Here is a 112,157-nt window from a genome sequence, read left to right as displayed (position 1 = left end):
GATGATCTTGGGGATCATCATGTTCGAAGACATATTCTTGGCCGTCTATATTTCGATTGTATCCGGCTTGGTGTTAAGCGGTGCAACCTCTCTTGCTGGCGTACTCTCATCCGCATTGATTGCACTCGGCTACATGCTCCTCCTCATTGTTGTAGGCCGCAAGCTCGTACCTTTCCTGAATCGGGCATTGAACATCAAATCAAACGAAGTGTTTATGATTACAGTGTTTGCCGCTCTGTTTCTGATTGCGGGTTTTTCCGAAACGATCCATGTTGCCGAAGCCATCGGAGCATTGCTCGTAGGTCTCGTCTTGGCAGAAACACAACACATGAAGCGCATCGAGCACCTCATCCTGCCGTTTCGTGACTTCTTCGGAGCCATGTTCTTCTTCAGCTTCGGTTTGACAATTGATCCATTGTCATTAGGTGGAGCCGTATGGTTGTCCATTGGTGCAGTTGCCCTCACCCTTTTCGGTAATGTCGTCGCTGGACTTTTGGCTGGACGGAGTGCCGGATTGTCTCCCAAGGCTTCTACCAATATTGGACTGACCATTGTATCTCGCGGTGAGTTCTCCATCATCATGGCTAATCTCGGAAAAGCGGGCGCACTCATGGAAATTTTGCAGCCTTTTGCAGCTCTTTACGTTTTGATTCTTGCCATTTTAGGTCCATTGTTGACCAAGGAATCCAAGCATATTTACAAGTTGCTCAATGCTGTGTTTCGTCTGGATCGAAAGACACCAATCAAAGAACCAGAAAACAAAGCAGACGCTGGATAATAGGAGAGACATCACTACCGACAGTAGATATGCCTGCTGTCGGTTTTTCTATTTGATCGCAGACAACATGTTCTCCATGATTTCTTCATTCATCGGGCCGATGTATTTATTTTGAACCACGCCGTTGGAATCAATGATGTAGCTGGTCGGAATCGAAATGGCTTTGTACACATTCGCCACTTCTTTATCGGGATCGAGCAAGATCGGGAAGGTAATGCCATATAACTTCACAAAATCCGCCACCGCTTCCGGGCTCGTCTCCGTATCGGTCAAATTAACACCGAGAATAACGACGCCTTTGTCCTTGTTCTCTTCGTAGTATCGCTGCATGTCCGGCATTTCTGCACGGCAAGGAGGACACCACGTCGCCCACAGATTGAGAATGACTTTTTTCCCCCGTAAATCGGACAGCTTGACCGTACCGCCACCTACCTGCTGCAGTTCAAAATCCGGAGCCGTGTTTCCTTTTTCAATTCCAATCTGCCCGTTGCCTTGCTCGCCAGATGAAGCGATGGGCTCCTGCCTGTTCAAGAATTGCGCATCAAAAATACCCCATCCCAAAAGCCCCAAGAGTACGACGATCGCCCAAGCGTTATGATATTTCTTCATCGGTCGTTCCCCCTATCGGCTTCACTCGTCTGGACAAAAAGAGCAGCAAGAGAGCGAATGCATAGTACATGAGCTGATCGCGGGTGAGTCCTGCGAACACAGCTTCTCGATTCGGAACAAAAAAATGCACATAGACTTGGCTAATGGCAAACCACATCACGGGTGCAAGCCATGCCGCCAGATGAATGAGTCGTTCCTTTGCCCGATGTAGCCACCAAAGAAAAACGGCGCATATGGCGACCTGTTGTACGTGATACCACATGCTGCTCTGTTCTAACACGACCGTGAGCAGCTGGTAAACGCCAGTTGCAGCGAGGAAGCCTGTCGCCATTCCCAATGCGACGAAATGAACAGGAATTGCTTTTTTGCGTACCGTCTTGGTGAGGTAGATGACAACTGCCACGACTGCCAGCATGGCTCCGTTTTCTCCCCCTGAAAAATAGAGAATGGACGAGGGATTTTCCACGGCTTTTGAAAAATGAAACAGAACGTAGCTGAACTTCCAAACGAGAAACGCTAGCACCAGTGCATTACTCAACAGCTCAATAACGGCTGATTTCATTTTTCGGTTATGTGTAAGCTGAGCGGATATGGCCACAAAGCCGAGCGAAAGCGAAACAATGACCGCCAGCATGCTCATTTTCAACAAAAAGGGACCCATTTGAAAAGCATCGGACATTTTCGTTTCCTCCTTCAGGAAAATGTCTTACTCTAGAGAAGACAAGTATCCAAACAATTATCACCATATCAGGAAATGGGGAATAAAGGAATGCTCACGAATATTTTTACTTTGCAGGAGCGCTATGCCCTTGCTTTTTCTACCCGAACGGAGCATCCACAAGTGCGCGTATATCGCGATGAATCGGTCCCGGACATGTATAGCCATAATTATACAGAAATTATGTCGCTTCCCACGCAAGACTGGTTACAAGCTTACATTGAGCAAGAGCTTCGGCATGCCAAAGAGCAGCAGCTTGGCCACTTGAAGCTGGAACTGCACCCGTCGCTACCTTTTTCAGAAGAGTTCGTGTCTTTTGCCACCCAACTTGGGTTTGAAGTAAATGCGATGCTGTACATGCTTGCTCCTCTGGAGGTTGCCGATAAACTGGCGCCGAATCCACAATGCTCCGTGTTACGTGGGGATTCAATCGAAGTCATGGAAGCAGGCATTCGCTGTCTTGCTGCCAGTGATTCCGTCACGATCAATCCTGATTTTGCTGTCCGAAAAGCGAACCGGAAACGAGAGATTTATGAAAGCGGCGAGATCATACCGTATGTATGCTTTGTCGATCAGGAGCCGGTCGGTGCATGTGAATGGCATCTATACAAGGAGCTCGTTCGTATGGAGGAATTTTTTATACTGGATGCTTGGCAGCGTAGAGGATTCGGTACGGAAATCATTCGGGTCATGATGCAGGACGCCAAAAAACTCGGCGCCACCCATATGTACTTGACGACCTATGCAGATGATACGCCGCAAGAAATGTACAGCAAGCTCGGCTTTCAAGAGGTCGTGAGGCATTTGGAAATGATCTGGCTAAAGAGCTAGAAAAAAGCTCCCACCAAGTAGCTTAGTGAGAGCCATCCTATTTTCAGTGGTGATCGAGTCTTTTGTTAAGCAGCGCTTCCGCGTCCCGATCCCTTCTGCCGGTTTCACCGTTTTTGGTCCATTGTAAAAATCGGTCGTCCAAAAGCTCTGCCAGGATTGCCCGTTTGTCCGCTTCGCTCACCGCCAGCGAGAGTACTTGTCTTCTCATGCTGCCGAGAAAAAGCGTGTAGTCCTCGTATTCGGGTCCCACCCACGCTTCGAGCTGACGGCGCATTTTCTTCGCCAGACCCGGGTTGTTCCCCCCCGTAGAGATAGCAATCTGCAAGTCTCCACGTGCAACAACGGATGGAACGGTAAAAGAACAGAGGTCTGGGCGATCAACGATATTGATCCACTGATGGGGACGGCACGCTTCGTATACAGCCAGATTGACGGCGGGATCACTCGTCGCCGCGATGATAAGCACTGCCTCATCTACGTCCTGTGAGGTAAAGGGGCGCAGTGCTACCATCAGCTTCTTAGCGTGTGCCCATTCAAGGATGGTTGCCGTACAGGAGGGACTCACAACGGTGACATCCGCACCAGCAGCAAGCAGGCTGCCAATTTTCCGCTCGGCTACCTGCCCGCCACCGACCACCAAGCAACGCTTGTTTTGTAGATTAACCATCATGGCATAGTGCGTCACCAGCGTTCCCTCCCCTCGGTTTCTATTGTTGCATTTGTTCCATTCCAAGCGTAGCTTCAAACCAGTTGATTTTCTCACGCATCTTCACGACATCACCGACCAGAATGATAGCTGGATTCGTGATGTGACTGTTTTGCGCCAAACGTTCCTCAATATCAGCCAATGTACCCGTTACCACCGCTTGCTGCGGGAGTGTTCCCCAAGAGATGACGGCTACTGGCGTATGCGGATCGCGTCCGTGCTCGATTAACTGGGTGCGGATCAACGGCAGATTGGCTACCCCCATGTAAAAGGCAACGGTGTCGATGCCATTCGCGAGAGCACGCCATTTTTCTACAGCCAACTCCGGCTTATCTTCGCGCAAATGTCCCGTCACGACAGCAAATGACGAGCCGTGATCGCGGTGTGTCACCGGAATACCCGCGTACGCCGAGGCTGCAATTCCAGCTGTTACTCCCGGGACGATTTCAAAGGCAATTCCTCGCTCAGCCAAATGCTGCGCTTCTTCTCCCGCACGACCAAACACGCAAGGATCGCCGCCTTTTAACCGTACGACGACTTTTCCTTCCAGCGCTTTTTCCGCTAACAGCTCGTTAATTGATTCCTGTCGCATCGTGTGATGATCTGGCAGCTTGCCGCAGTAAATGCGTTCTGCCGTCTGTGGCGCGTACTCCAGCAGAGCTGGATTTGCCAGACGATCATACACAACCACCTCTGCCTTTTGCAGACATTCCATTCCTTTTACGGTAATCAGCTTTGGATCGCCAGGGCCAGCTCCTACGAGATAGACTTTTCCCGCGCCGCTCATCGGTCACTTACTCCTGCTGATGCAAATGTCGCCATCTCACGAACCATCCGTGTCGCTGCTTCCACGATGGGAAACGCCAATGTTGCTCCACTTCCTTCGCCCAGTCGCAAATTCAGGCTGAGCAATGGCTCTTTGCCTAATGCTTGCAGGACAAAATCATGCCCTGGCTCCTCAGAACGGTGACCCGCGATCAAGTAATCAGCAACAAGAGGCTCTATTCGAACAGCAAGCAAAGCCGCTACCGTAGCGATAAAGCCGTCCAGCAGCACAGGGATACGGCGAGAGGCTGCTCCCATGATAGCCCCAGCCATTGCTCCAATTTCCAGTCCGCCGACTTTTGCCAAAACGTCCAACGGATTGGTTGCATCCGGTCGATGCAGCGCAAGCACGTCACGAACAACAGCCTTTTTACGCTGCCAGCCTGCGTCATCCAGCCCCGTTCCTCGTCCGACGATTTGCTCAGGATCAGCTCCGGTTAAAGCTGACAGAATTGCACTGCTGGCTGTCGTGTTGCCAATCCCTACTTCTCCGACGATCAGAACTTTGGCGCCTTCCCCGATAATCGCTTCTGCCATTTCAAGGCCAACTGCGATGGAGCGCTGCGCTTCGTCTGCGGTCATCGCTGCTTCTTTTAGCATATTGCCCGAGCCTGCTCTGATTCGCTTGTTGTAAACACCCGGTGCTTCGACCTCGACCGCTACACCGACATCTACGATTTTTTGGATGGCTCCGATTTGTCTGGCGAAGACGTTGACTCCAGCTCCGCCATGAACCATATTCAGCACCATTTGCGCTGTCACTTCCTGCGGATAGGCAGAGACACCTTCCCGTGCCACACCGTGATCGGCCGCAAATACAAGCACGCCCGGCGGTGTTACAACAGGCATGGTCTCACCTGTCATCCCAGCCAGCTCAATAGCCAATTGCTCCAAGCGACCAAGGCTGCCAAGCGGCTTGGTCAACTGATCCACATGCTGTCTCGTTTGCTCACTTGTTTCCTGATTTCGTGGCTCAATCGCCGGATAAATGACTGACATTTATACTTGCACCTCTTTTTCTTGAAAAGCCTTCATGTACTCTTCGATCGTATCCAACTTCACATGGCGACGAACGGTATCCGCCAACAGATCGTACCCCTGCTCTCTCAGAGCGACAAAGGATGGGCGATCCGTGATCGGTGGAAGACCTTTTTTCTCACGGATGGTATTCAGCAACAGAGTGCGGAAGTGGTCATTGTGGAACAGGCCGTGAAAATATGTGCCGATCAACTGCCGCTCCTCCTGACAATAGCCCTCCGTACGCCCCTCCATCTGGATAAAAGGAAAATCATTGCTCGAATAAGCAGATTGCCCCATATGAATCTCGTAGCCTTCCACCGTCAGCTTTTCCTTCGCAAATACTGCTTCACCACGGGACAACACTGTCGTTTTCTTCTGCTCCATCCTCGTGATCATCGGGATGAGACCTAGCCCATCAAGCTGCTGCAACGGAGACTCGACCCCAGCCGGATCGTGAATAGAATCTCCCAGCATTTGATAGCCGCCGCACAAACCGACGATATACGTCTTCCCTTTATGATGAAGGTCTTTGACCGCCGCGGCAAGACCTGTCTCTCGCAGAAATTGCAAATCCTCAAGCGTATTCTTGCTCCCCGGCAAGACAATCAGGTCGGGTTCACCCAGCTCTTCCAAACGTGTCACAAAGCGCATCCGGCAATCCGGCTCTACAAAAAACGGGTCCACGTCTGTAAAGTTGGAAATTCGCGGGTAGCGCAAAACCGCAATGTCAATCTCTCGCGGTGTCTCACGCTGACCTTGATAGCGGTGCAAAATCAGCGAATCCTCCGCATCAATCCACAAGTCTGGAATAAATGGCACGACACCAAGGACAGGCTTGCCCGTATATTCTTCGAACCAGTCCAGCCCCGGCTGCAAAAGTGTCAAATCACCGCGAAAACGATTGATGATGACGCCAATCACGCGGTCCCGATCTTCGGGTTCGAGCAGCTGGAGGGTACCGACCAAGCTGGCAAACACACCCCCACGCTCGATGTCTGCCACCAAAATGACGGGCGCATTGGTGAGACGGGCGACCCGCATATTGACGAGCTCACGGTCATTTAAATTGACCTCTGCCGGACTACCAGCCCCTTCGATGACAACCCGCTCATAAGTGCTGGCGAGTCGTTGATACGCTTCCTCAATGATCCGCAAGCCCTCGTGATAAAATTCCGTGCGATAGGCAAAAGCTTTCATGTTGCCATATGGCTCGCCGTTGACGACAATTTGTGATTCGGAATCCCGCGTCGGCTTGATCAAAATGGGGTTCATGTCGGTCGTCGCCAGAATTCCTGCTGCTTCTGCCTGAACGCCCTGTGCCCGGCCGATTTCTTTTCCGTCCAGCGTCACGTAGGAATTTAGCGCCATATTTTGCGATTTGAACGGAGCTGTCTTGTAGCCATCTTGGGCAAAAATCCGGCACAGCGCTGTAGCAATCGCACTTTTTCCAGCATCCGAGCTAGTACCTTGCACCATCAACGGGAGGGTTTTAGGCACGAGCGGCCACCTCCGCGCAACGGTTCAACCAACGCTCAACCAGTTCGGGATTGGAGCCAAAATGCAAGTGCGTATAGCCTGCGACCAGATTATCTAGGGCATAGCCCTCCGGCTTCGTGCCGCGAAGTCCTTTCGTCTCATATGCTGTTGGCAGCTCTTGATCCGAAGCATACGTAGAGTAATGAAATTCATGCCCTTTTGCTTGTTCTTCCGTGCCAAGCAAGAAATTGCCTTCCTTGCCGCGCACTTCGCGATAGCCAAGCGCTGCGAGCTTTTTCTGCATCGTCACCTTGCCTGGGATGAGCCCCACCATCGGATAGCTGTCGCCCTCTGTTGTCACGATTGCCTCTGTCAAAAACATGTAGCCGCCGCACTCAGCCAAGGTAGGCAAGCCTTTGGTGATTGCAGATCGGATCGATTGTTTCACCGCTTCATTTTGCGATAGCTCTGCTGCAAACTCCTCCGGGAAGCCTCCCCCGATGTACAAGCCATCCGCGTCCTCAGGCACTCCTTCTCCGGCCAGCGGAGAAAAGAACGCGAGCTTCGCGCCATATGCTTCGAGCAGCTCCAAATTTTCCGGATAATAAAAATGAAAAGCAGGGTCCTTCGCTACAGCAATGGTCACATTGGCAGATGCTTTTCGCGGGGCAAACAGCGTAGGTTCTGTTTGCAGCGGCTCTGCCTTTGCCAAGTCCCAAATTTGCTCCAAATCGACTGTCTCCGCGATCAGATCAGCCAGCTTTTCAAACAGCGGTGTCAGCTCTCCACGCTCGACAGATGGCACCAATCCAAGATGACGTTCCGGTATTTCCAGCTCGTTCTCCCGTTTCAGGTAGCCCACGACCGGAATCCCGCACTCCTGCTCGATCGCTGCCTTCACGATTTTGTGATGCCCTTCACTGCCGACCTTGTTCGCGATGACACCAACGATTCTCGCCTGTGGGTTGAGTAATTGAAAGCCTTTAACAATCGCAGCCGCACTGCGCGCCATACTCTGACAATTGACCACCAACAGAACCGGAGAGCCAGTCAGGATGCTGATTTCGGCTGTGCTGCCTTTATCGCTGGTCGCTTCCTTGCCATCGTACATACCCATGACACCCTCGATAATCGAGATGTCTGCACCCTCACTGCCGCGGACAAAAATCTCCTTCACGATCTCGTGCTCCAGCATAAAGCTGTCCAGATTGCGCGAAGCTCTCCCCGTTACAGCCGTATGATACGTAGGATCGATGTAGTCAGGTCCGCACTTGAAGCCCTGTACGGTATGCCCTTTTCTTTTCAGAGCAGCCATCAGTCCGATGGTAACGGTTGTCTTACCCGCTCCGCTGCCTGTTCCGGCAATCACAATACGGCGGCTATCCGTCATGCGCGCTCCTCCTCATGATAGGGCATCAATCCGACCGAAATGGTGGTGTTGCCCGACTTCTTCTTGGTCAAAACGAGTTCGTCTGCGCCAGCATACAGCTTCGCGGCAGGCTCGCTTACCCCGTACGCACCAGTGAATTTGAAGACGGTATCAGACGGATCACTGATTTCTACCTGATTCAACTCTTCAGGCGAATACCAGACGAACGGCCAGCCGTATTTTTCGCAAACGGCGATCAGACCCGCTTCATCCTTTTTCAATTCGATAGTCGCCAGTGCTTTTACACTTTTGATCGAGAATTGCAGTTCATCCAACGTTTCCTTGATGACTGTCTCAATCTCCTCAGCGGAGGTTCCACGGTTGCAGCCCATCCCGAGCACGATTACCTTCGGACGATAAAGAACGCCGTTGTCCAAAATCGATTGTTCCTCCGGTGTGAGCAGGCGATGAGAAACGACTAGAGCGGCTTGTGGCTGATCAGCTTTTGCCTCAGCGATTGTCGCGTATTCCTTGATAGACGGTGGCATCGGTGTGTCATGCATCCACCAGTCGCGTTCACCAGATTCATTGATGACAGCTACGCGCTCCTCATTAACGACAGATGCACTGACAGGGGTCAGCTTTTCAGCGGAATCCCACTCCCAGCCAAAACGTCTACCGAATAGATCGACCGGAATCGTCTTTTGTACGTCAGATGCTGTAGTGATAATCGGACGAGCACCCATGACTGCCGCTACCTCGCGAGCCAGCTCATTGGCACCGCCCAAATGACCGGACAGCACACTAATGACATTCTCTCCGCGGTCATCGACGACGACGACACCCGGGTCTTTCTTTTTATCTTCGAGCAAAGGTGCGATCATCCGAATAACCGCACCCAGTGAAATAATGATGATCAAGCCTTTATAAGCAGGCCAGAGAGCTGGAAACAGCATCCGTACGCTGTTTGAAAAAAGCTGGATGCCGCGCGCCTCCTCGTCTCCCCGCTCGAACTTGCTCATGTAGTACAGGTCTGTTCCTGGAAATTTTTGCGCCAAATCACGCGCCATCTCTACTCCGTGCTTGGTGATGGCGACGATCGCATAGTCTCCGCGCTGCTCGATGACAGGGATTTCTCCCTCGATCAGTTCGATGATCTGCATTATTCCTTCACACCTTTTCTGAACCCGTGCGTAAAGGTTTTGTCGTACAGCTTGGAACGGTACTGCTCGCTCTTGTCGTGGATGTTCGGGTCCAATGCCCAGCCAGCCAAAATCATTGCGTGTTTGCGAATGCCGTTTTTGCCCATATCTTCGTCCAAGTTTTTCAACGTCGTGCGAACGATCAATTGATCCGGCCAGCTCGCACGTTGTACGACTGCGACAGGTGTGTCCTCGCTCCAGCCAGCTTCGACCAGCTCGCGGACTACTTTTTTCGTCAAAGTCGCGCTAAGGTATAGAGCCAATGTGCAATGATGCTCAGCGAGTGCACGCAGCTTTTCTCTTTCCGGTACGGGTGTGCGACCTTCCGCGCGGGTGAGGATAATCGTCTGTGTCAGATCAGGAATCGTCAGCTCGGCTCCTACTGCTGCGGCTGCCGCAAATACCGAGCTCACACCCGGTACGATTTCTACCTCGATGCCTTTTTCCTTTAACAGGGCGATCTGCTCCATGATCGCGCCATAAATCGATGGATCTCCCGTATGCAGGCGTACGACTGTTTTTCCACTGCTAATCCGGTCTACCAACTGCTCTACCATTTCTTCCAATGCCATACCCGAGCTTTGCAATACTTCTGCATCGGGGTTGCCCATTGCTACCAAGTCCTCGTTCACGAGAGAGTCGGTATACATAATAACGTCTGCCTTTTGCAGCAGCTTCAAGCCTTTTACCGTAATCAAATCAGGGTCGCCGGGACCCGCACCTACTATGTACAGTTTCATTATTTTTTCACCACCATCAGTGTAAGATAGCTAAGCTCTGCCCGCTCCAGTTCACGCATATCGGTCCAAACCATTTCCTCTGAGGAAGTGACCTTGGTCGCTACCGCTGCCTTTTCAGCCAGCCCCATTTCTTTCAGCAAGCCAATGATCATTGGCAGTACTTTTGCTACCTTCAGGAACACGACGGTATCGTGGTTCTCAAGTGCTTTGCGCATGGCTTCCTTGTCTTCTGTTGCCGGGATGATTCCGATCTGCTCGTCGCCATCCGCCAGTGGCAGATTGAAGCGGGAAGCTGCTCCCAGAAACGAAGAGACGCCTGGTACGGTCACGATTGGCACTTCCGGGTGCTCCTCATGCATGACGCGCATCATGTGGATAAACGTGCTGTAAAACATCGGATCGCCTTCCGTTACAAAAGCGACATCCTTGCCTTCAGACAGACGCTCCCAGACGATCTCTACCGTGTTGTTCCACTCGCGCTCCAAAATTTCTTTGTCCCGCGTCATCGGGAATACGAGTCCGAGCATTTCCTTGTCTGGGGACTGCACGTACAGCTCCGCGATTTGATGCGCGTAGCTTTTGCTGCCCATCCGTTTTTTCGGGTACGCAATCACTGGCGATTGCTGCAATAGACGGAATGACTTCACCGTAATCAATTCAGGGTCTCCGGGACCTACTCCTAATCCGTACAATGTTCCGATCTTGCTCACTTGTTGTCTCCCCCTTGTTCTTCTGCCTGCTTGGCCCAGGCTGTAATGATGTAGATCGGATTCAACGCTTCAAAGCGCGTCAGATTCAAAATCGGCTTGCTACGCGATAGCTGCGCCAGTGTGACCGATGTCTCGAAGCCCTCCTGCGCAAATGCCTGTGTCGCTTCGTACAGCGTCTCAATCGTCGCTGCGTTTACCACGATCCGGCCATTTGGACGCAGACGTGTGCAGCAAATATTCAACAGCTCACGCAATTCTCCACCGCTACCCCCGATGAATACAGCGTCAGGGTCTGGGAATTGATCGAGGCCATGTGGGGCGCGTGCATTGACCACTGTCAAATCCGTGCGAAACTTCGCCATGTTCTGGCGGCAGTTTTCCAGATCGTCCGCGTTCTTCTCTACGCCGTACACTTCACCCTCACGCGCAATTCGTGCCGCTTCAATGGCTACAGAGCCTGTGCAGGTGCCGATGTCCCAGACGATGCTTTTGGCATGCAATTGCAGCTGGGCAATGCTTAAAATGCGCACTTCCTTTTTCGTAATGAGTCCCTTGTCCGGCTTGCGCTGGGAGAACTCCTCATCTGCGATTCCAAACGGCCATACCGGGCTTGGACGGCGTTTTTTCAAAATCACGACATTCAGATCAGAGAAGACACCATCTGCCATTTCCTCAAGGGAATACCAGCCTGCCCGTTCTTCGGCACTGCCGAGATTCTCCGCCACGAACGCATCGTACTCGGTCATCTGGAACGAAAGGAGGTACTTGGCGATCGCTGCTGGCGAGTTTTCCCGATCCGTCAGCAGTGCGACCTTATCCTTCCCGTCGATCCGCTGTGCCAGACCTTTCATACTGCGTCCGTGCACACTGGCAAGTGTCGCATCCTGCCATGCTTCTCCCATTTTGGCAAAAGCGAGCTGGATGGAGCTCAGGTGCGGGTAAATCTCCACGTTCAGCTTTTTGGAAAGCAAGCTGCCGATCCCGTAAAAGAGCGGGTCACCTGACGCCAGAATGACCGTCTTGCGGGTTTCCGTGCGCAGCTCCTCCACCATCGCGGTCAGTCCGCCTTTCAGTACCCGCTTTTCCCCTTTATACTCCGGGAAAAAACTGAGGTGGCGTTCTCCTCCGACCAAGAGCTCACTTTCTTCTATCCAAGTCCGGTACAATGGCAGCAGGCTCTGCTGTCCATCATCTCCGATTCCAATTACTTTCATCGCCTGTGTCATTGATCGTCACCCTTCCCAACAGGGACCCTTTCATTGTGATGATGATGGTTTCGACCTCGATGCCGCCGCCCACTTCCTTTAGTGCAGCGCGACAGCAGTTTTCGCACATGATCTCGAAAAAGGCGGGCGTGTCCACCATCATATCGCCTACCTGCGAAGCGGTGTTGGCTCCCAAAATTTCGTCAATACGCTCCTGCGATGCACCCGCATCTGCCGCCATTTGGGCGAGGAAGCCGAAATCGACGGGTGCGCTTTTGGAATGAACCATCATGACGCCCTGCGCTACCTTGGAAAACTTGCCCATCATCCCGACCAAGGTCACTTTGCGCATCTTTTTGTTCTTGCACTGTTTGAGGGAAAAGCCGACGAAATCGCCCATTTCCACGAATGCTTCTTCCGACAGCTCTGGATAAGTAGCGACCCCGTAGGATTCACTCTTTCCGCCTGTGGATAGCACAATATGGTCGCAGCCGGCTTCCTTGGCGACGTTGACCGCTTGCGCCACGCTTGCCTTGTAGGCAGAAGTGGAAAACGGCACCACGATTCCACGCGTCCCCAAAATGGAGATGCCGCCGAGTATGCCGAGTCGTCCATTCAATGTTTTTTTGGCGATTTCCTCGCCCGCAGGCACGGAGATGACGATTTTGATCCCGCGCTGGGTCCCGTACTCTTCCAGAACAGCCTGCGCGGTTTCCCTGATCATTTTGCGCGGGACAGGGTTGATCGCTGCCTCGCCAATCGGAACGGGCAAACCTGGCTTGGTCACCCGTCCCACACCGAGTCCGCCATCCAAAATAATGCCGGGCTCATCCGACCATTCTACGGTAGAGAGGATAAGGGCACCGTGTGTCGCGTCAGGGTCGTCTCCCCCATCCTTGATCGTGCCTACTGTCGCCCTCTCCAATGAAAATTCACAGCTCTCCATCTGAAAGGTGACGTCCTCGCCGATCGGCAGGCGAATCGTCGCCTGGCTTTGCTCTTCCTGAGTAATCAGCGCGATCAAAGCAGCCTTGGTCGTCGCCGTTGCACATGATCCAGTCGTATATCCGTGGCGGAGGGGCTTTGCCTCTTTTTCGTCCGTTGCTGCTTTGGCTGCCATCTTCTTAGCCCAACCGTTCCGCCATGATCGAAATGGCATTCAATGCTGCTACGGTTACTGGGCTTCCGCCTTTACGTCCCATGTTCGTGATGAATGGGATATCGAGCTTCGCCAGCTCTTCCTTGGATTCTGCCGCAGATACGAAGCCAACTGGCATCCCGATGACGAGTCCTGGCTTTGCTTCGCCTTCCTTCACCATACGGATCAGCTCCAGGAGTGCCGTAGGTGCGTTTCCGATACAAAAGATTCCGCCATCCGCTTCCTTGATCGCTTTACGCATGGAAATGATCGCACGAGTCGTATTCAGACGCTTCGCCTCTTCCATCACATCGCGGTCAGAGATGTACACCTTTACTTGTCCGCCAAATTTTTCAATGCGGTTTTTGCTGATGCCGACTTGCACCATCTGTACATCTGCTACGACAATTTTGCCGCTGCGAATCGCTTCGATTCCCGATTTTACCGCGTCCGGGTGGAAAACAAGGCTGCGACCGAGGTCAAAGTCTGCGGATGCGTGAATGACGCGTTGTACTACCGGATATTGTTCTTCCGTAAAAGAATGCTCGCCCAGCTCATCTGTAATGATTTGAAAGCTCAAGTCCTCAATCTCTTGCGGTTGTACGGTCATCGGTTTAAATTCCGTTTTGAAATCCATGGTTAGTTTCCTCCAGTCACTTGTTTGAGTTCATGTAAAACACCGTTGTAGTCCGAAAACTTCGTTCCATAATCGATCTTCGGACGACCGATGACGATGGTTTCGATGCCCATTTCCAGTGCCGCTTCCACCTTCTCGTCAAAAGCGCCTACCTTGCCGCTCTCCTTGGTAATCATCAGCGTGACACCATAATGATCGTAGAGCGCTTTGTTCAGTTCCTTGGAAAAAGGACCTTGCATCGCGACGATGTTTTTTTGCTCGACACCGAGCTCTTCGCATTTCTGCATATTGTCAAGACGGGGCAGCATGCGTGCTACCAGGGTCGTTTCCGGCAGGCCCAACAGCCGATCCGTGAACGTTTTCAGCGTCTTGCTTCCTGTCGTCAGCATGATGACGCCGCGCTTTTCTGCCGCCAGCTCAGCCGCTTGTATGTAATCCTCCACCACGATCAGCTTCTCGCTGCCCGGAGAGGAGAGGCTTTCCCGCTCGTAGCGAATGTAGGGAACTCCCGCGCCCTGTGCTCCTGCCATGGCGTTTTTGGAGGCTTCCTCTGCGAAGGGATGACTCGCGTCGACCACGCATTGCACAGCTCTCTCTTGGATCAGCTGCTGAATATCTTCGGCGGTCAGGCGTCCGACCTGGACAGGCACGCCCGCCTCCTCCATACTTTTCGCAGCATTGTCAGTGACGACCGTCGTCAACAGCTCGTAGCCCTTGTCCTTGATTTGCAAAGCCAACTCGCGTGCGTCGCTCGTTCCAGCCAGTACCAGAATCATGCTGTCTCCCTCCTACTTGGTAACGTGGTCGTGCTTGTGATCATGCTTGTGATCATGCTTGTGGTCATGATCGTGGTCATGATCGTGATCGTGATCATGGTCGTGATCATGGTCGTGATGATGATGGTGGTGACCATGGTGGTGATGATGTCCATGCTCGTCATCGTGGTGGTGATGGTGATGGTCGATGTGCTCCATCGCTGCCAGCCTGTACTGACAGGTATCACAGTTCAGCTTCACTTCACCGTGCAACGCTTCCACTACACGATCCTTGAGCACTTCTTTCAACAACGGATGGAAGCCAAAATACTCGGCCATTTCGAACTGGGCTTCCGGATATTGCTCACGGAACTTCTCCAGCTGGTCGCTCATCCGTTTAATCAACACACCCGTGAACAAGAAGTACGGCAAGAGAACGATGCGCTTCGCACCCAGCTTCAGGCAACGCTCAACGCCCTCGTCGTACAGTGGATACGTTACGCCCATGAAGGCAGTCTCTACATACTTGGCTTTGTAGCGCTCCCAGAACAGTCGGGACATTTTGTAAATATCGCTATTGGCATCTGCGTCGCTGCTGCCGCGTCCGATTACGAGTACAGCCAGATCATCATGATCTTCCCCAGAGGCAAAGCCTGCCTCTTCCATGCGAGCAGTCAAAATATTGATGACTTCGTCGTGAATGCCGATTGGGCGTCCGTAGATGAACTGAACGTGTGGGTGCAGCTCCTTGGCCTCATCGATAGCAGCTGGAATATGAATTTTCGCATGTCCGGCAGAGAACAGGATGATTGGAATGACCGCTACACGGGTCGCTCCCCTAGCCACGCAAGTATTCAAGCCTTGCAGCATGTCAGGACGGGCAAACTCCAGAAAGCACGTCTCGATTATCGGTACATCCAAGTCCGGTGTTAGCGTCGCTACAAACTGGCGAATCTCTTCATTGCCTTCCGGGTCCTTGCTTCCATGACCTACAAATAATACTGCGTCCATTTTATGTCCCCCTCGTTTTTATTCGGTGTTCTTGTATCAATCTCCACATGCAGCGTTCTCGATTTCAGCTTTTGCTGGTTCATACCATGCGAAGCCCTCCAGCTCACCTACACGTTGGAAAAACTTGTGGAACCGCTCGTTCGGAAATGCGTCTTTTTTGAATCGGTTCACGATTCGCTCCACGAGTGGAACAATCTCTTCTTTTTCGATGCCTTCTGCTACCGGAATACCGGAGTGTGCATTGCGTCCCACCGTTTTTGCTCCCAGGAATAAATCGAACTTTCCTTTGCGGAAAACGATCCCGATATCCTCTTGAACCGCGCCGTAGCACGCCATCCCGCAGCCGTTGAAGCCGATCTTCAGTTCCTTCGGCATTTCTTTTCCACCCAGCTTTTGGTGCAGCTCGTCGGCATAAGGAATGCTGTCTTTTTTCTCGCCGTCGCAGAAATCACACGCTTTTACCTGCAAAACGTCTCCAATCGGGCTGAGAATCAATCCAAGCTCTCGCAAGCGGCTAGTGATGCTGTCAGGGTTGGCAGTCGGCACGCGCAAAATCATTTGGTGGTGTGGGGTGTATTCGATCTCGCCTTTTTCGCCAGCCACTTCGGCAATCGCCATCATTTGCAGCGGCGTGATTTTTTTGTTGGCAACACCTGGACTTATCGCGCATTCGAAAATCATCTCTGGCGTAAAGGTAGATACAGGACGATGGACTTGGCCTAGAGCTGGCTTGGTTTCAATGCCTTTCGCAGCATTGATAGCAGTCAACGCCTCCATGGCCCATGCGAAAGGAGCTTTTGGTGCCTCTACCTCTGTAACAGGCGGGGCTTCCAGTACTGCCGTGCTTGTTGATGCATAATTTGCTGGTTCTGTAGCAGTTACTTTCTCCTCGGTAACGGCTACTGGTCTTTCTGCCTTCGGTGTTACTGGTGCTGCCGGAGCTGAAGCTAGGCTGCTCTCCTCGGAGGCCTCGAGCGACCAAGGTTCATTTTCTACACGCAGACGCTGATGCGGCTTTAGTGGCTGCTCGTCGGCAGACAGCGTGTATTTGCGCTGGTAGCCGCGCGGCGTAATCATTTTGCCGTCGTATACAAACGTCGATGTATTTCCAATAATCACGGTGGTCAACATGCCGATATCATGCTCCAGCATTTGCGCCAGGGTCGTCACGACAACCGTTTCGCGTTCGCGGTAAGCACTTTTCACGATACCGACCGGCGTATCTGGTGAGCGGTACTGCAAAAGAATGCGTTGCGCTTCGACAATCTGGCGGGTACGTCGTCCGCTACGCGGGTTGTACAACGCGATAACAAAGTCAGCCATCCCTGCTGCGTCAATCCGTTTGGCAATCAATTCCCACGGCGTCAAATGGTCGCTCAGACTGATCGTGCATGCGTCATGCATGATAGGCGCACCGAGGATTGCCCCACAGGAATTGATCGCCGAGATGCCCGGAACGATTTCGATTGGGACACCAGTAGCTTCAGTCCAGCCTTTTTCCACCAACACCTCGTATACAAGACCTGCCATCCCGTAAACACCTGAGTCTCCACTGGAAATGACCGCTACCTTTTTGCCTTCTTCTTCCGCCTGACGAACAGCTTCCCGTGCACGCGTCACTTCTTCCGTCATCCCTGTGCTGACGATTTGCTGATTCGTCAAAAGTCCGCGGATCAAATCTACGTAGGTGGAATAGCCGATAATAATATCGGACTCCTGCAGGGCTTCCCGCGCCCGCTTGGTGATATGCTCAAAACTTCCTGGACCAAACCCGATCACAAACAACTTGCCGCTCATAAGGCCCCTCCCCTTTTCGCTTCCTGTTTATAATAAAATCGATATCATCACGCTAACGAGCAGACATAAGAGCGAAACGAGATACATCAAACGAATCGTCGCGACAATATCACTTGCCTGCAATGGTCGCTTCGCATCTCCCATTTTTGCCCGATTCGATGCAACACCTTGGTAATAATTCAGTCCCCCGAGCTGCACGCCTAATGCCCCAGCGACCCCGGCTTCCGGCAAACCGCTGTTTGGACTCGGATGCAAGTGCGCATCTCTTTTGATCATTTCCCAGCACTGCTTCCAATCCAATCGTTGCAGCCAGCTTGCGGCAACGAGCAGCAAAGCTGTCAAACGGGCGGGTATGTAGTTCAGTACATCGTCAAAGCCGGCGGATGCCCAGCCGAGATTCCTATACTTCTCGTTTTTATAGCCAACCATGGAGTCAAGGGTGTTGGCGGCACGATATGCCATTGCCAACGGCGCTCCTCCAATCGCTGCGTAAATCAGCGGAGAGACGATCGCATCGACGATGTTTTCCGCCACAGTTTCTACCGCGCCACGACATACTTCCGGTTCATCTAGCCGCTCTGTATCGCGTCCGACTACCATGGACAAGGAGCGTCTCGCCGCTTCCATATCCCCAGCCACAAGATGACGGGCAATCTCCATCCCGGCATCGGCCAAGCCTTTTGTCGCGATCGTCGTGGAAATCAACCAGGCACCCAAGATCCAGGCAAGCACTGGATGGATGAACGTCGCTCCCCACAGGAGCAACCAAACAACAGCATAACTGCCGCCAACAATCACGAGCGGGAACAGGACTCCTGCCAGCTTCAAATGCGACTCCTCTTTGACGAGAGAACGTATGACCCGTTCCAATCGTGTAATCCACCAGCCCATGATGATCACTGGATGCGGCAGGCTCCGGGGGTCTCCTACCACCCGATCAATCAAGTAGGCCGCGCATAATATCCATACTTCTGTCATGTTGTCCCTCTCTTACTCTTCAGGGTTGTCGCATCCAGCTCTGCCCTTTTGCATCCAAGCATTCCGCTACCAGAGCCTCCCCATGCTTAACGCCATCGACCTGCCAGTATCGGTCAGGGTTGTTTTCGAGCCACGCGGCCTGGAACCAACGGATCACGCCGCCATGTGTGACGATGACGATTGTATCGGATGCCTCCTCCTTGCCCGCTCTCTCCAACAAGGAACGTAGCCAACGATCCACGCGCATCCCCAGCTCTTCCAGACTCTCCCCTTTTGGAGGTCGATTTCGAAAAGGATCGTCGTACCACCCCGTAGCTCGCACAGGGTCCGTTTGCATCAGCTCATCGTAGGTCATCAGCTCCCACTCGCCAAAAGACAGCTCTCGCAAGGCTGGCTCCTGAATAACCGATCGCCCCCAAGCAGCTGCGAGCGGCTCGGCCGTCTGGGTGCATCTAAGCAGATCGCTGGAATAGATCACAGCAGGTTGCCCGATGAGCACAGATAATTCCTTTGCCAACTCACTCGCGTGCAAATGACCGTGTTCATTCAAAGGAACGTCACTATGCCCCAAATATCGATGCTCACGATTGCTGTCTGTCTCCCCGTGACGTATCCAAACCAGTTTCATAACCACCAGCTCCCGACTAACACCAAGAGAACAACCGCTTCACTGCTTTCGATAACAGCCCCGTAGCAGTCTCCATTTAGTCCGCCCAATTTTTTTGAAACCGAGCGTGAAAACAATAGAGCAAACAACAGCGAAAGGAAAATGGCTGTGATGACCTGCAAGCCCCCAAGATACCAACCTGCGGCAAACACGATGATGTAGCTCACGATGATAGAGGAAACGGAAAGCCCAGCACTGATGCCTTTTCCGATCCCTTTGTCTGCCGAAAGATACGGCCAGAGCTTGATCGACAAGAGCACATGTGTCCGCGCAGCTACTGGTGCTACGATCAAAAAGCTGCCCCATCCCGGATGTGCGAGCTCTGCGACTGCACCCGCCTTGATCAGCAACAGCATAATCGCAGCAAGAACGCCCATCGCTCCGACACGACTATCCTTCATAATTGCAAGAATTTGCTCTCTCGGTCTGCTGCTGCCAAGACCGTCCGCGAGATCCATCCACCCATCCATATGAAGACCACCGGTCACGTAGACCCATGCGACCAGCGTCAAAATAGCGGCAATCCAGGGACTAAACAGCACCAGTCCTGTCTGATGTACACCCCATAGCAATAAACCGATGACCAAACCAACTGCGGGATACCAGTTGACGCTTTTTCTCCACGCCTCCTCTGAAGGACGAAGCCACGGAACCGGAATGCGGGTAAAAAACGAGATCGCGTGTAAAAATGCATTCATCCTTTGATCCTCCACGGTATCCCCGATAAAACCGCGTAGACGACGTCCGCCTGTCGCGCACTTCTCTGATTGACATCGCCCAGCACATCCGCGAACCATCTGCCTAAACGACTCAAGGCTACACCGCCCAATCCGACCTCGCTTGTGACGGCAATGACTTTTTGCGAGGAGTTCTGAACGAGGGACAGCCATGCCTCTGCCTCCTGCAGCAGGGCTTGCGTGTGTGAAGGACTTCTCCAGTCCGGCTCATCCACGCTCATCAATCGATTACTCACCCAGGTGGACAGACAATCGATCAACACCACATCATATTGCTCGCTGAATGCGTGGTAATCGGTTAATCGTTCTCCTACCTCCACACAGCCCCATTCCAGCGGACGACGTGCCTGATGCAGCTCGATTCTCTGGTTCATTTCATCATCCCAAGCCTTGCCTGTCGCCACGTACAGGACTCGACTGCTCAACGTCTTCGCAAGCTCTTCCGCGTAGCGGCTTTTTCCTGAACGGACACCGCCTGTTACCAGCACCAAGCTCATCGCTGTTCACTTCCTTCCGCATGGACCTCGCGAAGCGCTGCCAGAAGCCGTTCATTTTCCTCTCGTCCACGTACTGCGATTCTCACATCATGTGCCGTCAAACCGGGATACATCGCGCAATTGCGGATCAGAACGCCTTTTTTGCCGAGCCGTGTCTGCAATTGTTCGGCTGGCAATCCTTCTGGGGAGCGCAGCAGCAAAAAGTTTGCCTCCCCCGGCCATACCTGCCACCCCAACTCACCGCTGATGCATTCGTTCAAATACGCACGTTCTGCTTTTATGAGCCTGCGCGTCTGTTCCTCGTATGCCTGCTCCTGCAAGCACAGTTCTCCAGCTAAAAGGGCCAGTGCATTCACGCTCCAGCTCACTTGCTTCTGGCGCATCCTCGCAATAACATCTGGATGCGCAATTGCATAACCCAGGCGCAATCCCGGGATCGCGTACATTTTCGTCATCGAGCGCATCAAAATCACACGGGGAAAGCGCTCCAGCTGCGTCGCTAATGTATACTGCCGCTCTTCCTCTACAAAATCGAGGAAAGCCTCATCCACGATAAGCCACGTATTGGTCTCTTCCGTCCACTCCGCCATTTGGCGCAACTCGTCCGGTTGATAGAGGATTCCCGTCGGATTGTTTGGCGAACCGACGAATACGAGGTCAGATTGCGAAAAAAGAACGTGCAGTTCTGCAAGATCTGGCTTGTACCCGTTCGCTTCCTTCCCGAAGCAGCCAATGACACGAGCACCATACTGCTCGGAAAGTTGCGCGTATTCCGAAAAGCAAGGATATACCACACCAACCGTTTGCGGCGATAGACCGAGAATGGCCAGTGCCATCGCCTCCGCTGCACCATTGGCAGGCAGCAACCATTCCTCCGGCACTTGCAGCCGTTTCGCCAGTGCACGACGAAACACACGATGTCCGGGGTCTGGGTAATGTGCTACAGCAGCCAACGAAGCCAGCAGCATCTCACGGACGCTTACTGGCATCCCCAGCGGATTAATATTGGCACTGTAATCCAAAATCTGCCCCGGCTCTCGACCAAAGCGCTGAGCTGCTGTCAGCAAGTCTCCACCATGACCGTATGTCTCTATTACACCTGCGCTTGTCAAAACTCTACCCCCAGCACAGCTGGAATCCCTTCATCGTAGTAATGCTTGATTGGCTTCATCTCTGTCACCAAATCTGCGATATCCAAAATCTCCTGCTTTGCCGCCCGTCCCGTAATCACGAGGTGAATATGACTTGGCCTGTTTTGAATCGCTTCCAACACATCGGACAATGACAACACATCATCAATCGGGAAGCGGTCAATCGCCAATGCATTATTCAGCTCATCCAGAATGACGACATCGTACGCTCCGGAAGAGAGCTTTTCACTCGCAAACGCCCAAGCTTCTTTCAATGCCTGACGATGCTCCTCCGGTGTCTTCGTCCATGTGAAGCCAACGCCCATTTGCACAATTTCAATGCCCAGTTTATCGAAAATAATCTTTTCTCCGTATGTTCGCTCCGGCGACTTGATGAATTGAACCATTAGCACCTTTTTCCCGCGCCCTGTCGCCCGCACAGCCAATCCGACTGCTGCTGTCGTTTTTCCTTTGCCGTCTCCTGTGTAAACGAGGGTCAATCCCCGCTTCTTATCGTTTTTCTCCATCATGACCACCTCAAAAAGTGATGTATTTTACTCCGCTGTTTCCTCCAAATACTTTCCGAAGCCAACAAAAAAAGCGCCCTGTCTCCCCCAGTACGTAAGGAAAAACAAAGCGCGGATAGCTGAAAAGCAACAATCCTCACCTCTTCCTTTGACCCGAAGGAAATCAGTGTAAACATAAAAACAGGCAGGTCTCCTGGCTTGAGGATCATCGCTCTTCTTCTCCTTCCCGCTCCCGGATGGGCAGTGGATGGCATGATGCCTTGAAGAACAGCTACTCTCTTACAGTGGCGGGACCGCGTTGGCTTTTCACCAAACTTCCCTTTTAACCTTGCTCCCGCGAATCGGTTTCGCAAAAACAAGGACCTGTTTCTCTTCCATATGTAAATGTCATTCGTTTCGTTGACAAGCACTTGCTTTAATAATAGCAAAAGCTACCGAGGATTCAAGCAAAAGCTGCCGATTCCTCGCAGGTGTCTATTGGCAGAAAATTTAAGATAATCACCGTTTACTTACCTGAAAATTTTCGTTACCCTATTGGCAAAACAATAGAAAGTGGTGTGCAGTCATGCTATTTCCTCCGATTCCAAAAATACCAGACATGGTCTTGCCCAGCCCACCGCCGATCAAGGAATGCGGCGAACCGATGATTCCCCTCTCTTCCCTTTCGGAACAAATCACGGTCTATCCAGCCTACTATCACGAGGGCTATGCCGGAACACAGCCAGAAGCCTTTTTGCGAGAAGGGGCAGCACGCAAGCTCGCCACGGCAGCCGCCCAACTGCCTGTTGGCTACAAACTCGTCGTGCTGGACGGCTGGCGCTCGTTCGAGGTACAGGCATCGTTGTATGAACGTTTCCGTGAAGCCTTGCTTTTACAAGGCTGGCAGGAAGGGCCCGCCCTCACGGAAGAATTGAGCAAATTCGTCGCTTATCCAACAACAGACCTCTCCAAACCGTCCCCTCACCTATCCGGCGGCGCAGTGGATCTGACTATCGCAGGACCTGATGGCTGGCTGGAGATGGGGACTGCCTTCGATGATTTCAGTGAAAGAGCAGCAACTCGCCATTATGAAGAACTCGTACAACCTACCCAAAAAGACATCGAGATTCGAGACAATCGCCGACTGCTCTATCATTTGATGACCACCGCCGGATTCGTCAACTATCCGAAAGAATGGTGGCATTTCGAATACGGAACGCGCACCTGGGGACAAAAAACGCAGCAAGAGCCGATCTATGGCGGGGTTTTGTCGATGTAAGAAATAATTTCCATGAAAAAGACCGTAAGCCCATACTGCCTGACGGTCTTTCAATTATTCCTTATGAAACCATCACTGCATAAAATCTGCCATGATGATCTCCGTATCAAACGGCGTAATTCCCTCTTCCAAGGAAAATACCGTATCTGCCTCTTGCGCTTGATCAGTCAGCGTCCCTCTCGCCTGCGCATGGAGCATGAACAACTCATGGAGGGTAGGCTTCACCAACGAGGTGAGCGCTCTTCCCATCAGCTCCACCCCTCCGGCATTGGACTCTACATTGTTGGCAAACCGCGGATCGGAATTCAGGGCGATATCTGTCCAAATCACTTTTCTCTCCACGAGATCCAGAATGACCGGGATACAAATCCGCGTGTTTGCGGCGAGATCAATCTTGTCCTGTACCGTCTGCGGCTCGAAAATTTCTCCTGCCTGTGGCGCCGAACGAATCATCCAGCCTGCGAAGCATTCAGGCAAATCGCAATACGGCTGACTCGTGAACGAATACAGGTTCATCACGACATATCGACCGCCATAGCGGATGACAGAATCAATGTCGATGTCGATGAATTCGCACGCGCCTTTGGGAGCCTCCACAATATCCCCGCTATGGCAAGCTTGATACTTGTCGGAACGCAGATTGGTATAGGAAATATGCTCCATGTATTTCCAAGCCTCGTTATAAAGCACGGCAGACAAATCGATATCGACTCTGCCTGTAGGGACATCGTTGACGATCCCTTCTCTCCACCACAGGAAAAAGCGAATCGTCCCTCCATCTGGGATTGATAACCGGGAGCCGCGTGCAATCGTGCGTAGTGCTTTGCTGGCGGATCGCATCGAAAACGGAACGAGATGCTCCTGCAGTCGCGGGTCGATATAGACGTTTCCCAGTGACGGCAATTGGGCAAAACGGTTCAACAACGATGTCCGGCAAATATCCGCTGCCTTCTGTCTGATGTCCTCTTGCAGCCCTGGCACTCGGTTTTCGATTGCCTGTACTTTCGCCACTTGCCCTTTCGGAAAAAAGGTCCGCCATTCCCCGTAGCTATCCCGTTTGTCGAAGTGATTCATGACTTGCAAAAGAACAGGGGTCGATACACCATCCGCAATTTTCTCGAAGGCAGAAAGGACTGAACTCCCCTGCTCCGTCAAACGCAGTAAATGATCCAGACGACGGGCAAATTCCCCTGGACGCTGTTCGAGCAGTTTGATCGCCGTATTCACATCCGCACGGACCAGCGCCTGCTCTACTTGGCTATTGAACGTCTCTATCTTGTGATTGTTGCGCAAAATATCGAATGCTTCTGCCGCTCTCGGGTAGCGATCCTTATATTCAAACGGATGCAAGATTTCCCCGAGACGAATCCATCTGTTTTTGTAACGATTCATGTCTTCTACAATATTCGAGCTGGCTTCCAGCAGACGGAGGAGCAGTCTTCTTTCCCCGCGTTTGAACTTGCGAAATTTCGCAGGCTCCGCCAAGCTCACATCCCCGTCAGACAGTGCCACCGCCAGACGCAATATATCTGTCGCAGTCTTGCAATAGTGGGCAAGAAAAGTAGCAGGAAGCTTGTCATACTTGAGCAACAGGCTAGCAGCGATCGCCACGTTTTCCTTCTGGGGAATCTCCGCAGGCAGAGCTTCTGCGATTCCTTCATAAGCCCGAATCAAGCCCTCCAAGTCTTCCTTGTCAGTAGCAGAAAGCGAGCTATTAGAGCGCAGCAAGTTCATACCTACCTGCAGCAGCTCTTCGTCTGTGCCTAGATGAATCAGCTTCAGGCGAGATTCTCTCAGCAAAGGCAACCGTTTTTTCACTTCGTGCACAGGAAGGTCCAACGTCAAATAATGAATGATCGCATTTACAAACAACTCACCCTCGCTAGCCTCCATGACTTGCTTAGGAAAATTCGGATACATCGGCTTGTACTGTCTGGATGCTCCGATTTTTACCTTGAGTACAGCTACCACGTCCGAATAGAGCGCGAAAAACTCTCCTTCCGACAGCGTGCGGATTCTTTCTAGCAATTCCAGTGAAAAGGTATAGCCCAAGCTCTCGATGTTGCGCAAAGCCGCAGCTAAATAAGAGGTAGGCAGTTCATGCTGCCCCTGATGTACGATGATTTTATTTTTCCGGCGAAGGTAGATTTGATTTTTCATTGGCATCACGAAAAAAATCAGGAAAGCAGTACCCCTAATGGTGAACCAAACCTTTAGCTCAGAAGGAAGGTGTACAATAGCCTGATTTTTTATTCCTTTTTGTAATTTTTAACCATCTTACTTCAATTTTGTCAGATGGTAAAGCTCTCCCTCAGGAACGAGACATAAATCCGTCCCCGGACCTAATTCGATTTCATTCCGCTGCCCGTTATTCCGTTTTCTTCATCCCTGTAAAGTGAGTAGGAGAGTACCAAAACTTTACAGGAGGGAGAACTCGATTCATGAATCAATCTGCTATGAAAAGTCATACTGCCCCCCCTTTCTTTCAAGGGGAGAAATGGTTAGTGTATACCGGCTTGCTCGGCTTTTTACTCGCTGCCATATGCGCAATCTGGGTCATGCTGTACGGAGGACCCGTCGCTCCTAATGGCGATGTCTCGAAAGCGTTTTCCTTTAATGCTGCACTCGGAATATTTTTATTGTCGACAGCCGCAATCATTCCGTTATCTGCCTTGGGCACGCGAAGTAGAGCTTTCTTTCGCTGGTCTTATATCTTGCTTGCTCTATATTCATACGGAGCGGAAACCGTACAAAACTTCCGCGGTGTGGACCCGAGGTTCGTCAAAAATGGCACACCCTTCGACGTCGCAGTCGGTTCCATTTTTACTTTTGTGGCTCTTCTCTTGGTCCTCTTTTACGTATTCATTGCCATTCAGTTTTTCCGCAGAAAAGCTTATTCCCTACACCCAGAGCTGGCAGTTGGCATCCGCTATGCAATGATTGCGATTATGCTATCGTTTGCGGCAGGGCTCTGGATTTCATTCAATGATGGTCGAGTGGTCGGGCAGCAAGGGAATATCATTTGGCTCCATGGCATTGGCTTTCATGCTCTGCAAGCAGTACCTTTTGTTGCTTGGTTAGCTGAACGTAAAAAGCACGTGTCCACTGCTCGTACTGGATTCATTCATCTCGCAGGTATCGCCTACTTGCTCGGTTTAGCTGCAATCGGCTGGCAAACTTATCTCGGTCGTGCTGTTTTGGAAATGTCCGTATTTCCGATTCTCGCCGCCTGTTGTTTCTTGGTCGCCTTCCTTCCAATCGTTTTCTTCCTTCTACAAAAGAACGATGCAAAAAAGCTCCACAACACTTCTGATATTCAGAACTAATTGATTCTCCTTATCATTCGTGTTACTTTGATACCAGAACCTGACATACGGTAACAGAAACGAGGAGATCGATCTATGACAGCGCGTATTGGACTTCCTGCACCTGATTTTACGATGGACACCGTGACGTTTGACAACGGATTTCCCCTGCCAAAGAGCTTGGTAGACTATCGTGGAAAATGGCTTCTTTTGTTCTTTTACCCGTTTGACTTTTCGAAAGTATGCCCGACGGAAATTCTCAGCCTCAACCGCCGGATCAAGGAGTTCGCGGATTTAAATGTGGAAGTGCTTGGCATTAGCGGGGACAGTATACATACACACAAAGCATGGATGAGATCGAGTGAAGGCATCGGTCCACTCTCGTTCCCGCTCGCTTCCGATTACAGCAAAGAAGCGACCATTGCATACGGTGTGCTGGACGAAGCAACCAAAGCTCCGCTGCGCGGCAGCTTCATCATCGATCCAGAAGGCATCCTGCAATACGCAGTCATCTCCAACTCCAAGGTTGGCAGAAGCGTAGATGAGACGCTCCGTGTGATCGAAGCTCTGCAATCAGGCGGATTGTGCCCAATGGACTGGAAGCCTGGGCAAAACACGATATCCTAATCATACAAGCATAAACAAAGGCCGCATGATCGCTTGCACAGGATCATACGGCCTTTTTCATTTTTTAATAGGCATAAAAAAATCAGGAAAGCAGTATCCCTAATCGCTAGTTGGGTTAGAAGGAAGGTGTACTATAGCCTGATTGATTCACCATACCATTATTTATCTTTTTTGTAAATACTCATCTGGACACGACCGGGTACGGAAACAAGTCAACCACACGTATGGTCTCCCCGCTTTCGTTGGTAAACACAACATGCTCTCTCCGAAGTTCAGTCGGACTCTCCAAGCCACATGCTGCCGCCAGCGAGAACAAGCCTTCCCTCAACTGCAAAATATAGTTCATGACACGCCACTGCTTTTCTGCTGGAACCAACGCCTTCTGGTATTTGGAATCCGTCGTAGTGACCCCTGTCGGACATTTACCCGTATGGCATTGCATCGCCATAATACAACCAGTTGCAATCATAAAGCCACGCGCGGAGTTGACGCAATCCGCTCCCAATGCCATGGCGATCGCTACTTTGTCAGGGGTAACAATCTTGCCGGAAGCAAAAATCCTGATGCGGTCCCGTACGCCGAATTTCCTCATCGTATCATCGAGAATGATAAGCGCGGCGAAAAGCGGCAAGCCCATGCCATCTGCCATTGCCTTAAACATCGCGCCTGAACCGCCCTCAGAGCCGTCAACCGTTATGAAATCCGGGTAAATGGACAGCTCCAGCATTTTCTCAAAAAAATGTTCCAACCGCTTTGGATCGCCGACGACGATTTTTACCCCGACCGGCTTGCCTCCCGCCTCCTGCAAACTACCGATGAAACGCAAGGCTTCATCCGGATTGGTGAGGAACTCGAAGCGGTTCGGTGAATTGACGGTTTGCCCCACAGGTACCAGCCTTGCTGCCGCGACTTTTTCCGTGACCTTGGAGCCCTCGAGGTGCCCTCCGCGTATTTTGGCCCCTTGATGAAATTTCAGTTCGAACGCCTTGATATTCGGGATGCTTGCCTTTTTCTTGTATTCTTCGATCGAAAACTTGCCCTTGTCATCACGGAAACCAAACATCCCCGGCCCGATTTGCGAAATGATATCCGAACCTGTCGAGAGGTGAACTTCTGCGACGCCACCCTCTCCTGTATTGATCCAAGAGCCGCCAGCCATACGTGCCCCATACCCAGTGGACATGATATAGTTCTCTCCCACTGCTCCAAAGGAGGTAGCTGAAGCACCGAACATCCCTTTCAGCCGCCAAGGCTGCCTTCTGTTTTCTCCCACGACAATGACGTCCTCGTCATGCAGCAACCACGGCTTTACCTCTTGTTCCTCGATAAATTTTTCTCTTCTTGTAAACAGTCCCTCATGGGTAATCTCATACTTTTTGCCAGGGACGACTTTCTCGTTATCTACCCGCAGCTCACTCGTCAGCCTCGGGAACATCGCATTGGACAAATAGAAGCCGGGCTTTTCGTAATCGCGTTTTCCACCAAACGAAATCAGGTCGGTCCTGTATTTGGCCGCATAAACCATACCGACAAAGTCAGAGCGGGAGAACGGTTTCCCTTCTGTATCCGATTCAAACCAATACTGGCGAAACTCAGGCCCGAGCTTTTCCAGCAAATAACGCATCCACCCCAAAAAAGGATGGGAACGAATAATGGAGTGCTTCGGCTGTTTAGACAGGGCATACATGTAACCGAAAAATACAATGGGTGGCACTAGAAGAATGAAGATAATGACGCATAACAGAGTAGGTACCACTTGTGCTTACCCTCCCCAAACACAATATTCTAGTAAATCATGTCAAGGATAGGATGCAACAAGTTCTCTGTTTTTAATCGTATTTCTCATCATCCTCCCGTATTTGCCCATCTACGATCAATTCCAGCTCCGTTTCAAAATTCAGCATGATCTCTACAGGCAGCTGCTCCGCAACCTCTGCCATGTCCGGAAGAAGCAGTGCATCCTCTAGCGTATCGGGCTTCGTCTCCAGCTGATCGTACCACTCGCGGATTTGCTCCATCATGCGGTAAAACGAAGCCTCAAACTGATTCGCATCATCCTCCGCGTCGTCCTCGTGGCTCTTTTTCATCCGATCCCAATATTCTAGCGTCGTCCGCAGCGCTTTCTCTATGTTTGTATCCATTTATCTTCTCTCCTTTTCGTCTCTTCCTTTTCTCCCATTTAGTATGACCGCTTTGATTGAACAATGCCACCTCAGTAGTAAGCCTCTCGACCCTTCCATTTTTTCATAATCGTTGCGTTTTTTGACACGTTTTATAGCCCGGTTGAGTCATACGAAAATGAAAAGAGGCTGTTATCCTAAATGTAGCTAGCAGCCGATTATCCGGCAATAAACAAGAGAGCTCTCTAGTGGAATAGGGGAGGATGCACCCTGTCATTACGATGGAACAATCGAAAATTATCTCTCCCGCTACTTTTCGTCTCCGTCATTTGTATCGTTGCTCTACAGCTGCCTATCACAGCCAAGGCGACGCCTGCAGATTCTGACTCCTTGCAGGCGATGATTGATGCAGCACGTCCTAACGATACCGTTACCATCCCGTATGGTTTGTACAAAGGTCCAATTCGCATTACCAAGCCGATTCAATTGGTAGCCAATGATCAAGTGAAGATCATCAATCCGACCGAGGAGGAGGCAACCCTCACCATTGAAAGCGACAATGTGAGCGTGCAAGGAATCCATATCGTAGACAAACGAATCAACAGTGATGTTGCCGCTCTTGTCATCCGTGGCGATCAAAACTTCCTGGAGAATGTCATCGTTGAAACGAAAGGGATCGGTATTCAATTACGGCAAGCAGACTACAACACGCTGCACAACGTTCAAGTCATCGGAAAAATCAAAGGCGATGGCAGCCCAACGACCAGTTCTGGACATAATCACGGAGCACAGCCTGAAGTAGTGCCAAAGCAAACGGAAAAAGCGAGACGAGGAAACGGAATTGACGTGCGTGAATCGCATCATAACCGCTTCATTAAAAATCAGGTGACGAATGTCGAGGATGGCTTTTACGTCGAAAATAGCGATCGAAACCATCTGGAACAAAATCTGGTGACGAAATCGCGGTACGGCTACCACTTCATGGGCACCTCTGATACGACGGTCATCAACAACGTTGGGATGGAAAACGTGACGGGCTCCCAGCTTATGGAGTCGCGCAAGCTAACGGTTACCGGGAATCAATTTTTGAAACAGCAAAAAAATCCTGGTTCGCAAGGAATTCTTCTCATTACCGTACAGGATACGCTGGTTGCAAACAACACGATTGAGGGCAACCGCGTTGGACTGTATTTAGAGCAATCATCCGGCATTACGGTCAAAAACAATTTACTCAGTCTCAACTTTATCGGCATGCAGTTTCTGGCCTCTTCTGACAACGTATTAACCGATAACCAATTTGTCTCCAACGTCATCCAAGCGCAAGCCCAGAATAGTCAGAACAACAACTTAAATAAAAACTACTGGGACAATCTGCAAGGACTCGATGTGAACGGGGATTCCCGCAGTGATTTGCCGTACGAGATGAATCCTTTTTATCTGGGTTTGACCGATGCGGTTCCTGCCTATCAGCTGTTTTTCCAAGCCCCGGGATTCGTGTTTCTGGAAGGCTTGTTTACAAGTGGGGCCGGCTCAGCAATCAAGGACGCATCTCCTTTGATGATGCCGTCAGACACTGTGTTGGTTGAATCCGGGGAAACGAGCGGTTGGGGTGCAGGCATTCTTGGACTTATCTTGTTACTAGCAAGCTGTTCGATCATCTATATAGGAGTGAAAAAATCATGAACAAAATGAAAAAATGGTACACAACAATCGGAGCAATTATCGGTATCAGCCTGCTTATGGTCGGTTGCGGAAGCGAAGAGCCGAAGCCTGTAGATATCGCGGAAGGCGTAGACAAATGTGACCTTTGCAAAATGCATGTCCCTAACGATCACAATGCTACTGAAATCGTCTTAAAAGATGGAAAAACACTGAAGTTCGATGATCTCGGCTGCATGCACAACTGGACGAAAGAGAATGGAACCGACAACGTAGCTGTACAATTTGTCCGTGATTACTACACAGCAGAATGGACAAAAGCAGAGCAAGCTACGTACGCTTACGATAAAGACTTCAAAACGCCAATGACATATGGTATCTATTCCTTCAAAGAGAAAACTGCTGCAGACAGCTTCGTTCAAGAGCAAAAGAAAGGCATGGTCATGAGTGCGGAAGAGTTGAAAAACCATAGCTGGGAAAACAGCATGAGCAAGCACATGAACAAAGACGGCCAGTCTTCCGAGGGTCAACATAATGGCGGTCACGAAAGCAAACCAGCCGAACACGGAAGCAATAGTACTACCCCAACCACACACAACTAACAGAGGGAGTGGAGTCTTTGCACATCAATCTGATTGCCAAACGAGAAGTGAAGGTAGGCTTTCGCAATCCATGGTCCTACTCGTTTATGGCTCTGTTCTCCCTGTTTAGTTTGGGACTCTTGATCATCCAATCGCAGTCCTACATGAAGGGTTATACGTATACGACAGGTACCATGTTGAATCTGATTTTGTATTTGCTGCCACTGATGACGATGCTTCTCTCCTCTTTTTCCTTGACGGCGGAAAAAGAAGAGGGAAGCTGGCAGCTCCTCTCTACCTACGCCATGACGACCTCCTCCTTCTTGTTGGGGAAATACTTGGGACAAGCACTCGTATTAGTTGCGATTGTCAGCTTCGGGTATGGGTTGTCTGGTGTGGCTGGCATGCTGTTAGGAAAAAGCTTTGCCTTTTCGACTCTTTTGTTTTTGCTTGCCTTTTCCATCTGTCTCATTCTGTTATTTTTAGGTCTAGCCATGCTGATTGGCGCCATCAGTAAAAACCGTTGGCAGGCTTTGACGATGGGGGTCAGCATCTGGTTCTTCTATATTCTGGCATGGCCTACTCTGCTCATCTCTGTGCTCAGCTTCGTCCCTTATACATGGATCAAGCCTCTGCTTCAGCTCGCAACGTTTCTCAACCCAGCGGAGTTTGTACGAATTTTTTCCGTTGCCAGATTAGGCGGTGGCTCGATCTTTGGACCTGAATACTACAAATGGGTGTACTGGGCTGATTCTCCGCTTGGTGATCTCATCTTTGTCGCACTCAGTCTGCTCTGGATCAGTGCGACCTTGTTCATAGCCATCCGGGTATGGGAAAGAAGGTAATGCGATGAATATGTTAGGACTTACCATCGATCAGGTCACCAAAGAAATCAATGGAAAAACAATCGTCCACCCATTCAGTATGAACATTGCACCCGGTCAGGTCGTCGCCTTATGCGGCGGTAACGGTGCAGGGAAAAGTACGATCCTGCGGATGCTGGTCGGTATTCTCCCTCCTTCTTCGGGAACCATTCAGCTAAACCGGTTAAACTGGAACGATAATCGTGTAGAGTATCTTCAAGAAATCGGTTATATGCCGGATCACTTTACGTTTTCTGCCGGACTTACTGCGAAAGAAACGCTCGAATTTTACGCTTCCCTGCGCAATCGCACCGCAGAAGAGGCGGATCGACTGCTGAAAATGGTGGGACTGCATGAAGTGAGAAACAAACGGGTGTCTCAGTTCTCCAAAGGCATGCAGCAGCGTCTCCTGTTTGCCCAAGCGATATTGGCACAGCCTGCACTCGTCGTTCTCGATGAACCGACCAACGGACTTGATCCGTATTGGATGGATGCATTTGTAGATCTCGTGCGGGAAGTAAAGCTCGCGGGTCAATCCGTTCTCTTTACGACTCACCAGTTGCAGGTGGCAGATGCGGTGGCGGATCGAGCGATTTTCTTGATGAATGGGAAAATCGTGCGTGATGGGTCGATAAAGGAGTACCAGCAGCAGTATGGGGCAATTGGTTTGTATGGTGCCTTTTCCGAGCTTGTGAATCAGACAAAGGCGTGAATAAGAAAAACGCGGGAGATTTGATCGTTTTGATCGACTCCCGCGTTTTTGTTAATTACAACGCCTTTGCTTCCATATAAAAGACAGATAAAAACTTTTTCACGCTAATCCGGCACTTCGTCGTTTTTTCACCCGCCTCCAGCTCTTGCATCCGTTGGCGAATTTCTTGAAAGTCAAACAGTCGTGGTGCAAAGTGTTCAAAAGTAGGGTTGGCATAGTCGGTCAACCCCAATGAGGAAAGATGCGTAAAGGCTTGCAGGACCATCCGGCGAATCCGTTGTTCCATGGCACGCACCTCTTTGGTAATTCCATGCTCATCCATGCTGGCATGCACCTTCAACAGAATTTGTGTATACAGTTCCTTGAGCTGCAATTCGTGCAGCTTGTCTCCCTGTCGCTCATCCTGTACGAGCCATTCCATGATCATTAGCAAATCGGGAGCCCCTGCTTCACTCGCGATCCCTAGCTGCAACAGCAGTTTTCTCGCTTTTTGTGCCAGGTTGTCCTGAGCGGAAGACTGGCTTTTCAAGCCGCTGGTGTGCGGTTCTTTTGCTTTGACATCCAGGATTTGCAATGATTTGCGGATGGTTTGCAGAGATGCTTCCAGCGACAAGTAATCCGATACCCGCTTCAGCACAGCCATGACTTCCAAGCGGTTGATCGGTTTTTGAATAAAGGTATCAATCCCCTGCAAATAAGCCTCCCCGATCATTTCTTTGTTTTCCACCTGTGACACCATGATGAAGCGTCCCGCGAAGCCATCTGCCTGCAACTTTTTGATCGTTTGGATGCCATCGAGCCCCGGCATTAGCAAGTCGATCAAAATGACATCGACCCCATACAGTTGATCAATCGATACGTGACTGCCGTCGCTGGCTTGTCCTACAATTTCGCCCAACCCGCTGTCTTGGATAATCCGTTCAAGCATGCGGCGCACTACAGCATCATCTTCAATTAAAAAGAAACGTATCATCGCTTACACTCCCTCCTTTCCGAGCAATTGGTCGGTCGGAATTTGTACTTCTAAGTGTGTCATTTGCTTCTGATCAGGTAAAATACGCAAGCTTCCTTGCAGGCTTTGGACAATTCCACGGGCATGCGTCAATCCAATTCCGGTAGATGCATTTCCCTGCTCATCGTATTTGGTCGTATACCCGGGCTGAAACACCCATTCCTGCTCTTCTAGCGGAATACCCGGACCGCTGTCAAGTACACTGAACACCAGATGACGATGAATCAGCTTCACATTCAGCTCAATCCGTCCCGCCGTGGGAATCGCCTCTACCGCATTGGCTACCAGGTTGTTTAACACGGAGAGCAGCGCATAGATTTGACTGGTCGACAGGTTGATATTACAGCTCCACTCTATTCGTATATCTTTTCCCAACATCTCTGCGTATTTCTGATTCGCGCGGGCAACCAACTCACACAGCTCTTTGATCGGCAGCTGTGGTGCTAGTCCCTCCTGATTAATCAGCTTGGAAATGCCCGCCAGCATCCGCTGCGAATCTTTTTTCACTTCATGCACATTCTCGGCAATCGCCAAGGCCGTCGGGGATTCCGCATGATCCGAAGTGAGCAGACGCCTGTAGAGCTGGTAGCTCTCGCGCGTGATTTCCTCCAGATGCGTCATCGATTTGCGCAAGTAAAAGGCTTCTTCATACAGCTCCGTATTAATCATCCGCAGGCGCTCCAGCTCCTGCTGACGCACCTCTCCCACTGCCCGCAACTGCCTGATCGAAAAGCTGTTGTACAAACCAACAGCAAAAAAGCTGCGCAGGACTCCAAAGAAGAGAAGCATCAAAAAGCTTTGCCAGGTGATCGGCGGAAAATCAGTGAAATACTGTCGTACTTGGATCTCTACCACATTGGAGACGAAATCAATGGATGCACCTATCAGCCCTAACCATAGAGGGAACTCGCGATAGCTACGCGCACGGAGTAAATAAAACAGGACGGTAAAGCTGAAATAGTAAAAGGCGGAGGGAAGATGCGCAGCCACACTCTCCATGTACGGACGGTACGCAAAAAAGACATCCATTCCGACGCGAAATCCGAAGATAAACGTCCCTGTAAAAAATCCCGTCAACAATACAGGTACGGACGAAAACCACAGCAACCCGAAAAAGAAAGCAGCGATGCCCAAGGAAAAACGAAAAGACCCTCCTACGGGATTTACCTTCATCTCTCCAAAAAAAGCAGTTGCCAGCATGATAATAAACAGGATCAAAAGGCGTTCTCGCATAGCTGCTCCTTTCACACGGAAAAAGATCTCCTATTCTTATTTTACTAAGAATCGGAGATCTGCAAAGATAGAACGATTAAGCGTGCTTGTTTTCCAGTCGCTTGGAGACGACTGACAACGCGTAGTTGACAACGAAGTACATCACCGCAATCATCAGGAAGGTCGGGATGACGTAGTTGACATTGCGTCCGTTGATGATTTGCGCGTGGTTCATCAGCTCCGGCAAAGCAATTACGACGGCAAGCGACGTATCCTTCAAGAGCGAAATGAACTGGCTCACAATCGGCGGAACCATTCTTCTCAGAGCCTGTGGCAGGACAACATGCCACAGTGTCTGGACATAATTCAAACCAGAAGAACGTGCAGCTTCAATCTGTCCTTTTTCGACCGAATTTAAACCGCTTCGCACGATTTCTGACAACATTGCTGCTTCGAAAATAACCAATGCCAAAACAGCGGCCCAAAACTTGTCCAGCTTGATTCCCACTTCCGGGAGAGCAAAATACGTAAAGAAAATAATCAACAAGAGCGGCAGATTGCGAATCAGCTCTACAATTGCCCCGAGAACTTGTGAGACTCCGGGAAGTTTTGCGTAACGCAAAACCCCTACGATAATCGCAATGGAAAAGCTGAGGACAATTGACAAGAAAGCGACCTGCAAGGTGACCCAAAAGCCTTCGAGCAGGAAGGTCAAATGACTGGGCGTATAAGCTCCGATAAAGTCCATGATGTCCCCTCCTTCTTAGCGGCTTCCAGCCAAGCGTCGCTCCAAATAACTGACGAACGCGCTCAACGGAAGGGTCAGAATCAGATAGAAAACAGCTACAAAAATGTACACATCAAAGGTAACAAACGTATCAGCGGAGATCAGGTCTCCAAAGTACATCAGGTCAAGACCTGCAATCACACCTAATACCGAGGAGTTTTTTACGAGATTGATAAACTGGTTGCCCATCGGCGGGATCACGACCTTGATCGCTTGCGGCAAAATGATATAGCGCATCGTTTGTCCGTACGTCAATCCCGAAGAACGAGCGGCTTCTGTCTGTCCTTTTGGAATCGCCAAAATGCCTGCGCGAATCGTCTCCGCGATAAATGCTGCCGTGTACACCGTCAAGCCAAGCGTACCTGCAATGAAAGGCTCCAGTACGATACCAATTGCCGGCAAGCCCACAAAAAAGAGGAAAACGACGAGAATCAGCGGGATATTACGTACAAACTCGACGTAAGCCGTAGCGATCCACTTGAGTGGTCGAATCGGAGAAATCCGAAAGATCGCAAAGAGCGTCCCCAGTGCAAAGCTCCCGACGAGAGCAAGCAGGCTCGCCTGCAAGGTGTTCCAAAAGCCTTCGAGAAACATATCCATGTGATCAAACAAGATAGAAAAATCGATCATCTCTTATGCGATCCCCCTTGTGTGCAAAATTCTGTTAGGAATATAAGGGAATGAGCGGCAGAGTAAACCGCTCATTCTTTATGGAGTCGAACCGCATTATTTTTTAGGTTTTGTTCCGATCCATTTTTCATAAATCTTGTCGTATTCGCCGTTTTCTTTCATTTCTTTCAGCAAATCGTTCACGGTTTTCACGAATTCAGCGTCACCCTTGCTCATTGCAATACCATATGGCTCTTCGGTGAAGGTCTCTTCTGTTACACGGTAGTTCGGATCTTGCTTCGCCATGCCGTACAGGAGAGCGTTATCAGTTGTCAGCGCGTCACCTTGACCAGCTTTGAGTGCTGTGAAGGCTTCCGCGTAGTTTTCGAATTCAAGTACTTCTACATCAGGAGCACTCGCTCTGATGTTTTTCGCAGAAGTAGAACCTTTTGCGGTCACGATTTTCATGCCTTTTTGCATGTCTTTCAGACCGTTGATTGAGCTGTCCTTTTTCACCAAGAGAGATTGACCTGCCAGGAAGTACACGTCAGAGAAGTCTACTTCTTTTTTACGGTCTTCTGTAATGGTCATCGTTGCGATGATCGCGTCAATTTCTCCGTTTTTCAGCATCGGAATACGCGTTTTGGAGGTTACTTCCTTCAGCTCGATTTTGTTTTCGTCCCCGAGTACTTTCTTCGCAATGGCCTTCGCAATATCGATATCGAAGCCTTCTACATTTCCGGTTGCCGGGTCTTTCAAGCCGAACAGGTTCAAGTCGTACTTAACTCCGACTACGAATTTGTCTCTTTCTTTGATTTTTGCCAATGTGCCTGTACCAGCTGGTGTGCCTTTTGCACCGCCTTCTGCTGTACTACCCCCACCACAGCCTGCCAACGCAGTTGCGCTCAGCATCAGAACGAGACCCATACCTGCTACTTTTTTCCACAGCTTGTTTGCTTTCATCTGAATACCCCTTTTCTCTATCGTTTTCTTTTTTTAGTGATTCAAAATCCGACTCAAGAACAAACGAGCACGCTCTTCACGCGGACTTGCGAAAAACTCCTCTGGTGTAGAATCTTCAAGAATCGTTCCCTGATCCATAAACACGATGCGATCTGCCACTTCGCGGGCAAAGCCCATTTCGTGCGTTACGACCACCATCGTCATACCTTCCTTCGCCAGCTTCTTCATGACGTCGAGCACTTCGCCAATCGTCTCGGGGTCCAGTGCAGAGGTCGGTTCGTCAAACAGCATGATTTTTGGTCGCATAGCCAGTCCGCGTGCGATCGCTACGCGTTGCTGTTGACCGCCAGATAGTTGCGTTGGGAACATTTCTGCCTTTTCCGGAATCCCTACCTTTTCCAAATAGTAGAGAGCCGTTTCTTCGGCTTCCTTCTGCGATACACCCAGTACCTTGGTTGGTGCCAGCGTAATGTTTTGCAGTACGGTCTTATGCGGGTATAGATTGAAGTGCTGGAACACCATGCCGATGTCCCGACGCAGCTTGTTGATATCGGTGCTTTTATCGTTCACTTTCACCCCGTCTACCACCAGTTCTCCGCTTGTAACCGTTTCCAATCTATTGATGCAACGAACCATCGTGCTTTTACCCGATCCTGACGGGCCAATGACCACGACGACTTCTCCCTGGTTGATATGCAGGTTGATGTTCTTGAGGACATGAAAGCTTCCGTAATGTTTATTTACTTGATGAAAACTAATCAACCTTAAATCCCCCCTTGCTCTATGTCTTATTTTGTATACTAATGTCGAACTACCCAAAACTACTGAAAAAGACAAAGAAAAGTTTTTCTGTTTATAATTTTCTAATAACACACAATAAAAAAACAAAGTGAACCTACCAGGCGAATGGGAGCCAATATATCATGTAACACCTGAATGGAGGCCGGCCTATGAAAGAGGAAAACGTAAAGCCTTGGCTCATCCGGATGCGCCAAGGCGAGGAAGAAGCTTTTCAAGAAGTCTATCGAGCAACTCGCACGTACGCCTACAACCTGATCTATTTTCTGGCGCCGCACAAACAGGATGTAGACGACATGATGAGTGAAGTGTACGTGGAGTTGATTCGAAGCATCGACAGGTACGATGTGGAGCAGCCCTTTATCCCATGGTTCAACGGATTGATTGTGCGGCAGGTTCGCAACTGGAATCGAAGCATTTGGCGGAGATTCCGCCTGCTGGAGCGGGTAAAGGAAAAAGGCTACGAAGCACCTGTCGCAGGAATGGAGGATAAGCTGGGGGCGATCAGTGATGAGCTGGAGGTCATTCCCGCCGTAGAGAAATTATCCTTCAAGCTCAAGGAAATCGTCGTACTGCGTTACTATCAGAACTGTTCCTTAGAGGAAATTGCCGCGATTCTTCAAATCCCACTCGGAACGGTGAAATCGAGACATCACTTGGCGATGAAAAAGTTGAGAGAGCATTTTGAGCATCGAATCAATCGTGAGGAGGCATCTTTTCATGTTCATTGAAAAAAAGCTGAGAAATGAGTATGAATCCGCAGCAGGGAGGCTCCACATTGACCCTTCACTGGATAGCAAAATCGAACGAGTAGCCAAAATGGAGTTGGCTGGCAAATGGCGTTTGCAAAAAGGGATGCGCTTTCGTCCAAAGCTGGTACATGTTGCAGCAGCGTTCGCCCTGCTCACTGGTTTTGGTTATGCGACACACAGCTTGTTGTACAAAATGGATGAAGGCTCTGTCCGTATGGAAGTTCAAGCACATAAGGATTTTACATTGACGCAAATCACCCCTGAAGAAATACGGTTGGAACTGGCAAACGTAGAGAACAAATTGGCAACAGGCGAGACCGCCCTTGTCTATTTCGCAGCGCTGGAAAAAGAGAAGCACCCTCTCTTTCAACAAAACCCCATGATCGGCATAGAAAAGCCGGATGTCGTGAAAGATTGGAAAGCATGGACTGCCGTCCTCAGTGAAGAAGCTTCTCTCTCACATGCCTTGCCACACCAGCTTCCCGACAGCTTTTCATTCCTTGAGGGCAAACAAGGTACCCCCTACGGTGTCATGATGGGCCAAGAAGGACAGCAGTGGCTGCATGAGCTTCAAGAAGAAAGCAGGGAAACAGGTAAAAGTGTCGTATCGAAAGTCGTTCCACAAGCGACTTCTCCTATCGAAGCCTATACGAGCCTGTATGAGAACGAGCAAAAAGAACGCATCTTTGTCACGGTAGAGAAATTCCCGAAAGAACAGCTAGATGTACAATTGAGCACGCCAGAAACAACGAAATACAACGAAGTAACTATCAGCGGAAAAAAAGCGCATTACACGAAAAACGACCAGTTCTTGTTTAGCGAATCCGGTCAGTATCAAGAGCTTTCTTGGCTGGATCAAAATGGAGAGCAACCGATTATGTATCGTGTAGCTACCGATTCGCCAACAGTTTCCAAAGAAATGCTGCTCCAGGCTGCAAAAGCAAGCCAGCAGTAACCATACGAAAAGCCAGCCCTCTCTTGCTTTGTATCTGCAAAAGAGGACTGGCTGCTTTTTTGTTTTCATCACAAGGGATTATCCCCGCAGGCGGTTCACCCAGAAGCCGCCCTTCAAATGTTTCGGCTCAAAAGAGATTACGAATGCTTTTGGCGCAATCTCATGAATGAGTTTCCACAGTTTTTTCTCGTTGCTGCGCTTCGTCAACACTTGCATCATGAGACGATGTCCGTCGCGTCCCTCTGCTACCCAGGAAGTAACGCCAAAGCCGTGTTCACGCAGCTTCACAGGAACCTCCAAGTCAACGGAATCCACAACGACTTGCAGCGTGACATAGCCCAAGGCCAAATACTCCTCGATCTTGCTGCCGATGAATACACCCATTCCCCAACCGATACAGTAGGCTGCGAGATTGATGGGATTGTCCAGGTTGTCCAGAACAATCGCCAACCCTTTCAAATACACGAATACTTCCACCATCGCCACAAGGGATGCCAACACCCGATAGCCCTTAATCACCATCAGCAGTCGCAACGTAAAAAACGAAACATACAAAATGTTGATCCCGATGATGATCAAAACAAACGCCAAGCCCATTGCTCTCCTACCCCCACCCAGACCGGGTACCATGATGATTTTGTAATCGTGATAATCATATAATTGAAGATATTTTTATAACAGCGGTAAAATTCGGGTATGTAGGAAAAAAACATAAAAAAACCAGTTCAACGCTCTCTATGCGATGACCTGGTTTTTCTCCTTTTAACCTATTACGCATTCAGATCATACAGTCCCGGACTGTGCTCATTCGGCTGTTCTGGCATAATTGGAACCGGGAAGCCCTCAGGTGGCGGAACTACTTCCAGGCTGCCTCCATTACGACTTGGCGACTGTCCGTTGAAGATTTCTCCAATACTAGTGTTATCCAATCGGAAATTGAACTGAGCATTGTGGAAGCCCATTTCTACATACTTACGGCACTCCGGATACTTGTTTATGTCGTAATTGGGGACTGGGAACAGCTTGCCCCAATTCACGCCTAATGTCTCAAGTGCCTTTGCAAAAGCGTTTTGATGGGCATTATCCCGAACGATCAAAAAAGCAAGCGTTTCACGAAACGTTTTGTTGGAGCTCATTTCGTAAATGCGTGACTTTTGCAGAACACCTGTCGATTCCAGCAGTAGATTGTCGAGAAGATCGCTAATCAAATTGCCATGATTGTACACATAGTTCCCCATCCATGGATTCCCTGCTGCATCGACGGGCAATGAGCTTTGCGCACCTACGATGAAATGATGCGGATTCGCATGCTTGACTGCTTCATCAAGCGGTGCTCCGTCAACCCCCGCATTACCGGGAACCTCTTCACCACTCCCCGTCAGCAATTGATTGATGGTGTGCTGTACGAGCTCCACATGCGCTATTTCTTCCAAAAATACACCCCGAAGCAAATCACGATACGGTATAGCGTTCCCGCGGAAGTTGTTAGTCTGGAAAAAATATTGCATCATGGTGCGCATTTCCCCAAAACGACCACCCAAAATCTCCTGAATGACTTTAGCTGCCGCCGGGTCTGGTTTATCTGGAACGATCATATTTATCAAATCTTCTTTGTAAAAATACAAAATGCACTACCTCCTGCCAAAGTAGATGAATGATACGTCTTAGTTTGGATGATGACGATCTACTTTAACCGGAAAGAGCCAAAAAACAGAGCTTGTATAAACCTGACTATTTTGTAAAACAGTAAGCATCATAGGATGAAAGACTCTTTGATTCAGACTTTCATAAAGGAGAGTAAAAAATGACTCGATTTTTAATCAAGGCTGCTGTTAACGGCATTATTGTTGTCGCTTGTTTATGGTGGTTTGCAAACGCAACCTGGACGTCCGCTATTTTAACGGCACTCGGCTTGACCGTCATCGCTTATCTGATTGGTGATCAATTGATATTACGAGCTACCAATAATATTACGGCCACGATTGCAGACGCAGTGATTGCTGCTATTTATTTATGGGCAGTTGCCAAATGGTTAGATTGGCCATTAAGTTTTGGCGAGTTAATGATTACAGTAGCCCTTTTAGGCGTGGCAGAACTTGCTTACCATCGCTTTTTGGGGATATACGACAATAATCATATCAAGAAAGAACCTGGGAAATAATTCTCGGGATATATCCGGTCCCCCTCGTAAACCTTAACCTTGGGTTATATCACAAAGTTAGGAGAACCCGAATGGATATCAAAACTCTGCTGAGTACTGGGAGGACGTTAATGGGTATTTTATCAGGCAATCCGCAGAATGAACCGATGCATTATGGCGAGGTTTTTGGTGTATGGATGTATCTGGCAACAACAAAGGGATTGATTGCTGCTTATCAAACAGCACTCAATCATACTGGGGATCATGATCTGAAAAGCTTCCTCGAAGACATTACGCGAAGCATGAAACAAGAAGTGGAACAACTGGATGAATTGCTCAAAGTAAATGGCATTGGATTACCTCCTACACCGCCGGATCGCCCTGTAGCTAATTTGGAGAGCATTCCTGCCGGTGCTCGTCTTAACGACCCTGAAATCGCTACCGGTGTGTCAAGGGACATTGCAGCCGGATTGCTTACTTGCAGTCAAATAATGGCTCAATCCATTCGAGAAGATATCGGAATGCTTTTTGGTCAGTACCATGTTGCAAAAGCCCAATTTGGCCTCAGATTGCTGCGCATTTTAAAAGAAAAAGGCTGGTTAGTTCCGCCGCCACTTCATATGCAAGCGCCAGAATTGGTACATGCCTAATCTTGAGGATAAGCACTACCTGTTTGGTAGTGCTTATCGTTTTTTATCGAATTTCGCCGGAGGGACACTGTATTGAGAAAAACAATGATCGGTGCCTTTCTTTTTGGAGTAGGCATCATTGGTATGCTGGATGGCATTATCTTTCACCAAATTTTACAGTGGCATAGTGTAGATATGTATGGAGATCGACACCATCAGATCATGAGTGATGGGTTTTTCCATTTATTCGTGACGGTCATCATTTTCATATCGGGCATTCTCTTGTGGAAAAGCCCCCCTGTAGGGACAACATATTATTTCTGGAGCAGTTTTTTCCTTGGAGCTGGTACATTTAACTTGATCGAAGGAATCGTTAACCACCATCTCCTGCAAATTCATCACGTCAAGCCAGGCCCATCTCAATTCTTATACGATATTTCTTATGATTTATTCGCGCTTTTGCTGATTGGGATCGGATGGCTACTGTATAGGCGAACAAAATCCAAATAATCTATTGGTTAACGGGTAGCGTGTTCGTACAATTTCTGCGCGAACTCCTCCATCATTTCTCGCTTGGCCAACAGCTTAAGCATCCGGTGAGGCAAGGCCTCTACTCCGTAATAAGCACCTGCCAATTGACCATAGACAGCTCCCGTTGTATCCGCATCATCCCCAAGGTTTACCGCTAGGAACAGGCCTTCTTCGAAAGAACTACTGGAATAAAAAGCCCAAAGCGCCGCTTCAAGCGAATCGACGACATACCCCGATCCTTTGATCTCTTTTCTAGTTTTCTCTTTATAGGAGCCATTCGCGACACGGGCGATATCAGGATCAAGCGGTTGCTTTTCCCATAGATCGGCTACTGGAGAGAACGAATCAGCAAGCAACTCCTCTTTGGAAATACCCTGTAGAGCCCCCAGGAGCAATGCCCCGAAAAAACGACAGCCGTCTACTGCCTTTGCCGTCGCGTGTGTAGTGCGAGAACTTTGCGCGCAGTAATCGATGGCGAGCGCCGGTTGATTGGCATAATAGAGCGCGACAGGTGCCAGCCTCATGATGGAGCCATTCCCTGCCGACATCGGATGGTCAGATCCGCTGAACGGATTTTTCGTCTGCTCAAAACGCCACAGCGCTTCTTTGGTGATATTTCCAATATCGAAGCAATGATCCTTGCAGCTCATATAACCCTCTCGAAACCAGGCAACATATCTGTTCATCTGATCAATCGGATCGAAGCCATTTTTTGTAATCAAGCTCTCAGCCAGACACAGCGCCATCGACGTATCATCCGTCCATTCTCCTGGCTTTAAATCGAACGGTCCTCCCCCGACCATTTCTGTAAGCGGCTCGAAGGTACCCGGTTTGCGAAATTCTAAAGTAGTACCGAGTGCATCTCCAACGGCCAACCCAAGCAAACTTCCAGTATAGCGGTCACGCAGTTTCACACCTACCCACACCTTTTTTCTGAATTATCTGTTCACATCAAACAAAGCATCTGGCAATGACATTTTGACCGAAGTATTGTTCGTTCAATTCATCCGTCGCTACCTTTTCTTCTGTACTTGCAAGCGTGATAATCTGCGGCAGAACCAGCTTGTAACGATCCTCCATCACGGTTTCGAGAACATATTGCCCCTCTTTGTCCCACAAAAGAATTCCTGCTAAAATTCTGGTCTCCACACAGATCCCCTCCATTTTTTCTCATTTGAATATGTACGAAAGACGGGTACAATGACCCGCCTTCTAGTGCCTTACATAATGTGTAATTTGTATACTACTGCTCTTTTTTCAAACGTGCATCCAGAACAAAGTTGCCGAATGGTAGTAATGACGCGATAAATGCCCCGATCACTTTCAAGAAGGACCACTTATTGGTCATTGTAACATGAGCCAACGCCAAAATATACAGGACAAAAAACAATCCATGAAGCGAGCCGGCAATTTTTACTGCGGCTGGATAATCCCAAAAATACTTAAGCGGCATAGCAATTCCGAGAAGTACCAAATACGAGATACCTTCAATCAGGCCGATGAGACGGAAGCGTCCGAGGGCAGAATTCATCATGTGCGGGTACCATCCTTGCCATTAAAATTACCACTATTATAAACGAAAAACTATCATAATGATGAAAATAGTCCAATGTTCATAATATATTCAAAATCAACGGCCCCAGGCTTCTTCTCGGATGCGTTCCATCCAGCGCATCTCTGCGTGCAAATGCTCAATGGCACCGATCAGAATTGTTCGTGCTCCCCAGCTAAGCCTCTCTCTTTTTTCCTCCTGGATCGATTCCAATAATCCAGCTAGCCGTCTTACCTCTTGGATGTTCACTTCCAAGGCCTCATCCATTTTCTGTGGATCACCGTACGAAGCAAAAGTAAGAGCCGCGTAGATGGGATTGGTCAGCTGTATCGGTTTTTGCAGTTCTTCCAAGAGAAGCTGTTGGAATTGCTCTTCGCCTTTTGGCGTGATTCCATACATCGTCTTATCTGGGCGGCTAGTCTCACGAATGACTTCTTTGACCTCAATCATCCCGCTCTTTTCCAGTTGGTCGAAGGCATAGTAGAGGGAGCCTTTGGCGTATTTTATGTAACAATCCATTCCCCTGGCCTTCACCTGCTGCTGAACCTCGTAGGGATGCTTCTCCCCTTCCATCAGCAATCCCAGAACAAGCAATTTTAGACTCATGACGATTCTCCTCTACCCGCGTTCCAGTTTCGGTTTCGGTGCGGAAGGCGATTTCGCCAGCGCCCGATCATTTCCCATCAGCAAAATGCACACCAGAGCAAGAACAGCAGGAACGAGCGCCCACATAAACGTATTCGCAATCGATGAAGCGAGAATATCGATCATTTGATCCAACACAGGAGCCGGAATGGATTCACGCGCTTCTGGTGTCAAAATCGCTCGCGGGTCCGTAATGGCATTCGTCATCTCTTGACGCCCGAAGGCAGAGAACATGCCATTTTCAAACGAATTGCGCTGCAAGATACCAAACACGGTGATTCCCAATGTCATCCCCAATGAACGGGAAAAAGAGTTCGTCGAACTGGCCGATCCTCTTTGACGCATATCAAAGCCATGAATCGCTGAAATTCCCAAGGTGGAGAAAGAAAAGCCCACACCAAACCCTGCAATCACCATATAAAGCGTAACGATTGAACGAGGAATATCAGGCGTCAGTGTGCTCAAAAGGAAAATACCTGGTATGAAAAAGACTGCGGACAAAAGCATAATATTGCGGAAGCTGGTCTTCGTCGTCAAAAATCCGCCTAGCTGGCTACCAGCAACCGAGCCGAGCATCATCGGTGTCAACAGCAATCCGGCATTCGTCGCTGACCCGCCATATACCCCTTGGATAAAAATCGGCAGGTACACCGTAGCGATAATGAAAGCAGCTCCATACAACAGTGCAATCGCATTTGTCGTCGCAAATAACCGCTTTTTGAACATGGAGAACGAAATAATCGGATCAGATGCCCGCTTCTCGACGAATAGAAAAATCACAAACAACAAGAAAAAGGAAGAGAACAATCCAATAATCTGCATCGAATCCCACGCGTATTGATTGCCACCCAGCTCCAGTGCAAACATCAGACTCACTACAGCACCAACCAGCGTAATCGCTCCCAACCAGTCAATGCTCTGCTTGCGGTATTCCAGCGACTCCTTGTAATACATCGAGATCAACCAGAGGGACACAGCACCAATCGGTACATTGATGTAAAAGATCCAATGCCAGCTGACATACTCGGTAATATACGCACCCAGCAAAGGTCCAAATACGCTGGACGTACCAAATACGGCTCCGAAAAGTCCAGTCATCTTTCCACGCTTCTCTGGCGGGAATACGTCAAAAATAATCGTGAAGGCAATCGGCATCAGCGCTCCGCCGCCAATCCCTTGAATCGCCCGATAAATGCTCAACTCAACGATGCTGTTTGCTGTCCCGCACAAAATGGACCCTAACAAAAATACAATGAGACCAAATATGTAAAAACGTTTTCGCCCATACATATCGGAGAGTTTACCAAAAATCGGCATCCCCGCCATCGTAGCGACCATGTACGCTGATGTCACCCAAACAAACTTATCCATGCCGCCCATCTCACCGACAATCGTAGCCATCGCCGTCGCGACAATGGTATTGTCCATGGAAGCCATCAGGAGACCAAGCAGCAGCCCCGCTACTACCATATTCACTTTACTTTCTCTTGCAATCATTGCTTCACCCTCCTGAATGGTCAAATCAAAGTACTATACGTTATTATATTCAAATTTGACTACTTATCGAAAAAAACTGCTCCTACTCGCGGAGCAATTTTTCGCAATCTATTATCGCCCGAACGGTGACGGGCTGAATGGGGATGGCTGCTGAGCTTGATTACCCTTCCACATTTTATACGCCGCTTCTGACATCGGCTCCACTGTCGGCTTAATCTCTCCAGTGAATGGATTCTTATCATAGGGCAGGTTGAACGTCCTTGTCCCGTCACTCTTACGCAGCAAAGAACCATCCGACAGCCTCACCCAACTACTTCCTGGTCCTCCATCGTCTACGACATAGAGACCGTTATCATCCCAGGCCGGATACGTTGGCACATTATTATTTACCGGAGGACGTGCCGCCTGTTTCTTGACCGGCTTTGTCGCGGTTTTCGTCTTTTGTGTTTTCTTCTTCGGTGTGTTCGTTTTAGCAGCTGCTACCGCTTTTGTTTTTGGCTTCACTTCGCTTTGTTTCTGCGCTGACGCTGGTACAGGTGCTGACACAGCCACAGGCTTTTCAACCGGATAGGCTGAAACGTTTACGGCGCGCGGACCTTGATTGGCCAAATCTATAGCGGGCCTTTGAATACCTGCTTTTTGCGAGACAGACGCTGTTTTCGTATCCGTTCGTCCATCTGTTTTTACCGCGTGAATCAGTGTCGGCCACAAATAGGCGTTGAAGCCTAGTAAAGCGACCATCAAGGCAATACCTACGATTTTTTTCATAATGAGGACTCCTATGACTGAATGATTAGGAAATAGAGCAATGACTTCTGGCCTATATCAAAAGTTTAGACGATTGGAAGAAAAAAGAAAACACCTTACATAAATAAACTCCTTCTCATGTTGGTCTTGAGAAGGAGTTTATTTATGTAAGGTGTTTCTCGTTTGATTAGAAAAAGATGTCTGAGCTACGGCGACGTCAGGAACAAACTACATACAGCTTTCCCTATCCATCTCTTGTGAGTCTTCAAATGAATCTCAACTTTCTAGCATGGATTTTACTTTTCCCTGTTTCAAACATCTAAGCGATATCCATATCGCGGAATCGTCGTGATTTGCTGCCCGTAGCGCCGAAGCTTTTTCCTTAATCGATAGACGAGCGCATTGACTTCCACCCGTCCGACATCTGGTACATTGCCCTCATGCAGCATTCGCTCTGGCCAAACTGCCAGCATAATTTCTTCAAAACTAACGGCCCTGCTCGCCTTTTGGTATAGAAGCTTTAGCAAATCCATATCTTTTCCGGTCAAATGCAGTCTAGTCCCGTCGAGACGAACTTCTCTTCTCTCCAAATGAATCTCCAAACCTGGCAAAAGCGATTCGTTCTTTGGCTGGGTGAAAGGGAGCTCCACTGTATCATCGTGTCTATTGACCTCTCTTAAAAAAACGAGCTCTGCTACCCCTTTTGACAAGCTTATTTGATCCCCGTGACGCAGAATGTGAGAGGAATAATGTAGGGGCGTCCCGTTTACCTCTGTGCCATGCTTGCTTTCCAGATCGATAATCTTGTAATCGTTCCCGATCCTTTGAAAGGCTGCATGCATTCGCGAAATGTACGGACTGGAAAATGTAATGTCCAGTTGAAAACTAGTTCCCCTCCGCCCGATTGTACAGCGATCCTTGGTGAGATATTTGCGCGTGGCAAATTGGCTGGGGTCCCCTTTTTTTACGAGTAAGTATGCACCGTTGTCTATCATCTGGTGATCACCTCACTTGTTGATCAATTACGGTTTTGCAGCCGTCAGTGCTTCCACAGCAACCTTGGTAGCTTCCGCAATGAGCGCATCATCATAAGTGGCGTCCTGCTTATCTCTGCTAGACAGTACGGCAATGACAATGGGCTTTTTATTCGGTGGCCATATGATACCTATATCGTTTCGCGTTCCGTAGCTTGCGGCTCCCGTCTTATCTCCGACCTTCCAGTCTTTGGGGACGCCAGCACGGATCAGCTTGGCTCCCGTCGTGTTGCCTTGTAGCCACTCGATAAGAATCGTTTTCTTGTCAGACGACAGCACATCCCCTACCGTATAGGCTCTTAGGCTCGTTGCAAGTGCTTTCGGTGTGCTTGTATCGCGAATATCTTCTGGTTTAGCCTCATTCAATTCCGTCTCATAGCGTTCGGATGAGGTTACACTATCACCAATCTGTCTCAGAGCTGATTCAAAGCCTTTGGGTCCACCCAATTCTTTGAACAACAGATTTCCCGCCGTGTTGTCACTATAGCGAACCGCGGCGTCTGCAACCTCGCGAAGCGTCATCCCGGTCGCTACGTGTTTTTCTGTGACGGGTGAATATGTAACGAGATCGTCCTTGGTGTAGGTGATGACTTTGTCGAGCTCTTCCAACGGTTTCTGATGCAAGACTGCACCTGCGGCTAAAGCCTTGTACGTAGAAGCAAAAGCGAACCGTTCATCGCCGCGGTAAGCAACTGCCAAATCTGTTTCGGTGTCAATCGCATATACGCCGAGCCTTGCATCAAACTTGTTTTCCAGCGCAGCGAACTTTTGATCCATTGCAGATGCTGGCGGTTCCGTGTTTACGACAGGTGCTTCTGGAGAAGAGCAACCCGTGAGCGTGAGTAGCGTGAGAATAATTGTTTTCACTGTAAATCCGATCAGTTTAGAATGGTGAATTTTCATGGACGACAAACCTCTTTCTAGGAAGATAACAACTATAGATCACATTTGTAATATAGTATTACGTTTGTAATCAACTGATTTTACGATAATATTACACGCGTAATCCACTAGTGTCAATCTCCTTTTTCCTGCAAGGAAAAGAGCTACATCCATCCTTTCTTAAAAAAAAGACGCCCTTTTCAAGAAAACTGGATAACCGTAAAGGGTTTCTCCAAGTCAGCTTGAAAGGGCGTGCTTTATTTTTTAGGATGATCAGTCGATGCTTGTTTCGCATCCAATATGGAACGCAACTCCTGAATCTCCTCGTCCGATAAAGATTCCTTCTGGATGAACTGAACCAGCATCGATTTTAGAGCCCCGCTGTAAATCCGCTCCAAAAAGGACTGTGCCTCGGCGTGCTGGCATTCATTTTGTGAGTACAACGGATAAAACGTATAGACTCTTTGGTTTTGATTGACGCCAACGGCATTTTTTTGAACCAAACGATTCAAAAGAGTACGTACTGTTTTTGGGTTCCAATCCGTTTGACCTTCCAAGGAGGAAATAATTTCGTTGGCCGTCAGCGGTGACCTTTCCCATAGCACATTCATCACTCGCCATTCCGCTTCTGAAATACTTGGCATGGATGTAGACATGGAGTCTCCCCCTTTCGATTATCATGACTGAAGGAGCAAAGGCTAGTAAAGACCTTTCGCTTTCAAAATAGACAAGGTGATTTCTGCTGCTGCAGGTCCATTCGCGTAATCTTCGTTTTGTATATTGGTAGCAAAGAAGTAGGTGCCTTCCTCGTTCTCTACATATCCGACAAACCAACCGTTCACATCTTTTTGATTGACAGTGCCCGTACCTGTTTTCCCGGAAAGAATCGAACCCGCCTTTTCCGATAACCGGATGGAATCTTTCACCGTCTGGATATTTTTTTCTTGAAAGCCTAACTGGTTCGTATAGAAAGCTTTTAATAATTGTACCTGCTCCACCGGAGAAATCTTCAAGGAAGATTCTATCCAATATTGGCCGATTCCACCAGATGTATTGTAATTCCCGTAGTTCAATTGTTCCAGATAATCTTGAATCATATCCGGCGAGATGCTCTTATCCAACTCTTTAAAGTACCAGTTCGTGGAGTTTCGCATCGCTGTAAATAGATTTTGATCCCGGTTCCACTGCTCATGTGGATAGTGGATTCCATCCCATTTTAACAGGGAATCTTCGCTCGAAATCACATCGGACTCCAATCCAAACAAGGTGAGAAAAATCTTGTAGGTGGAGTTCGGTGAAATTCTTTGTGTACTTCCTGCCTCGTTGTAAATCCGATACTGGTCGGCTTTCAAATCATATAAGACAAAACTGCCTTCAAAACCACGGAAATAGTTGTCTAAATCCTCGTAAATAGTTCGATCATCTTGAAAATGATAGCGACTGCGATCGTCAGCTAAAGCGGAACCAACAAGAACCTGACTGGCAACCAATACGCCCAACATGGAAAAAATGATTGTACTTTTCAACTGCAACAGCTTCGATTCAGCCTTGTGAGAAGCGATTTTCTCGATTCGTTTTTTAACCGCCTTCTTGGAACCGTTTAACTGATTCGCCAAAACGACATTTTCAGCTCGACTTTCTTTATCCAAAAACTTAATGATGGTATGACCATATTCCAGATAATTTCGCTTGTCTAAAAAGTTCAATACAGCTACATCACAAGCAATTTCACGGTCTACTCTCATTTCCCGAAAAGCCAGCCAGACCAATGGATGGAACCAATACAAAAGCTGATACACCACGGTCACATAGTTCATGACGATATCATGGTTTTTTTGGTGCATGAGTTCATGCAAAAAGATATACTTCATTTCTCTATTTGACAGCCATTCGTCAAAATGACTGGGAAGGACAACATACGTCGTAAAAACGCCAAACGTCATCGGAGATTTGACCTGCTTGGATTCTGCCAACACGATGTGCCGATTTATTTTTACATCCTTCTTGCATTGTTCAAACAAATCGATGATTTCTTGATTGGTGATCACAGAAGCTGTCCGCTTGATCTGCTGGATTTTTAACCAGGCTGATAATGTGATTGAAGCACAAACAATCATGCCGACTACCCATATGCTGACGAGAATCGTAGGAAAGGAGTCCGGTGTATAGCGACTTACGGACAACGTTAAATCCTGTACCCAATTCGCATTTTCAAACACAGGGGCTTGCGCAGCGAGCGTCGAGCTGTCGACTTCATTGCGCTGATTCATGCCTGAGACAAAAAGATTTCCAAAATCAAAAAAGTAATTTGGGATAAAAACTGGCGTCAAAGCGACCAGCAAGAGAATCCACAAATTGTACTGCCATCTAGCCGACAGCTGGGAGCGAAATACTTTTCGAATCAAGAAAATAAGTGCGATCGTGCAAGAAGAAACGATCAAGCTTATCACCACATGATTGACGAACATGCTATCTGTCTCCCTCCCTTCTTACATAGGGGCAATTTAGATAAAAATAGAATCCGTATCAATTCTCCAGAGCAACAGGAACGCTCTTCAACCTGACAGGATTCATCTCTTCGCTAAACACAATTAGCTTCATTATGTCAAAAACGAGATCACGATACAAGCTATCGTCGATTGGAAGAAAAAAGAAAACACCTTCTTCAAAATGGTAAGAAGGTGTTTCTAACCTGATTTAGTTTGTTTTCAAAACATCGTGATCGACGTAACGCTCGCCATTCAGTTCGCTGATGACATTGATTGCAACCTTAGCGCCATCACCAGATGTAATAATCGTATGTACGCTTACTCCCGCGCACGTACCTGCTGCCCAAATTCCTTGGATGTTCGTCTTCCCTTGTGCATCGACATCGACAACAGTTTTAATCCGTGGCTCTGTACCTTCTTTGGTTTTTACCCCAATCGCTTCTGCCAAAGTCACGAGCGCTCCCGTTGCAAGAATCACATGCTTAGCCTCAAAGCTGCCTTTTTCCGCTGTCTCTACGAGTAAGCCTTGCTCTGTTTTGGTAATGTTGCTCACTTGATCGGCTACCAGCTCCGCACCGAATTTCGCTGCTTGCTTCTTACCGATCTCAATGAGGTCTGGGCCTGAGATTTCCATGATGCCGTAGTGATTTTCCATCCACGCGCGCTTGGTCATGCTCTTGTCATTATCAATCAGCAACGTCTTCTTACCTGCTTTTGCAGCAAACAACGCTGCACTTCCTCCTGCCGGGCCTGCTCCAATAATTACGATATCAAACAAAGAAATCTCTCCCTTCCAAAATAACTTTCATAACATAATTATATACTAAGTATTGTAAATGTGGCAATATCTTTCACAAGTTTATGCTGTCGATAGGAAAAATATTTACTATTATAAGGTAAAAGCATGGAGTCTCAGATAAATAGAACTTGGTCTAAGGAGTGAATCCTATCGAACTGCGAATAGGTTTTGTAATCGGGAAAAAATTAGATTTGAAAAGAATCGACGAGATCTTATACGCGCATGAAAACAAACAAGCTGCATCTTGTAAGGTAGTATTAGACTTTATGGAAATGGACCCAGAGATTTTCTTAAATCGTCCTTTTTCTTCTACAGAACAGGTACCCGTTAAAGATCCCGACCTCCTTGAAGCTGAACTTTCGCAATTGTACGATTTTGTGTGGGTTGAAGTATTAGGGGGAATTGAGAGACACGGCCATCCTAGCGTTACTATCTCTGAAGCAGAATATGAAGGGAAACTAATCCATACGTTAGACAAGAGAATGTTCATCTTTTTACGAGATATCATCAGTGACGATCAGGGGATACAACTGCTTGAGAAAATCTGCCATGTTCCAAAACCACTGCAATGGCTCGTCCTACCAAAAATGGACGGAAAAACTCCACCCCCAGACTATATTCTTAACGAGGTGGAGCAATGGGTTCGCAAGTTGATTGCATACGAGGTATAAGATAAATAGGAAAGGGCTATCTCAAACGTCATCGATCCTGACAATGAGATAGCCCTCTCCTTTTACGAAGGTCGTGTAATCCAGAATCGCCGAATGAGCAATCCATCCTCGTCTGTGCATTCCGATTCAAAGACGCCTCCATTATTCCGAATCGTTTTTTCCGATCCAACATTATCATAATCACAAATCAGCAGTACTTCATTTATCCCCAGCTCGCTCGTGATATTGAGAGCTTGCGCTAAAATTTCCGTCGCATAGCCTTTACGTCTCTCGGAAGGTCGGATTCCATATCCGATGTGCCCGCTGTACTTTCGTAAACGCTCGTTGAGACGATGCCGAATATTCACCGCCCCCACTATGCGCCGCTCTTCATTCATGAGCCAATACGTGGAATGAGGAACATAGCCATCCAAAAGATTTTCCTCGTTGCTCTCACTCTCCAGAAATTCCAGATACGCAGGAAAATCATAGGGCTCCCGACCCACCACCCACGGTACGATAGGCTCTCCACTTTCTTTCCACTCTTCGTAAAAGGAAATATACTCTGCTTGAAGTTCTGCACAAGGCTTCGTTAAATACAGTTTCCCAGCCATCGACTCCACTCTCCTATATTTTTTTCTGTAAAATTCTTTCTATTATATCTACAAGGAGAGCGGGTTACCAGCTTTACAGAAGCCGCGTAGGAAGAAGCGGACAGTCAGTCCCCCTTGCGAGGCGTTGGCCGAAGCGTAGACTGGAAATGCGCTTCTCCCCTCCACTACAGCAACGTAAAAAAACGTGGCACAAGCAACGAATCGCCTGTGCCACGCTCTTAACTGATTAATATTTATTAAACAACATGATCCAGAGGGAACCTGCAACGATTGTAAATACAATCACAAGTCCAAGAATCAATGTCTGTACGTTGTAGCGCGGTTTTTCTCCTTCGCGGATGTGCATGAAGAAGACCAACTGAACTACGAACTGCAAGACCGCCATTACCAAGATCGTGATCACGGTCGCCGTTTTACTCAAAATCGGGTTCATGACCAGCACGAGTGGGATAATGGTGAGCACGATCGACAGGATAAAACCGATCACGTACTCTTTCATCGATCCGTGACTATGATGTCCGCCATGGTTTTGATGTTGTGCCACCTTACATCACCCCCATCAAGTAAACGACTGTGAAGAGGAAGATCCACACAACGTCAAGGAAGTGCCAGTACAAGCTAAAGTTGGTAATTTTGCGGCGAGTAACCGCAGAGATTCCACGACGCTTCAGCTGCATGATCAACGCAGTCATCCAGAACAGACCAAGCGTTACGTGCAATCCGTGCGTGCCAACCAGTGTGTAGAAAGCGGACCAGTAGCCGCTAGTCGCCATGGTTGCGCCTTCGCTAATCAAGTGCATAAACTCAGTGACTTCCAACACTACGAAAGACAGTCCCAAAAGACCAGTTACAGCCAGCCAAGCAATCAGCTGCTTGACATTGCCTTTGTTCATCGCCAGAACAGCGAGACCGCTGGTAAAGCTACTTGTCAACAAGATGAAGGTTGAAGCAATAACGCCTGGCAGCTGGAACAGTTCCTGTCCAGTTGGTCCACCAGCAAAGCTATTCATCATTACCGCATATGTTGCAAACAACGTACCGAACAACACGCAGTCTGTTACAACGAAAATCCAAAAACCGAGAACCTTTAATTGTTCATGCTCTTCATGATGGTCGTGGTCGTGGCCGTGACCATGGTCATGATTCGTAGCCATCGTTACACCACCCTCCCCAGTGAAGCCTCAGTGCGACGCACTTCCTCCACCGGTACGTAATAATCCGTGTCGTATTGGAAGGAGCGTGCCCACATGCATGCGAATACGCCAATGAATCCAATAACGGCCATCCAAACCCATCCAAATGTGAAACCAAAACCTACCAAGAACCAGAAGTTCGCCATGATAAACGGAATTCCAGAGTTCTTCGGCATATGAATCGGCTCCAGTTTCGCCGGTTGTTCTTTATAGGTGCCATTTGCTTTTGCTTCTTTTGTTGCCCACCAGTCATCCATTTCTTTCACTTGTGGAACAACAGCAAAGTTGTAGAATGGTGCAGGTGACGGAATCGACCACTCCAGCGTGCGACCATTCCATGGATCGCCTGTCGTGTCGCGCTCACCATTCTTGATGCTGTAAGCGATTTGCCATACTTGGAAGATGAAACCGATCCCCATCATGAATGCCCCAACAGTGGATACGAGGTTCATATCTGCCCAGCCGCGGTCCCAACCGTACGTGTAGTAACGGCGAGTCATACCCATGAAACCGAGCGCGTATTGCGGCATAAAGCACACGTAGAAACCAATATTCCAGAACCAGAAGCCCCATTTGCCCAGTTTCTCGTCGAGCTTGAAACCGAACAGTTTTGGCCACCAGTAGTAAATACCAGCCAAGTAACCAAATACTACCCCACCGATCAACACTTGGTGGAAGTGGGCAACCAAGAAGTAACTGTTGTGATACTGATAGTCTGCTGGAGCTACCGCCAGCATTACCCCTGTCGCTCCACCAATTACGAAGCACGGGATAAAGGCAATCGTCCACAGCATTGGTTGTTTAAAGGATATCCGACCACGGTACATTGTAAACAGCCAGTTAAAGACCTTAACCCCGGTCGGGATACCAACAATCATCGTTGATATCGCAAAGAAGGCGATAACACTTGCGCTCGTACCCATTGTGAAGAAGTGGTGAGCCCATGTAAAGAACGATACAACGGCAATGATCATCATCGCCCAAACCATTGATTTGTAGCCGAAAATCTTCTTACGTGAGAACGTAGCCACGATTTCAGAGAAGATACCGAAAGCTGGTACTACTACGATATATACCTCAGGGTGACCCCACATCCAGATGAGGTTGAGGTACATCATCGGATTACCGCCGCCGTCCATTGTGAAGAAGTGGGCACCTGCGAAACGGTCAAGGAACAACAGAGCCAATGTTACAGTCAAAATTGGGAAAGCGAAGATAATCATAATGCAGCTGGACAATACGGACCAGCTAAACAATGGCATTTTGGAAAGCTTCATGCCAGGTGCACGCATTTTGAGAATCGTTACGATAAAGTTAATCCCTGTCGCCAAACTACCGATACCGGAGATCTGAATCCCCCAAATATAGAAGTTCTGACCTGGTCCAGGGCTGAATTCATTTTGTGACAATGGCGGGTAAGACAACCAACCAGCGTCCGGGGAGCCCCCGATTACGAACGAAATGTTGAACAGCATCGCGCCGAGCATAAACAGCCAGAAGCTGAGTGCGTTCAAGAACGGATACGCTACATCTCGGGCACCGAGCTGAAGCGGTACTACCATGTTGAACAAGGCAAACATCATCGGCATCGCCATGAACAAAATCATGATCGTACCGTGAGTCGTAAAGATAGCATTATAGTGTTCCGAGTTCAGGAACTCTACGTTCGGGAATGCCAGTTGCAAACGCATCAGCAGGGCGTCAACCCCACCGCGGAACAGCATCAGAAGCGATGCGATCAAATACATGATACCAATACGCTTATGGTCAACTGTAGTCAACCATTCACGCCATAGCCAACCCCATTTTTTATACTTAGTCAGAACGAATACGATCGCAATGATGGATAGTACAATCGATACGTCCGCACCGTAAATCAGTGGGTCACCTGTTACAAAGAACGTGGATGCAAAATCCTTAATGTTCTCCCACACGTGGTATTCCTCCTCCCTCTCGCCTAGTGGTTCATACTGGAATGATTCATTCCAGGCATGTTGTGCGATTCAGTCTTTTGTTGCGTATTTTGCGAAGTCTCATTAGAAGACTTGTCACCTGCAGGCGCAGGAGGTTTCTCCATCACATAGTCCATATCGTGACCATGGCCATATTTAGCAACGATCTCTTCAAACATACCTTCTGGGAATGCAGAATACGTAAACTTATCTGTAACGCCAGGCTTCCGAAGTTCTTCATAATCTGCCTTCGTCATAGCTGGAGTCGTACCTTTTACTTCTTTGACCCAGTTATCGAACTCTTCTTTCGGTTTTGCCACTACATTAAACTGCATTTTGGCGAAGCCTTCACCAGAGAAGTTGGAGCTAAATCCAGCGAATGTACCTGGTTCATCTGCTTGCAGATACAGCTCGGTAGCCATTCCCGCCATCGCATAAATCTGTCCACCCAATTCTGGAACCCAGAAAGAGTTCATCGGTGCATCAGCAGATACCTGGAAGCGAATCGGTACGCCTGCTGGAATCTCCAGATGGTTAACAGTTGCGATATTTTGTTCTGGATACGTAAACATCCATTTCCAGTCCAAAGCCGTAACCTGAATGGTCATAGGGGCAACTTCTTTATTCGGGTTCTCTTTTAACAAATAAATATCACGGACAGTAAAGTAACCCAGCAATGCAACGATAACGATAGGAATAATCCACCAAATTATCTCTAGGGTTGTACTGTGTGCCCACTCCGGCTTATAACTTGCTTTATTGCCCGGTGTATCCCGATAGCGGTATACAATGAAAGCGGTAAGCGTAATAACCGGAACGATAATGACAGCGACCAATATCGTGGAAATAATAATGAGATTATACTGCGTTTCTGCTACAGGTCCTTTTGGATTCAAGACGAGGTATTCGCTACCACAGCCTGTCAGCAGAACGGTGCCCAACACTGCCAAGATCCAAAACTGGATATGCCTCAGCATTTTTCCTCCGCTCATTCTCCTAATCCCTCCTAGTCACAAACAACAAGCATGTAATACTTTGAGAGCGTAGTTCTTTTCAGGTGAACTTCGCCTCACATATGCCGATAGTGCAGTCACTCACTATAGAGAGGTCCCGAACGAGGTTTTGGAAAACCTTCTTTTTTAACGTGCATTCACACTTTTCGAGAGCTCCTCACAATAGAGGTTTTTTAACACAAGTGAACTTCACTATTTGCCGCATATACATACTATCAGAGTCCGCGAGCTTTTGTACTCGTTTTTAACGACGTTCAATATTTCGTAGCTTTTCTGTTACAAAGTGTTCACATAGCATTCACGAGTTGATCATATTCTTGTTAGGATTCTCCTCTACTGAAGTCCATCACCCATTTTTGGTCATCTCATCCAATCTTGAATGTCAAGTTTTCTTTCAAGTTTTCTTTTCACTTTTAATAAAAAAATCAAAAAAACGCCAGCGCATTTGGCTGACGGCAAAATTCCGTATAAATAAAAAAACCTCTCATTAATAATGAAGAAAATGAGAGGTTCTCTATGGGACTATTTTTATCTTGTTAGGCGTCAGTTCTTTTTAGTGTCATCAAGCGAAATACCGTGCTCATAATGAAGATGTTCATACCAGCGATCAAAAATCCGATCGACACCATCAACGGCAAGTTCTGCGATCTGAAATCGCTTGCAGTGAAAGCCATAATAATAGCACCGACAAATAGTACTGTCCAAGCCATCCATCTTAATACATCCGCTGCTTTTCGATCGTTATTCATAACACAAAACCCCTATCATTATAGATTTTTTGCGTGACCGTTTTTGTTTTATGCTCTTATTGTAACATAATATTCACTTGTTGTTCATAATTTGTTCATTTTTTTATAAAAAATTTGTCAAAACTTTTTTCATAAACCTATTGGCTATCGTATTGTTGCATTTTTGCTTTGTGTCACAAATGTGAAAGCGTTATTGTTATAATGAATGAAGTAAACGGTTTCATACATTCCTAACATCTTGAACTGTCATCGAAGGTGGTTTGCCTATGGTTCATACACCCAAAAAAGCCCGCATCAGCCTCTTGACTCAAATGGTTCTGCTCATTTCCATCGTTGTCCTGATTAGCATGGGGATAGGAAATGCCTTATTTTCCTTCATATTAGATGACATTTTGGATCGTTATATTGGACAGCAAGCCATGACGGTCGCCAAGCTATCTGCCATGGACGAACGCATCATTGCAGCCTTCGAGACCGATCATCCTTCCAAGGTGATACAACCGATAGCCGAAACCATTCGGATGGAAACGGGCGCCAGCTATGTGGTGATTGGAAACAAGGACGGTATTCGGTACTCCCACTACGACCCAAAGCAAATTGGACTACCGATGGGAACCAGCAATAACCCCGTCTTTTTAGAAAACCGCTCGGTCATTTATCGGGGGACAGGTATTTCAGGTCCAGCCATCAAAGCAAAAACACCGATCGTCAACAAAAAAGGCGAAACAATCGGTGTCTCCTCTGTCGGCTATGTCATGAGTGATGTAGAGAAAAAGGTCGCGGAATACAAGGAAAGGGTCGTTGCGTTATCCCTGGTGCTGCTGGTTATCGGAATTATTGGCGCGATTATCATTGCCAGACGAGTCAAGCGATTGATCTTTGGTCTGGAGCCAGAAGAAATCTCATTTTTGTTTACGGAAAAAGCAGCTATTCTTGAATCGATTCGCGATGCTACGGTAGCAGTCGATATGCAAGGGCGTGTCGTCTCGATGAATAAACGCGCACGTTCCCTCCTCCAAGAAGATTTGACCGTAGGCAAATCGATCGCCAGCCCGCAATTGCGCGACATCATTCATTCTGTCAATCGAAATACACAAGAAATGAACTACAAAATTTTGCTGGGGCACGAAATTTTTATAACAGACTACTCTCCTATTTTGAGTAATAATGAAATCAGAGGCGTGGTCTTCACCTTTCGTCCAGAGTCTGAGATCGAGCAGCTCACCGAAGAAATTACGAAGATCAGTTCCTTTTCGGACAATATGCGTGCACAAAATCACGAATATTTAAATCGTTTGAACACCATTTACGGTCTACTCAAGTTAAAGGAGTACGACAAAGCAATCGAACTCATCACCGATGAAGTAAAGGAACGGCAGGATACTCTCGCCTTCATTATGAGTTCAGTCAAAGAGCCCTTCATCGCAGCTTGTCTGTTAGGGAAAATCAATCGCTCCAAAGAACTGAAGGTTTTACTCGAAATTGATCAGGACAGCTATTTGGGAAATGTACCTGACAGCTTGGATACAAAGGTATTGGTCACTATTCTCGGCAATTTGATCGACAACGCGATGGAAGCTGCCCTCGAATACAAAGGCTCTGACGCAATGGTTCACGTATCCTTTACTGATTTAGGTGGCGATATCATTTTTGACATCGAAGACAATGGACATGGGGTATCAAAAGAATTGGAACCCCGCATCTTTGAAAGCGGTGTCACTACGAAATCAGGTGAAAATCGTGGACTCGGTTTGGCTATTGTGAAAAACGCCATCGAGCTGTTAGAGGGGCAAATCTCACTCGGAAAAAGTGATCTTGGCGGAGCACGTTTCACCGTAGTCGTCCCCAAGAAGTGGGACACAGCAAGTGGAGAGGAGGCAATCCACGATGTCTGAGAAACCCATTACCGTCATGATCGTGGAAGATGACGAAATTGCAGCTAGAATCTATGAACAATTCACAAGTAAACTGGAAGGATTCCAGATTATTGCCACGGCCACGACTGGAAAACAGGCATTGGCGATGCTTCACGTCGTTACGCCGGATGTGCTGCTCTTGGATATTTATTTGCCGGATATGAACGGGATTGACCTGTTGCGTGAAGTACGGAAGCATTTTCGTGGGATCGATGTCGTCATGATCACAGCCGCAAACGATGTGGAAACCGTGAGAGAAGCAATACGTGGCGGGGCATACAGCTACATCATCAAGCCGATTATGATCGATAAATTCATGTCTACCTTGGAGCAATATGCAAATACGAGACGTCAGCTACAGCAGCATACAACCATTGATCAAACAGCAGTGGACAAGCTGTTTACAAAAGCCGCACACACTCCTGCTACCAAAACTGTTGAGACTGTCACCACGCTCCCGAAAGGCATCGACAAGCTGACGTTAAAGCTGATCCGGGACAAAATGCAGGAGACCACCCAAAGCATGAACGCCGATGATCTGGCTGCGCTAGCTGGCATGAGCCATTCGACGGTGCGCAGATACCTCGAATTTCTCGTCTCTATAAATGAAGTGACAGTCGAGACGTTCTATGGAACCGTCGGGCGTCCGGAACGAAAATACCGCTGGGTGCCACAAAAAACGGCCAAATAATGCCTGATAGCAAAAAGAAGGGGAAGCTTCATTTATGAACCTGAAGCTTCCCTTTTTCTTTTCTTGCTGCCGGTTGTGTCGCACCTGGACTCTTTTCCCGAAACATCGTGATGATGGCAACAGCTGCGATGATCATGACGGCAGCAATCAAGGTTTGACTTGTGAATTGTTCATCAGCGATCAGCCAGCCTAGAAATACAGCGACAATCGGGTTCACATAGGCGTACGTGGAGACTAGGGAAGGCTCTGCATTTTTCAAAAGCCAAATGTACGCCGTGTAGGCGACAATGGAACCGAATCCAACTAAATAGCCAAAGGCAATCCATGAACGCAGGGTAATCTCCGTTATATGCAGCTTCGTCCAATCGTCGAGAAACAGTGACGCGATCCCCAGCAAAATTCCTCCGATGATCATTTGCAAGGCCGTCGCCATCACAGGTGATGCTGGGAGCTTTGCATGGCGCGAATACAACGATCCCACTGACCAGCAGATCGAAGCAAATAGGAGCGCCACGATTCCGATGGTATCGATCCCTTGATTGCCTGTGCCCTCGGGATGGACAACCAGCACAGCGATCCCCGCCAAGCCAAACAGGATTCCTCCCATGACGCCAACTGTTGGCTTTTGCTTGCTGCCACCGATCCAGTTGAAAACGAGAATCCATAATGGAACGGTAGCGATTAGCAAGGACGCGATTGCTGACGGTACCTTGAGCTGTGCCCATGCGACTACACCGTTACCTCCGAGAAGCAGCAACGCCCCAACCATTCCAGCCCCTCTCCATTCTGCTGCACTGGGCAGCTCTGCCCCTTTCCAACGCCCGATCAGGAACAGGATCGATCCGGCTAGAAAAAATCGCGCCCCCGCCATAATAAAGGGTGGCATCGATTCAATGGCGATCTTCATTCCGAGATAAGTGCCTCCCCAAAACAGATAGACCGCTAGCAGCGCAATTGTAACGACAAATAATTTCGAATCTTTTTTTCCTGTCATTGTGTTTCCACCCTGGCTTTCAAATTTCTTTCCTGCCATCCTCGTAGATCGTCGACAAGATGAAGGTCGTGGAGGTTTCCAGTATTTCATCATACTGGACCATTTCATCGATCAGATTGGTGATATCTTCCGGTGCCATCGCACGTACTTTTAGCATCATACACCACTCTCCCGCGAGCCGCTGGCATTCGATAATGGTCACGTTCGGTACTTGAACGTTCACAATCTTTGCTGTGATTTCTTTGAAGTCCTGACATCTTGCTTTTACGAAGATTAATACCTTCAGCCTTTGCTCTAATTTTCTCCAATCAATGATGCCACGGTATCCCTTGATAACCCCATTCTTTTCGAGCTTGGCAACCCGTTGGTGGACAGCCGGTCGCGAGATGTGCAGCAGCTTGCTAATTTCCTCGTGAGATATCCTTCCGTTTTCCTCGAGCAATTGAACAACTCTCAGGTCAACCTCATCCATCACATACCTCCTGTGGTTATAGTAGCATATTTTCCTTCATATAGACCATTCGTACTCTATATTGACCGAATTCAAACGAATAGTAAATACAGAAGCAAGATATCAAGAATATAATGCCTAAAAACCGTCTTGAAAGCCCCCTTATCATTACGAATCGTTACTTAGGTACACATACAAAAAAGAACATGCCCCCGCTTGATTGTAAGCGGGGACCAGCTTAGAAGCATCGTCCTTATCATTCTGGTTTCTCAAACAACGCCATCCACTCATCAACTTGGATGGAAACGACTTGCTCTCCTTCTTTTTCAACCGCGAAGTAGGCTTGGATTTCCTCATCGGCGCTTGTGATATGCGCGGTTACTTGCTCAACCTGCTCCTCAGTCTCAGTCGTACGTCTGACCCAAGTCGCATATGGGAACGTCTTTTTACGGATGCGCGAATGACTCTCCACCAGTCCCTCTTGCTCTATCCATGCTAACCATTCGGAGCGTGAGTAGCTTCGTACATGGCTGTGATCCCGAAGTTTTTCCAGTGTATTCACAAATCGATCGAGTTTATCATCCTCTGCTGCGATATTGTCGATCAGCACAAATTTTCCACCCGGCTTTAGGACACGGGCCACTTCTTTTACAAACGCCTCTGGGTTCGGGAAGTGATGGGCCGCGATTCTGCACCCGACTGCATCAAAGGTTTCACTTAAAAACGGAAGTGCTTCTGCGTCCGCAACTACATAAAAGACATTGCTTGCGTGAGATTTCAGATGGTTTCGCGCCGCTGTAAGCATCGGCTGCGTCAAATCAGTCGCAAAGACTTGACCGACATGTGGAGCGATTGCCTTGGTAAGATGACCACCGCCCGTTGCCACATCGAGAAACACCCAATCAGGCGAAGGATTCAGCCAAGGCTTCAGGAGAGCGAGATCCTCTCCCGTAGCATGCGTCTGGCTATTCACATACTTTTCGGCATTCGCACCGAACTGCTGCTTGACTTCCTCTTTGATCTTTTTGTCATCGCGCATGAGAATGGCCCTCCTCTATTCTTCTATTCTTCTATTCTTCGTTCACGATTACTTTCTTTCCTCTCATTTTCATGATCAAGGGAACGGTGATCCAGAGAACCGCAATAATCAGAAACACTAGCGATACTGGCTTTTGAATAAAGATCGAAAAATCACCATTGGACGTCGTCAGGGCGCGTCGCAAATTGTTTTCAATCATCGGACCCAAGACCAAGCCAAGAACGAGTGGAGCCATTGGAAAATCGTTTTTCGCCAAAAAGTAACCCACGAGTCCACAGAGAAGCAGCAAGACTAGATCAAATACGGAGACACGGACTGCGTATACACCAAACACGGAAATGGCAACGATCATCGGGATCAAATATTTAGGCGGTGTCTCAATCAGCTTCGCAAACACCTTTACGAGTGGCATATTGAGGATCAAGAGCATTACGTTTCCGATGAACATACTGGCGATCAAGCCCCAAGCGATGGTCGGATGATCTTCAAACAAGAGAGGACCTGGCTGCACGTTGTACATAATCAGTGCGCCCATCAATACCGCTGTCGTCCCTGTACCCGGAATCCCCAAGGTCAAAAGTGGGATCATCGCCCCGCCAGATGCTGCGTTGTTTGCCGACTCTGGAGCTGCTACCCCAGCGATTGCCCCTTTGCCGAATTTTTCAGGCGTTTTACTGATTTTCTTTTCCAGCAAATAAGCGAGGAAGGATGCCAGTGTTGCACCAGAACCAGGAACGATGCCTTTAAAGAACCCAACCAGCGATCCGCGGAGAATCGGTCCAGCACTTTCCTTCAAATCTTGCTTGGTCGGTACGATTCGGGAGATTTTGGCGATCTCTCCCTCATTCACATCCCGTTCGAGAATCGTCTTGAACACTTCCCCAAGCGCAAATACCCCAACGGCGATCGTCAAAAATTCCAAACCGGAATAAAGCTCGGGCATATCAAAGGTAAAACGCGCCACGCCGGATACGTTGTCCAGCCCGATCGTCGCAATTAATAAGCCGAAAACCGTCATCATCAATGCTTTAGTGACGGACTTGCCTGCTAACCCGCTCAATGCGCACAACCCCAAGATCATCAGCGAAAACTCATCTGCCGGGCTGAGCTTGAGCGCTACTTCAGAGAGTGGCTCAGCCAAAAATACCAGACCGATAAGCGAGACAAGCCCTGCAAAAAACGAACCAATCGCAGCGATGGAGAGAGCAACCCCCGCTCTTCCCTGTTTAGCCATCGGGTATCCGTCCAGTACGGTAACGACAGAAGATGACTCACCAGGTGTATTCAACAAAATCGAAGTGGTAGAGCCTCCGTACATCGCTCCGTAGTATACCCCTGCCAACAAAATAATGGCGCTGGTCGCCGCTGCTTCTGGCGGCAGTCCACTCGTCAACGAAGCTGTCACCGGAATCAACAAGGCCACGCCACTGATTGGCCCAATCCCTGGCAATACTCCAACTACTGTCCCGATCAAGACACCGACAAACGCAAAGATGATATTTTGCCATTGCAGGGCAGTCGCAAATCCGTTCAGCAAATAGTCAATTGCACCCATTTCATCCACCTCCTACAAGCCTAACCATGTTGGTAAACCGGGCAATGTGCCATCGAGAACTTCCACGTACAACAAGTAGACACCGAACGAAAACGCACCAGAAATGAGGATGCTGTTGAGCCATTTTCCTTTTTGCATCGTCTGGAATCCAACCAAAAGGAACAGGAAGGTACTGATCACGTATCCGATTTCCTCTAAAAGCAATACGTAGAATAATGCCGCGACAAGAATGATGAGGAACCGTTTGTAATCGAGCTTTTCCTTCTCTTTCTTGCCCTCTTGCTTGTATTTGAACGTCTCATAAAATAATCGCAGGCTGAGTAGGATCAGAAGACTTCCGAGCCCCATCGGAAAAATGTTTGGTCCGACATTGCTGCCGTATGCACTCGCCGAGATGTTTTGGCTGCCGACCACAAATGCCACGCCCAACACAAGAAAAATTAGACTGGCGAAGCGGTCAAATGTTTTGCTCACGTATGTTCCCTCCTGTTCGTACAAGAATCCAGAATGAAGGAGGAGAAGAATCACTCCTTCTCCTGCCCTCATCCAACCTTTTTATTTCGCCATTCCGAGCAAGCTCAGGATTTCCTTGAACATTTTTTCTTGCTCACCCAGGTAGCTCTTGAAGTCTGCACCTCTTTTGTAGCCATCGTCCCAGCCGTTTGCTTCCAGCTCTGCTTTCCACTCAGGAGTCTCTGTCATCGCTTTCAATTTTTGCTCCCAGTAAGCCACAGCATCTGGCGTCATGTTTTTTGGTCCAAATACACCGCGCCAGTTGATCAGCTCCGTGTCATAACCGGATTCTTTGTACGTCGGGATATCCTTGAACATACCTTTCAAACGCTCAGGGGATGAAACACCCAAGATTTTTACTTTGCCGGATTTCAAGTATTCACCTGAACCAGATACATCTGTAGCCAGTACGTCAGCATTGCCACCCAAGAGAGATGCGATCGCTTCTCCGCCGCCATCGTAAGAGATGTATTTCACTGCTTTCGGATCAATCCCCGCTTTTACAGCTGGCATCAAAAAGGTCAAGTGATCAAGCGAGCCAGGAGCAGAACCGCCTGCAACCGTTACTTTCGTTGGATCAGCTTTGATTGCATCCATTAACGATTTCAGATCCTTGTATGGAGAATCGGCTGCTACTACGATCGCGCCGTAATCTTTCGTCAATTGTGCCAACGGAGTCATATCATTGTAGGAATGCGGGCTGTTTCCTTCTTTTTTCACATTGTTGATAACAATTGGTGTAGAGGGAAGCAGGAGCTTATAGTTGTTTTTCTTGTCCTGTGTCACGAAATCAGCCAAGCCGACTGCCTGTCCGCCACCTGGCTTGTTTTCGACGGAGATCGTCTTGTCTACCAGCTTCGTTGCTGACATCACCTTTGCGAGGGAACGTGCTGTTTTATCCAAGCCCCCGCCTGCCCCCGATGGAGCGATAACCGAGATTGGTTTTTCCGGGTAGGTAGAAGCTCCTCCAGAGGATGCCGTCTGCCCACCGCCGCCTCCACAGGCTGCGAGGCTAAGTGCCATTGCCGTAGTGAGGAGTACTCCGGTCCACGTTGTCCATTTGTTTGATTTTTTCATCTTTATAACCCCCTCGATTGATAGCGTTTTCAAATAAGTTAAGGAGATCATAGCATCCGATGAAAACGCTTCCTAGTTTGTTTAGATAATTTGGATAAACACCATATTTATGATTATTTTCATTCTTTTCACGCCAAAAAGACCTGCCGTTCCAATCACGGAACGTACAGGCCTTGCTATTGATTCGACTGTAAAACTGCGTCAGGCGCTGGTCTCCTTTGGCTGTTTGATCCTGCTGTAGCGGTTCGTCCATGCACGAGCACCAAAGGAAAACAGCGTAAGGACAAGGACCAAACGAAACAGATGAAACGCCGTCACTAAAAGTGGATCAGCTCCTGTCGCCAAGGCAGTCAAGCTCATCTCGGCGAGTCCACCTGGCACCGTAGCCAAAATGGCCGTCACGATATCAGTAGCAGTCACATAAGAAATGCCCATTGCAAGCACAATCACCATGACGAACAAGAACAGGGAATGCATGAGACCGAACAGAAAGAATCGGCGGTTTTTGGCGATGTCCTCTCGTTTGAAGCCAAGACCGATGCTGACCCCGATGAATATTTGCGCCCCTTGGACCAGGATGCTTGGCAACGCAGGACTCTCTCCCACAAGCGATGTATTCATCGAAATCAAAGCGGTCACGAGCAAGGCACCTAACAAGAATGGGGCAGGTATATAACAACGTGACGCAATCAACGCTCCAATGACACCAGACACAAGAATCATGACTGTCTGCCCAATCCCCAGCATGTGTTCTGTAGTAGCCGTCTGTATGGCAGCATGGGTAGGTAGAAATGTCACAAGATAAGGGGTACAAAGCACGACGCTGATTGCACGGATCGAGTGGAAAATCGTGATGACTTGTTGATTTCCTCCCGCCGTTTGCCCCACCGACACCATTTCCGATAATCCGCCGGGAATATTGCTGAAGATCGCCGTTATTCCGTCTACTCGGCAGACCTTATAAAATATCCAAGCGTTCACTAAACTGATCAAGATGGTCAAAATCGTGGTGATGACCCTCAAACCGATGTGCCCTGTCATCGTCTCGACGATTTCAGATGTCATTCGCAGACCAAGGGTGATCCCGATCACTGTCAATCCTGCTTGACGAAACCAACGGGGAATCCAAAGATTTTTGACCCCAAGCATATTACAGATAACTGTGGTGACTAGTGCTCCGAGCAGCCAAGGAAGTGGGCTGTGGATGGTAGCAAACAGCCAACCTCCCAGTGATCCGAGCAACAATGTAAACAGAATGCGTAGCAGCATAAGCGTTCCCTCTCCTACTCTCCGACGTTGTATGAAGCTTCTAGGGTGGGGGTACACCTAGTGTAAAACAATTGTTCTCGCAGCAAAAATACAAAATGGTTATCGTTGGCGATTCCTTGAATGAATAACAAAAAACTGCTGCCTCCCATTCAGAGAGTTCCCAGCAGTTCCTTTTTCCTTGCTTAATCGATGAATGGTATCTCACCCTTCTCCATAAAGCGCACAAATGCCTTGACCATTTGCAAATCCATTGAGTCGGCATGATAAAACATCCAGGTACTTCGCTTGATCGGCTCCCCTTCTGCTGTGGTCAGCTCAATCATGTGCAGATCGTCTTTGCCATTCAGTACGCCTCGTGGAAGGATGGCGTACCCCAAACCATTTGCTACCATTTCACTGCATGTATCCGCCTTATCGACCTCCATGCCGATCAGCGGTGGTTGGGAAAATCGTTCAGTCCACCAGTCGTCCACTAAAGCCCGCAGCATCGGGTCCGTCTCATAGTCGATTCGCGGCAGGGTGGGCAGGTCGTCGATATGAATGGGTTCCGTGGAAACGACATAGACCGATTCCTCGAACAGCAAGTGCTTTTGGTCGGACCAGTTGTAGCTTCCCCGGACGAAGCCTACGTGCACGTCCTGATTATACACGGACTTGTAGACGTCTTTGCTCCATCCGGTCATTACCTTGTATTCGACGTTTGGATAGGCTTCCTTGAACCTTTTCAAGATCATCGGGAGCTTGTACCGTGCAAAATAGTTGGAAACCCCCAGCCGGAGCGTACCATTGATCTCGTCTCCCATGTTCAAGACATGCTCCTTGATATTGCGCAATCTGAGGAGCATTTCATCCGCGCATTTGGCTAAATACTCACCTTGAGGAGTGAAATGAACGCCTCTACTCCCCCGTTGCACGATCTGTACGCCAAATTCTTTTTCAATCTGCCGTAGCCGTTTTGTCAGCGCAGGCTGGGACAAATACAAGCTTTCGGCAGTTTTTGTAATGTTTTGTTCCTGGTACAAGGTTTGGAGAATGTACCAATCGCGATATTCCATAGCTATAGTGTCTCCGCATGATTATTTGTCACTTCTTTATTTAACACATTCTTCTCCTTCCTTTTCAAATAGTTTCCAATCACGATCACCAGAAGTGCCAATGCTACTGGCAAAATCATATGCAGCGAAGGCATTACCCCCTCCAGGAAGCTGCCAACTGCTTTGTCTCCTACAATCATTTCTCCTGCTGTATATCCGAGCAAAGCCGCCCCCAATAATACGATGATGGGAAAACGGTTCATCAGCTTCATCAGCAACTGACTTCCCCAAATGATGAGCGGAATGCTGATGGCAAGACCGATGATAACCAACACCAGGTTCCCGTTTGCTGCTCCCGCTACAGCAATGACATTGTCCAGACTCATAATCAGATCGGCAAAAATAATGGTTTTGAATGCCTCAACAAAACTCGATCCGCCACCAATGTGACTGTCCTCATCTTCACCTTTTAACAGCTTGACCGCAATCCAGATGAGCAAAAGCCCTCCGACGACTTGGACAAACGGGATTTTCAACAGCCAAATGGCAATGAAGGTAAGGATGATCCGCAGTCCGATTGCACCGAAGCTCCCCCAAAAAGTGGCTTTTTTCTGCAGCTCTGGACTCAGGTTGCGACAGGCAAGAGCAATAACGACTGCATTGTCTCCGCTCAAGACCAGGTTGATCATAATGATTTGTAGTAAGCTAAGTAAGTATTCTGTCATGATGTCTCCCTCCAATATTGCTGATATTGACAATAATAGACCTATCTTTTCGTTAGTGCAGTATTATTTCTATTATTTGCATATATTTTTTTGAAAGACAGGCTACTTCTTGTATCCATACACAGAATAATCCGCTCGCACTTTTCGAATCGCTAGCCAAACCGGCAATCCTCTCGCTACCCAGCGCAAGGCAGACATAATATTTTGTTCATTTTCAAACTGCTCGACAATGATGACAGTCTTTTCATTGATGTACGTCTGTAGCTTCTCCCAGCCCATTTCGGAATAGCGGTCATTTCCGTATGTTTTCAGAGCCAAAAAGTCTTCGCGTTTTGGGTCCTTCAGTTGGAGGAGATGTTGAATGGCTCTCGCGCATTCGGGATGAATGGTATTATTCATGATGTCATGCCTCACTTTGGTACGGAATGGCCTTTTTCCAGCACCTGATATTTTTTGCTGTCTTTCCTGACAATTTCAATTGCGATTTTGTTCTTATCCAGTACGCCATTTATCGTGTAGTATGTACTGCCCGGGATGTAGTAGGGAGTATCCCCCTCTTTGAACTCCTCCCATTCGCCTATTCTGCTGACTACCCCAAGCCTGCTATCTAGATTGGATTCAGTTAACTCCTCTTCAATCGGAACGTAATAATATCCATCATGAACGAGGTATTCAAAAGATCTGTCTTCCGATTTTTCGAGCCAACTCGCATCTTGCGAATCTAATGTTATATTCTCCATAGTGGTAAGAATAGAAGTTACTTGTTGCGCTTTGATCGAGTCTTCGATTTGCGAGATGCCCATGCCGGCACTGCCAATACCAAGAACACTCAAGATAAAAATGACAAACAACCATTTTCGATTCATCGATCGCTCACCACCAAGCACGAGATATACCCTCTTCCTCAATGTTAAACGATCGCAGCTAGCTTCGCACGCAAATAAAAAAGGCCATCATCACTTTGATAGGATAACGACCTTTTGTGCTTCTGTTGATTCAGTTTTTCTGCTCTGGTCTTCGTCGTCCGCTGTCTCATGTCAGAAAAAGCGAAAATGCTTCTGTTGAGCTCTGGGTTTCTTTTGCCTTCACGGGCCAGCTTTTCCCGTTGCTTTCGTGCTGCGCTTTTTGCCATTGTCTTTCACTCCTTTTTGAACGTATCGGAAAGTTTAAGTTCTTCACAGTGCGAAAGCGACCATGCTTTACGGTAAATACCGTCCTTGGTGTTATCATAGAACGCTTCCTGTGTGGTTGCAACGAAAATAGTAAAATCGCCTACAACTCTTGTCCATTCCTTTTGCTATCGCCTGAATAGGATAGATTGACAGGAGGTGTTGAGTCTCGATGAAAAAGAAAAGACTCACTGCGAGACGCGTGGAAAGCCAAGTGTATTCCAATCGGGTTCTGCGCTCTGAATTCGACCGCAACTGGCGTACGGTAATCTCCAGAAGTGGTTACGTTATTTATATTGCAACAGCGAATCGGGCAAAAATCACTGTACTGCTCTCAGATGGATCTAGGAAATTGCTTATCTTCAAACAAGGTGGAAGAGTATTGGTTGGCGGTGGGGGTACCAGTCATTATAGCAAACCGCACATTGCAAAGGACTTGTAAGATGTGGGAATCGCCCTGCTCAGTATTGCTTGTGGCAGGGCAATTTTCATTGAACGGATAGCTTACCTCGTCTTAATGATCACCGTCATTTTTTGTTTCACTTTTGTATCCTGAATCATTCCAATGATCTCCGCTCGTTTCCATACAACAAATTTATGCTCTTGCCCGTTATGCATCTTGATTTTCATTCCGTTTGGGATCACGAACAGCGTATTTCGCTTTTCAACTGCCGCAATATCTTTCAAGTTTAATTCGAGAGGTTGTGTTTGAATATTGAGACTGTGTGGTTGAAAATAGAGTCTTTCACTCGAAATCGTTAACTTCCCACCTACTCCTTCCATTCCTCTGAATAGGTTTGCCGCTATATTCTCTTTGACAATCGACTCGTTTGACCTGAGTTCCATTGCATCTTTCCCCCTCTTACATACGAATTATGTTTTTTGGTTCGAATTGATAGGAACGCTCACCCTTATTCCAAAAAAGCGCTGGAGTATTCAACAACTCCCGAGACATTGGCCAAAGCATTTTCTTGCAGCTCCAATGCCATAAATACCTCATCCGGTACTTCAAAAGGTGCTTTTATTCCCCATCGGGAAGCTTTTTGGAAGCCAAACTTCGGGTAGTATTCGGGATGCCCGAGGACAACAACAGATTGGTATCCCAGTTCTTTGGCTTTTTGGAGGGCTTCGAGAATTAACTTCTTTCCTATGCCTTTGCTTTGATAATCGGGCAAGACAGACACTGGGGCAAGTGCTAGTGACTCTATGGTCTGATTGTCATTGGAGATGTGTATTTTTGAAAAAAGAATATGTCCTACGATTTCTTGATTTTCTTCATCAATCGCAACTAGAGATAACGCGGGGATGAATGCATCAGATTTTCTGATGCGAGACACCAATTCATGTTCTTTTTTATCGCTGAACTCCGCATTCGCGAATGCACTTTTTACGACTTGCTCAGTAACGGAATAATCATCTACCTGTTCTTTTCTAATCCTCATGTTCATCGTTTTCATCTCCTAATTCCATATCGCTTGTATTGCCCATATGTTATCACATCTATACGGCAAAGCGCCCTGCTCATATGCCTGGAGACAGGGCGCTTCGTTTGTTTAAGGAAACAGGTTAATAAGTAAACTTGTTGATCAAAACTTTCAGCTCTTCCGCCAATGACGACAAGGATTGAGCGGAGGAGGAGATCTCTTGCATGGAGGCGAGCTGCTCCTCAGTAGAAGCTGCTACTTCCTCGGCCGTTTCGGCATTGCTTTTCGCGATGGTGACGAGCACATTGGCTGTCGCGGTTACTTCCTGAACAGCAGACAAAATTTGCTGTGCGATCAAGGAAACCTCTGCGATATGCGGATTGGTCAGTCTGGTGCTTTCCATGATGCCTTCAAACTTGTGAATCGTCTCCTCCGAAACGTTCAAGCCTTCTGCAACATCCAGTCTGACTTTTTCCATGTTGTCGACGGATTGTTTGGTTTCCCGCTGAATCTCCGTGATCAATTCAGAAATTTGCTTGGCCGACAATTGTGATTGCTCAGCCAACAGCCTCACCTCTGTAGCTACAACCGCAAAGCCTTTGCCATGCTCACCAGCCCGCGCCGCTTCAATCGCTGCATTCAATGCCAGCAAATTCGTCTGCTGGGCAATCCCGCTGATGACATCCGAGATTGTACCGATTTCTTTCGAACGATCATAGAGCGATTTGGTCATGCGATCCGACTGTTCTACCGATTCATGAATCGACTTCATTTGACTCACGACCTGAGCGACAAAGTTGCCACCTTCTTCTGCCTGAACTGTCGTTTGCTGAGCAGTATCCGACAACACATTGACACTCTCTACAATCCGTGTGACCCCTTCCGAAATGTCTTGCAATGAACGAACATTTTGGTCGATTCCGCTCGTTTGTTGTTCCGCGCTGCCAGCTACCTCCTGAACAGCAGTCGTTACATGCTCGGTTGCAATGCTCGTCTGCTGCGCACTCGCAGTCAATTGCTCCGAAGACGCTGCTACTTGCTCCGCTCTGGCCTCGACATCGGAAATGAGCGCGCGCAGGTTATCCTGCATCGTGTTAAAAGCATGGCCGAGCTCACCAATTTCATCGGTTGACCGCACTTCAATCGGGTCAGTCAAAATACCTTGGCTCACTCTGACCGCATGTACCTTCACTTCCTGGATGGACTGGAGAAGGGAACGCAGTACAGCTGCTACAAGGAGTCCTCCCAGCAGCAAGCAGATCGTAATCGTCCAAAACGTTTGGGCGAAAATCGGCTGTGCAGCATCCTCAACCTCTGACAGGTACATCGACCCGGCAATTTTCCAGCCTGTAGCTGGATTCGTCACATAGTAGATCTGTTTCGGGATGCTTTGCTCCTCATATTGGAATTGACCTGTTTCTCCTTGGTACATGTTGTCGTAAAAACTCTCTTGTGCCAGCGTTCCTGCCTGATTTTCCGGGTGGACGACATACTTCTTATTGCTGTCCACTACGATGACATCTCCATCGGAACCGATGCTGACTGAGTTTGCCAGTTGTTTGATCTGTTCAATTCCTACCGTGATGCAGATTACCCCTGCGCCATCCTCCGTCGTTCTCGCTACCGCTACTAAAACCTCACCTGATACCGCCGAAATATATGGCTCCGTAATGACGACAGTTCCCTTGTTCTCCATCGCTTTTTTGTACCAGTCTCTCGTCCGCGGATCAAACCCTGCCTGTACTTCTTGCTTGGGAGCACGGAAGTACTGTCCGTCAACCGTTCCCAGACTGATACTGGTCGCATCCAGATGCATACCCATATAGGAATCCAAATGATGCATGATTTCTTCTTGAACATCAGCTGATTTCACGCCAGGTGTGATATCTTTTGCCAAATAGTCAGCATCCTTCTTTTTGCCCTCAAACGTACTACTGACGATGGAATTGACCAAATCGACGTTTTCGTTGGCGCTGTCCATGATCTGTTTTTCAATTTCTTGCTTCGCTTGATTGTAAGCCAGGCTTCCAACGACAAGGGAAGGGACTAGCAGAATCAAAAGAAATGTGATGATGAGTTTGGTTCGATAGCTTCGAAACCAATTTCGCAAATTAACTTTCACTTCATTTCATCTACTTTCTAAGTTGTATTAGTAAACGTTTCATGTTGGTGAAGTCCTAATTTTTTATATCGGTAACGAAGGTAGGTTAATTAAGTAAAAAATATATAGAACTGTAATAGCTATAAAAAAGCGGCCCCCGAGGCCATAGAAAAACCGCCCTGCTTATGTATGATAGACAGGACGGTTGGTATTAGTTGACTATTTAGTAGCGAAATTTATAGATCATCGCATTCAGCTCTTCTGTAGAAGCGGCTACTTCCTCTGCGGTGTCTGCATTGCCTTTTGCAATCATCGCCAAGGGGAAACTTTTCCCTAACATATAACCCCAATCTAATATCGGCTCGGAATGAATGAGTATGTAGTGTAAATTTTACGAATAAAGTATCTATCTGTAAGTCACCTTAACCGCGCTTCATTTTCCCCAAGCGGATGAACTGTTCGTCACGTACACGAAGCTTTTCTGAGACAGACGTATCCTTATACGAGTAAATACCTGCTCCGGTCTTGGTTCCGAGATTGCCTTCTGCTACTCTTTCTTCTATGATGGCGGGTGCTTTTGTCGAGGCATCCAGCTCTGGCGCCAAGTTATCCATCACACGCTTCCACGTATCGAGTCCGCCAAAATCCGCCGTCTCAATAGGCCCGACAAAAGCCCAGCGATAACCAATTCCATCCTTCATCACCGTATCGATCTGGGCTGCATCTGCCACACCTTCTGCGAGCAAATGAAAAGCTTCTCTCATCAACGCTGTTTGCAGCCGATTAGCGATAAAGCCCGGTACATCCTTTTTCAGCAAAACCGGGGACTTCCCGATCTCTTCCATCAGCTGCATCGTCTTGTGAACCACTTCCTGCGCCGTACTCTCGTGCCTGACTACCTCGACCAACGGAACCAATTGGGCCGGATTGAAAAAATGTGTAATGATAAAGCGTTGTGGCGTGGTTGCTTTTTCGATCAGTCGCGCAATCGAAAACGTAGACGTATTAGAAGCAATAATCGCATCTGGCCTCGCGTATTGCTCCAGCTTTTCAAACATCTCCCACTTTAGCTCGATGACTTCTGGTACCGCTTCTGTGATGACTTCTGCATCAGATACTGCCGCTCGCAAATCCGTGGTCAGGACGATATGCTCGAGCGCTGCTGCTCTAGACTGGTCTGCAATCACTCCCTCTGCAACCAGAAGGGAAAGGCTGTGCTCGATGCTAGCTCTCGCTTTCATTAAAAACTCTTCCTGCAAATCGTAAAGAGAGACACGAAATCCAGCTAATGCGAATAGCTGCGCGATTCCATGTCCCATAACACCTGATCCAATAACAGCCGCATGCTTTTTCATAGAAAGAGCCTCCCAGGGTGAATTAGGTTTACTAACAAAGCTTCCACTATTAAATACCTAGTTCCTGCCAGCAAATCCCTACTACTTTTACCGAAATTCATTCCTTTGGCGCTTGCTGGTAAGGACATATTTTTGTACCATTAAAAAATGTTTAATAAACCCAGTTATTGGAATGAACGTTTCATATACGGAGGTACACATGAAACTACTGAATAAAGTCGTGGTCATCACAGGAGCCAGTCGAGGATTGGGTCTTGAAATGGCAAATGTTCTGGCAAAAGAAGGAGCGATTGTCTGGGCAACCTCTCGAACCGCGCCTCATCCTAACGAAATCGCACATGCTGAACCGGGAAGTGTGACGAATGTACAGCTAGACGTGACTGACGAGCAAAGCGTCCTTGCCCTATTTGCGCAAGTACAAAGGTTATACGGACGTCTAGATGTCCTCGTCAACAATGCAGGAGTCGGCGTGTTTAAGCCTGTTGAACAAACAAGCTTAGAAGAATGGGAGAATGTTTTCCGCACCAATGTAACCGGACTCTTTCTTTGCAGCCGTGAAGGTTACAAGGTAATGAAAGCTCACGGAGGCCGAATCATCAATATCTCTAGTGTCTCAGGATATATTCCCATTGCAGAAAACGGCGTTTATGGTGCTTCGAAATTTGCCGTCCAAGGCTTTTCCCAAATTTGCAATGAAGAATGGAAAAACGACAATGTAAGAGTCTCTACCATTTTTCCCGGCGCCGTTCATACAAACATGACGGAGGACCGGCATTTTTTTGATCCGAGTGCGATGCTCGTACCAAAAGATGTAGCAGATACCGTGTTAGATATCGCCTCCCGTCCCCTACACGTTCGAATTGATGAGGTCAAAATCCTCCCTCCTAAAGGCATTCTCTAAATGACAGATTAATAAGGAGAGTTTACAAATGCAGCAAGTAGCAATAATCACAGGAGCAGGCAATGGAATCGGGGCCGCAGCAGCAAAGCTTTTGGCTCAGCATGGGGTCCATGTCGCTGTTCTTGATGTACAAGAAGAAAAGGCAAAAATAGTCGCTCAAGAAATTAATCAGGCCGGCGGTCAAGCCTTGTCCTTTCGCTGTAATGTCGGCCAACGAGCGCAGGTTGAAGAAGCGATCCAGCTTGTGGAATCGCATTTCGGAGATATCACCATCTTGGTCAACAATGCAGGAGTTGGCGGTCCATTCCACCGGGTAGACGAAGTCTCCGATGAAGAATGGGATTGGATCATGAATACCAACTTGAAGAGTGTATTCCTATTTTGCAGAAACTTGTTGCCCAAGATGAAAGAAAGGAACTACGGGCGGATCGTAAACATCGCTTCCATTCAGGGCTTGCTAGGCTCTGCACATTCATCCACCTACGTCGCTTCCAAACACGGCATGATCGGCTATACGAAAACCATTGCTGCGGAATGGGGAGAGCACGGGATTACTTGCAATGCCATCTGTCCGGGATATGTGGATACCGCGATGGGCGTACGTCCGGAGGATATTTCGAATTATATGAATCGGGTCATCGCCAAAAGCCCGGTGAAACGCGTAGCTCAGCCGTTGGAAATCGCCCAGATGATTTATCATCTCGTCGGACCGCATAGCGGGTACATCAACGGAGCAAGCATCACCATGGACGGCGGGATTAGCAGTCACATCGGAATTACGGATCAGTTGTCCTAGTTCGGACACGGAGAAAAAGCCGCACACTCGGTCATCTTCCACCGGGCATGCGGCTTTTTTCCCCCTATAAAAAGCGGCGGTGCACTTTCTTGCCGTCGTACGTAAACAACACTTGTCGGTCCTCCACCATCGATTCCAGGTGAACGGATTTTCCCCACATGGTATAGATGTAAGGCAATGTTTTTTCTACGTATTTGACATCCAGCTCCAGCCCCTCGAAATGATGCTTCAAGTACAGCTCGCCGGAGCGTAAGTAATCCCCATCATGCACGAGTACATAAGGGAATCCCCCGTTAACCCGTGTGCCCGCAAGACCATCGCGTACCTTCTCCCACTGTTTTTCCGCGACAACCCAATCGTTGCCCTGCTTGCCGAACATGTACAAATCCAGATCACTGACGAGGTCCTTGGTCAGGAAGTTGCGAATGAAGCTGATGTCCGATTCCAGCTCGCGCACCTCGAAAATTTTCGCGCGTCCCTCTCCTGGCTTGCGTCCGAAGCGCTCCTGCTCTTCCTTCGTCGGATTATCCCAGCGTTTTTCAATGTCCTCCAAAATTTTCAGACCCAAATGATACGGATTAATGCTCGTCGTCGAAGGCTGAATGACGGAAGAATGCAGCTTGGCAAACTCGATCGTCTCTGATTCTGTCAGCTCCATTTCCCTCAGGATGCGCATATGCCAGTAGGTGGCCCAGCCTTCGTTCATAATCTTTGTCTCCATCTGCGGCCAGAAATACAGCATCTCATCCCGGATGATCGTCAGCACATCCCGCTGCCAATCGTCTAGGATATTGCTGTATTCCATAATGAACAGCAACAGGTCTTTTTCCGGCTCCGGCGGGAATTTGCGTGGTGCTTTTACCGACTCGGCATCTTCTTTTGCTTTGTGGTCCAATCCCCAGAGATCGTCATAAGGGGAATGTCTTTCGTTTTTGGCTTTTTTGCTCTGCTCCTCTGGCTCTCGTTTCCAACGCAGCTTTGGACGCAGCAAGCTCGGATCGATGTGCTCCTGAATCGCCAAGCTCGCATCGAGCAAATTCTCGACAGCATCCTTGCCGTACTCGATCTCATACTGACGAATCCGCTCTCCGCTGGCCGCCATGCTTTCGACCATATCCCGATTGGTGTTGGAGAAGCGCGCATTGTTTTTGAAAAAGTCGCAGTGAGCAAGGACGTGAGCCACAATGAGCTTGTTTTGGATCAAGGAATTGCCGTCCAAAAGAAACGCGTAACAAGGATTGGAGTTGATGACGAGCTCGTAGATTTTGCTCAGATTCAGGTCATATTGCAGCTTCATGCGGTAGAAGGACTTAGCGAATCATCAATCATATGAAAAATGCATAAACGTTCAAAAAATATCCTCTTTTGTAAACAGGACTAAAAGCGGTTAATTAATATTAGGTAATGTGGCGCTTTTTATGTTTTGGCAGAGGAGAAATCGAATGGATCGTTTATTGCTGGTATTTCTTTTCAATTTACCCGAAGCAGCGGTTTTAATATTCAATGGGCTGTCATTTTTCCATTCGCCGATACTTCGGCATTGGAAGCAGCTTCTGATTGCATCAGTTGCATTAGCTTTTTGGGTCTTTGTTTTAGACTCATTCGGTGCAGATTACTACCTAAAGATCTCCCTTGTCATTCTATTTCAGATGTTATTGTTTTGCATTGTTTTTGGATACAGCATTAAAACAGCGATACTTATGGGAATAACATCATCTAGCTTGATGGTCATTTTTGAACTTATTATCTCCAGCGTATATGCACGAATCGGCATTGATATGCGGCAATTCAGTTCATTTTCTCCCACACGTATTTTGTTTAGCTGGATATACCTTGTCAGCTTATTGTCGGTTGGTTTTTTTGTCAGGAAAATTAAGTGGAATCTCGGGGATTTATTGCACACAAGAGGACGTCACTATGATCAATATTTAGGTCTAATCATTGTTTTTGTCTTTTTAACTCTAGGATTGCTTTTGCTGCTAAACGCATCATCTATTGTTACTAGCATTCCCTCGTATGAGATTGCTAGAGAGACCGAAGACTTACCCGTTTATCAGTTTCTTGCGCTCGTTTTTTCCGGGTGTACAACATTTTTCGTTTGGAAGTATATTAAAGCGAAAATTGCACATGTAGAGAAAGAAACGGAAGCACCGTACCTCGATTATTTGAATGATCTTGCCCTCAATACGTCAAAGATTAGACACGATGCCCACAACCAATACACTGCGATCAAGAACCTAATTTCACTTGGAACAAAAGAGGAAGCTCTACAATACATTAACAGCCTTATCGATCAAGCGGAAGAAATAGCACAGGGTTTCCAAGATGTTCATAGTAAGCCTTTGGCAGCCCTACTAATGGGAAAGAAGTCTGAATGTACATCCAAATCTATCGAATTCGAGTTCCAGCTCTCATCAAATGTAAGCCAGCTCCCTGGTTGGAAAGATATCGATATGGTAACTGTGTTCAGTAATCTGTTAGATAACGCGATTCGCGCAACAATAGAGGCCGAGCATCCAAAAATAATCATTAATTGGGGCATAGAAGGAAATGACGAAGTTGTTTCCATTGAAAACACCGGGCCTACTATTCAGGCAGAGGACTTCCAACACCTTTTTGAACTTGGCTTTACAAGATACGGGGGGCAAGGTGTAGGTCTTCCTGTAGTCCATGCAACGGTTAAAAAAAACTACGGTACAATCAAAGTATATTCTCAAGAGGGTATCACTCGCTTTACTGTTACAGTACCAATAATCAAGAAATAAAAAAAACCCGTCTCCTTCAAACAGAGACGGGTTGACTATTTCTTTAATACATTCCGGCATGTCGTTTTTGGGACTGCCAACCATTGCTGGTACAGGATAGGCTTTCATCCGTTCGTGATCAAATGGTACTAGCAACGATTGTAACAAGTCGGCATCGAACTTTTCGCGATCAAGCCACGTCGATTCGTCCTGTTCTTTCAGTGTAATCGGTATCCAGTCATGAAAATCTGCGACAACATCATGGCTTAGATGCATGGTTAAGTTAAGTTTATTTTATTTTTATTCGGCCGGTTCAATTGAAACAAGTTTTGGTGATGTTATCTTGCTATACTCATATTCAACAAAATACTCTTCATTAACTTCAATTAATTTCGTAATACCATTTGGAATTTTGATAGTTGTTTTTTCTTTGTTTAGATTTTCAACTACAATATATTCATTACTAACTTCTGATACTCTTACTAATGCTGCTGTCTTAGATTTGAATGCACTACTTTCTAGGAAAATAAACAAAATCACAGCAAAAGATATACCAGAAATAACAAATATTTTTTTCATTTCCAAAATCACTCCCAAAACACAATATATTGACAGAATACTACAATAATTATATATTGTATATTACCATAAAAGAGGAGGAAAGTATAATGTTTCCATTCTTTTCAAAAAAAAGCTTTATCGCTCTCATTGCCACCGTTACACTGACAAGTCCACTACAGTTAAATGTTAGTGCAAACAGTAAAGATGGTGAAGAAAAGATTAGCTCTAAAGAAGTTCAGATCGGCGATCTAGATGTAACCGTTTATGAAGATGGTCGGGTTAAAGGACTCGGAAAGTCGAAGAAATTGTCAAATAAAAATCGGAAACAGGTACTTAAACTAATGCGCTTTACTGAAGAAGAGATTGATAGTCTTCCCGAGGAACTTCAAAATGAGTTGGTGTCTGAAGGTGGAGTTAAAGTAGATTCGAAAGTTGAGGATTTTGTCCATATCTATACTGACTTAGACGGAAACGACCATGAAGTCACTGAAGAAAACAAGAAGGAAATCGAAAAAATAAAAAAGAGAGATTATAAAAAAATACAAGAAATGTCCGCTAAGGGAAAAGTAATTGCAGCAGGTACTGACCTTGGATCGGAAACAGATGGAGATTTTACAGGAACCGGTCATATTATCTATAGGGGTATCGAAGGTAATGAATATGGTTACATGTATTACACAAAATTTGAATGGAGTGATCGGCCCGCTCTTTACTTTACTGACACTTTAGGACACACGTGGCAAAACCATACTACATCTATTGGATCCGCAAGTGATTATGATGTGCGTTACTTCAACGGTAACGGTGATCCACTCGGTACTATTGACTTTGAACCTGAACTAGATAACTCTGACGTGTTAGGTACGAAAGGAGAATTTGATATTGACTATCATGCGGGAGTTCATTACGGTTATATTCGAGATAGGGTACGAATACCTAGAACAGAAAAAGGCAATACCGGGCAATTTGCCTCTGCCTATGCTCATTCATGGTCCAATGCAAATATGGAACTAGCATTTAGATATATATCAATTGACATAAGTGGTCTCGGTGATAAATGGAGCTGGAAAAACTCCTTTGAAATTGGAACTGAAAAGGAAGTTAATTAATATATATAAGAAGGGGCAGTCTAAAAGTCGATTTTTCGACTTTTAGATGCGCCTTTTGAATTACAAAACCCTGTATAAATCAATGTTCAGCCCCATTTTACGTTCCTCTTAAGCTCGGACACCGATTTTTGCATCCATACTAATCCAGCGAACATCCTCGCGTTAACCAGTTTAATCCGCCGCCCCTGTTGGTCAATCCACTTTACGACGCCCCACATTGTACATGTGGTTCCCAGGTTGCCTTTTACGGGTTTCCACCAAGAAACTGTGACAGGATAATCTTCTCGAGCTGCATCTCTCAAGACGTACTGGAGCGATTCCATCTCATCTTGCTCAAGGATCGGCATGGATACGAGTTTGTCGTCTTCCTTCATTTGCAGATAGAGCTCGCGCTGTTCCGGTAATACAAACCGTGATGATCCGAATAAATTATCGATTTTCTTCGCCATTATTACCGTCCCTTTCGCTCCCACGATGTAATTACTTCCATCTTGTCAGGTTCCTCCCGCCGCCACTCGATGTATTCTTCGCGTGTCAACGTTTCAAGCACCGTCATTACACCTTCGCGATCACGCCCGGTCTTTACGCATATTACGTCAATGCTCGGAGGCTTCGGTTTCATTGCCGAATAGTTTCCGATAATCCGCAGCACCTTACGCTCAATATCAGATAAGGCCAAAGTAACCACTCCCATTTAAACAGGAACATTTGTTTGTATTATATGCGAACAGAATGCGAACATGCAAATAAAAAAAGGCCCCTTCTCCAATTGAAGGGGCCTTTTTGTTAGTCTGAAATTAATGTAAAAAAATCAATCTGGAACGCAAAAGCCAGCAGGAATCGGGGTTACTATGTAGTAAAGAGTATATCCATTACCTTCCCAATTGCACATATCGTTTGCACCGTATAACGCGATAAGCACTATAGCTACAGCAGGCGGAAGCTTAAATTGAGCAGCTAGTCCTGCCGCTCCGATACCTGCAGATAACGCTTTTCCTATCTTTACAGCTTTACTTGCACTTATGTGGTATTCGAGATAAGCCACCATAGGTTGTATGTTTTTTGTTGAATTCTTTGAACTGCAAGCTGAATTCGAATTTGTATTTATAACATTTGCTTTTGTATCTAATATATTCTTGCCTACGACCATGTTCCCTTTTTTAATTTCTCTATTTGCGAAGCTAACAATCTTTTCAAATTCTTCAAATGCTTCTTGACTGACTCCCGCTTCTTCGTAGTTGCTGTACCCATTTACAACTATACCATTCTTAACAAAGGTCTTTTCTTCCAAATCAGATTTTGCAATTTCAAGAAGTATATCAAAGCTTCGATCATTAGATTGTTCTGCTGCATGAACATTAGGTACCGCTACCTGAGAGTATCCTGTAAATAGAAAAGCTGTAGTCAATGCAACTGATAGTAACGATTTAGTTATTTTATTTTTATTCACTTTTCCTGCCTCCACCTTTATTATCGATATAAATAATCCCAAAAGCCACCACAACTGTGAGGACTACTACAATCCTTCTGCTTATTCCCATGCTAACGTCAAGATCGAAAAAACTGAAAGCTGACAGCAATAGAAGTAAGACCAAAAGAATTTTTCTGATAATATCACTCACCTCAAATCATTGTTCTCTTAATCATAATAATGGGAATTACTTGCAAATGTTGTAAAAACATGTCGAATTAAAAAATAAAAATTTGTAAAATAATGAACGCTTAGTATGAATAAACAGGAGTCAGCTCGAATCCTTTACTCTTTTTTCTTTTTCCAAGTTCGTTCCCGTAAGTATCAATACATATGCGTTACCTGACACGACCATGTCTGCTTCCACCAACTATTGTAAATCCCTTTCTTATTCTCCATGAGTCGTTCCACGAGCTGTCGTCCCTCTTACTAGGGCTAAATTTGATCCTCCATTCTCTCACGTTTATACGAGCTTTTATTCCTGTCTTATGATGGATGACGAAAAAAGAAAAACCCCGCAACAAAGCCCTCCCTGGATTGCTCCGAAGGAGAGCTTTGTTTTTAGCAGATGACCCAAATTTGCCGTGGAATGTAAAGGGGGGAACGTGCAAATAAAACCAGAACCATATTTCATTAAAATATTTTGATATTATTATAAATTTCAGAGATAATGATGGTGAAATATGGAAGACACTTGGAGGTAGGTTATGTTAATAAAAAAATTAACATTAAAGAACTGGAACCAGTTTGAAGATGTAGAAATTGATTTACATCCTCGTTTAACAGTAATAACAGGAGCGAATGGGGCTGGTAAAAGTACAGCATTGAGAATCTTAAGCAGGCTCCTTGGGTGGAATTTAAATGAAACTGCTACTCCATTCAAACTAACAAAAGGAAAACTCTTGAGATATAAATTAGGCGGTAGACGAAATGTATCTCTTGATGATAATTCAACGTTCTGCACTATCGGAAGCGTATTACTAGAGAGTGATCTACAAATTGAATTACAAGTACCAGATAAATCTCCATCTGCAGGTTATCAAGTTAACTTGATGCCCCAAGGTATGTACAATCCTCCTAAAGGATTAAATATTCCATCCCATAGGAGTCCATATTCGTATCGGCAGATTCAATCCATTCCTGTTAGGCCGCATACTAGAAGTGAGGCATTTCACCGTGTAAATAACTCAATAATGAATAGACTTCTCCATGACAGTTACGACATGATACCTTCATACCATATGAAAGAGACACTGATTAGCTTGGCTGTTTTTGGTAAAGGTAATGAGTATGTATCTGAAAATACTGAGTCATACTCTTTATTTTTGGGTTTCATTCAAATCCTTTCACTCCTCCTCCCTCCTACTCTCGGATTTCAAACTATCACAATCCGCGACGGCGAAGTGGTTCTCGTTACGGCTAGCGGTGAGTTTTTGCTTGATGCTGTTTCTGGTGGGATAGGTGCTATTATTGATTTGGCTTGGCAAATTTTTATGTATGATTCTGAGGGAGAGCCCTTTCTAGTACTAATAGATGAAGCGGAAAATCATCTTCATGCTTCAATGCAAAGAAGGCTGTTACCAAACTTAATTCAAGCATTCCCTAACACTCAGTTTATTATTTCAACTCATAGTCCTTTAATGGTGAATTCCGTTAAAGATTCTCTTGTTTATGTTCTGAAGTATAACGAAAATAATTTAGTTGTCAGTGAACTTCTTGATTTTGATAATAAATCAGCTAATGCTTCACAAATATTGAGAGATGTTCTAGGTGTCCCTGTAACAGTTCCCTTATGGGTCGAACATGTTTTAGTGGATACTTTGGATAAATATCGAGGGTCGGAATTAAATGCTGATAGCTACATACAACTTAAGCAAGACCTCTCTGAAATAGGACTATCAGACCACCTTCCTCAAGCATTAGGGTATATACAAGGAGGCGGACTTTATTGATCTCTTTAAATAAAGGGGAAAAACCCAGCATTCTCAAAGAAAAGGAATATGAATGGACCTCAGAACTTTTGAGCTACATTCAAAACAATCAAAAAGTACCTGAAACGATAAAAGGACGTTATAGGCACTCAGAAATTAAAAGTGCTTTATTAGATGAAACGTATAGCAAATGTGCATATTGCGAAAGTAAAATTACACACATTGATCATGGAGATATTGAACATATCGTACCAAAATCAAAACTTCCTTCTCTAACATTTGACTGGTCTAATTTGACCATTGGTTGTAAGAGGTGTAATCAAAATAAAGGCGATTATTACGATCCCGCACTACCATTGTTAAATCCTTATGAAGACGATCCTGAGAAGGAAATAATGTTCCTCGGTCCTCTTCCTACTGCAAGAAATGGCTGTTTAAAAGGACGGTTAACAATTCAGTTGTTAAAATTAGATCGTCCAGAATTAATTGAAAGACGTTCAGAACACATAAAAAGAATTATGCCACTTATCAGGGAATACGAAAAAACTGAGGACGATAACTTTAGAAAACTACTACTTCAAGACATTCTCGAGTTTATTGACCCTCGCAATGAATATTCATATATGACCAAGCAAGTATTAAATAATCTTGCCATCACAGGATGAGACCAGATAGTAAAGGGGGAAGAGATCTTACTCTTGACCTCCTTTATTAATATGATAAGTTTCTCAGCTGCTCAATTACGTCTAAACGAAACTGCCTCCAGTTTAAGACTAAGCTATTTGGGCATTTGCATGTCTCGCAATTCATAACATCACTATGCTGGATCATTCTGTTAATATTCCACCCATTCCTAGTCAATATTTCAGCGGCAGTCTTAACTGCATTTAAATATACTTTTTCACATATGTTATCTCCCTGTATTCCCATGCCAATGGTACTGCTATTGTAGGTGTCATTTACCGTATGTTTTGTTTCTTGTGACTCCTCAATAACGTTTGTCACACCAGATCCATCAACAATCCAATGGGCATTTTTGCATGTGCAATGTAGAGCATCCTCTTCAATTGTGTGAATTACAAGTTGATATGGCATCATTTTAATCCCTCCAACTCAATATTTTTCTTTGTACTATTAATGCAGTATTACCCGAATAATATTACTGTAAATATACTGTCAAATAATAAATACCCTCCCCGGATTACTCTGAAGAGGGCACTGCTATAAGCTTGGTATGTCTACTCCATTAAGTCATGCAACTATAGTATAATGGTCGGCATCCCTCGCTTTAGGTCTGTACTTACTGCCGCATTAATTTCTACTTTTTCCCAAACGTTTGAATTCCCAATGTTCTTTTCCATTTTACAGTATATTAATTTTATTCGCTAAAGTGTCCAGGAGTGTAAACTTCTGTCAGTAAGTATAAAGTTACACTTACACTTCATACAACCGTTTCATAAAAATTCCCTCCCCAGAATTCCCCGAAGGAGGGCTGTTGTAGTTATTGGCTTTTTTCTGACGTACCAACTGAATCTCCTGCATCATTCTTGATACGCTCTGCATCCACGAATCCTTCGGCCGCCATGTACGCGACAACAGAGCCGAGAGCACTAATCATGGCGGTTACCTTCGTAATCGTGTCACCGTCCATTCCGAACAGCACCAGTACGCTCGTGATAAAGGCAGCCACTGCCATCCACAGTTTTCGGGACGACAGCTTTCGCTTAAACTCTTCGTTCATGATCTACATCCTCCTCTTGTTGGACAAGAAAATCCGGTGTATTGGTAGCTCGATCCACAAGGACAAACAAGAGCCACGGTAGGTCATTCAAGACCTCCTGAGGCTCTGTTCGTAATCGTTTTTTCCACTCTTCTGCGTTGTTGATCAAGGCTTTGCCTTCTGTATCCTTCTTGCTGGCAAGGCTGTCCAACGCCTTGTCTGCGAGTTGGAGCTTCCACGGTTCCAGTGCTTTCACTGTGTCTTCATCTCCTCTATCCACAGGTTTATCAACAGATTGGTAATATTCTCGCAAATACGCTACAGGATCGGTATGTGTCCCGAATCCGCCTAGCCGAACCTCGTAATGCAGGTGTGATCCGGTGCTGCGCCCGGTACTGCCTTGTAGTCCTACGACGTCGCCACACATGACCTGATCACCAACCTTGACGGATGCACTGTGTAGGTGGGCATATACGTGTGTGCAGCCGTTCCGATCTTTAACAGCAACTACAATTCCAAAGCCCCCATATCCTGATCCTTTTACACCTTCTTTTGCGTGCGTGACGACACCAGTAACAAAGGCATGGATTGGTGATCGATGTTTTTTAACCAGGTCAATCCCGGTATGCATAACAGGCTTTTGTGTAAACGGATCTGCTCGCATTCCATACGGACTTGTGACACGGTATCCTTTGAGCATCTCGTCCACTTTAGACACGTGCATCGTAGTCCTCTCCTTCCTCTACGTTGTCGCTGTAACGTGGTTTGCGGTACTCTTGCACTGCTCGTACACCGAACACGCCGCCTGCAACCGTCATTAGGACTGGAGCCATCATATCCAATAGGGCAAGGTAGCCCGAACTTACAGGCTTACCTAGCAACGACAGAATAAGCCCAATCGCTACAAAAAGAAAAAAGACAGTGCTTGCGATCAGAAGCAGATAGTCCTTCTCACTGATGCCATCTCTGTCATTTAGGAACGTCTTCATACCGCCATCCCCTTCCACAGCAATGATATTGCTCCAAGAATTAGCGCACCAATAACCGTACGCCAGAGCCATCTTTGGTTGTCAGCCACCTCATTCAAACGGTGGTGTGCAGACTTGCCGTATTGAAGTGCTTCATTCGCTTTCTCTTTCGCCTCTTCCGCAGTAGCACGAACATCGGTCATAGAGTCCAGTTTTGTCTCTACTCGGACAATTCGCTCGCGGATATCAGATAGTACCTGCATCTCATTGTTTGACATGAGCTTATCCTCCTCACCCCCTGGGGGCAATAAAAATAGCCCCGCTAGGAACGAGGCAAACTGTCCACTCATGATGATAAAAACACCCCCGGGTTATCCCGAGGGCTGTTGATGGATTACATTACTGTTTGAGTAATAACATTTGACTCGCCTTCGTTCTTACCACCTGTAATGACAATCTTAAATAGATAGGTTTTTCCTGCCTCTAACTGAGCAGCACGTACAATATGTTTGGGAATCCCATTAGCGGAGCCGGATTTAATCCCTAATGGCAGGTAAGCATCCCCCCAAGTATCTCCATTATCCGTAGACTGTAAGACCTTCTCAGATGCGGCGTCCTGTGGGGCGGTGTAGTAAAAATCAACAAATCTTCCATGAGACACATGCCAACCAGACCCAGAAATTACAACATCATTAATTGGTTTCGTATCGCTATTCTCGACTTATACCCTTCTCTTTCTAAGGATTTTCGTTCGAGCCTACACCGTGCGGGCGACTTTCATCGCACACGGCGTTCCATCAACGAATAAGAAGGTTTTTTACAACGGGCAATTTCATGGTAACCAAAACACACTTGATAGAACACTAACCAAAGTTAACCCATTTCATGAGGAGCCGCATGCGCAGCTCCCCAAAATCCTCATTTTGTTGAGTCTTGTTGTTCCAATTTCTCTATCCGTTTTTCTAATTCATTTATCTTATTCTTGAATCCAGATCGTATGGCCAAATAAGTGATTGCACTAACAGGTAGCCCAACAAATAGGATGGACGATAGTAAACCTATCCAGTCCCACTCGATTCGTATAGCACCAAATTCATACATGCATTATCCCCCCTGAATCTATCTCGAAAGTAATACGATTCAGGTATTGGTAAAGTCTCAAAGTAGATACAGCTCCCCATGAAAAAACGCCCTCCTGATTTGGAAAGGCGTTTACACTACTTCTTGAGCAGCGAGATATTCAGCTACAGGGAAGCGGTAAGATTCCGGAACCACTTTCTCCCCTTCGGTTCCTGTCGGCTCGATCAGCCAGCCACCAGATTTGACTAGAATTGCATAAGGCGCGATCATGTACTTTTTCACCATCATTGACCACCTCCTTTCAGGGCTTGTACCTCTGCTTCTAGCTCAGTGATCTTGCCAGTAAGCTGTTCATGCATTTTTCTATACTCCTCACGCATGGCCGACATTTCAGCATCCATATGGGTAATCGTTTCATAAAGCACTTGTATTTCTACAGGTAGACCTTCTGTGTGCCCTGGTGTTTCCACTGGCTCGCCAAACGTTCCATCGGAATTTCGTGGACGATACTTCATTACTCAATCACCCCTACCATCATCGTTGCAGCTTGTGTAGAGTTCGTGTTCGAACGAGAAAAAGTCAGTTTGAATGTTAGATTCGATTTAGCGGTTGCTACAGTAGAAAGCAGTTCGTCTTCGCTGATCGATGACGTAAGATCAATGCTATTCTTACTCATCGCAACATACTGTTCTAGCTGTCCTGCATCTACAAAGGATGCCTCTCCATCCACGACAAGATCGCCTTTTTCACGTTTTAGCCAAGCAAGGATTTCCTTCGCTGAACCACGAGGCGGTATGATTTTGTATCGAGCTACAGCTTTCTTGAGTGGTGTTTGTACCACACTATTATTAATGCTGAACGATTTGACCGATGAAGAACCGAATTGATCTGATGCCGTGATTGTCAAAGTGTTAGGCCCTGCTTGTAACTCACTTACTTTGAACGGAAATGACCAGTTACCCGTTGATACTCCGCTAAGAAGCGTTTTTTCGCTCCCGTTATTTAGCTTTCCTTTCACTGTTACCGTATTGCCGTCTGGCTCGGAGACAGTACCTGATAAGGTAAGGGTATCTGGAGGAATCAAGCCAGAATGAACAGGTGTGAATGCGTCTACTGTGAGTGCAGGTACTTTGTTGTGCTTGACGGTGAATGATCTTGTGACAACCGCTGAGGTGCCTCCTTTATCATCTACTGCCCATATAGATAAGGTGTGAGTTGTTCCCTCAGCAAGTAAACCAGATACATCCGTGGCGCCGTCATACAGCCGTCCGCCTCGATACGACAATCCTTTTGAAAAAGAAATAGGGCTACTTCCATCCGAGACCTCTGAATAGAGCGCCCTTTCTGTTCCGCTATTGATCTTATACTTGACGGTAACAACGTTCCCGTTATCCGTGTCTGTCGCACTACCCGCAATTGTGAAAGTATTGCCTTCTGTTAATGTTTGATTATTGGGAGGAGACGTTAGAGTGACTGCCGGGAGATTGTTGACGTAGGGCTCCAACACTATTAGCGCAGATACCCAATAACCAGATACTGCCGAAGATGGGGTAATCGTTGTTTCGCTTTGCGTCTGCGATCTACTCTTATGCATGTACCGATGGGCAATTTCCATTGTTGCTAGGACATTACCGGATGTTGGGTATCCGTCGAGTTTCTCGTCATAAGATAACGGCGGAATAATATTTGATAGGGAGTATCCCGGTATTGCGTTCAATATCACAAACAAAGTTTTATCAAGTGGCGCGGTGTATGTTGTTGATAATGGACTGAATGGCGGTGATGAACGTATCGTGTGAGCAAAGCGCAAAATTGACTTAACATTGCGATAAGCGTATACCACTCCTTGAGCGACAGCAGAATAACCCAAACTAACGGTTAGATTACTACCATCACCTGATTCCATGGTTTTTGTAGCGATAACAACTTTCGGATTGCTGCCAATGGTTGGTTGATCCATTTGCTTAGTCCATCCAGGAGGGAAAGAAACTGTATTAGGGGTGTTAACGCTGTCTCCAACCACCAAATGCGCAATTAACACATCTCCGATTTTTGCAGTTGACGGTAACGGAAGTGAGAAGTTGTTAACTAAGATGAAGTCTTTTAATCCGCTGCTTCCAACATATTCGACTTGGTTTTTATTGGTTGACGGGATGCTGTAGTCGATGGTCAGGGTTGGTTTTTTTCCGGCATTTTCAAAACTTTGGAACGAACGAAGCGTATTCAAGGTTGTTTCATCTGCATCTTTAAACATCAAACCGTAGTTGGTTTCTCCGTTTACCCATCGTTGCACCAAGTCTTTAATGTCTACCGATACATCCACGTTTCCATATCCGACTGAAACGAAAGATGCGGAAGGAGATGCCTCAAAAGACGGGCGCGTATTCCAGTTTGTTGAATCTGTAAAGCCCTGAGTTAGCTTGTGGACATTTATCGTTCTTGAAGTAGCTCCAGACGTTTGATATAACGACAAATTAGCGCTATTGATTACAGCGTCATTAGGGATTAAACCAAGATCAAAAAATAAAACCGCTCTAGTTACTGCGTATGTCGAAGTAGTCACACCAACCGAAAATCCTGAACTTCCTCCATATGAATTCGTAGGTATATCTTGTTGGAATTGAGTATCTCTTGCTACTGAGTTTGTTATCGCTAAAGTAATAGTTGGCATGTTCTTCCTCCTTCCTTCTGTATATGGTCGTTATCGGAAGTTTTCCACATAATTACAAACATCCTACACCTGTGTAATCGTGATCGTGTGAGTACCCCAACCGCCAATCCGCATTTTCTGTGCAGCCACATCACGATAGATGGTAGATCGACCGATGAGAGCGCCTTTTTTGTAGTTGTTTGCCAGCGAAGCAAAGGTAAGGGTACCTGTTCCGATTGCAGTGATCTTCTGATTCTCAAAAGCCAAATCGTCACAAATCGTCACTTCTTGTCCTACTGTAAAGCCAGTCGTTGACGCTACTGCAACGGATATAGAAGAAGGTTTGGCGGTTAACACTGTTGTCGCATACGTTTTGGTTTGATCTAGTTTCAATACTGGGTCATCTATGCCATCGTAGGTGTCGGCAAATCTCGCTTGCGCTCCTTCTACATCATGACTGTCTAAATCAAGGTAAGCTTCTACCCGAGTCACCCGTCGTTCTAATCGGTCATACAACAAGTGCGCCTCTTCAATCCCGTCCTCCATATGATTCAGCCTGACTTCATCCACTGGCGTTCCTGCAATCTGCTGCCAGGCTGGAACGATTGAAACGGTTCCGTCGCCGTTTTCTTGTAAGACGTATGTGTTCGGGCGGTCCACAAAACGGTTCACATGCGTCTGCTTTTGGTATGTCACGTCATTCACCTACTTTCCATTTCAACTCGATGGGAATACTAAGTGCGACTTCTCGTGCGGGCTTTACAAAATTCACTGTATCTTGCCAGACGATCTTTCCGTTTTCATCCTTGATCAGTCGTTTAGTAACGATGCCCGTTTCAGAGGCAGGTAGCCGAATCAAGAAAGTAACTTTGTTGCTACCCTGCCTAGTTTTTATGAGCTCCGCTGGGATAAGTGCCCCGTTTAGCTCCACTTCTGCGCTGAAAAAAATCGATTCGAGACTGTTCGTTTGTCTTGTCAGCGCGTGCTCCGTTAGCATAGATCGTTTTCACCTCCAGCGTGGAATGAACCGCAGAACAATGGCATTGTTTCGAACACTTGCATGGTTCCAGTAGAAAAAATAAGGCTTCCACTTTGTTGGATGATGATTCTTTCTCTATTCACATGAACAGGCCTCATTCTTTCGAATGTCCTGTGTAAAGTTAAAAGATCGACAGATTTATTTTGTTGAAATGTGAAAACAATCTCTTTTGCTTCGAAATCCTCAGAGACAGAAACCAGTTCGCCCACCGCCCTACCCAATGACTGCAAAACTGGCATGGTAAAAGGTAATCTGGCCCAATGCTGGGCAAGAATATTCTTCCGGCGTTCCTCAATGGTTAACAGCTGCTTTTCTCCAAAATAAATCCAATCCCATATATCCAATCCCCAGGTAGCTGACCATGGGCTAAACTGCTGTAGGATATCCTCGCGCTGCACATTGAAAGCATCGACTGCTGCTGTCGTACCATTAAAGTGGTATTCTGCAACGTCATTCTCGTACCATTGCGGCGGTAACATGCGCCTATAGCGCTCAGGTATCATGTTGTCACCGCCATGGTTAGTGTCGATACAGAGTCAGCAGGCACAGTCAAATTTAATTCCGCGCCGTTTAAGGTGTAGCCTGTGAAGTCTATTACACCATCCACGAAAAAGAGCGCTCCGATCTGCTGGTACACGATCTGAGAACGCCCTTTTAGGTAGGTTTTGATTTGTGTGTTAATTTGGTCTTTAACCTTCTCGAATTCCGCATCTGGTCGCAAGACAAGTTTTACAGCGATAGTCACCGGATAAACGTTCGCTGGAAGTACCTGCAAGTCGTGCAAGGCCCTGCGTTTGTCTTCCAGCTTCGTTCGTACAAGTTGCGCCAACTCAGCGGTTGCAGGTTGACCGGATAGGTCAGTAATGTACACATCAATCGAATTGTCGTGACGCGTTTTTTCAACAGCTACAGCAGCTCCAACACCTTCGATGTTCCGTGCCCAACGTTCGTAGTCCGCGCGCCGTCCATCTCCTTCTTCATTTCTTGCTCGATCAATTAGCCGTTGCCGATAGGCGTCATCCGATTCACCTGTTTTGCGAGGGAGGTCAAAGAAGCCCCCGTTAGCATCCAAAAACTCGCCATCTGCCCAGGGTAGAAACCGCTGGAGAAAACCGTACTCAAATAGCTGCTGCTGATCGCTGATTTCCTCTGCTATCGGGTAGCCGAGGTCATAATAGATTTCGCCCTCATCTGTCGCTGGCGGCGTCTCCCCTCGATCTTGTGCCACCAATGCCATCCGATTCGCCATCCGCTGATAAATCTGATCCGGTGTTTCCCTGAGTATCGGCATTTCAGGTTTCTCTATCGTTGCCATGTAAACACCTCCGTCCTGGTCGTACCTCTCGTGCCCTCGATTTCGAGCTCAAAAATGACTCGGTTATCCTCAAAGCGAATGTCTACCACTTCCGCACGTTCAACCTCGCTATGAGCCTCCAATGCCTCTTGAGCTTGCGCCTTAATCGTTTGCAACGATATTCCCGAGCTCATCCTTCCTGTCTCGTATAAGAAGTCGACGCCATATCTTTCCGAGTAAATCTCATACCGGAAACGCCGTGTATTCAGGATTTTCTTTGCTGTCTCTTCCAGGTACTCCGCATAGGTAGTCGTCTGCAAATAGCGACCATCTGGCCCTTGCTGCAATTGTTTTGTTGTCCAGTTGAATTTATAAGTCCATGGAATCGGGTTGTCAGCGGATTGAACCAGTTGTGTTTCGTCTCCGTTTAATTCTGGAAACATTATTCCACCACCCCGAGTAGCAGGTACTGACCGTTAGTGCAGCGCATTAAAGCCACTTTCTTTCCGACATCCTCGGGTCTCCAATTCAACGGGTTCAGCTTCACCAATTCATCTTCTTCCAGAGGTTCCGGGTCTTCGTCCAACTTCACCGACAAGGGTGAGAGCGACGAGAGCTTGCCGAATTCACCCTGAGTATTCTCGATGCCTTCCTTTGCGCTTCCTCTGAGTTTTGCAATAACCGAATGCATCCCTACTACCTCCCCTCCATCTGTAAATCCATTGTGTATTGCCCGCCCTTCCATCGTGCGTTGCAGCTCGTAACAATCCAGTCCGTTATCGTCTTGTTGTCTTTCTCCATGATCTTGATAAGCCAGCCAGCTCGTATTCGGGCAGCAATATTGTCTTCATGCCTTACGGAGATAGAGCGAGTCTTGGGTATCTTCGACAATGTGGCCAACTGTTTCGCGGCGAGGGAAGCTAGATTCTTTTCCTCGCCAGCATCAATCAACTTTACCATGCGCCCGATCTGCTTAATTAGGTTAGCATCCTCTTTTGTTGCGCTGCCGGCCACCTTGTCATCTTTATACCGCTCCACAGTAACCACCGTGTACACTTCTTCGATACTCTCCCCTGTTGAGCTACTTTGTAGCATGCTTGCTTTGAACATAGGAACGACACTGTTTTGACCTTCCGGGAGCACCGTTAGTTTATCTCGCTGGTGTTGTATGAAGTATCGAAAACCCGTTTTTTCGTAAGCCTGCTCTGTCAGTGACGTGAATAATGACGTATAAGACTGTGGGCTGAGCCTATCCTTGATCGTAAACCCAAAGGCTGGACAACTGAATTTGATTCCAGTTGCCTTGATGATTCTCTCTAGCTCCTTGCCCGCGTCGCCATTCAGTTTCAAGCGAGACGTCTCGTTCTTCTGCAAATACCAGCCCAGCTCGTATGCTGTTGCGGATAAGTCTCCAGTCCGGTCGTCGCGGTCGAAGCGAACCAACGGGCCGTGAAAAAACTGCTCCGACTCCTTGAGGTCTTGCCCCGCAAATGCCATAAGAAAACCCGCCGACTGTAACGGCGGGGCATCCTTGATTCTGATATCACAGTTTTGGGCGATCTGACCACGAGACGACGACCAGGACAGTTCCTGTATCTGATTGGTAAGGTCATAACGCGTAGATTCTTTCCCGTATATGACTTTCAAAACACTCCCCCCTTATCTACGGTTGGAATCCTTTTACCTTACTTTGTATGCGGTCACGTTGTATGCTCTGCACTGCTGGATCAATCAGTGATTGATTCGTGGCGGTACTTTTCTTCTTTGCCTTCTTGCCGCTCGTATTCGGTCTGGCAGTCTGTTGCTTCGCTATCACGCTGCTTGGAATCAAGACCTGCGTTTGATTACTCCAGGTCACGAACTCATCTTTCATGAAAAGAGGAAATTCTATTGACCCATGGTAATCTACGTTTTTACCTACAAATCTACCATCACATGGGCCGATAAGAACATTCCAAGCCAAATTCAGCTCGCTAATGGTCAGCAGTACCTCAGCTCCCATTAAGCGATCAATACCCGCAAGCCATTCACGCGGCCCCTGATACCCTTCTACTTCGATGTATGGTGCTTCCGTATCACCGGGAAGGAAGAAGTCGAAAGAAATGGATTTCGGACGTCTTCCTGATATCCGATTGTTCGTGAGCAAATTGATTGTCGTTGTGCTCTCAATGTCATTTCCATAGCCGCGAAATTGTATTTCTGCCGGGGTGACGGGAAAGGTCAGCCGATATTTACCTTGTAATCGGATCACCCGCAACACCTCCCCTTGTCTCCAGTGCGTCCATTAGTGATTTCTCAATGATGTCTTTTATCTTTTGACCAACAGACGGATCACTGAGCATTTTCAGCATGGTAGGGATGTCTTGAAGCACACCAGCAGCCTGAAGAGGAACCGTCACATTTGGAATTGATACTGAAACCACCTTTGGCTTATTTGCAGTATTTCCAACTGCTGGTACTACGGGTATCGGTGGCCCAACCGGAACCGGAGCAGTAGCTTGTTTCGGGATAACAGATAAAGCCGAAGTAAAATCTGGTGGCGTTGCAGGTGCTGCATTCCACCATTCCAACACCTTGTCGTACATAGCCGCGCCACCGAAAGCTCCTGCGATGCTACCGACAATCCCGCCTACAGTTGTTCCAACACCAGGTACAGCCGAACCAACAGAAGCTCCCGCTGCCGCACCCGCAGCACTACCGAGTATTTCAGAGCCGATTTGCCCTGCCATTTTAAGTGGATCATCTGCAGTTAGAATCTGTCCTAATCCAATACCTATCCCAGCGATTGGTATTTTGCGTGCTAAACTACCGCTTGAAGCCTTTAATCCTTGCCAGCCAATTTTTAAGCCTTTTAACATGGAATCGCCGGATGGAAGCATGCCCCCTATGGCTTTGAATGTTTCAGGTACTTTTCGAAACAGATTTGTTCCAGTAGTTTTAGTAACATCCCAAGCGCCTTTGAGACTGTCTAGCACGGCATCACTTTTCGGGAGCATGCCACCCCAATTTTTAAACTTTTCCCTCCAACCTGGGGATTTTGTCCCTTCTGCCAATGGATTTTCGAATGCAAAATCCTTTGCTGATTGTGGCGTTTTTTCGCCTTTTCTTCCCCCGTTAAACGGATTAAACCAGCCGCCTTTGCCCTTACCTTTTCCTTTCGGCTTCCCCCCCTTATCGGGTCCATCTGGTAAATCCGGAAAATCAGGGCCTGAATCCGTCCCCCTAGCTAGCTTTCTCTGTACGGCTGCGGCGGTTGCGGCATCAAGAGCTACTTTTAACTTCCAGAGCCCAAATGTAACCGCTCCGACGGCTGTACCTAATCCTAGCAATGTTAACCAAGGCGGAGCCCCTTCAATCATTTCCTTTAGGCTCTGCAATGCATCCGCCGTCCATCTGATTGCTGGCTCCAAGTCCTCAGCTAATGCTAAACCTAACCCAACCAACTCGGTCGTGAGCAATGTTTTTGCCTGAACAAACCCTTGTAATGAGTCGTTTTCCTGATATGTTTTAAATTCTTGATTGAGCTTACCGGAGTAGTCATACTCCCTTTCGTCAGCCATACCAATCCGACCCGCAGACTGTAAAAGTGGCGCAAATGCCTTCGCGATGTCTTCCCCTGGACCAGATCCCAATTCGTTCAATAGTTCTTGTCTGGCCTTTTTATCTTGAATGCCGCCAAATGTTTGCATCAAAGCTGCTATTGCAAACTGATTGTCTGCTGCATTTGACGAGTGGATCGCTTCGGCAATAATTTTGGACTCTTTCTCAGCTCGTTTTTGTGCTTCGTCCGAATCAATGTCCTGCGCCTCATATGCTGTTTTTAAAACATTAACCATATCCCCCTGATTGTCGAGCTTGATGGTTGCTTCTTTCAAGGCATCAAAGCCTTTATCAATCGACCACAGATTATTCATTTCCTTGGTCAAAGCAGCTAGTTTTTCGGGCGTATCCAGAAATTTTGTCACCTGCGTGCTGTATTCAACAATGGAGTCAAGTGCTTCTCCTCGAATGTCGGTAGTAGTGCTAGCTATCTCAGCGAGAGTATCGCCAAATCTGGAAACATCGGTGATGTCTTTCCACGCCTGCTGCATGGAGAACATAGCCATTTGATATTCTTCAACGCCCCCAAAATCAGGTCGGATGGCATTAAGTTGAATAGCTTGTTTGGCGATGTCTGCACCATTTTTCGGATCGAATCTAGTTGCCATCGTCATTAAATCTTTGATTTGCGTCCGATCAACGTTTGGATTCATTATTGCGAGATTCTGCGCTTCTTTTTGGAACTGATGCAATTCTTCGGCAGTAGCTCCCAACAATGCTCTTCGTGCATTAGCCTGACTTTCCGAGGTGAGCTGATCTATGAAGCCAGCGCCTCCATAAGTAGCTAATCCCGCTAAAAGACCACCTGCAAGTATTTCGCTTGCACCTGGGCCTGCCGCTGTTTCAATTTGAACCGTGGCTTTCGATCCGTCCAGTGCTTTTACTTCCTGCTTAACAGCAGCTACTTCTCGTCGCGCCTGATCGTCTACATTTATTTTTGGATTAGCTCTCGTTGAACCCAATTCCTCAAGCTGTCGCTTTAACTGCTGTGCCTCCTGCTGCATTTGATCAAATTCACGCTTAAAATCTCGCTCGCTCTGCTCTGCTGCCCGTTTGATACTTCTTTGCATTTCCTTAACCATTTCTTGAGTCGCTTCATCAAGTTGACGCATTTCTTTCTGAGCATTCCTCGAAGATTTGATCAGCTTTTGAAGTTCTGGACTCAATTGATTTTTCGCTTGGATATACGCGGTAAGCCCTACAACTGCACCCACTGTCTCACCTCCAGACAAATAAAAAAGGCGACTGATTTTAGTCGCCTCTCTTTTTAAAACCGATCAAACAAATACTGATTTCTTCCCCTCTCCCCAGCCTCCAACTTGCTCGGGAGAAGGAGAAATCTAGATTCCTGTCTTCTCCTTTTCTTCATCTTCAACTACTTGGCAAGCCATAATGAACAGCTTTTGCATGTAGGGGTCAACCTCATATTCTAAGATGTCGGCTGGTCGTCCTCTGCCGTTGAGAAATGCCCGACAGAGGTGGCTTGATTCTCCATCGGTTCGAATGAGTTTTTTAGTTCTTCAACCACTTCTTGTTCTGATTTGACCTTCGCGTTTACCTCATTCACCTTGTCCAAAAGGGCAGTATATCCATCCCGGTTGTTTTCAAAGAGTTTTACGGGTAGATCAAATTTATCCTTTGCATTGTACGCTAAAAGGAGCTCCTTACTGTTCCATGGAAACTCATGCTCAGTAGCTTTGACAATGCGAACATCATTGTAACGGAATGTATCAAGATTCCCGTTGCTGTCCTCAGCTAATCTAAAGCATGCCCGTGTCTCAGACATCGTAAGCTCTCGCACTTGCCATTCATCACCATCAATAACAACGGTGCCAGTTCGTCTCTGCACTGGCTCTTTTGCTTTCGCTAAATACTTATCTAATTTGCTCACAACGATTCCTCCTAGTCGACGTACTCTGGCAGCTTGTCCAGGTAGTCCGGTTTTTCATTTGACATGCCTTTTATTTCATAGGTTGCATTATCATTGCCGTCCGCTTTGGCTTCCCACAAAGCGATCTCCTCGGGATTCAATACGATGTTGGAGATTCGAACACGCTCTGAATTTCCCGCCTCTTTATCCAACGTCTCCCCGATTAGGAACGGTAGGACAGGTGTCTTACCTTTTGTCAGATTTTCCACGCAGAAATATTTCAGATCGGCATTGGTAGCGGTGATCGTCAGTGTCACTTCTACATGCCAATCGTTTACCGTTTGAATTTTTCCTCGTTGAAGACGAACAGTATCTCCATACTCTACCTTGAGGACCATCTTGCCCTCCAGCGTACCGTAAATCGGATCGCCGTTATCGTCATATACTTGGCAGTTTTTCAGCTTAATATCGCGTGCAATAGCCAATTATTGCACCTCCCAATCAATGTCGAAGTATTCGATGGCATCAAGAGGCTTCGCTGAAAGCAAGAAACCACGACGATCACCCACGCCATTCTTTTTGTCCGTAAACGTCCAGCCTGTATCGATTGCTCCTTGCTGCTCTCGGACGGTCAGATAAGCGTTGACGGCAGAGACAAACACCGCGCCGCCTAAATTGTTGTTGCCAAGCTTGCCTTTGTACTTTTTACCCACCTGATTGATGTCATTGACGATCTGATCCAACGTCATGCTGACTCGAATTTTTCCGTAGTCCTCGCGCTCATTTGTTCCGATGACAGATAAGGTGTTCACAGCACTCTCAATGATATAAACGTCACCGTCTCGCGTTGCGATCAGCGTGCCTGTACTGAGCGCGTTTATGATTTCGGTATGACCCCAATCCTTCAAAGCTCGCTTCAAAGGTACGACAACAGCTGTAAGGGACTCATGGGCTGGGGTTGCTGCAATCATGCCCGCGACCCATGCCGCCCACTGGAGACTGGCGTACTGCTTACCGTTGTTGTGCTGTCCAGCAATCGCGCAGTTGACCACGTAACGCGCATTTTGTGCCACAGAACGTTCAACATGCTTGCTCATGTTATCGTCTTCGATATCCTTACCACCGATGACAAGCGTACTGAGCTTTTTGTTTTTCGTGCGACGTTCACTCATGAATTGCTTGGCAGCAGCTTGCACTGATGGATCATCGAAAGGCAGATACATTGCATCAAAGTCAGCACCCGAGACAGCCATGAACAGCTTAGTAGAATCGGTAGGAGAAAGAGCAACGGTGCCGCTTGTAGCTCCCGTCAAAGCTGTTTCTGCTACGAGTGCAACCGCAGTCTCGCCTAGCTTTTTCACACGTACATAATTGGACTGGCTCGATTTCGCTGCCAGCTCATTCGCGTCTGCAAACGAGAACTTCTCCGCTTGGAGAGGACCAACTACCTGCAGCTCCTTTTTCCCAGGATCAGACGTCGAAGTAATAATAGTGACCTTCAGCTCGTTACCCACTAATCCCGAGTATAGAGCCTCAATCCTGATCGAGTCTGCCTGTTCGTACGCTGCTTTTGTTGCTGTACCATTCGTCATTCGATACGCGAGAATCGTCGCACCACCTTCGGCCGCCAGCTCCACGGTATCGACCTTGGCAAACGTCTGCGCCAGCCGCTCCTCAAAGCTAGCCAGCCTTACCAATTCATCCGGTGCCCCCCATTCTGCTTGATAGGGAACAAGGACAACGCCACTCTTAGGTAATACACGCTCTTGCGCCTTTGCGATCAGTTCGACCGTTACACCCGGTCTTTCTCTTTGGATTGTCATGATTACTTTTCACCGCCTCTATATTTAGCGATCCGTTTTTTCACTTCGTTCTCAGAAACCTGTTCATGGTCCTGCAAATGAAAAAGAGCACCTGCTACCTCGAAGCCCTCGGCTTTTAGATAAACTGCGCTCTCTATCCATTCACGTCTGGAACGATTCAAACCGGATGACTCATCCGGCATTTCTTTTCTAGCCATTAGGACCAGTCCTCCTCAATTTCAAAGTGGTTGATTTTCTCGACAACTGGACGTGGAATCGCAGCTGTGAACTCAAACCGGAATGTTATTTCTGTGCGATCCTTCCTATCCGACCGGATGCGGAAAGACGTGTTATCAATGTTGATATAGAGGCCGTCAGTTTTTCCCCGGTAACTGTACTGCTCACGCCTTAATAATTGTCGGAGTGGTTCAGTAGAAATCGGTTCATAAACCTCCTGACCTCCTTCCTTCTTCTTTCGATGATGCAACACTATCCCAGCATCGGAGATAATTTTGTAAGACGTAAGAGTATTACCGCGCTCAGATACACCTTGAATCTGGATAAAGGCCACGGGAGGCTTAAACGTGCCAGACAACCACACATCCAAACTATCTAGGATGGCGAGGGAAGGGTATGCCTCGTTGATCAGATCGATAATGCATGACAGTTCTCGGTTCTCCATCACTTCACCATCCTTTCCAGCTCAGCTTGTAGTAGCTTTTCGAGCAGTGCCTTCATGCCGCCCTGAAAATCTTTCAATGCAATGTCGAAGTATTTCCGTCCTATGAAGCTACGCGGTCTTACCATGAATCCGCCTTTTGCCGATGGGTCGTAGATGAACTTGCCCACTCCGTTCCAATACCCGGGGACGAAATACGACTTGTCGATGGTATAGCCATCGTTCAAGTGCTGAGCATAGGCCAGATTAGACCCGACCTCAAGCGTTAGGGAATCGCGATCTCTGTCGAATTCCCAAACGTTGTTGCTGTCGCCCTGAGAAAATGAATTCCATAACGCCCCTGTATCAATCAGGTCTTGTCTACCGAGCTCATCGATAACATGGTTGAGCAGTTCTTCCCCAAGCTGATAAACGATTAGCTGCATAATCTCGGGTACGTGCTTATTCAGGCGCCTCATGCGCTCTTCGAACTGTTTGAAGTCCACTACTCCGCACCCCGTTTTTGTTGGATTGCTGTCACAGCCAGAAACCGTCGCCCAGGTCTGACATCAACCACAACAAACTCCCCGAAGTTAGGTAAATCAAGCCGATCATCTTTTCGTACATCCTGACCCAATAGGAAGCCGAGAGTCGCTTTATAATCCCATTCCACCGGATCGGCATTTGTTGGACGTTGCAACGACGATTCCACAGCACGTACACAACCGACAACTGTCTGTGGGGGTAACTCGGTAGTGGAAACTATGTTGCGCTCACCCTGAACCGTTTCTGTGCTTTTCAGAACGATCTGATCATTCATCCGATGGTTCATAAGATCATCGCCTTAACATTGCCCCCAGCTGTTGCCTCGGCAGTAAAGGACATCCACTGCACCAGCATGGAATCAACCAATTGACTCCCTGTCGTTACCTTTGCTTTCTCAATCGACCACGAATAGCCTTGATCAGACTCGGAAGTAATCCCGCGGGCTTCCGCGCCTAGCACCTCGTCATTGTCCGTCAGTGCCATAGCCTCAACTAAACGGAAGTGAGCCACTTCGAGTCGAGCGTCATCTTCCACAAACTGGCGAGACGTGAAAAGCTCGATCCTTACCTTGGCCTCACTGATAAGATAGGAAAGCCGCTCAGGTGTCGAATCCCGAACGGCTCGTGTACTACTCTGCTGTTTGACCTTCTCCACTGTTAGCATCTGAGGCCCCTCCTTCTGGAGAGGAAGTATCTGAGGCCCCTTTTTGCTGACCGGTTGGCTTATCCGACTCATGAATCTTGAAGTCATCGCGTGTCTTTAATTTATCCAGTACTTTCTTATCCTTTACCTCAATAGGCTTGTCCTTTTGAAAACGAAGGCCGTAAGTCTGGAGCGAATTATTCTCCCCGATGTATGTGACGAGCATTAAAACTCCACCCCCTCGACATAGGAGACTGCTGCTGGCTCCTCGAAGATCGGGTCAAAATCGGAATGAATAGCGTAGAAGCGCTTGTCAGCATAGATTGCCTCTTTACCTTCCGTTGTTTTCCGAATTTGCATGTCATAGGTGTTCACCATCACGAAGTTAGGCTGGTATGTGAAAATAACAGCGCCTTCTGGCATATGGGCGATTTCTTCTACGTCATAAGAGTTGATTTTCTTTACGCCGCCAGTGATCTGCAACTGAATAGATGCGCTCGTGTCTTTTTCCGCAAGTCGTTGTAGACGCTCAGAGAACGTATTCGGATGCATGAAGTATTTGAATTGTCCAGCTGCCCGATGTCGCGTAGGCACAGCTCGCTCCAATTCGAAAAAGATACCTAGTTTTTCAGCAGGGGTAATCGTTGCCCAATCGATGAAATTCCCTTTTGTTTTGGCAAGCTTCAGCCATCCGTCATTGAGCTTCAAGAAATCATAATCGGGGTTCGTATTCGGTGTAGCTGTATCACCGTTAAATCCTATGTCCTGCATATTGTCACCGTAATTCAAAGTCATATGTTTCAGAATGATCTGCTCTGCATTTTGGCCACGTACACGCTCGGTTTGTCGAATAAACTCCTCAGTAATCTCAAATGGCAGGACAGCAGGCGTAACAGAATAAGGAACTTGTGGAAAGCTTGGTGTTTTAGTGTTAGTTGCTTCTTTGTCTTCCACCTTTCCTCGAAGGTTTCGTCCGGTTACACCAATTTTGTCAATGGTCCCTTGAGAAGATTTACGAGTTTCGTGTCGGATTCCTTTCAAAAACGCAGTGGACTCGTAAGCCATTTCCATAAATTTATTGACCTGCTTGTAATTTAAAGCAGAAGTGTCATGCGACGTTGTTGTTGCGGCTTTTGTGATGATTTGTCCGTTCGTTCTCATATGAATACCCTCCTACAAAAGTCCACTAAAGGAACTGTCGTCTTCATTTTTTTGGATTGGGTCTGTACCAAGCTGTTGCTGACTGGAACCTCTTGCGTTTTTGATTAGTTGGACCTCGTTCCCCAACGTTTCCATTTGCTTTGAAATAGGTTCTAATGCCTTGGCAACTGCTTCAGTCAATGCTGCTGTCGTCGGATCGGTTTGTTGCCCTTCGTCACCAGCGCCACCTTCTGCTTTCTTGAGCTCTGTTACTTCCGTCTGCAAATCAGTCAATTGCTTGGTAACTGGCCCCATAGCCGCAGCAACTGCTTTTTGAATATCTTCTGGTTTCATGTCTTCTTCCTCCTCGTCTTCTGCTTGGTCGTCTACTTCGGCCAGCAGGTCGGTAATTGTGGTGTGCGCTTGTTTCAATTTATCCAGTCGAGCTGACGACAGCTTTTTACCCGCCTTGGCAATCTGTTCAGGTGGTTTGCCCAGTGCCTTTGCGATGTCGTTCGCCCCAAGAATCTCCTGCAGTATGTCCGCGAAGTCTTGAATTGCTTCCCTCGCCTTTTCTGGGTCGCTTTCGAATTCGTAACGATCGGTATTGTAGTTGTAGCGTTGAATCGTACTCGAAAAAGAACTCCAAGCAGTCCAAAAGTCGTTTGACTTCTTATTACGCTCGTACTTGTCTTTCACCTCGCCTTTGACGATACGAGTCAATGCCTTAGCGATGGAATGCAAAAGCCCCTTCTCTACCGTTTCATCGTCGGTATCCGAAGAGGCTCCCTCAATCTTTTCGCGTTTACCTACTCCCCACATCGAGAAGCCGGTAATCTCGCCCTTTTCGATTTGCTCCCAAGTGTCAGTGTCCGTTACCTTCACGCCAGCCACCCAGGACCCTTTCTTGATCTCCTGATCACCAAGCTCCATATCTACAGGGGCAATGTACGATTCAACAACGTACCCTTTGTCTGTGTCTAAATCGTGCTGCTTATCAATGTTGTACGTGTTCTGACGCTCCATGAAGCCGTGAGCTGCTTTCTCGATTTCATCGGCTGTCATCTGATCTTCATGTGCATCTTCTGTATCAGGCTCATACACGATGCCGTAAACAATCTGCTTTGCCCTGTCTGTCTTAGCTATGCGGATATCCTTCTGTAACGGCTCTTTTCCCTCTTCCTTGACGATGGCGAACGGCCTACCATTTGCGCCCTTATCCACGAGGGAAATGTGCGTGATTCTTGCGTCCTTTAACGCGTATCCCATTTTCTATTCACCTCCTTTCAATCAAAAAACAGCCTGCATCGTGCATCTGCATTTCACGATTTGTTTTGCACTTCCATCCGGGTCTCCTGGATGCATGAGTTTTTCACCTCCTACTTTGAATGGCTTGTTGATATCGACTGTCTGACCGTTTGCCTCTTTATGGTCCTTACGAGTGCGTTTGTTATTAGCTGCACGCCACCGTTTTTTCTTTACAAGCCCCGACTGCTTCCAGCCTTCCAGTTTGCCACCATTTGCGGCAGCCGTGGATATGGTTCTCGCAACAGTAACAGCGCGGTTCATGTTGAATGGTCCCTCTTCGCCTAAGGCAGCCTGTCTGCTGACCTCTTTGACCAATACAGCTCTTTCAGCAGGAGTCTCTCCCTTTTCAATCGCTTGCTTAAACGACCGAATCATGCGGTCAGCAGACGTGTCATTCATTGCGGGCACCATTTTTTTCAGTTTCTCGGCATATTGGGCTGCTGCTTTGTTTTCCTGCTCCCATACTGCCTCAGTGTTGATTCCTACGGCTTCAGACTCTCCGGCCAGATTGAACAACGGCATGAAAGCATCATAGACAGCCTGCTCAAACTTTTCTTGGAAGTAGTCGCCAGTCTGGACAAGCACAATCACTTTCCATAGCTCGTCAGCATTTGTAGCCAGTTCGTCGCTAAGCTCTTGAATAGCATCATCCAGCGCCTTACCCTGCAACTCAAGGAGGTCAGCAATTGACTCCTCACCTTCCTTGTACAGCTTCTCAAGCAATGCGCGTTCGGCGTGGGTAAGGTCAAGGCTATCAAGAAAGTCATCGTCATCTGCCTTGGCAATCAAGTATAGGCACTGGTCACACATGCTGGCGTTCCCTCGTTTCACGAAGCAGACGCTTTGCTATGGTCGCCATTTGCTCTTGCGGATCAGATGTACCAAGTGGTTCTTGGGAGAATGTGCTGCCCAAGCTAGCAATCGGCGAATCGAGGTACTCCTCGGTATACTTCGACTCGTCAAGGGTGGTTCCCAATACTTCCTCGGCAATTGGGATGAGATGGCGCACCAGCATAATTCCTCTATCAGCCAGAAAATCCAACAGTGCCTTCCACTCTTCTGGATCGCTGATTTTTGGACTGTTCAGTATCACCTTCACCCTATATACCTCAATTGCAGGGAACAATCGCTTATTGAAAATCTCATCCATAATCCACTTGCGATATGGCTTGAAGACTTGCTCTTCTGCTGTTCTCCGGGCATTGTCACTTGTCGCTCTGTTATAGTCTTCTGATTCACCTGTGAGAATTGGCGGCAACCGAAACGACGACCGCGTTTCTTTTCGTTTTTCCCGGTTGTACTCGATAAAAAGAGCGTCCTGTTGCAGCAGGTCATTCAGCTTGTCCAGCTTAATGGTGGTTTTTTCTTTCTCATCGCCAAGAAGCCCTTTGTCATACCCTTGCACTTCTAGGTAAAGAATTCCACCCCGTGACTTCTTTCCTCTTGCTCCTTTTAGGGATTCGATAGATTGCGGAGCTAACTCACCGTTTGTGACAGTCAAGATCATGTCGAGCATTCGACCGTTATCGAAGTATTCGAAGTTGAGTTCCTCAGCTTTTCTTGAACCAACAATGCCCGGTGAATTTCCTGACCAACGTGGTTCGCCGTAAGTCCCGTTTCCTAGTTGCAAATGAATGACTTCATTCTCTTCACCGGGCGCCCCGAATTCACGGAACCACGTTATGTTAGTCCCTCTCTTCTGCGCGTATCTACGCACCCATTTGGACTGCGTGAACTCTTCCACCTTTCCCTGCACCAAACGCCGATACTTCATATCTACCCTTTTGAGTGGTGCTGTGCAGCGCATGTATTCAGGCGGTATGCGGTAAATGGCAGGAAGCCCGCCACCCCAGGCAACCTCAACATAAGCATTGCCACAGTGCTCAAGGTCTTCCACTAACTGGCTCAGCAGTTGCTCAGTCGATTCTTCCAGATTGGCTGTCTGCATGAATCGATCAGCAATATCCCACTCTGCCTTTGCTGTCTTGTCACTTTGGCCGGGGTGGTATGCAAGTGCATAGCCATAACCAACCACGTTGGTTTTATACGCCTCTAAACATTGAGGAATAATGTTGCTCTGCTTCACAACCTGAACACAAGCTACAGGGTCAATGGTAGGGCGTATAAGCTTGTGTTCATCGTAATCCTGCTCGAATTGATCAATTACAAGCTGTTTGCTTTCCCCCTCCCCCTCAGCCTTCCCAATGGGATACCAGCCTGTTGCCTCTGACATTAGAGCCATCCTCCTTTTCCTTTTCGACGTCTTTCTTCGCGAACAGCCACTTTACGCAACAGATACCAAATTGTAAATAAAGCATATCTCAGAGCGTCCAAGGCGTGGTCATTCTCCTTGATAACCTCGTCCTCTCCCCTTGCCTGTGCCTTTGGGTCCCAGAGGTAGGAGAAAAATTCCCGAATCAGATTGACACAAGACCGATGCACAAAAAGACGGCCTTCATGCCCGCCAAGAAGTTGCTGGACCAATTGAATGCCGTCTATTCTGTCGTTGTTCGCGCCTTTAATGTTCGCGAAGCCACGTTTTTTCAGTTCGATAATAAGCGCAGCTGCTGATGGATCAAGGAAAATATACTGTGGCTTGTCATCCCCAAGGAACTGAATAAATTCATCTACATACTGAGCTACTGTTTTTTGCCTTGCTTGTGCCTCTTCCTCACTCTGCCCCTTCTTCTGACCCGCGCCATAATAATACTCCCGGATGACAAAAAAATCGGTTCCTTTTTGTCCGATTAACAAAAATGTCGTCGGGTTGTTCATACCATAGTCGCCGCCAACGATGAGACGATCGAATGATTCTGGTAACTCGTCGATGACGTGGACATCTTCTGAGAACATGTCATACACAATGCCTTCTGCCATAACCCACAGGCCAAGTATGAACCGTTTAAAAAAAACACCACTGAACATACGTTTGAAGCGTTCTTTTATTTTCTGAGACAGCGTCAAATTGTCGTCCATGGTAAAGTGCAGTCGTAAAATCCGCTTCTCTTTGGCTTGATCGATGTACTCCAGCTTGAACCAGTGATATGGACCAGCAGGGTTGCAGTTCATGAAGATTTTTGAACCTTCAACAGAGCAACGCCCCACCATCTGATCGACAAAAGACTTGGGGAACAATGCGACCTCGTCCGCATATGCACCGGCTGCTGTCAGCCCCTGTAGAACGTCCTGGCTGGACTCGTTATTTGCCCCGAAACAGTAATACACATTGGAGCCAATGGAAATGTAATGCTCCGACCTGTGATAAAAATACGGAATGCCCTTTGCATTCAGGATTTGGAACATCGGTTGGAGAACGTTCCGCTTGAGTGCCCCCATTGACTTTCCTGCGATGATGAAGGTTTGATTCTGAAACGCTGCAAGGGACCACATGAGGAAGCTGTCGATCATGGAAATTGTCTTCCCCGAACGAATCGAGCCGTCCGCGATAATCATGTCATAGTCTTGATATGGACTTTTTTCCGTCCACCAGGTTAACAGTTTCTTTTGCTTGAGGGAAAAAGGCTTGAACTGAAATTTTGCTCCGCCCTTTCTCATTCCTCATCTCCCCAAGCTTCCTCAGCAACTGTCCCTAACGCCTCTAGGTACTGCTGAATGTTGACTGTTTCAGGGTTGATTCCACTCATTAGCTTGTGTTTCATCTCGACAGCCCGGAGTTTCTTGTCTGTCACCCTCGTGAGAGCTTCCTGCAGATGAAGAATGTCATCGATTGCCCTGTACTCCGTTTCTTCTATTTCGGTGGTAACCAATTCATCTCGGGACAAGACTACTGTTTTTGTTTGTCCAGATTTGTCATCATGAACCTGTACTGGTTCCTTTGTGGTGAGCCTTTCTTGCAACACTCTCCGCTGTTTTTCAGTCAAGCCACTCTCGATTCTAGCAATTTTCAACATGATCTCTCGTTCACGCCAAGCATATAGCTTAATTGATTGGTTCACTTGCTCCAACGGCTCCAAATTGACCCTATCCAAAACTTCCTGTTGCTCGGGAGTCAGAGCATCCATCCAGATTGTTTGATGTTCTCCCGTTTTGACTGCGTTGGTATTGCGCATTGGGGCACCACCGCCAGCACCGTGGAAACGGCAAACATCCCAGCCAGGCTTTGCCCAATTTTTGCATTGCTCGTCGCGCTGCTTACTCCTTGCCTTGCATCTTTTCTTCTCAGGATTCCTCGCCATCTACATGACCACCACCTCACCACTTCATGGGGTTGTTTTCAAAAAAAGAAGACGCATTTATGCGTCCTCTCTTTTTATTTCGTTTGCTGTAGCTTGTACTGTTGCACTACCATGTAGAGAAGCTGTTCCTTCTATCGTTTTTCTCAGCTTATCTTGGATTTCACCTAATTTATCTGGTAAAACATATACGTAATCTAGGATTACATGGGTGAACTTAACCATGGAGTCCACTAACTCTGAAGAAAACTCTCTTTCATCACCATGTGCGGCTTCATTTCCTAATTTTCGTAGGACCGTGGTCATCTCATTTAGAATTGGAGGCAGCACACCATTATCAGATAAATCCTTAAGTTTCTCATAGAGGCTATCCCCATTTGCCTGTTTATCCTTACACATAATTTCCAATGTCCTACGTATTCCTATGGCGCACAGTGTTCCTTCTGTATTTTTTATTCGTAGAGCGGCTTCAAATGACTTTTTTACATTTTCAGGGATACCACTTTTGTCAAAAGTAACGGGAGGATATACTATTTGTTCATCACGTATCATACTCCCGCTTTGAGAATCACGATGATCTGTATTTTTCTGTGTTTTTAATAATGTCTCACTCTCGCATACAGGGCAAAGAAATAAATCCCATTCCGTAAAAAATTTTACCTGGTATGGTTTCACATTGAACCCCAGAAAGTTCTCAAGCCATTCCTTTTGGTGATGTGCGATCCGATTCATTTGTGTTTTATTTCCGCAATGATAGCAGACCAAGACATGAGTTTTTGGTTCTTGTTGGTCCATATATACTCACACCCTCTCTGCAATACACTTCGGTAAAAGTCCGTTAAACCCTACTTATTAAAGGTCATTTTTCTGCAAATCAATGTCCAACTCTATCAACTTCTTCAAATCATCCACCGTCTTAATCTCAATGTGGCCTGATTGGAAGTCCTTAACCCACTTTGCAATGGCTGCTTTCACGACTTTCCTGTATTGATCCTTCGATTCCATGATGCCTTCCATCACTTCGACTTGATATTGCAAAAGAAGGTCAATAGATTCAGGAGATGACTGTTCTGTTGTTGTTTTCATTGTGACACCCTCGGCTTTCCTGTAAAATGGAAAACGAGATAGCGAGTGAAGACAACTGCGGCCGCAGGTATCGCTATCTCAGCCGGGGGTGACCCGGTGGTTGGGGAGGACGTTGACGCGTCCTCCTTTTATTTTGGGTAAGGCTTATGCAAAGGCAGAAGCTTTTTTCGCATTTTCTTGTTCAACGGCATAAGGTATTTATGCTTTCCTGCTGTAGTATAACTTTCAGCATGGGAATCAATATTCTTTTTGATCCAATCCAATCGTTGGCTTCCCTTCCCATACCTCGAATGAATTGATTTCCCATGAGTCTTTTTCCCATGGATAATAAAGTAACGCTCAC

The 112,157-nt window shown here is 47.3% G+C and carries 129 protein-coding genes, 2 pseudogenes and 1 riboswitch (2 of these 132 running past the window's edge); of the genes and pseudogenes, 24 read left to right on the top strand and 107 right to left on the bottom strand.

Annotated features, from left to right (window positions below):
• Positions 1-778, top strand: the 3' portion of a protein-coding gene (locus ACKKE8_RS07430; protein ID WP_409177602.1) for a cation:proton antiporter. It extends 455 nt beyond the left edge of the window; only the last 778 of its 1,233 coding nucleotides appear in the window; its start codon lies off the left edge, out of view; the stop codon is at positions 776-778.
• Between the two features lie 48 nt (positions 779-826).
• On the opposite strand, the gene ACKKE8_RS07425 is transcribed toward ACKKE8_RS07430, so the two are convergent.
• Positions 827-1,387: a peroxiredoxin family protein gene (locus tag ACKKE8_RS07425; protein ID WP_409177601.1), complete on the bottom strand. Its 561-nt coding sequence runs from the start codon at positions 1,385-1,387 to the stop codon at positions 827-829.
• Positions 1,371-2,066 (bottom strand): hypothetical protein, encoded by a 696-nt coding sequence (locus ACKKE8_RS07420; RefSeq protein WP_409177600.1) that lies wholly within the window; start codon positions 2,064-2,066, stop codon positions 1,371-1,373. Before ACKKE8_RS07420 ends, ACKKE8_RS07425 begins: the two co-directional genes overlap by 17 nt.
• Before the next feature lie 90 nt (positions 2,067-2,156).
• On the opposite strand from ACKKE8_RS07420, the gene ACKKE8_RS07415 reads away from it, so the two are divergent.
• A complete protein-coding gene (locus tag ACKKE8_RS07415) occupies positions 2,157-2,936 on the top strand; it encodes a GNAT family N-acetyltransferase (RefSeq protein ID WP_409177599.1) in 780 nt (259 codons plus the stop codon).
• Between the two features lie 43 nt (positions 2,937-2,979).
• Here the strand turns inward: ACKKE8_RS07415 and ACKKE8_RS07410 are convergent, their stop codons facing one another.
• Genes ACKKE8_RS07410 through cobO form a run of 20 tightly spaced genes read right to left on the bottom strand, consistent with a single transcriptional unit; the run spans position 2,980 to position 22,063 of the window.
• The gene (locus tag ACKKE8_RS07410; RefSeq protein WP_409177598.1) at positions 2,980-3,621 is read right to left on the bottom strand and encodes a bifunctional precorrin-2 dehydrogenase/sirohydrochlorin ferrochelatase; all 642 of its coding nucleotides are present in this window, start codon (positions 3,619-3,621) and stop codon (positions 2,980-2,982) included.
• Between the two features lie 22 nt (positions 3,622-3,643).
• A complete protein-coding gene (cobA, locus tag ACKKE8_RS07405) occupies positions 3,644-4,429 on the bottom strand; it encodes a uroporphyrinogen-III C-methyltransferase (RefSeq protein WP_409177597.1) in 786 nt (261 codons plus the stop codon).
• Positions 4,426-5,466, bottom strand: coding sequence for a nicotinate-nucleotide--dimethylbenzimidazole phosphoribosyltransferase (gene cobT / locus ACKKE8_RS07400; protein WP_409177596.1), 1,041 nt, complete (start codon positions 5,464-5,466; stop codon positions 4,426-4,428). The genes cobA and cobT overlap by 4 nt, the downstream gene beginning before the upstream one ends.
• On the bottom strand, positions 5,467-6,984 hold the full coding sequence (locus ACKKE8_RS07395) for a cobyric acid synthase (RefSeq protein WP_409177595.1): 1,518 nt from the start codon (positions 6,982-6,984) through the stop codon (positions 5,467-5,469). It abuts the gene before it with no gap.
• A complete protein-coding gene (locus ACKKE8_RS07390; RefSeq protein WP_409177594.1) occupies positions 6,977-8,353 on the bottom strand; it encodes a cobyrinate a,c-diamide synthase in 1,377 nt (458 codons plus the stop codon). Before ACKKE8_RS07390 ends, ACKKE8_RS07395 begins: the two co-directional genes overlap by 8 nt.
• Entirely contained in the window at positions 8,350-9,495 is a 1,146-nt protein-coding gene (locus ACKKE8_RS07385; RefSeq protein WP_409177593.1) for a cobalt-precorrin 5A hydrolase, read from the bottom strand. Before ACKKE8_RS07385 ends, ACKKE8_RS07390 begins: the two co-directional genes overlap by 4 nt.
• The gene (cobM, locus tag ACKKE8_RS07380) at positions 9,495-10,274 is read right to left on the bottom strand and encodes a precorrin-4 C(11)-methyltransferase (protein ID WP_088906245.1); all 780 of its coding nucleotides are present in this window, start codon (positions 10,272-10,274) and stop codon (positions 9,495-9,497) included. The genes ACKKE8_RS07385 and cobM overlap by 1 nt, the downstream gene beginning before the upstream one ends.
• Positions 10,274-10,984, bottom strand: coding sequence for a precorrin-2 C(20)-methyltransferase (cobI, locus tag ACKKE8_RS07375; protein WP_144617285.1), 711 nt, complete (start codon positions 10,982-10,984; stop codon positions 10,274-10,276). Before cobI ends, cobM begins: the two co-directional genes overlap by 1 nt.
• Complete coding sequence (cbiE, locus tag ACKKE8_RS07370) at positions 10,981-12,210, bottom strand: precorrin-6y C5,15-methyltransferase (decarboxylating) subunit CbiE (protein ID WP_409177592.1); 1,230 nt, start codon at positions 12,208-12,210, stop codon at positions 10,981-10,983. Before cbiE ends, cobI begins: the two co-directional genes overlap by 4 nt.
• Entirely contained in the window at positions 12,173-13,309 is a 1,137-nt protein-coding gene (locus ACKKE8_RS07365) for a cobalt-precorrin-5B (C(1))-methyltransferase (protein WP_409177591.1), read from the bottom strand. Before ACKKE8_RS07365 ends, cbiE begins: the two co-directional genes overlap by 38 nt.
• Positions 13,310-13,313: 4 nt before the next feature.
• Entirely contained in the window at positions 13,314-13,964 is a 651-nt protein-coding gene (locus ACKKE8_RS07360) for a precorrin-8X methylmutase (RefSeq protein WP_106655678.1), read from the bottom strand.
• A gap of 2 nt (positions 13,965-13,966) precedes the next feature.
• Entirely contained in the window at positions 13,967-14,740 is a 774-nt protein-coding gene (cobK, locus tag ACKKE8_RS07355) for a precorrin-6A reductase (protein ID WP_409177590.1), read from the bottom strand.
• 12 nt (positions 14,741-14,752) lie between these two features.
• Entirely contained in the window at positions 14,753-15,730 is a 978-nt protein-coding gene (locus tag ACKKE8_RS07350) for a sirohydrochlorin chelatase (RefSeq protein WP_409177589.1), read from the bottom strand.
• Positions 15,731-15,766: 36 nt separating this feature from the next.
• Complete coding sequence (gene cobJ, locus ACKKE8_RS07345) at positions 15,767-17,527, bottom strand: precorrin-3B C(17)-methyltransferase (protein WP_409177588.1); 1,761 nt, start codon at positions 17,525-17,527, stop codon at positions 15,767-15,769.
• Positions 17,528-17,554: 27 nt separating this feature from the next.
• Positions 17,555-18,505, bottom strand: a complete 951-nt coding sequence (cbiB, locus tag ACKKE8_RS07340; protein WP_409177587.1) for an adenosylcobinamide-phosphate synthase CbiB — start codon at positions 18,503-18,505, stop codon at positions 17,555-17,557.
• 19 nt (positions 18,506-18,524) lie between these two features.
• Entirely contained in the window at positions 18,525-19,133 is a 609-nt protein-coding gene (locus ACKKE8_RS07335) for a histidine phosphatase family protein (RefSeq protein ID WP_409177586.1), read from the bottom strand.
• Entirely contained in the window at positions 19,130-19,870 is a 741-nt protein-coding gene (gene cobS, locus ACKKE8_RS07330; protein ID WP_409177585.1) for an adenosylcobinamide-GDP ribazoletransferase, read from the bottom strand. Before cobS ends, ACKKE8_RS07335 begins: the two co-directional genes overlap by 4 nt.
• Positions 19,867-20,406: a bifunctional adenosylcobinamide kinase/adenosylcobinamide-phosphate guanylyltransferase gene (cobU, locus tag ACKKE8_RS07325; protein WP_409177584.1), complete on the bottom strand. Its 540-nt coding sequence runs from the start codon at positions 20,404-20,406 to the stop codon at positions 19,867-19,869. The genes cobS and cobU overlap by 4 nt, the downstream gene beginning before the upstream one ends.
• Positions 20,403-21,518, bottom strand: coding sequence for a threonine-phosphate decarboxylase CobD (cobD, locus tag ACKKE8_RS07320; RefSeq protein ID WP_409177583.1), 1,116 nt, complete (start codon positions 21,516-21,518; stop codon positions 20,403-20,405). The genes cobU and cobD overlap by 4 nt, the downstream gene beginning before the upstream one ends.
• Positions 21,515-22,063 carry a cob(I)yrinic acid a,c-diamide adenosyltransferase gene (gene cobO, locus ACKKE8_RS07315; RefSeq protein WP_409177582.1) on the bottom strand — a complete coding sequence of 183 codons (549 nt, stop codon included), beginning with the start codon at positions 22,061-22,063 and terminating at the stop codon, positions 21,515-21,517. The genes cobD and cobO overlap by 4 nt, the downstream gene beginning before the upstream one ends.
• A gap of 165 nt (positions 22,064-22,228) precedes the next feature.
• A riboswitch (cobalamin riboswitch) is annotated at positions 22,229-22,445 on the bottom strand.
• Between the two features lie 183 nt (positions 22,446-22,628).
• Here cobO and ACKKE8_RS07310 point away from each other — a divergent pair.
• Positions 22,629-23,321, top strand: a complete 693-nt coding sequence (locus tag ACKKE8_RS07310) for a M15 family metallopeptidase (RefSeq protein ID WP_409177581.1) — start codon at positions 22,629-22,631, stop codon at positions 23,319-23,321.
• 72 nt (positions 23,322-23,393) lie between these two features.
• Here ACKKE8_RS07310 and ACKKE8_RS07305 read toward each other — a convergent pair whose 3' ends face one another.
• On the bottom strand, positions 23,394-25,481 hold the full coding sequence (locus ACKKE8_RS07305; RefSeq protein ID WP_409177580.1) for a TerD family protein: 2,088 nt from the start codon (positions 25,479-25,481) through the stop codon (positions 23,394-23,396).
• A gap of 281 nt (positions 25,482-25,762) precedes the next feature.
• Here ACKKE8_RS07305 and ACKKE8_RS07300 point away from each other — a divergent pair, with 281 nt between their 5' ends.
• Positions 25,763-26,647, top strand: coding sequence for a hypothetical protein (locus ACKKE8_RS07300; RefSeq protein ID WP_409177579.1), 885 nt, complete (start codon positions 25,763-25,765; stop codon positions 26,645-26,647).
• Between the two features lie 75 nt (positions 26,648-26,722).
• Positions 26,723-27,253, top strand: a complete 531-nt coding sequence (locus ACKKE8_RS07295) for a peroxiredoxin (RefSeq protein ID WP_017247407.1) — start codon at positions 26,723-26,725, stop codon at positions 27,251-27,253.
• 181 nt (positions 27,254-27,434) lie between these two features.
• Here ACKKE8_RS07295 and ACKKE8_RS07290 read toward each other — a convergent pair whose 3' ends face one another.
• Positions 27,435-29,009, bottom strand: coding sequence for an FMN-binding glutamate synthase family protein (locus ACKKE8_RS07290; protein WP_409177578.1), 1,575 nt, complete (start codon positions 29,007-29,009; stop codon positions 27,435-27,437).
• Between the two features lie 73 nt (positions 29,010-29,082).
• Positions 29,083-29,394, bottom strand: a complete 312-nt coding sequence (locus ACKKE8_RS07285; protein WP_409177577.1) for a hypothetical protein — start codon at positions 29,392-29,394, stop codon at positions 29,083-29,085.
• A gap of 369 nt (positions 29,395-29,763) precedes the next feature.
• Here ACKKE8_RS07285 and ACKKE8_RS07280 point away from each other — a divergent pair, with 369 nt between their 5' ends.
• The 4 genes from ACKKE8_RS07280 to ACKKE8_RS07265 are packed head-to-tail and all read left to right on the top strand — an operon-like array spanning position 29,764 to position 33,188.
• On the top strand, positions 29,764-31,056 hold the full coding sequence (locus ACKKE8_RS07280) for a nitrous oxide reductase family maturation protein NosD (RefSeq protein ID WP_409177576.1): 1,293 nt from the start codon (positions 29,764-29,766) through the stop codon (positions 31,054-31,056).
• Positions 31,053-31,634: a nitrous oxide reductase accessory protein NosL gene (locus tag ACKKE8_RS07275; RefSeq protein ID WP_409177575.1), complete on the top strand. Its 582-nt coding sequence runs from the start codon at positions 31,053-31,055 to the stop codon at positions 31,632-31,634. Before ACKKE8_RS07280 ends, ACKKE8_RS07275 begins: the two co-directional genes overlap by 4 nt.
• Before the next feature lie 17 nt (positions 31,635-31,651).
• Positions 31,652-32,458 (top strand): ABC transporter permease, encoded by an 807-nt coding sequence (locus tag ACKKE8_RS07270; RefSeq protein ID WP_409177574.1) that lies wholly within the window; start codon positions 31,652-31,654, stop codon positions 32,456-32,458.
• 4 nt (positions 32,459-32,462) lie between these two features.
• Positions 32,463-33,188: an ABC transporter ATP-binding protein gene (locus tag ACKKE8_RS07265; RefSeq protein ID WP_409177573.1), complete on the top strand. Its 726-nt coding sequence runs from the start codon at positions 32,463-32,465 to the stop codon at positions 33,186-33,188.
• A gap of 55 nt (positions 33,189-33,243) precedes the next feature.
• Here ACKKE8_RS07265 and ACKKE8_RS07260 read toward each other — a convergent pair whose 3' ends face one another.
• The 6 genes from ACKKE8_RS07260 to ACKKE8_RS07235 all read right to left on the bottom strand — a co-directional run bounded on the left by ACKKE8_RS07260 (position 33,244) and on the right by ACKKE8_RS07235 (position 38,533).
• Entirely contained in the window at positions 33,244-34,161 is a 918-nt protein-coding gene (locus ACKKE8_RS07260; protein ID WP_409177572.1) for a response regulator, read from the bottom strand.
• Between the two features lie 3 nt (positions 34,162-34,164).
• Positions 34,165-35,433 (bottom strand): sensor histidine kinase, encoded by a 1,269-nt coding sequence (locus ACKKE8_RS07255; RefSeq protein ID WP_409179079.1) that lies wholly within the window; start codon positions 35,431-35,433, stop codon positions 34,165-34,167.
• Between the two features lie 76 nt (positions 35,434-35,509).
• Positions 35,510-36,160 carry an amino acid ABC transporter permease gene (locus tag ACKKE8_RS07250; RefSeq protein WP_409177571.1) on the bottom strand — a complete coding sequence of 217 codons (651 nt, stop codon included), beginning with the start codon at positions 36,158-36,160 and terminating at the stop codon, positions 35,510-35,512.
• A 15-nt stretch (positions 36,161-36,175) separates the two neighbouring features.
• Positions 36,176-36,829: an amino acid ABC transporter permease gene (locus tag ACKKE8_RS07245; RefSeq protein WP_409177570.1), complete on the bottom strand. Its 654-nt coding sequence runs from the start codon at positions 36,827-36,829 to the stop codon at positions 36,176-36,178.
• A gap of 96 nt (positions 36,830-36,925) precedes the next feature.
• Positions 36,926-37,771, bottom strand: coding sequence for a transporter substrate-binding domain-containing protein (locus tag ACKKE8_RS07240; protein WP_409177569.1), 846 nt, complete (start codon positions 37,769-37,771; stop codon positions 36,926-36,928).
• A gap of 33 nt (positions 37,772-37,804) precedes the next feature.
• Positions 37,805-38,533 (bottom strand): amino acid ABC transporter ATP-binding protein, encoded by a 729-nt coding sequence (locus ACKKE8_RS07235; RefSeq protein WP_106655706.1) that lies wholly within the window; start codon positions 38,531-38,533, stop codon positions 37,805-37,807.
• A gap of 188 nt (positions 38,534-38,721) precedes the next feature.
• On the opposite strand from ACKKE8_RS07235, the gene ACKKE8_RS07230 reads away from it, so the two are divergent.
• Complete coding sequence (locus tag ACKKE8_RS07230) at positions 38,722-39,300, top strand: sigma-70 family RNA polymerase sigma factor (protein WP_409177568.1); 579 nt, start codon at positions 38,722-38,724, stop codon at positions 39,298-39,300.
• Positions 39,290-40,276, top strand: coding sequence for a hypothetical protein (locus ACKKE8_RS07225; RefSeq protein WP_409177567.1), 987 nt, complete (start codon positions 39,290-39,292; stop codon positions 40,274-40,276). The genes ACKKE8_RS07230 and ACKKE8_RS07225 overlap by 11 nt, the downstream gene beginning before the upstream one ends.
• Before the next feature lie 78 nt (positions 40,277-40,354).
• On the opposite strand, the gene ACKKE8_RS07220 is transcribed toward ACKKE8_RS07225, so the two are convergent.
• On the bottom strand, positions 40,355-40,873 hold the full coding sequence (locus ACKKE8_RS07220; protein WP_409177566.1) for a DUF2179 domain-containing protein: 519 nt from the start codon (positions 40,871-40,873) through the stop codon (positions 40,355-40,357).
• A gap of 173 nt (positions 40,874-41,046) precedes the next feature.
• Positions 41,047-41,901 (bottom strand): manganese catalase family protein, encoded by an 855-nt coding sequence (locus tag ACKKE8_RS07215; protein ID WP_409177565.1) that lies wholly within the window; start codon positions 41,899-41,901, stop codon positions 41,047-41,049.
• Between the two features lie 179 nt (positions 41,902-42,080).
• Here ACKKE8_RS07215 and ACKKE8_RS07210 point away from each other — a divergent pair, with 179 nt between their 5' ends.
• The 3 genes from ACKKE8_RS07210 (at position 42,081) to ACKKE8_RS07200 (ending at position 43,555) form a co-directional block, all read left to right on the top strand.
• A complete protein-coding gene (locus ACKKE8_RS07210; RefSeq protein WP_409177563.1) occupies positions 42,081-42,437 on the top strand; it encodes a DUF2512 family protein in 357 nt (118 codons plus the stop codon).
• A gap of 110 nt (positions 42,438-42,547) precedes the next feature.
• Positions 42,548-43,066 (top strand): DUF3231 family protein, encoded by a 519-nt coding sequence (locus ACKKE8_RS07205; RefSeq protein WP_409179078.1) that lies wholly within the window; start codon positions 42,548-42,550, stop codon positions 43,064-43,066.
• Positions 43,067-43,138: 72 nt separating this feature from the next.
• Complete coding sequence (locus ACKKE8_RS07200; RefSeq protein WP_409177562.1) at positions 43,139-43,555, top strand: DUF2243 domain-containing protein; 417 nt, start codon at positions 43,139-43,141, stop codon at positions 43,553-43,555.
• 8 nt (positions 43,556-43,563) lie between these two features.
• Here the strand turns inward: ACKKE8_RS07200 and ACKKE8_RS07195 are convergent, their stop codons facing one another.
• From ACKKE8_RS07195 to ACKKE8_RS07145, 11 genes are all read right to left on the bottom strand, one after another.
• Entirely contained in the window at positions 43,564-44,490 is a 927-nt protein-coding gene (locus ACKKE8_RS07195; protein WP_409177561.1) for an ADP-ribosylglycohydrolase family protein, read from the bottom strand.
• A 37-nt stretch (positions 44,491-44,527) separates the two neighbouring features.
• A complete protein-coding gene (locus ACKKE8_RS07190) occupies positions 44,528-44,725 on the bottom strand; it encodes a hypothetical protein (RefSeq protein WP_261375914.1) in 198 nt (65 codons plus the stop codon).
• A gap of 94 nt (positions 44,726-44,819) precedes the next feature.
• Positions 44,820-45,110, bottom strand: a complete 291-nt coding sequence (locus ACKKE8_RS07185) for a DUF3817 domain-containing protein (protein WP_007715976.1) — start codon at positions 45,108-45,110, stop codon at positions 44,820-44,822.
• 96 nt (positions 45,111-45,206) lie between these two features.
• Complete coding sequence (locus ACKKE8_RS07180; protein WP_409177559.1) at positions 45,207-45,734, bottom strand: PadR family transcriptional regulator; 528 nt, start codon at positions 45,732-45,734, stop codon at positions 45,207-45,209.
• Between the two features lie 12 nt (positions 45,735-45,746).
• Positions 45,747-47,270 carry an MDR family MFS transporter gene (locus ACKKE8_RS07175; protein ID WP_409177558.1) on the bottom strand — a complete coding sequence of 508 codons (1,524 nt, stop codon included), beginning with the start codon at positions 47,268-47,270 and terminating at the stop codon, positions 45,747-45,749.
• Positions 47,271-47,381: 111 nt separating this feature from the next.
• Positions 47,382-48,038: a hypothetical protein gene (locus ACKKE8_RS07170; protein WP_409177557.1), complete on the bottom strand. Its 657-nt coding sequence runs from the start codon at positions 48,036-48,038 to the stop codon at positions 47,382-47,384.
• A gap of 290 nt (positions 48,039-48,328) precedes the next feature.
• A complete protein-coding gene (locus ACKKE8_RS07165; RefSeq protein WP_409177556.1) occupies positions 48,329-49,012 on the bottom strand; it encodes an FHA domain-containing protein in 684 nt (227 codons plus the stop codon).
• A gap of 27 nt (positions 49,013-49,039) precedes the next feature.
• Positions 49,040-49,954, bottom strand: coding sequence for a BBI family class A beta-lactamase (gene blaBBI / locus ACKKE8_RS07160; protein ID WP_409177555.1), 915 nt, complete (start codon positions 49,952-49,954; stop codon positions 49,040-49,042).
• A 236-nt stretch (positions 49,955-50,190) separates the two neighbouring features.
• Complete coding sequence (gene blaI / locus ACKKE8_RS07155; protein ID WP_409177554.1) at positions 50,191-50,589, bottom strand: penicillinase repressor BlaI; 399 nt, start codon at positions 50,587-50,589, stop codon at positions 50,191-50,193.
• A gap of 42 nt (positions 50,590-50,631) precedes the next feature.
• On the bottom strand, positions 50,632-52,401 hold the full coding sequence (locus tag ACKKE8_RS07150; RefSeq protein WP_409177553.1) for a BlaR1 family beta-lactam sensor/signal transducer: 1,770 nt from the start codon (positions 52,399-52,401) through the stop codon (positions 50,632-50,634).
• A 229-nt stretch (positions 52,402-52,630) separates the two neighbouring features.
• Entirely contained in the window at positions 52,631-53,200 is a 570-nt protein-coding gene (locus tag ACKKE8_RS07145) for an FAD-dependent oxidoreductase (protein ID WP_409177552.1), read from the bottom strand.
• Positions 53,201-53,412: 212 nt separating this feature from the next.
• Between ACKKE8_RS07145 and ACKKE8_RS07140 the strand changes: the two genes are divergently transcribed.
• Positions 53,413-53,892: a hypothetical protein gene (locus ACKKE8_RS07140; RefSeq protein WP_409177551.1), complete on the top strand. Its 480-nt coding sequence runs from the start codon at positions 53,413-53,415 to the stop codon at positions 53,890-53,892.
• A gap of 62 nt (positions 53,893-53,954) precedes the next feature.
• Here the strand turns inward: ACKKE8_RS07140 and ACKKE8_RS07135 are convergent, their stop codons facing one another.
• The 6 genes from ACKKE8_RS07135 to ACKKE8_RS07110 all read right to left on the bottom strand — a co-directional run bounded on the left by ACKKE8_RS07135 (position 53,955) and on the right by ACKKE8_RS07110 (position 59,392).
• Entirely contained in the window at positions 53,955-54,485 is a 531-nt protein-coding gene (locus tag ACKKE8_RS07135; RefSeq protein ID WP_409177550.1) for a GNAT family N-acetyltransferase, read from the bottom strand.
• Positions 54,486-54,711: 226 nt separating this feature from the next.
• Positions 54,712-55,029 carry a cytochrome o ubiquinol oxidase subunit IV gene (gene cyoD / locus ACKKE8_RS07130; protein ID WP_409177549.1) on the bottom strand — a complete coding sequence of 106 codons (318 nt, stop codon included), beginning with the start codon at positions 55,027-55,029 and terminating at the stop codon, positions 54,712-54,714.
• A gap of 1 nt (position 55,030) precedes the next feature.
• Positions 55,031-55,639 (bottom strand): cytochrome o ubiquinol oxidase subunit III, encoded by a 609-nt coding sequence (gene cyoC / locus ACKKE8_RS07125; RefSeq protein WP_409177548.1) that lies wholly within the window; start codon positions 55,637-55,639, stop codon positions 55,031-55,033.
• A gap of 2 nt (positions 55,640-55,641) precedes the next feature.
• Positions 55,642-57,612, bottom strand: coding sequence for a cbb3-type cytochrome c oxidase subunit I (locus ACKKE8_RS07120; protein ID WP_409177547.1), 1,971 nt, complete (start codon positions 57,610-57,612; stop codon positions 55,642-55,644).
• Positions 57,613-57,635: 23 nt separating this feature from the next.
• On the bottom strand, positions 57,636-58,622 hold the full coding sequence (qoxA, locus tag ACKKE8_RS07115) for a cytochrome aa3 quinol oxidase subunit II (RefSeq protein WP_409177546.1): 987 nt from the start codon (positions 58,620-58,622) through the stop codon (positions 57,636-57,638).
• Between the two features lie 557 nt (positions 58,623-59,179).
• Complete coding sequence (locus tag ACKKE8_RS07110) at positions 59,180-59,392, bottom strand: hypothetical protein (protein WP_056497116.1); 213 nt, start codon at positions 59,390-59,392, stop codon at positions 59,180-59,182.
• Positions 59,393-59,658: 266 nt separating this feature from the next.
• Here ACKKE8_RS07110 and ACKKE8_RS07105 point away from each other — a divergent pair, with 266 nt between their 5' ends.
• Together ACKKE8_RS07105 and ACKKE8_RS07100 are read left to right on the top strand one after the other, a co-directional pair.
• Entirely contained in the window at positions 59,659-61,287 is a 1,629-nt protein-coding gene (locus ACKKE8_RS07105; protein WP_409177545.1) for an ATP-binding protein, read from the top strand.
• Complete coding sequence (locus tag ACKKE8_RS07100) at positions 61,280-61,999, top strand: response regulator (protein ID WP_409177544.1); 720 nt, start codon at positions 61,280-61,282, stop codon at positions 61,997-61,999. The genes ACKKE8_RS07105 and ACKKE8_RS07100 overlap by 8 nt, the downstream gene beginning before the upstream one ends.
• 28 nt (positions 62,000-62,027) lie before the next feature.
• Here the strand turns inward: ACKKE8_RS07100 and ACKKE8_RS07095 are convergent, their stop codons facing one another.
• The 12 genes from ACKKE8_RS07095 to ACKKE8_RS07040 all read right to left on the bottom strand — a co-directional run bounded on the left by ACKKE8_RS07095 (position 62,028) and on the right by ACKKE8_RS07040 (position 71,788).
• Complete coding sequence (locus tag ACKKE8_RS07095; RefSeq protein WP_409177543.1) at positions 62,028-62,993, bottom strand: EamA family transporter; 966 nt, start codon at positions 62,991-62,993, stop codon at positions 62,028-62,030.
• Positions 62,994-63,012: 19 nt separating this feature from the next.
• A complete protein-coding gene (locus ACKKE8_RS07090; RefSeq protein ID WP_409177542.1) occupies positions 63,013-63,465 on the bottom strand; it encodes an Lrp/AsnC family transcriptional regulator in 453 nt (150 codons plus the stop codon).
• Between the two features lie 235 nt (positions 63,466-63,700).
• Positions 63,701-64,483, bottom strand: a complete 783-nt coding sequence (locus ACKKE8_RS07085) for a class I SAM-dependent methyltransferase (protein WP_409177541.1) — start codon at positions 64,481-64,483, stop codon at positions 63,701-63,703.
• 31 nt (positions 64,484-64,514) lie between these two features.
• Entirely contained in the window at positions 64,515-66,038 is a 1,524-nt protein-coding gene (locus ACKKE8_RS07080; RefSeq protein WP_409177540.1) for a tripartite tricarboxylate transporter permease, read from the bottom strand.
• Positions 66,039-66,050: 12 nt separating this feature from the next.
• Entirely contained in the window at positions 66,051-66,512 is a 462-nt protein-coding gene (locus tag ACKKE8_RS07075) for a tripartite tricarboxylate transporter TctB family protein (protein WP_409177539.1), read from the bottom strand.
• Between the two features lie 81 nt (positions 66,513-66,593).
• Positions 66,594-67,628 (bottom strand): Bug family tripartite tricarboxylate transporter substrate binding protein, encoded by a 1,035-nt coding sequence (locus ACKKE8_RS07070; RefSeq protein WP_409177538.1) that lies wholly within the window; start codon positions 67,626-67,628, stop codon positions 66,594-66,596.
• A 201-nt stretch (positions 67,629-67,829) separates the two neighbouring features.
• A complete protein-coding gene (locus tag ACKKE8_RS07065; RefSeq protein WP_409177537.1) occupies positions 67,830-68,897 on the bottom strand; it encodes an AbrB family transcriptional regulator in 1,068 nt (355 codons plus the stop codon).
• A gap of 182 nt (positions 68,898-69,079) precedes the next feature.
• Positions 69,080-69,952 carry a LysR family transcriptional regulator gene (locus ACKKE8_RS07060; RefSeq protein ID WP_409177536.1) on the bottom strand — a complete coding sequence of 291 codons (873 nt, stop codon included), beginning with the start codon at positions 69,950-69,952 and terminating at the stop codon, positions 69,080-69,082.
• Between the two features lie 2 nt (positions 69,953-69,954).
• Positions 69,955-70,656 (bottom strand): TerC family protein, encoded by a 702-nt coding sequence (locus ACKKE8_RS07055; RefSeq protein ID WP_409177535.1) that lies wholly within the window; start codon positions 70,654-70,656, stop codon positions 69,955-69,957.
• Positions 70,657-70,758: 102 nt separating this feature from the next.
• Positions 70,759-71,055 carry a hypothetical protein gene (locus tag ACKKE8_RS07050; protein WP_409177534.1) on the bottom strand — a complete coding sequence of 99 codons (297 nt, stop codon included), beginning with the start codon at positions 71,053-71,055 and terminating at the stop codon, positions 70,759-70,761.
• A gap of 11 nt (positions 71,056-71,066) precedes the next feature.
• The gene (locus ACKKE8_RS07045; protein WP_409177533.1) at positions 71,067-71,522 is read right to left on the bottom strand and encodes a hypothetical protein; all 456 of its coding nucleotides are present in this window, start codon (positions 71,520-71,522) and stop codon (positions 71,067-71,069) included.
• Between the two features lie 44 nt (positions 71,523-71,566).
• Positions 71,567-71,788 carry a hypothetical protein gene (locus tag ACKKE8_RS07040; RefSeq protein WP_409177532.1) on the bottom strand — a complete coding sequence of 74 codons (222 nt, stop codon included), beginning with the start codon at positions 71,786-71,788 and terminating at the stop codon, positions 71,567-71,569.
• Between the two features lie 209 nt (positions 71,789-71,997).
• Here ACKKE8_RS07040 and ACKKE8_RS07035 point away from each other — a divergent pair, with 209 nt between their 5' ends.
• The gene (locus ACKKE8_RS07035) at positions 71,998-72,267 is read left to right on the top strand and encodes a hypothetical protein (protein WP_409177531.1); all 270 of its coding nucleotides are present in this window, start codon (positions 71,998-72,000) and stop codon (positions 72,265-72,267) included.
• Between the two features lie 62 nt (positions 72,268-72,329).
• On the opposite strand, the gene ACKKE8_RS07030 is transcribed toward ACKKE8_RS07035, so the two are convergent.
• The 4 genes from ACKKE8_RS07030 to ACKKE8_RS07015 all read right to left on the bottom strand — a co-directional run bounded on the left by ACKKE8_RS07030 (position 72,330) and on the right by ACKKE8_RS07015 (position 76,705).
• On the bottom strand, positions 72,330-72,671 hold the full coding sequence (locus ACKKE8_RS07030; protein ID WP_409177530.1) for a GRAM domain-containing protein: 342 nt from the start codon (positions 72,669-72,671) through the stop codon (positions 72,330-72,332).
• Between the two features lie 65 nt (positions 72,672-72,736).
• Complete coding sequence (locus tag ACKKE8_RS07025; protein ID WP_409177529.1) at positions 72,737-73,273, bottom strand: GNAT family N-acetyltransferase; 537 nt, start codon at positions 73,271-73,273, stop codon at positions 72,737-72,739.
• Between the two features lie 118 nt (positions 73,274-73,391).
• Positions 73,392-75,371, bottom strand: coding sequence for a methyl-accepting chemotaxis protein (locus tag ACKKE8_RS07020; protein WP_409177528.1), 1,980 nt, complete (start codon positions 75,369-75,371; stop codon positions 73,392-73,394).
• 401 nt (positions 75,372-75,772) lie between these two features.
• Entirely contained in the window at positions 75,773-76,705 is a 933-nt protein-coding gene (locus tag ACKKE8_RS07015; protein WP_409177527.1) for a 3-hydroxyacyl-CoA dehydrogenase family protein, read from the bottom strand.
• A 199-nt stretch (positions 76,706-76,904) separates the two neighbouring features.
• Between ACKKE8_RS07015 and ACKKE8_RS07010 the strand changes: the two genes are divergently transcribed.
• Positions 76,905-77,606, top strand: a complete 702-nt coding sequence (locus tag ACKKE8_RS07010; protein ID WP_409177526.1) for an SDR family oxidoreductase — start codon at positions 76,905-76,907, stop codon at positions 77,604-77,606.
• 28 nt (positions 77,607-77,634) lie between these two features.
• On the top strand, positions 77,635-78,402 hold the full coding sequence (locus ACKKE8_RS07005; protein ID WP_409177525.1) for an SDR family NAD(P)-dependent oxidoreductase: 768 nt from the start codon (positions 77,635-77,637) through the stop codon (positions 78,400-78,402).
• Positions 78,403-78,466: 64 nt separating this feature from the next.
• Here ACKKE8_RS07005 and ACKKE8_RS07000 read toward each other — a convergent pair.
• Positions 78,467-79,720 (bottom strand): annotated as a pseudogene (locus ACKKE8_RS07000) (SpoVR family protein); the annotation flags it as partial.
• A gap of 124 nt (positions 79,721-79,844) precedes the next feature.
• On the opposite strand from ACKKE8_RS07000, the gene ACKKE8_RS06995 reads away from it, so the two are divergent.
• The gene (locus ACKKE8_RS06995) at positions 79,845-81,167 is read left to right on the top strand and encodes a sensor histidine kinase (RefSeq protein ID WP_409177524.1); all 1,323 of its coding nucleotides are present in this window, start codon (positions 79,845-79,847) and stop codon (positions 81,165-81,167) included.
• 84 nt (positions 81,168-81,251) lie between these two features.
• On the opposite strand, the pseudogene ACKKE8_RS06990 reads toward ACKKE8_RS06995, so the two are convergent.
• Together ACKKE8_RS06990 and ACKKE8_RS06985 are read right to left on the bottom strand one after the other, a co-directional pair.
• A pseudogene (locus ACKKE8_RS06990) lies at positions 81,252-81,422 on the bottom strand (SOS response-associated peptidase family protein); the annotation flags it as partial.
• Positions 81,423-81,446: 24 nt separating this feature from the next.
• Positions 81,447-81,725 (bottom strand): hypothetical protein, encoded by a 279-nt coding sequence (locus ACKKE8_RS06985; protein ID WP_409177523.1) that lies wholly within the window; start codon positions 81,723-81,725, stop codon positions 81,447-81,449.
• 89 nt (positions 81,726-81,814) lie between these two features.
• Between ACKKE8_RS06985 and ACKKE8_RS06980 the strand changes: the two genes are divergently transcribed.
• Positions 81,815-82,816, top strand: coding sequence for a hypothetical protein (locus tag ACKKE8_RS06980; protein ID WP_409177522.1), 1,002 nt, complete (start codon positions 81,815-81,817; stop codon positions 82,814-82,816).
• Positions 82,817-82,902: 86 nt separating this feature from the next.
• Here the strand turns inward: ACKKE8_RS06980 and ACKKE8_RS06975 are convergent, their stop codons facing one another.
• From ACKKE8_RS06975 to ACKKE8_RS06965, 3 genes are all read right to left on the bottom strand, one after another.
• On the bottom strand, positions 82,903-83,265 hold the full coding sequence (locus tag ACKKE8_RS06975; protein WP_409177521.1) for a YolD-like family protein: 363 nt from the start codon (positions 83,263-83,265) through the stop codon (positions 82,903-82,905).
• 2 nt (positions 83,266-83,267) lie between these two features.
• A complete protein-coding gene (locus ACKKE8_RS06970) occupies positions 83,268-83,495 on the bottom strand; it encodes a hypothetical protein (RefSeq protein ID WP_409177520.1) in 228 nt (75 codons plus the stop codon).
• A gap of 132 nt (positions 83,496-83,627) precedes the next feature.
• Entirely contained in the window at positions 83,628-84,266 is a 639-nt protein-coding gene (locus ACKKE8_RS06965; RefSeq protein ID WP_409177519.1) for a hypothetical protein, read from the bottom strand.
• A 728-nt stretch (positions 84,267-84,994) separates the two neighbouring features.
• Between ACKKE8_RS06965 and ACKKE8_RS06960 the strand changes: the two genes are divergently transcribed.
• Complete coding sequence (locus tag ACKKE8_RS06960) at positions 84,995-86,239, top strand: AAA family ATPase (RefSeq protein WP_409177518.1); 1,245 nt, start codon at positions 84,995-84,997, stop codon at positions 86,237-86,239.
• Positions 86,236-86,883 (top strand): HNH endonuclease, encoded by a 648-nt coding sequence (locus tag ACKKE8_RS06955; protein WP_409177517.1) that lies wholly within the window; start codon positions 86,236-86,238, stop codon positions 86,881-86,883. Before ACKKE8_RS06960 ends, ACKKE8_RS06955 begins: the two co-directional genes overlap by 4 nt.
• A 46-nt stretch (positions 86,884-86,929) precedes the next feature.
• Here the strand turns inward: ACKKE8_RS06955 and ACKKE8_RS06950 are convergent, their stop codons facing one another.
• From ACKKE8_RS06950 to ACKKE8_RS06780, 35 genes are all read right to left on the bottom strand, one after another.
• Positions 86,930-87,316: an N-acetylmuramoyl-L-alanine amidase gene (locus ACKKE8_RS06950; RefSeq protein WP_409177516.1), complete on the bottom strand. Its 387-nt coding sequence runs from the start codon at positions 87,314-87,316 to the stop codon at positions 86,930-86,932.
• 403 nt (positions 87,317-87,719) lie between these two features.
• A complete protein-coding gene (locus tag ACKKE8_RS06945) occupies positions 87,720-87,959 on the bottom strand; it encodes a hypothetical protein (protein ID WP_409177515.1) in 240 nt (79 codons plus the stop codon).
• A complete protein-coding gene (locus tag ACKKE8_RS06940; RefSeq protein ID WP_409177514.1) occupies positions 87,943-88,662 on the bottom strand; it encodes a M23 family metallopeptidase in 720 nt (239 codons plus the stop codon). The genes ACKKE8_RS06945 and ACKKE8_RS06940 overlap by 17 nt, the downstream gene beginning before the upstream one ends.
• A complete protein-coding gene (locus tag ACKKE8_RS06935; RefSeq protein WP_409177513.1) occupies positions 88,649-88,927 on the bottom strand; it encodes a hypothetical protein in 279 nt (92 codons plus the stop codon). Before ACKKE8_RS06935 ends, ACKKE8_RS06940 begins: the two co-directional genes overlap by 14 nt.
• Positions 88,924-89,184, bottom strand: a complete 261-nt coding sequence (locus ACKKE8_RS06930) for a hemolysin XhlA family protein (RefSeq protein ID WP_106836278.1) — start codon at positions 89,182-89,184, stop codon at positions 88,924-88,926. The genes ACKKE8_RS06935 and ACKKE8_RS06930 overlap by 4 nt, the downstream gene beginning before the upstream one ends.
• A 934-nt stretch (positions 89,185-90,118) precedes the next feature.
• Entirely contained in the window at positions 90,119-90,274 is a 156-nt protein-coding gene (locus tag ACKKE8_RS06925; protein WP_409177512.1) for a CD1375 family protein, read from the bottom strand.
• Positions 90,271-90,501: a hypothetical protein gene (locus tag ACKKE8_RS06920; RefSeq protein WP_409177511.1), complete on the bottom strand. Its 231-nt coding sequence runs from the start codon at positions 90,499-90,501 to the stop codon at positions 90,271-90,273. Before ACKKE8_RS06920 ends, ACKKE8_RS06925 begins: the two co-directional genes overlap by 4 nt.
• The gene (locus tag ACKKE8_RS06915) at positions 90,501-92,657 is read right to left on the bottom strand and encodes a DNRLRE domain-containing protein (protein ID WP_409177510.1); all 2,157 of its coding nucleotides are present in this window, start codon (positions 92,655-92,657) and stop codon (positions 90,501-90,503) included. Before ACKKE8_RS06915 ends, ACKKE8_RS06920 begins: the two co-directional genes overlap by 1 nt.
• A gap of 63 nt (positions 92,658-92,720) precedes the next feature.
• On the bottom strand, positions 92,721-93,332 hold the full coding sequence (locus tag ACKKE8_RS06910; protein WP_409177509.1) for an integrase: 612 nt from the start codon (positions 93,330-93,332) through the stop codon (positions 92,721-92,723).
• A 1-nt stretch (position 93,333) separates the two neighbouring features.
• Positions 93,334-93,633 (bottom strand): hypothetical protein, encoded by a 300-nt coding sequence (locus ACKKE8_RS06905; RefSeq protein WP_409177508.1) that lies wholly within the window; start codon positions 93,631-93,633, stop codon positions 93,334-93,336.
• A complete protein-coding gene (locus tag ACKKE8_RS06900; protein ID WP_409177507.1) occupies positions 93,627-94,178 on the bottom strand; it encodes a putative phage tail protein in 552 nt (183 codons plus the stop codon). Before ACKKE8_RS06900 ends, ACKKE8_RS06905 begins: the two co-directional genes overlap by 7 nt.
• The gene (locus ACKKE8_RS06895; protein WP_409177506.1) at positions 94,175-94,990 is read right to left on the bottom strand and encodes a baseplate J/gp47 family protein; all 816 of its coding nucleotides are present in this window, start codon (positions 94,988-94,990) and stop codon (positions 94,175-94,177) included. The genes ACKKE8_RS06900 and ACKKE8_RS06895 overlap by 4 nt, the downstream gene beginning before the upstream one ends.
• Complete coding sequence (locus ACKKE8_RS06890; protein ID WP_409177505.1) at positions 94,978-95,412, bottom strand: DUF2634 domain-containing protein; 435 nt, start codon at positions 95,410-95,412, stop codon at positions 94,978-94,980. The genes ACKKE8_RS06895 and ACKKE8_RS06890 overlap by 13 nt, the downstream gene beginning before the upstream one ends.
• Positions 95,412-95,660 carry a hypothetical protein gene (locus ACKKE8_RS06885; protein WP_409177504.1) on the bottom strand — a complete coding sequence of 83 codons (249 nt, stop codon included), beginning with the start codon at positions 95,658-95,660 and terminating at the stop codon, positions 95,412-95,414. Before ACKKE8_RS06885 ends, ACKKE8_RS06890 begins: the two co-directional genes overlap by 1 nt.
• 5 nt (positions 95,661-95,665) lie before the next feature.
• Positions 95,666-96,616, bottom strand: a complete 951-nt coding sequence (locus ACKKE8_RS06880) for a hypothetical protein (RefSeq protein WP_409177503.1) — start codon at positions 96,614-96,616, stop codon at positions 95,666-95,668.
• A 16-nt stretch (positions 96,617-96,632) separates the two neighbouring features.
• Positions 96,633-97,220, bottom strand: coding sequence for a hypothetical protein (locus tag ACKKE8_RS06875; protein ID WP_409177502.1), 588 nt, complete (start codon positions 97,218-97,220; stop codon positions 96,633-96,635).
• Complete coding sequence (locus tag ACKKE8_RS06870; RefSeq protein ID WP_409177501.1) at positions 97,201-99,783, bottom strand: hypothetical protein; 2,583 nt, start codon at positions 99,781-99,783, stop codon at positions 97,201-97,203. Before ACKKE8_RS06870 ends, ACKKE8_RS06875 begins: the two co-directional genes overlap by 20 nt.
• A gap of 215 nt (positions 99,784-99,998) precedes the next feature.
• Entirely contained in the window at positions 99,999-100,460 is a 462-nt protein-coding gene (locus ACKKE8_RS06865; RefSeq protein WP_409177500.1) for a hypothetical protein, read from the bottom strand.
• 11 nt (positions 100,461-100,471) lie between these two features.
• Positions 100,472-100,924: a hypothetical protein gene (locus ACKKE8_RS06860; RefSeq protein ID WP_409177499.1), complete on the bottom strand. Its 453-nt coding sequence runs from the start codon at positions 100,922-100,924 to the stop codon at positions 100,472-100,474.
• The gene (locus tag ACKKE8_RS06855) at positions 100,925-102,262 is read right to left on the bottom strand and encodes a phage tail sheath subtilisin-like domain-containing protein (protein ID WP_409177498.1); all 1,338 of its coding nucleotides are present in this window, start codon (positions 102,260-102,262) and stop codon (positions 100,925-100,927) included.
• A 2-nt stretch (positions 102,263-102,264) separates the two neighbouring features.
• Complete coding sequence (locus tag ACKKE8_RS06850) at positions 102,265-102,459, bottom strand: hypothetical protein (RefSeq protein ID WP_409177497.1); 195 nt, start codon at positions 102,457-102,459, stop codon at positions 102,265-102,267.
• A complete protein-coding gene (locus ACKKE8_RS06845; protein WP_409177496.1) occupies positions 102,459-102,923 on the bottom strand; it encodes a hypothetical protein in 465 nt (154 codons plus the stop codon). The genes ACKKE8_RS06850 and ACKKE8_RS06845 overlap by 1 nt, the downstream gene beginning before the upstream one ends.
• Complete coding sequence (locus ACKKE8_RS06840) at positions 102,923-103,405, bottom strand: HK97 gp10 family phage protein (protein WP_409177495.1); 483 nt, start codon at positions 103,403-103,405, stop codon at positions 102,923-102,925. The genes ACKKE8_RS06845 and ACKKE8_RS06840 overlap by 1 nt, the downstream gene beginning before the upstream one ends.
• Positions 103,405-103,731: a hypothetical protein gene (locus ACKKE8_RS06835; RefSeq protein WP_409177494.1), complete on the bottom strand. Its 327-nt coding sequence runs from the start codon at positions 103,729-103,731 to the stop codon at positions 103,405-103,407. Before ACKKE8_RS06835 ends, ACKKE8_RS06840 begins: the two co-directional genes overlap by 1 nt.
• Positions 103,728-104,108 carry a hypothetical protein gene (locus ACKKE8_RS06830; RefSeq protein ID WP_409177493.1) on the bottom strand — a complete coding sequence of 127 codons (381 nt, stop codon included), beginning with the start codon at positions 104,106-104,108 and terminating at the stop codon, positions 103,728-103,730. Before ACKKE8_RS06830 ends, ACKKE8_RS06835 begins: the two co-directional genes overlap by 4 nt.
• Positions 104,074-104,313: a hypothetical protein gene (locus tag ACKKE8_RS06825; RefSeq protein ID WP_409177492.1), complete on the bottom strand. Its 240-nt coding sequence runs from the start codon at positions 104,311-104,313 to the stop codon at positions 104,074-104,076. The genes ACKKE8_RS06830 and ACKKE8_RS06825 overlap by 35 nt, the downstream gene beginning before the upstream one ends.
• Positions 104,313-105,248 carry a major capsid protein gene (locus ACKKE8_RS06820; RefSeq protein ID WP_409177491.1) on the bottom strand — a complete coding sequence of 312 codons (936 nt, stop codon included), beginning with the start codon at positions 105,246-105,248 and terminating at the stop codon, positions 104,313-104,315. The genes ACKKE8_RS06825 and ACKKE8_RS06820 overlap by 1 nt, the downstream gene beginning before the upstream one ends.
• A 12-nt stretch (positions 105,249-105,260) precedes the next feature.
• Positions 105,261-106,496 (bottom strand): XkdF-like putative serine protease domain-containing protein, encoded by a 1,236-nt coding sequence (locus tag ACKKE8_RS06815; protein WP_409177490.1) that lies wholly within the window; start codon positions 106,494-106,496, stop codon positions 105,261-105,263.
• A gap of 21 nt (positions 106,497-106,517) precedes the next feature.
• A complete protein-coding gene (locus ACKKE8_RS06810; protein WP_409177489.1) occupies positions 106,518-107,345 on the bottom strand; it encodes a phage minor head protein in 828 nt (275 codons plus the stop codon).
• The gene (locus ACKKE8_RS06805) at positions 107,338-108,768 is read right to left on the bottom strand and encodes a phage portal protein (RefSeq protein WP_409177488.1); all 1,431 of its coding nucleotides are present in this window, start codon (positions 108,766-108,768) and stop codon (positions 107,338-107,340) included. The genes ACKKE8_RS06810 and ACKKE8_RS06805 overlap by 8 nt, the downstream gene beginning before the upstream one ends.
• Entirely contained in the window at positions 108,768-110,090 is a 1,323-nt protein-coding gene (locus ACKKE8_RS06800) for a PBSX family phage terminase large subunit (RefSeq protein WP_409177487.1), read from the bottom strand. Before ACKKE8_RS06800 ends, ACKKE8_RS06805 begins: the two co-directional genes overlap by 1 nt.
• A complete protein-coding gene (locus tag ACKKE8_RS06795) occupies positions 110,087-110,731 on the bottom strand; it encodes a hypothetical protein (protein WP_409177486.1) in 645 nt (214 codons plus the stop codon). Before ACKKE8_RS06795 ends, ACKKE8_RS06800 begins: the two co-directional genes overlap by 4 nt.
• Before the next feature lie 57 nt (positions 110,732-110,788).
• Positions 110,789-111,523 (bottom strand): DUF4145 domain-containing protein, encoded by a 735-nt coding sequence (locus tag ACKKE8_RS06790; protein ID WP_409177485.1) that lies wholly within the window; start codon positions 111,521-111,523, stop codon positions 110,789-110,791.
• A gap of 57 nt (positions 111,524-111,580) precedes the next feature.
• Complete coding sequence (locus tag ACKKE8_RS06785) at positions 111,581-111,814, bottom strand: hypothetical protein (protein ID WP_409177484.1); 234 nt, start codon at positions 111,812-111,814, stop codon at positions 111,581-111,583.
• 128 nt (positions 111,815-111,942) lie between these two features.
• On the bottom strand, positions 111,943-112,157 hold the end of the coding sequence (locus ACKKE8_RS06780) for a protein Mom (RefSeq protein WP_409177483.1). Its footprint extends 394 nt past the window's final position; 215 of the gene's 609 nt are visible here — the last part of the coding sequence; its start codon lies off the right edge, out of view; the stop codon is at positions 111,943-111,945.

The sequence above is a fragment of the Brevibacillus fortis genome (assembly GCF_046196545.1).
Classification (GTDB): domain Bacteria; phylum Bacillota; class Bacilli; order Brevibacillales; family Brevibacillaceae; genus Brevibacillus; species Brevibacillus fortis_A.
This window is presented reverse-complemented; position numbering and strand designations above follow the sequence as displayed.

Excerpts from the sequence above, each read along its gene's own strand:
- ACKKE8_RS07425 (WP_409177601.1), bottom strand. The coding sequence starts at position 1,387 with ATGAAGAAATATCATAACGCTTGGGCGATCGTCGTACTCTTGGGGCTT.
- ACKKE8_RS07420 (WP_409177600.1), bottom strand. The coding sequence starts at position 2,066 with ATGTCCGATGCTTTTCAAATGGGTCCCTTTTTGTTGAAAATGAGCATG.
- ACKKE8_RS07415 (WP_409177599.1), top strand. The coding sequence starts at position 2,157 with ATGCTCACGAATATTTTTACTTTGCAGGAGCGCTATGCCCTTGCTTTT.
- cobA (WP_409177597.1), bottom strand. The coding sequence starts at position 4,429 with ATGAGCGGCGCGGGAAAAGTCTATCTCGTAGGAGCTGGCCCTGGCGAT.
- cobT (WP_409177596.1), bottom strand. The coding sequence starts at position 5,466 with ATGTCAGTCATTTATCCGGCGATTGAGCCACGAAATCAGGAAACAAGT.
- ACKKE8_RS07390 (WP_409177594.1), bottom strand. The coding sequence starts at position 8,353 with ATGACGGATAGCCGCCGTATTGTGATTGCCGGAACAGGCAGCGGAGCG.
- ACKKE8_RS07385 (WP_409177593.1), bottom strand. The coding sequence starts at position 9,495 with ATGCAGATCATCGAACTGATCGAGGGAGAAATCCCTGTCATCGAGCAG.
- cobM (WP_088906245.1), bottom strand. The coding sequence starts at position 10,274 with ATGAAACTGTACATAGTAGGTGCGGGTCCCGGCGACCCTGATTTGATT.
- cbiE (WP_409177592.1), bottom strand. The coding sequence starts at position 12,210 with ATGACACAGGCGATGAAAGTAATTGGAATCGGAGATGATGGACAGCAG.
- ACKKE8_RS07365 (WP_409177591.1), bottom strand. The coding sequence starts at position 13,309 with ATGGCAGCCAAAGCAGCAACGGACGAAAAAGAGGCAAAGCCCCTCCGC.
- ACKKE8_RS07360 (WP_106655678.1), bottom strand. The coding sequence starts at position 13,964 with ATGGATTTCAAAACGGAATTTAAACCGATGACCGTACAACCGCAAGAG.
- cobK (WP_409177590.1), bottom strand. The coding sequence starts at position 14,740 with ATGATTCTGGTACTGGCTGGAACGAGCGACGCACGCGAGTTGGCTTTG.
- ACKKE8_RS07350 (WP_409177589.1), bottom strand. The coding sequence starts at position 15,730 with ATGGACGCAGTATTATTTGTAGGTCATGGAAGCAAGGACCCGGAAGGC.
- cobJ (WP_409177588.1), bottom strand. The coding sequence starts at position 17,527 with ATGAGCGGCAAGTTGTTTGTGATCGGGTTTGGTCCAGGAAGTTTTGAG.
- cbiB (WP_409177587.1), bottom strand. The coding sequence starts at position 18,505 with ATGACAGAAGTATGGATATTATGCGCGGCCTACTTGATTGATCGGGTG.
- ACKKE8_RS07335 (WP_409177586.1), bottom strand. The coding sequence starts at position 19,133 with ATGAAACTGGTTTGGATACGTCACGGGGAGACAGACAGCAATCGTGAG.
- cobS (WP_409177585.1), bottom strand. The coding sequence starts at position 19,870 with ATGAATGCATTTTTACACGCGATCTCGTTTTTTACCCGCATTCCGGTT.
- cobU (WP_409177584.1), bottom strand. The coding sequence starts at position 20,406 with ATGAGCTTGGTGCTGGTAACAGGCGGTGTCCGTTCAGGAAAAAGCCGC.
- cobO (WP_409177582.1), bottom strand. The coding sequence starts at position 22,063 with ATGGAGAAAAACGATAAGAAGCGGGGATTGACCCTCGTTTACACAGGA.
- ACKKE8_RS07310 (WP_409177581.1), top strand. The coding sequence starts at position 22,629 with ATGCTATTTCCTCCGATTCCAAAAATACCAGACATGGTCTTGCCCAGC.
- ACKKE8_RS07305 (WP_409177580.1), bottom strand. The coding sequence starts at position 25,481 with ATGAAAAATCAAATCTACCTTCGCCGGAAAAATAAAATCATCGTACAT.
- ACKKE8_RS07300 (WP_409177579.1), top strand. The coding sequence starts at position 25,763 with ATGAATCAATCTGCTATGAAAAGTCATACTGCCCCCCCTTTCTTTCAA.
- ACKKE8_RS07295 (WP_017247407.1), top strand. The coding sequence starts at position 26,723 with ATGACAGCGCGTATTGGACTTCCTGCACCTGATTTTACGATGGACACC.
- ACKKE8_RS07285 (WP_409177577.1), bottom strand. The coding sequence starts at position 29,394 with ATGGATACAAACATAGAGAAAGCGCTGCGGACGACGCTAGAATATTGG.
- ACKKE8_RS07275 (WP_409177575.1), top strand. The coding sequence starts at position 31,053 with ATGAACAAAATGAAAAAATGGTACACAACAATCGGAGCAATTATCGGT.
- ACKKE8_RS07265 (WP_409177573.1), top strand. The coding sequence starts at position 32,463 with ATGAATATGTTAGGACTTACCATCGATCAGGTCACCAAAGAAATCAAT.
- ACKKE8_RS07260 (WP_409177572.1), bottom strand. The coding sequence starts at position 34,161 with ATGATACGTTTCTTTTTAATTGAAGATGATGCTGTAGTGCGCCGCATG.
- ACKKE8_RS07255 (WP_409179079.1), bottom strand. The coding sequence starts at position 35,433 with ATGCGAGAACGCCTTTTGATCCTGTTTATTATCATGCTGGCAACTGCT.
- ACKKE8_RS07250 (WP_409177571.1), bottom strand. The coding sequence starts at position 36,160 with ATGGACTTTATCGGAGCTTATACGCCCAGTCATTTGACCTTCCTGCTC.
- ACKKE8_RS07245 (WP_409177570.1), bottom strand. The coding sequence starts at position 36,829 with ATGATCGATTTTTCTATCTTGTTTGATCACATGGATATGTTTCTCGAA.
- ACKKE8_RS07240 (WP_409177569.1), bottom strand. The coding sequence starts at position 37,771 with ATGAAAGCAAACAAGCTGTGGAAAAAAGTAGCAGGTATGGGTCTCGTT.
- ACKKE8_RS07230 (WP_409177568.1), top strand. The coding sequence starts at position 38,722 with ATGAAAGAGGAAAACGTAAAGCCTTGGCTCATCCGGATGCGCCAAGGC.
- ACKKE8_RS07225 (WP_409177567.1), top strand. The coding sequence starts at position 39,290 with ATGTTCATTGAAAAAAAGCTGAGAAATGAGTATGAATCCGCAGCAGGG.
- ACKKE8_RS07220 (WP_409177566.1), bottom strand. The coding sequence starts at position 40,873 with ATGGGCTTGGCGTTTGTTTTGATCATCATCGGGATCAACATTTTGTAT.
- ACKKE8_RS07210 (WP_409177563.1), top strand. The coding sequence starts at position 42,081 with ATGACTCGATTTTTAATCAAGGCTGCTGTTAACGGCATTATTGTTGTC.
- ACKKE8_RS07205 (WP_409179078.1), top strand. The coding sequence starts at position 42,548 with ATGGGTATTTTATCAGGCAATCCGCAGAATGAACCGATGCATTATGGC.
- ACKKE8_RS07185 (WP_007715976.1), bottom strand. The coding sequence starts at position 45,110 with ATGATGAATTCTGCCCTCGGACGCTTCCGTCTCATCGGCCTGATTGAA.
- ACKKE8_RS07180 (WP_409177559.1), bottom strand. The coding sequence starts at position 45,734 with ATGAGTCTAAAATTGCTTGTTCTGGGATTGCTGATGGAAGGGGAGAAG.
- ACKKE8_RS07175 (WP_409177558.1), bottom strand. The coding sequence starts at position 47,270 with ATGATTGCAAGAGAAAGTAAAGTGAATATGGTAGTAGCGGGGCTGCTG.
- ACKKE8_RS07170 (WP_409177557.1), bottom strand. The coding sequence starts at position 48,038 with ATGAAAAAAATCGTAGGTATTGCCTTGATGGTCGCTTTACTAGGCTTC.
- ACKKE8_RS07165 (WP_409177556.1), bottom strand. The coding sequence starts at position 49,012 with ATGATAGACAACGGTGCATACTTACTCGTAAAAAAAGGGGACCCCAGC.
- blaBBI (WP_409177555.1), bottom strand. The coding sequence starts at position 49,954 with ATGAAAATTCACCATTCTAAACTGATCGGATTTACAGTGAAAACAATT.
- blaI (WP_409177554.1), bottom strand. The coding sequence starts at position 50,589 with ATGTCTACATCCATGCCAAGTATTTCAGAAGCGGAATGGCGAGTGATG.
- ACKKE8_RS07150 (WP_409177553.1), bottom strand. The coding sequence starts at position 52,401 with ATGTTCGTCAATCATGTGGTGATAAGCTTGATCGTTTCTTCTTGCACG.
- ACKKE8_RS07135 (WP_409177550.1), bottom strand. The coding sequence starts at position 54,485 with ATGGCTGGGAAACTGTATTTAACGAAGCCTTGTGCAGAACTTCAAGCA.
- cyoC (WP_409177548.1), bottom strand. The coding sequence starts at position 55,639 with ATGGCTACGAATCATGACCATGGTCACGGCCACGACCACGACCATCAT.
- qoxA (WP_409177546.1), bottom strand. The coding sequence starts at position 58,622 with ATGAGCGGAGGAAAAATGCTGAGGCATATCCAGTTTTGGATCTTGGCA.
- ACKKE8_RS07110 (WP_056497116.1), bottom strand. The coding sequence starts at position 59,392 with ATGAATAACGATCGAAAAGCAGCGGATGTATTAAGATGGATGGCTTGG.
- ACKKE8_RS07105 (WP_409177545.1), top strand. The coding sequence starts at position 59,659 with ATGGTTCATACACCCAAAAAAGCCCGCATCAGCCTCTTGACTCAAATG.
- ACKKE8_RS07100 (WP_409177544.1), top strand. The coding sequence starts at position 61,280 with ATGTCTGAGAAACCCATTACCGTCATGATCGTGGAAGATGACGAAATT.
- ACKKE8_RS07095 (WP_409177543.1), bottom strand. The coding sequence starts at position 62,993 with ATGACAGGAAAAAAAGATTCGAAATTATTTGTCGTTACAATTGCGCTG.
- ACKKE8_RS07090 (WP_409177542.1), bottom strand. The coding sequence starts at position 63,465 with ATGGATGAGGTTGACCTGAGAGTTGTTCAATTGCTCGAGGAAAACGGA.
- ACKKE8_RS07085 (WP_409177541.1), bottom strand. The coding sequence starts at position 64,483 with ATGCGCGATGACAAAAAGATCAAAGAGGAAGTCAAGCAGCAGTTCGGT.
- ACKKE8_RS07080 (WP_409177540.1), bottom strand. The coding sequence starts at position 66,038 with ATGGGTGCAATTGACTATTTGCTGAACGGATTTGCGACTGCCCTGCAA.
- ACKKE8_RS07070 (WP_409177538.1), bottom strand. The coding sequence starts at position 67,628 with ATGAAAAAATCAAACAAATGGACAACGTGGACCGGAGTACTCCTCACT.
- ACKKE8_RS07065 (WP_409177537.1), bottom strand. The coding sequence starts at position 68,897 with ATGCTGCTACGCATTCTGTTTACATTGTTGCTCGGATCACTGGGAGGT.
- ACKKE8_RS07060 (WP_409177536.1), bottom strand. The coding sequence starts at position 69,952 with ATGGAATATCGCGATTGGTACATTCTCCAAACCTTGTACCAGGAACAA.
- ACKKE8_RS07055 (WP_409177535.1), bottom strand. The coding sequence starts at position 70,656 with ATGACAGAATACTTACTTAGCTTACTACAAATCATTATGATCAACCTG.
- ACKKE8_RS07050 (WP_409177534.1), bottom strand. The coding sequence starts at position 71,055 with ATGAATAATACCATTCATCCCGAATGCGCGAGAGCCATTCAACATCTC.
- ACKKE8_RS07045 (WP_409177533.1), bottom strand. The coding sequence starts at position 71,522 with ATGAATCGAAAATGGTTGTTTGTCATTTTTATCTTGAGTGTTCTTGGT.
- ACKKE8_RS07040 (WP_409177532.1), bottom strand. The coding sequence starts at position 71,788 with ATGGCAAAAAGCGCAGCACGAAAGCAACGGGAAAAGCTGGCCCGTGAA.
- ACKKE8_RS07035 (WP_409177531.1), top strand. The coding sequence starts at position 71,998 with ATGAAAAAGAAAAGACTCACTGCGAGACGCGTGGAAAGCCAAGTGTAT.
- ACKKE8_RS07030 (WP_409177530.1), bottom strand. The coding sequence starts at position 72,671 with ATGGAACTCAGGTCAAACGAGTCGATTGTCAAAGAGAATATAGCGGCA.
- ACKKE8_RS07025 (WP_409177529.1), bottom strand. The coding sequence starts at position 73,273 with ATGAACATGAGGATTAGAAAAGAACAGGTAGATGATTATTCCGTTACT.
- ACKKE8_RS07015 (WP_409177527.1), bottom strand. The coding sequence starts at position 76,705 with ATGAAAAAGCATGCGGCTGTTATTGGATCAGGTGTTATGGGACATGGA.
- ACKKE8_RS07010 (WP_409177526.1), top strand. The coding sequence starts at position 76,905 with ATGAAACTACTGAATAAAGTCGTGGTCATCACAGGAGCCAGTCGAGGA.
- ACKKE8_RS07005 (WP_409177525.1), top strand. The coding sequence starts at position 77,635 with ATGCAGCAAGTAGCAATAATCACAGGAGCAGGCAATGGAATCGGGGCC.
- ACKKE8_RS06995 (WP_409177524.1), top strand. The coding sequence starts at position 79,845 with ATGGATCGTTTATTGCTGGTATTTCTTTTCAATTTACCCGAAGCAGCG.
- ACKKE8_RS06985 (WP_409177523.1), bottom strand. The coding sequence starts at position 81,725 with ATGAAAAAAATATTTGTTATTTCTGGTATATCTTTTGCTGTGATTTTG.
- ACKKE8_RS06980 (WP_409177522.1), top strand. The coding sequence starts at position 81,815 with ATGTTTCCATTCTTTTCAAAAAAAAGCTTTATCGCTCTCATTGCCACC.
- ACKKE8_RS06975 (WP_409177521.1), bottom strand. The coding sequence starts at position 83,265 with ATGGCGAAGAAAATCGATAATTTATTCGGATCATCACGGTTTGTATTA.
- ACKKE8_RS06960 (WP_409177518.1), top strand. The coding sequence starts at position 84,995 with ATGTTAATAAAAAAATTAACATTAAAGAACTGGAACCAGTTTGAAGAT.
- ACKKE8_RS06950 (WP_409177516.1), bottom strand. The coding sequence starts at position 87,316 with ATGATGCCATATCAACTTGTAATTCACACAATTGAAGAGGATGCTCTA.
- ACKKE8_RS06945 (WP_409177515.1), bottom strand. The coding sequence starts at position 87,959 with ATGAACGAAGAGTTTAAGCGAAAGCTGTCGTCCCGAAAACTGTGGATG.
- ACKKE8_RS06940 (WP_409177514.1), bottom strand. The coding sequence starts at position 88,662 with ATGCACGTGTCTAAAGTGGACGAGATGCTCAAAGGATACCGTGTCACA.
- ACKKE8_RS06935 (WP_409177513.1), bottom strand. The coding sequence starts at position 88,927 with ATGAAGACGTTCCTAAATGACAGAGATGGCATCAGTGAGAAGGACTAT.
- ACKKE8_RS06930 (WP_106836278.1), bottom strand. The coding sequence starts at position 89,184 with ATGTCAAACAATGAGATGCAGGTACTATCTGATATCCGCGAGCGAATT.
- ACKKE8_RS06925 (WP_409177512.1), bottom strand. The coding sequence starts at position 90,274 with ATGATGGTGAAAAAGTACATGATCGCGCCTTATGCAATTCTAGTCAAA.
- ACKKE8_RS06920 (WP_409177511.1), bottom strand. The coding sequence starts at position 90,501 with ATGAAGTATCGTCCACGAAATTCCGATGGAACGTTTGGCGAGCCAGTG.
- ACKKE8_RS06915 (WP_409177510.1), bottom strand. The coding sequence starts at position 92,657 with ATGCCAACTATTACTTTAGCGATAACAAACTCAGTAGCAAGAGATACT.
- ACKKE8_RS06905 (WP_409177508.1), bottom strand. The coding sequence starts at position 93,633 with ATGCTAACGGAGCACGCGCTGACAAGACAAACGAACAGTCTCGAATCG.
- ACKKE8_RS06900 (WP_409177507.1), bottom strand. The coding sequence starts at position 94,178 with ATGATACCTGAGCGCTATAGGCGCATGTTACCGCCGCAATGGTACGAG.
- ACKKE8_RS06895 (WP_409177506.1), bottom strand. The coding sequence starts at position 94,990 with ATGGCAACGATAGAGAAACCTGAAATGCCGATACTCAGGGAAACACCG.
- ACKKE8_RS06890 (WP_409177505.1), bottom strand. The coding sequence starts at position 95,412 with ATGTTTCCAGAATTAAACGGAGACGAAACACAACTGGTTCAATCCGCT.
- ACKKE8_RS06885 (WP_409177504.1), bottom strand. The coding sequence starts at position 95,660 with ATGCATTCGGTTATTGCAAAACTCAGAGGAAGCGCAAAGGAAGGCATC.
- ACKKE8_RS06855 (WP_409177498.1), bottom strand. The coding sequence starts at position 102,262 with ATGACAATCCAAAGAGAAAGACCGGGTGTAACGGTCGAACTGATCGCA.
- ACKKE8_RS06850 (WP_409177497.1), bottom strand. The coding sequence starts at position 102,459 with ATGGCTAGAAAAGAAATGCCGGATGAGTCATCCGGTTTGAATCGTTCC.
- ACKKE8_RS06845 (WP_409177496.1), bottom strand. The coding sequence starts at position 102,923 with ATGGAGAACCGAGAACTGTCATGCATTATCGATCTGATCAACGAGGCA.
- ACKKE8_RS06835 (WP_409177494.1), bottom strand. The coding sequence starts at position 103,731 with ATGAACCATCGGATGAATGATCAGATCGTTCTGAAAAGCACAGAAACG.
- ACKKE8_RS06830 (WP_409177493.1), bottom strand. The coding sequence starts at position 104,108 with ATGCTAACAGTGGAGAAGGTCAAACAGCAGAGTAGTACACGAGCCGTT.
- ACKKE8_RS06825 (WP_409177492.1), bottom strand. The coding sequence starts at position 104,313 with ATGCTCGTCACATACATCGGGGAGAATAATTCGCTCCAGACTTACGGC.
- ACKKE8_RS06820 (WP_409177491.1), bottom strand. The coding sequence starts at position 105,248 with ATGAGAACGAACGGACAAATCATCACAAAAGCCGCAACAACAACGTCG.
- ACKKE8_RS06815 (WP_409177490.1), bottom strand. The coding sequence starts at position 106,496 with ATGGGATACGCGTTAAAGGACGCAAGAATCACGCACATTTCCCTCGTG.
- ACKKE8_RS06810 (WP_409177489.1), bottom strand. The coding sequence starts at position 107,345 with ATGTGTGACCAGTGCCTATACTTGATTGCCAAGGCAGATGACGATGAC.
- ACKKE8_RS06805 (WP_409177488.1), bottom strand. The coding sequence starts at position 108,768 with ATGTCAGAGGCAACAGGCTGGTATCCCATTGGGAAGGCTGAGGGGGAG.
- ACKKE8_RS06800 (WP_409177487.1), bottom strand. The coding sequence starts at position 110,090 with ATGAGAAAGGGCGGAGCAAAATTTCAGTTCAAGCCTTTTTCCCTCAAG.
- ACKKE8_RS06795 (WP_409177486.1), bottom strand. The coding sequence starts at position 110,731 with ATGGCGAGGAATCCTGAGAAGAAAAGATGCAAGGCAAGGAGTAAGCAG.
- ACKKE8_RS06790 (WP_409177485.1), bottom strand. The coding sequence starts at position 111,523 with ATGGACCAACAAGAACCAAAAACTCATGTCTTGGTCTGCTATCATTGC.
- ACKKE8_RS06785 (WP_409177484.1), bottom strand. The coding sequence starts at position 111,814 with ATGAAAACAACAACAGAACAGTCATCTCCTGAATCTATTGACCTTCTT.